Origin of the sequence: Rhodococcus sp. NPDC056743, assembly GCF_042790355.1 — a bacterium.
GTDB lineage: Bacteria > Actinomycetota > Actinomycetes > Mycobacteriales > Mycobacteriaceae > Rhodococcus_F.
Genome location: NZ_JBHTZI010000006.1, coordinates 228280 through 342613 on the forward strand (window position 1 = coordinate 228280; position 114334 = coordinate 342613).

Here is a 114334-nt window from a genome sequence, read left to right on the forward strand (position 1 = left end):
CTCTGCAAGCGCTTCGGCCGCGGCTTCCATCGTCGGCCAATCGGAATCGCTGCCCATGATCAGGCCGACCTGCGCGCTCATGCTCTCACTCACCGTGTACATCCCATCCGTCGGTCCATTCTGCATACGAAAGCCAGTGCGCTGCCCGCTCAGCGCGTTCCCGAACTGCGGCAACGTAATTCGGGTCGTCGATCGATCCTGCCCCACCCACGATGTTGACGTGGCCGATCTTGCGGTCCTTGCGCTCCCCCTTGCCGTACAGGTGAATCTTGGCGTCGGGCATCCGTGCGAAGAGGTGGTGGACGCGCTCGTCCATGCTCATCTCGGGAGCTTCCGGAGCACCCAGAACATTGGCCATCACCGTGACCGGAGCGATCGGTGACGTATCGCCGAGCGGGTAGTCGAGCACGGCGCGCAGGTGCTGCTCGAACTGCGACGTCCGGGCACCGTCCATCGTCCAGTGACCCGAGTTGTGCGGGCGCATCGCCAATTCGTTGACCACCAGGCGGCCGTCGGTCGTCTCGAACAGTTCCATTGCCATCGCTCCGACAACCCCGAGCTCCGACGCGATCCGCAGCGCAAGCTGTTCGGCTTCGGCGGCGACGGCGTCAGTCAGATCCGGAGCCGGCGCGATGACAACGGCGCACTGGCCGTTTCGCTGCACGGTCTCCACGACGGGCCATGACGCACCCTGACCGAACGGTGACCGCGCCACCATCGCCGACAGTTCGCGGCGCATCGAGACCATTTCCTCGACGATCAGCGGAACGCCCTTGTCCAACTGCTCGGTGACGATCGCCTCGGCTTCGTCGGAGTCGTCGGTGATCCACACACCACGGCCGTCGTATCCGCCGCGGGTTGCCTTGATGACAACCGGCCAGCCGTGCTCGGCGCCGAAACGCACGACGTCCTCGGCCCACGTCACCTCGGCGTACGCGGGCACCGGTGCGCCCATCTCGGCCAATTTACGACGCATCAGCAGTTTGTCCTGAGCGAAGATCAGTGCCTGCGGCGGCGGCTGCACGTTGACACCCTCGGCCACCAGCACCTCGAGATGCTCGGTCGGAACCTGCTCGTGATCGAACGTGAGCGCAGTCGATCCGACGGCGGCGCGGCGCAGTGCGTCCAAGTCGTCGTGGCTGCCGAGTACGACGTCGGGGCTGACCTGAGCGGCCGGCTCGCCGGCAGTCCCGGAGAGCACCCGGAGCGTCTGGCCGAGGGCAACAGCTGCCTGATGAGTCATGCGCGCGAGCTGTCCGCCACCGATCATGGTGACGACAGGCATGGCCTTGTTCGCCGGTCGCGCGGTGGTCGGGCGGGGGGAAGACTGAACTGCGTCGTTATTGCCGGTCACGGCTCTCTATGTTGTCATGCGCCGGATGTCGTCATGCGCCGGGGCGGCGCTGCCGCTGTCAGACACTGTCTGTGATTCTGCTGATGATTTCCGAACAAAACCATGACTCGGTGGTTTTCTTTCGTAAACTCATCTGTTGTGTCATTTGTCGACGGGGTAATCGCCCGCATACCCCAGCCGTTCCGAGACATTGCCCTGCGCCACAGCGAGCTGATCAAGTTCGCAATCGTCGGCGGCACAACCTTCCTGATCGACTCGGGCATCTTCTACACACTCAAACTCTCGATCCTCGAATCCAAGCCCGTCACGGCCAAGATCATCGCCGGCGTCGTCGCGGTGATCGCGTCGTACATCCTCAATCGTGAGTGGTCGTTCAAGAATCGTGGTGGGCGCGAACCTGCTCACGAAGCGGCGCTGTTCTTCATGATCAGCGCGATCGGCGTGGTGATCAGCTTCATACCGCTGTACATCTCGAGTTACGTCTTCAACCTGCGTGTTCCCGAAGTCAGCTTGACGACGGAGAACATCGCCGACTTCATCAGTGCCTACGTCATCGGCAATCTTCTGCAGATGGTGTTCCGCTTCTGGTCGTTCCGTAAGTTCGTGTTCCCGGAAGAGAACGCAGAAATCGTGAGCGATGACGCTGTCGTTGGTCAGGACACCGTCGTGGTCGACCCCAACCGCACCGAAGAGGAACTCGACCAAGCCTGACGCGTCGCGTCAGGCAAGATTCTCAGCGAGGTTCGCGCAGCCTGTCGACGTCCACCAGCTTTTCGGATGCCACCGGCAAGAACACCGCAAACAGGGCCGGCGTTCGACGTTGTAGCTCGAGCCGTCCGCCGTCCGCCTCGATCAGCGCCCGCGCGAGCGCCAATCCGACTCCCGTCGAACCGGCCCCGGAGAAGCCCCGATCGAATATGTGCGGAGCGAGGTTGTTGTCCACACCGCCGCCCTCGTCGGTCACTTCGATACAGACCATTGCTTCACGCTGGGGAACTCCGTCGATCAAGCGAACGGATACCGTGCAGGTTCCGTCGCCGTGGGCAAACGCGTTGTCGACCAGAACGGACACGGCTTCGCGCAGACGAGATCCTGTAGTCGACGCGCTCACGCCGCGGTCGCCGATCAACCGGAGGTGCCGTCCGGCACCTTCGAACTGCGGCCGCCAATCCCGACAGACGCCGTCGAGTTCGCTGACCACCGAGACTGTGGCGGCTGCTGAACCACTGCTGCGCGAGGACCGCACCAACTCGTCGATTGCGTCCGTCAACCGATCCACCTGGGCCATGGCTTCTTCTGCCTCGTGAACGACGTCGGGATCGCTGTGCACCGACAACTCGTCCAGACGCAGCCGCACCGCGGTGAGTCGGCTGCGCAGTTGGTGCGAGACGTCCGCGACCAGCGCACGCTCCCGCTGTAATCGGCCGGCAATTTCGACGGTCGCGGCATCGAGGACATCGGACACGCGGTCGAGTTCGGGAATGTCATGGCGTCGTGGGTCGGGTCGGAAATCCCCTTCGGCCAACCTCGCCGCCCGTTCGGCGACGTCCTGCAGGGGGCCGGCCAGTCGACGCGCCGTGACCACCGCGACGACGGCGCCGGTAGTGATCGCAAGGAGGACCAATACCCCCACCGCGCCAACGGCCTGCTTCTGCTGCGTCCGCAGTCTCTCCGACGGCACTTCGAGGCGCAGTGAGCCGGACGATCCCATCGCCAACGACTCGACCAGCGGGTTTTTCACCGCCGCTTCGCCGATGTCGACGCGAGCGGCCCCGTCCGACCGGGTGGGGTACACGACGACAAGTCGGGCATCGTTCGGAGTGAGCAAGCGGAGCGCGTCGGTGTCGAGGGCTCCGTCGACAACGCCGAGAGAACCTTCCTGGGCGATCACTTCGGTGGCCATCCGATCGAGCCGTACCCGCAAATCGTTGCGGCTCACGTCTTCGACCCACAACCAGGCCGTGTAGATGAGCGGAACACCCAGCAACAGCGCCGTGAGGATGACGACCCCGAGAATCGATTGGAGAATGCGCCGACGCATCGTGCGAACTAGTCCGTGTTGATGCGGAAGCCGACCCCACGCACGGTAGCTATCCGGCGTTCGACCGCAGGGCCCTCGTCGCCGATCTTCCGGCGCAGCCACGACATGTGCATGTCCAAGGTTTTCGATCCGCGTAGCTCGACGTCACCCCAGACCTCACGCAGGATCGTATCGCGCGAGACCACTTCACCGGCGTGCTCGAGGAGTACGCGCAGAAGCTCGTATTCCTTGTTCGCCAAGGCGATCTCGGATCCGTTGACCAGGACGCGCCGGGCGGCCGGTTCGAGGCGAATACCGCCGACCTCGACGATGCTGTCCTCGCGGCTGCCGTGTCGACGCAGGAGCGCGCGCACTCGGGCCATGAGTTCGGCCAACCGGAACGGCTTACCCACGTAGTCATCGGCGCCGGCGTCGAGACCGACGACAAAATCGACCTCGTCGGTTCGGGCGGTGAGCATCAGTACGGCCAGGGACGTCCGGTGAGCCCGAATCTGTCGGCACACCTCGAGACCGTCCATACCGGGCAGGCCCAGATCGAGGATCAACAGATCGAAGTCACCTTCGAGTGCCTGCTGCAGTGCGGCAGGGCCGGTCTGTTCCACCATGACGGTGTACCCCTCCCGCCCCAACGCTCGGGCAAGAGGTGCGGCAATGGCCTCGTCGTCTTCGGCTAGCAATACGGCAGTCACAGGGACAGCGTACGGACAGCGGGCCTTTGCGCGGTCATTACCAAGCGTTTTCGTCGTCCTCGCCGCGGTCCTCGGGACGGTTTCGCTCGTGCTGTTGCTGGGTGGAATCGAAAACCTGGTGATAGAGCAGGGAATGCACGTGCTCCACGTCCGGGATGTCGTCGAATTCGAGCGGATCGTCACTGGCCGAGGCGATCACGAGCGTGCCGGTCTTGAGAAGCCTGTCGACCGGGCCGTGCCGGAACTGGACGTTACTGATCCGACCCATCGGGATGTCGATTCCGGTGTGGGTCAACACACCTTGCCGGATCAGGACCCTTCGATCGGTGACGATGAAATGCGTGAACTTCCAGACGGTGAACGGCGCCACCGATCGCCACGCGATCACTCCCAGCCAGGCCACGCCGATCATGATCGACAGCACGGTGCGCGCCGTCCCGTCGACCTGCTTCTGAGTCACGCCGAGCAAAAACCCCGCCACCGCCGTTGCCAGGACAAACGTGAGCGCGGGAACCACCAGCATCTTCCAATGTGGATGCCGATGCAGGATCAGTTCCTCGTCCTGGGCGAGCGCATCTTCCGGATATCCCATGACGGGAAGTGTGCCATCTCTCCCCGACGGATTACGGCTGGGAGAGCTTGCGCAACACGAACGGCGTGACGACGATGACGATGCCGTAGAGCACCATCCAGACACCGACGACGATGCGGAAGACCTCGAGCGACAACTCGGGCTGCAGCAACACAACCGCGCCGGCCACGATGCTGATGACACCGAGCACTATCGCGAGTCCGCGATCTGCCGCGCCACCGGACGCCGCGTCGACGATGTCGAGCACGCCACGGAACACCCACCACGCGCCGATCACCAGCGCGATCAGTACGACGGTCTGCAGTGGGCTACGCAGGACGAGGAACCCGAGTAGCACCGCCAGCGCGCCCGAGATCGCGACGAGCGTCCGAGTACCACCGGTCGCGGTGACGTCTGCAAACGATCGGATGATCTGCACGATGCCGAAGGCGAACAGCTGAATGGCGATCACTACCGCGACGACGAACAGTGTGGCGTTCGGCCACACGAGCACCGCGATACCGAGGCCGAGCGTCAAGAGGCCGAGCAGGACCGTCATTCCGGTCAGAACGCGCCGTGCGCTTTCTGCCATTTCTGAGTCGGTCGGAAGCACGATCGGTGTGGTCATACCCGAAAAATATCACCCGAAGGCGCAAAAAAGGACAGGACGCGCGGTTCGGCTAGTCGGCGATCGGCGCCGCCCGCAGATGCGTGATGTCGCCTGCGGCAACGGCAAACGTCTCGCCACCACTTCCCTCGATCTCGATGACCACACGACCGGACGTGTCGATGTCCGTCGCCGTACCGAAAACTTCCTTGTCCCCCGGCAGGACAGCCCGCACCCGCTTGCCGAGAGTTCCGCACCGCTCGCGGTACTCGGCTGCCAGTACGCCGGTCTCCCACCCCGACTTCTCCCAGCCGCGGAACTGCGTCGCCAGTTCCCGTGCCAGAGCCCGCACCAACGTGTCCCGGTCAACGGTTTCCGCGTTTTCGAGAAGGAGCGACGTGGCCGTCGGCACCGGCAGTTCCTCGGCGCCGAGACTCACGTTCAATCCGATTCCCACGACCACCGCAGGTTCCGGGGTGGTCCGCGCGACCTCGGCGAGAATGCCGGCCACTTTCTTGTCACCGATCAGAACGTCGTTGGGCCACTTCAGTTCTGCTGGCACCCCGGCTACCGTGCGCAACGCGTCGACGACGGCGATTCCGGTGAGCAGTGGCAGCCAACCCATGTCAGCGAGGTTCAGTCCGGGCATCCCGAGCAGAACCGACATCGATATCTGTGCCTGCGCCGGGCTGACCCACGTGCGCGCATGTCGCCCGCGGGCGCTTTCCTGGTGTTCGGCGAGCAGCACCTGGCGATCGGCGCCGAGATCCGACGCGCGCGCCAGGAGGTCCGCATTGGTCGACCCGGTGCGCTCGACGACGTCGAGTCGATTCCAGAACGCACGTGCGTCGTGATTGTCGTCGCTCCGCACGAGAGCGCGTCGCAACGCCGCTTGATCGAGGGGGGGTCGGTTCAGATCGGTCCACATAGTCCCAGCCTAAAGCCGCGAGCAAAATGTACTGGTCAGTAGCTTAGGCGGGTGAAATCGCAACAATCGGACCTGCCTTCGAACCGGCCCGAGTCGGCTCGTTAAGCTCACGACTCATGACCACTGTCCAAGAGCCCAACGCGCCGGAGGCGGCGACCGCACCCGATATCCATACGACCGCGGGAAAGCTCGCGGATCTGCGGATCCGGCAAGCACAGGCGCAAGCACCGAGTGGCGAAGCCGCCATCGACAAGGTGCACGCCAAAGGCAAGCTGACCGCCCGTGAGCGCATCACCGCCCTCCTCGACGAGGGCTCGTTCGTCGAACTCGACGCCCTGGCCCGTCATCGCTCGGTGAACTTCGGCCTCGCCGAGAACCGTCCCGTCGGCGACGGCGTCGTCACCGGTTACGGCACCATCGACGGCCGCGACGTCTGCGTCTTCAGCCAGGACGCCACCGTCTTCGGTGGATCACTCGGCGAAATCTACGGTGAGAAGATCGTCAAGGTCATGGACCTCGCGATCCGCACCGGCCGGCCGCTGGTCGGCATCAACGAAGGCGCCGGAGCACGTATCCAGGAAGGCGTCGTCTCGCTCGGCCTGTACGGCGAGATCTTCCACCGCAACGTCCAGGCGTCCGGTGTCATCCCGCAGATCTCCCTGATCATGGGTCCCGCTGCCGGTGGCCACGTGTACTCCCCCGCACTGACCGACTTCGTCGTGATGGTCGACGAGACCTCGCAGATGTTCGTCACCGGCCCCGACGTCATCAAGACCGTCACCGGCGAAGACGTCACCATGGAAGACCTGGGCGGCGCACGCACGCACATGGTCAAGTCCGGTGTCGCGCACTACGTCGCATCCGGCGAGCAGGATGCCCTCGACTACGTCAAGGACCTGCTGAGCTACCTGCCGTCCAACAACCAGGCAGCAGCACCGCGCGGCGAGATCACCGATCCGATCGTCGGGTCCATCGAGGAGAGCCTCACCGCCGAGGACATCGAACTCGACACCCTCATCCCGGATTCGGCAAACCAGCCGTACGACATGCACGAGGTCATCCGTCGCATCCTCGACGACGACGAGTTCCTCGAGGTCCAGGCCGAGCGCGCGATGAACATCATCGTCGGCTTCGGTCGCGTCGACGGCCGCAGCGTCGGCATCGTCGCGAACCAGCCGATGCAGTTCGCCGGTTGCCTCGACATCGACGCGTCCGAGAAGGCTGCCCGCTTCGTCCGCACCTGCGACGCGTTCAACGTGCCGATCATCACCCTCGTCGACGTTCCGGGCTTCCTGCCTGGCACCGAGCAGGAGTACAACGGCATCATCCGCCGCGGCGCGAAGTTGCTGTACGCGTACGGCGAGGCCACTGTGGGCAAGATCACCGTCATCACCCGCAAGGCGTACGGCGGAGCGTACGACGTCATGGGCTCCAAGCACATGGGCGCCGACCTCAACCTGGCCTGGCCGACCGCACAGATCGCCGTCATGGGCGCATCGGGAGCCGTCGGATTCGTCTACCGCAAGCAGCTTCTCGAAGCCGCGAAGAACGGTGACGACGTCGACGCATTGCGTCTGAAGCTGCAGAACGAGTACGAGGACACCCTCGTCAACCCGTACGTCGCGGCCGAGCGTGGATACGTCGACGCAGTCATCCCGCCGTCGCACACCCGCGGTCAGATCGTCTCCGCTCTGCGCCTGCTCGAACGCAAGTCCGTTTCCCTTCCGCCCAAGAAGCATGGGAACATTCCCCTATGACCACAATTACCGAGGACATCACGACGGAAGAGGTCACGGTTGTGGCGACTTCGTCCGTCAACGGTGCCGATGTCGACGGCGCCGTCACTGACGCCGCGGTGACCGAAGAGGCCGAGACCCCGGTTTCGGATACAGCGCTCATCAAGATCGTCAAGGGCTCGCCCACCGACGTCGAGATTGCCGCGCTGGTCAGCGTTCTTGCCGCTGCATCGGGTGGTTCGGCTCCCGCCGAGTCGCTTCCGACGGAAACGTGGGGAGATCCGACGCAGTTCCACCGCACGCGTGCGCCGTTCTCGCCGTACTCGTACCTGAACCCGTTCGGACGGCGCACCTGAACCCCTTCGGGTAGCGCGCCTGATCTAGCCTGCTTGTGTGACTCAACTAGTTCTGGCTTCGGCATCCCCGGCACGCCTCGCAGTTTTGCGGGCGGCCGGGGTTTTGCCTGTTGTACGTGTTTCCGGTGTCGACGAGGACAAGATCGCGGGTGAACTCGGATCGGATGCGGCCCCCCAGAAGGTGGTCACGGTGCTGGCCGAGGCAAAGGCCGCGGAGATCGTTCCCGGCCTGCTGGGAGACGGTTTGACCGATGTTGTTGTCATCGGCTGTGATTCGATGCTTCTGATCGACGGGGAGCTCCAGGGAAAACCGGGCAGTGTCGATGTTGCGCGGCGTCGTTGGGCCGCGATGGCCGGCCGTAGTGCCACTCTGCTCACCGGTCATTGTGTGATGCGGGTGATCGAAGGGCAGATAGTGCACGTCGCGTCCGATCACAGTGCCACGGTGGTGCATTTCGCGAATCCGTCCACCGAGGATCTCGAGGCGTACCTCGCCACCGGCGAACCCCTGCAGGTTGCCGGCGCTTTCACGCTGGACAGCTTGGGTGGATGGTTCGTCGAGAAGATCGAAGGCGACCCGTCGAGCGTGATCGGCATCGGATTACCTTTGGTGCGAACCCTTTTGGAGCGCGTCGGTGTCTCGGTCTCCGACTTGTGGCGCACTCAGAGCGTCTTCTGATCTTCCGTCACCAGAGTATTGACCTTCGGCAGACCCAGCGACGCAAGAGCAATCGCCAGCGCTATGACGGAAATGATCGTCAGCACGCTGCGCTGGGCCTGCAGGAAGGCTTCACCCGCCGCTGATCTGGTGGACGCATATGCTGCCGTGACGGCCACCTGGGCTGGGCCACTCGCTGTGGCAGCGGAACCTTTCGAACTGCATTCCGGCGCCACCGTCATCGGTGAGCCGGATTCGAGTTGGCTTGTCGCACAGTCGACAAACGTCTTTTCGGCAATGTCGCGGATACCGTCGCTCATGCCTGCAGCCTCGAGAGTCGCTACGTAGTTTTCGCGCTCCCCCTGCACAGCGGCGGGTGCATTGCCGGCGACGAGTGAGAAGAACACAACTCCGATCAATGCCAGGCCGATCGAGCTGCCCACTTGCTGCACGGTGGGCAGCAAGCCCGACACCGAACCGGCGTGTTGTGGCCGTACCGAAGCGAGAATCGCCGTCTGCAACGGTGCGACGAACAGACCGAGTCCGGCGCCGCCGATCAGCAGAGGCCCCGCCAACGAAAGCCAGGACGGGTCTGTCCCCACTCGGCCGAGAATGGCCGAGAGTGTCAGCAGTGATCCGCCGAAAACCACCATTCCCACAATGAGCACGCGGTTGCCGAGCAACCGGTACACGGCCGACGAGAGCACCGCCGCCACCCCCATTCCCACCGCCCACGGCAATGTCATGACTCCGGCGCGAAGTGGGGAGAACCCGAACCCGAACTGCAGGGTCAGACTGATCGTGAAGATCAACGACGTCAACGTGCCGAAGAACACGAAGGCCAGGGCTGCGCCCACGGCAAAGGCTCGGTCACGAAAGAGTTCGAGGCGCAGAACAGGATCGCCGCCGCGTTTTCCCAATCTGTATTCATAGAGGACAAACGCCACCGCGATCGGCACCGACGCCGCGATCATCACCACGAGCGGGGTGGGCCACCCGCGGGCGCGACCCTCGGCCAGCGGGAAGATGAGCAGAAAGAGTGCCAGTGACGACAACAGAGCGCCCACCAGGTCAAGCGTGCGTACGGCATCCGCCTTGGCGTCGGCAAGGTGGAAGTAGCCCACGATCAAGGCGGCGATGCCGATCGGGATATTGACGAAGAAGATCAGCCGCCAACCCCAGTCGAAGAGATTCCACTCGATCAGCAGTCCGCCGATCAGCGGGCCACTGACCGTCGCCAGACCGATGGTTGCTCCGTAGATCCCGAACACACGTGGATGACGGGATTTGGGAAACAGCCCCGAGATGATCGCGAACGTCTGTGCGGACATCGACCCCGCCGCAAGACCCTGCAGGCCGCGACAGACGATGAGCATCGTGGCGCTCTGCGCCAGCCCACAGAGCAGCGACGCAGCCACGAACACCGACAAAGCGGTCAGGAAGACCGCACGGCGTCCCCACAGGTCGCCTAACCGAGCTGCGGTGATCAGGGAGCAGGCAAACGCCAGGACATACACGCTCACCATCAGCAACTGAGCTGAGACACCGGCGCCCAGGTCGACGGCAATGCTGGGCAGCGCTACGTTCACGATCGTTGCATCGAGTAACTGCATGAATGCCGCAGCGAGGCTGGTCGCAAGACCGAGCCACGGCGTCAGTGACGATCGGGTGGACGATCGGGTGGACGACCGGTCACGGGTAGTGGGAAGCACCCGGCCACAGTAGACGAGGTTGTTGCGACCCTGTCCGTCTGACGGCATCCTGGATACGTCACTATGGACATCACCCCAATGTCCGACCGATGTGGTTGTGATCATTATCGGTTTAGAAAAGGGAAGAACAGACAATCCGTTCTCCCAAATGGGATAGTTCATCGTCTGTCCAACTTCAGGACGGATCTTCTCTCACGACATACGCAGGAGCCCTACTCGATGGATCTGAACCTGATCACCCATTGGCGTCCACAACCCGGGAGGGTGGTCGAATGGGGGGTCACCGACACGTGCGCCGCGAGCGCTGCCGGAGCCCAGATCAATCGGGATCTACCTCCTACGACAATGCAGGATCGTCACTTCCGACGTGCGCGGATCACCGCTGAGAAGGGTGATCACCAGTCGCCGTGGATCGGCATCGCCTTCGATTTCGACGGCCCGCTCGATCGTGCGGCGATGACGCGCGCGCTGACGAAGTACGTCCGCCGGCACGACACCCTGCACAGTTGGTTCTCGTTCGACGCTGCCATGACAGATGCCGCAGACACCGACTTCCCGGTGCGACGCCATGTGGTGCCACCGGAGACCATCGATCTCACATACCGGGAAGGTCCGGAGCTGAGCGATCCGGAGGACGTCCGCGCACTGGTCGAGCAGAAGTTCGCCGCGGAAACCAGCGGATTGGGTTGGCCTGCGTTCGTCTTCGGTGCGATCGAACACATCTCACCTCAATCACCGGGTTTCACTCTCTTCCATGCGATCGATCACGCTCACACCGATATGTATTCGATGGTGCTGACGTACGCGGAGCTGCGCGCACGCTACGCCGCGGAAACGACCGGAACCGAGATCGAGCTTCCGGCGGCGGGTAGTTACGCTCAGCTGGGTCGAGCCGAGAAGGACCTAGCCGCGACCCTGACCATGGAATCTCCCGCGGTTCACGAGTGGCTCGGCTACCTCATGCGCAGCGGTGGGTCGTTCCCTGGCTTCCCCCTGCCGCTCGGCGCCGATGACGCCCCGAAACCCGCGATCGGATCGCGGTTCGATTTGGCCGACGACATCGAATGCGAGAAATTCGGTGCGGTCTGCAAGGAAAACGGATCGAATTTCATCGGTGGAATCTTTACGGCACTCGCCATTACCGAATTCGAATTGGCAGGCCGCGACAAGTACATCGCGCTCTCACCGGTCAGCACCCGATCCGAAGCCGACACATTCTCACAAGGTTGGTACGTCAATCTGATTCCGGTCGGAATCGACGTCGGGGAGCAACACACGTTCACGCAGTTGGCGGAGATCGGCCAGCAGGCGTATCACCGGGGCAAGGAACTTCTGGACGTGTCGGTGCAGCAAGTGATCGACGTCGTCCTCGCTGCCATGGGTGACGCGGGAGCGTCGACCGGAATTACGAAGACGTTGACGCCGCCCCCCATCGTCTCCTACATCGACGGCCGTCGCACACCGGGAGCAGAAACCTACGTCGAGACCAATGCCACCGGCATCGTCGGCGGTAAGGAAACGCAGATCGCCTCGATGTGGATCAATCGGGTGCAGACCGGTACCTGGATGGCGATTTCTCATCCCGATACACCGACAGCACACGAGTCGGTCACCCGGTTCGCGAAGCACTTGTCGAATGTCATCACAACCGTTGCCACACAGGGTGATTACTCGATCTCACGCGCGTCCGGCGTCGCCTGATGCATGTGACATCGATCGACCGATACGGCCTCGAACCTGGCGTAGTCACCGAATGGTCGCTGCAGCCGGCCGACGGCGCAGTCACGGAATCCGCGATTCCGCCGTCGTACAATCAGCACTTCCACCTCGAGACGGCGCGCACGCATGGCGTCGGCCGAAGTGTCTGGATGGCAGCAGCTTTCGACCTGCCCGGCCAATTGAACCGCCCGGCACTGGATCTGGCTCTTCGCCTGTTCATCAGTCGGCACGACACGTTGCACACCGGCTTCGAGGTCGGCGAGTTCGGTGCGGTTCGAATGGATCTGGACCATGCGAGCGCAACCATTGTCACGTCCGAGCCGCTGACGACCGCAACCACCGCTGAGTTGCGCAGCCATCTCAAGAAGCGATTCACCGAGGTCTGTGATCCTTTGACCTTCCCCGCGTACACCTTCGCGACCGTTGAGCGCGCCGAGCACTACACGGTTCTGAGCGCGTTCGACCACACCTTGGTGGACGGTTATTCACTGGTCATCGCCCTCGGCGAGCTTCGTCAGATCTACGAAGGCCTGAATGCGCTCCCCGCACTCGACGACGCGGCTGCTGTTGCCGACGTGATGAGCCACCTGGGTGATCCGGGCAGCTTCGTGCGCTACTGCGAACTGGAAGCGGACGGGTTGGTTCCCATCGAGAACGATCCACGACTTCGGGAGTGGGAGCGGTTCTACGAGATCTGCGGCGGCACGTCGCCGAGTTTCCCCCTCGATCTCGGGGTGGAGGGCGGACATCCGGCGCCGCAAGGCGCGGACGTGCGGGTTCTCCTCGATGCCGACCGCACTGCGGAATTCGACTCGATCTGCACCGCGGCAGGCGGCAGTGTCTTCACCGGAGTTCTCACGGCGATGGGGATGACGGTGGAATCGGCTACCGGGAAATCCGCACTGCCCCTGCAGTTTCCGTTGCACATCCGCAAGGATCCGCGCTGGGCTGACGCGATCGGGTGGCTCACCACGAGCGCGCCGATCACCGTACGGGTCACCCCGGATCGCGATTTCGGTGCGTCGCTGGCACATACCCACGCGTCGTTCCGGGTGGCACTGACACTCGAAGGTCTCACCATGGCGCAGGTTCGTGATGCGTTGGGCAACAAGATCCGTCGCACTCGCACCGATGTCTTCATGGTCTCGTACATCGACTATCGCCGGCTTCCCGGCACGGACGATCACGACGAACTCAACGCCCACCACATCAGCAACGTGACCGTGGCCGACGACGCGCAGTTCTGGATCTCACGGACGAACCGCGGCTTGTCCTTGCGGTCGCGGTTCCCGGACACCGACGTAGCGAACGTCACGATGGTGAAGTTCCTCACCGAACTCGACCGGGTTCTCCACGACATCTGCGATCGCGGCGTGACGCCGATCGGAAGTCTGACCGAACAATTGAGGGATTCGGCGATCGGAGCGGGAACACCGCGGATCTAGCTCGATCCGAGCGCGTGGGCAGCGCGAGCAGGTGCCCACGCGCTCGTTGAGCGACTCTCACACGGGGAGCGCCTAGAATCGTTGAAGTCCGTCTATCGACCCGATCGATTCGCCTTACAGGAGCCACCCGTGCCCGTTGCCCCCGATCCTTCACCCGCGTTTGCCGAGTTCAGTAATCCCGACCGGTTGGTCTCTACTGAATGGCTGTCGGCAAATATCGGTGCGCCGGGACTGAAGGTGGTCGAATCCGACGAGGACGTGCTGCTCTACGACATCGGGCACATCCCCGGCGCCGTCAAGATCGACTGGCACCTCGACCTCAATGATCGGGTCACGCGCGATTACATCGACGGCGAGGCCTTTGCCGAGCTGATGAATCGCAAGGGCATCAGCCGCGACGACACCGTGGTCATCTACGGCGACAAGAGCAACTGGTGGGCGGCATACGCACTGTGGGTGTTCACACTGTTCGGCCATGAGGACGTCCGTCTGCTCGACGGCGGTCGCGACGCGTGGATTGCGGAGAACCGCGACACGTCATTCGACGTCCCCTTTGCCACGTCCACCGGTTATCCGGTGATCGCGCGCAACGACGCCCCTATCCGCGCCTTCAAGGACGATGTCCTGGCGCATCTCGGTGACGGCCCGCTGATCGACGTGCGGTCACCGCAGGAGTACACCGGCGAGCGCACCCATATGCCCGATTACCCGGAAGAGGGTGCGCTGCGCGGTGGTCACATCCCCAGCGCCCGGAGCATTCCGTGGGCCAAGGCCGCAGCACCCGACAGCCGTTTCCGCACACGCACGGAACTCGACGAGATCTACGGCGATCTGTCACGCGAAGACAAGATCGTGGCGTACTGCCGTATCGGCGAGCGGTCGAGCCACACGTGGTTTGTCCTCACTCACCTCCTCGGGTACCCCGACGTCCGTAACTACGACGGTTCGTGGACCGAGTGGGGCAACGCCGTGCGTGTTCCGATCGCTGTCGGCGAAGAGCCCGGAGACGTTCCCGCCGGAGTATCGGCATGAGCGAATTGCCGGAGCCACTGGCGGAGATCGTCGACGACTTCGCAGCCGTCGGCACCTCGGACAAGCTCACTCTTCTTCTCGAGTTCAGTCGCGAGTTGCCACCGCTGCCGGCCGAGCTCGAACAAGACGCCATGGAGCCCGTTCCCGAATGTCAGTCGCCGCTGTTCCTTTCGGTGGACGATTCCGATCGCGACAAGGTCCGGCTGTATTTCAGCGCGCCTGCCGAAGCTCCCACCACTCGCGGTTTCGCCTCAATCCTGGCCCAGGGCCTCGACGGGCAGAGCGCTGACGCGATCCTTGCGGTTCCCGACGATTTCTACTCGGCGCTCGGCCTCGCGGAAGCCGTAAGTCCCCTTCGCCTGCGCGGTATGTCCGCGATGCTCGCGCGCATCAAGCGCCGCTTGCGGGGCTGAGTACGAGAACATGGAATTCACCGAACTTGCCGACTACGCGATTCCCAGTGGATCGCTTGTCGAATGGCTTCCGTGCGCAACCGGTCAATGGACTCCTGATCCGCGGCCGGCGTCGTACATCCACGAGGCACACCTGCAGCGCTCGTCCGCAGGCGCCGGCGAACAGTCCTGGCTGGGAACAGCTTTCGAGATCCCCGGACCGCTCGACCAAAGCGCCTTCCGAATTACTCTGCAGCAGTGGATCGATCGACACGAGGTTCTTCGCTCACACACGTCGCTCGATACCGAGTCGGGTGAGATCACCCGGCACACCGTTCCCGTGAACGGGATCGACATCGGCGTTGTCGACCACGGATACAACTCACCGAGCCAGGTCAACTTCGAGCACCTGCACCGATTGTTCGACGAGTTCGCGTCGCCGCACAGTTGGCCGTCGTATGTCTTCGCGACCCTCACTCCGCGAAGCGACGACGCTCCGTTCACGGTGTTCTTCGCAGCCGATCATTCGATCATCGACGGTTTTTCCATCGTCTTGATCGCTCACGAGATCGCGTCGCTGTACCGCGAGAATCTGACCGGTCAGCCGGCCAACTTGTTCCCGGTCGGGAGTTATGTCGATTTCGGGGCGCAGGAACGCGAGCAGATGGCCGATCGCGGCGCCGAAGACGCTGCTCTCGATGTCTGGCGTGAGGCCTTGGCAGGCAGCGGGCTCCCCCAGTTTCCGCTGCCTATCGGCGACCGGGGAACCGAGTCGCAGAACGGGCTGTCGACGTGGCTTCTCGACACCGATCAGTCGAAGGCGTTCAGTGCCAGGTGCGCCGCGAGCGGGGTGGGCTACTTCGCGGGTCTGCTCGGCCGTCTCGCAGCAGTCGGACACGACGTCGCGGGTGTTGATCGATTCCGGGTCGTGACGCCGATCCACACTCGCACCACTCAGGAATGGGCCGGCGCGCTGGGGTGGTTCGTCGGTTTGTGCCCACTCGACATCGCGGTTGACTCCGAGCTTTCGTTCGACACTCTCGCCGAGCGCGCGGCCGCCTCGATGTCCGCTCGCAAACCAGCCGCGGCGATACCGTTCGATCGCATCGGCGAGAAACTCGGAACTCCCATCCGGCCTCGATTTGTGGTGTCCTACATGGATGTTCGATTTGTCCCTGAAGCGGCGCAGTGGCCCGAATGGAATGCGCGAGCGCTGCGCAGCAAGGCATACACCCATGACGTCTACCTCTGGATCAATCGAACCCCACAAGGCCTCAATCTCGCCGTACGCTATCCCAACAACGACACCGCGAACTCGTCGGTGCACCGGTATGTGGCGGCGTTCCGTCGGGCGATCGAAGAATCGGTCGCAGGCAACGAGGAGAAGAACCCGACAATCGACGCTCCCGGCTACTCGTCGGTAGCTTTGCAAACCGTTTCATGAGCCAGATCCAGGTAGACCGATCCGGTTGCAACCTGCATCGAAGCAGTGAATACACTCCAAAACGATGCCAGTAAGACTCCGACGGTGACCCCTCGTAAGTACACCGAAGGAGACAGATAATGCGAACTACAGGAGGCTCAGTGCCCAGTCATGCCAGCGCGCACATTACGAAGGTGCTTGTCGCCAACCGCGGTGAGATCGCGGTGCGGGTCATTCGAGCAGCCAAGGACGCCGGCTACGGCAGCGTCGCTGTCTACGCCGAACCCGATGCCGACGCACAGTTCGTGAAGCTCGCAGACGAGGCGTTTGCCCTCGGTGGACAGACGTCCGCCGAGTCCTACCTCGTATTCGACAAGATCCTCGACGCTGCCCGTAAGTCCGGCGCAGACGCCATCCACCCGGGCTACGGTTTCCTCTCCGAGAACGCCGACTTCGCGCAGGCCGTCATCGACGCGAACCTGATCTGGATCGGTCCGTCACCGCAGTCCATCCGCGACCTCGGCGACAAGGTCACCGCTCGCCACATCGCAGAGCGCGCCAAGGCTCCCATGGCAGCCGGCACCAAGGACCCCGTCAAGGGCGCCGACGAGGTTGTCGCGTTCGCCAAGGAGTTCGGTGTCCCGGTCGCGATCAAGGCTGCCTTCGGCGGCGGTGGACGCGGCATGAAGGTCGCGCAGACCATCGAGGAAATCCCCGAGCTCTTCGAATCCGCTACCCGTGAGGCCATCGCCGCTTTCGGTCGCGGTGAGTGCTTCGTCGAGCAGTACCTCGACAAGGCCCGCCACGTCGAAGCTCAGGTCATCGCCGACCAGCACGGCAACGTCGTTGTCGCCGGTACCCGCGACTGCTCGCTGCAGCGTCGCTTCCAGAAGCTCGTCGAAGAGGCTCCGGCTCCCTTCCTGACGGACGACCAGCGCGCACGCATCCACGCGTCCGCGAAGGCCATCTGCAAGGAAGCCGGCTACTACGGCGCCGGAACGGTCGAGTACCTGGTTCAGGGCGACACCATCTCCTTCCTCGAGGTCAACACGCGCCTTCAGGTCGAGCACCCCGTCACGGAAGAAACCGCGGGCATCGACCTCGTGCGTCAGCAGTTCCTCATCGCCAACGGCGAAGAACTCTCCATCAAGGAAGATCCCACCCCGCGTGGACACTCCTTCGAGTTCCGCATCAACGGTGAAGACGCCGGCCGCGGCTTCATGCCTGCTCCCGGCCCGGTCTCCGTCTACCGTGAGCCCACGGGCCCCGGCGTTCGCGTCGACTCCGGCGTTGTCGCCGGCGACGTCATCGGCGGACAGTTCGACTCCATGCTCGCCAAGCTCATCGTCACCGGAGCCACCCGCGAAGAAGCCCTCCAGCGGGCATCGCGCGCTCTGGCCGAGTTCGAGATCGACGGCCTCGCGACCGTCCTCCCGTTCCACCGCCACATCGTCGAGAACCCGGCATTCGTCGGTGACGGCGAGAAGTTCGACATCTACACCAAGTGGATCGAAACCGACTGGGTCAACCCCATCGAGCCCTACGCGGGCGCCGGCGCTCCCGTAGACGACGAGGACGAGGCTCTGCCGCGTCAGAACGTTGTCGTCGAGGTCGGTGGACGTCGCGTCGAGGTTTCCCTCCCGGGTCAGTTCTCACTCGGCAACGGCGGCGGCGCAGCATCCGGTGCCATCCGCAAGAAGCCGAAGGCACGCAAGCGCGGCGGCGCGGGCGGCGGCGCAGCATCCGGTGACGCCGTCACCGCTCCGATGCAGGGCACCGTCGTCAAGGTTGCCGTCACCGAAGGCCAGGAAGTTGCCGAAGGCGACCTCATCGCTGTCCTCGAGGCCATGAAGATGGAAAACCCCGTCAACGCGCACAAGGCCGGTATCGTCACCGGACTGTCCGTCGAGGCCGGCGCAGCCATCACGCAGGGAACGGTTCTCGCAGAACTGAAGTAAGACTTCGCGAGTGCGCCTTCCCGGTAGTTTCCCACTACCGAGAAGGCGCACAGTCGTTTCCGGCCACTAGTGTTCCAGGACCTGCCAGGTACGGTGCCGACTCCAGCGGTAGACACCGCTCCCGCGGCCCGGAAATTCGACCCGACTGGTCCGGTCGCATCATGGCGGTCATCCCGATTCTTGCCCTCATACTCTTCTTCGTCACCGGCACGTGGCTGTGGTTTCTCGCTATCCCCCTGGCCGGTGCCCTGCTGTTCGGAACGGACTCCGAACGCAAAAAGGCACGCAAGAAGAAACGTCGCGACGACAGGAATTCCTGATTCATGGACCCGATAGAAATCAACGCGGGCGCGTGGTATCTGCGCGCGTTGCGCGCAGACGAGCGTGTCGACGACAGACCGGCGCTTGCCGACGGCGGTATCACCGACCCGGAGTACGTCGGTCAGCGGAGCGCTCAGTGGCGTGAAAACAGCGTCTACTCGTGGGCAGTGTGCCAACCCAACACCGGTGAACTTCTGGCGGAGGTAGTCCTGACGCCCCACGCTCCCACTGCCACGCTCGACGGTTGGGCGCGGACTGGTCACGACGACGCTCTCGCGACGGCGTGTGCTGCCGTCGCGAGGTTCGCCGAAGGTGCGCTGGATCTGAGCGTGACGCAGCAGTGAAGAACCACCGGTACTGGCCATTGGCGATAGCCGTGGTCATCGCGTTGATCATGCTGTTCTCCCCCGGTTCCACCGTTCCGTCCGGGCCGGAGAACAGCGACAAGGTCACCCATACGGTGATGTTCGTCGTGCTGGCGATGACATCGTTGTACGCCAGAATCCCCTGGTGGCTCACGGCGCTGTGGCTGATCGCCTTTGCCGCGATATCCGAGGTCCTGCAAGGTGTGCTGCCGATTTCCCGTTCGGGCTCGGTGTGGGACGCGGCCGCGGATCTGGCCGGTATCGCGATCGGCATCGGGATCGCCGCGGTGGCGGGGTACCGGCGACGGGCCCGCGCCGTCTAGTCGAGATCAGCCGATCAGGTTGCTGCGCAAGCGAGTTTGGGTGTCCTGGTCGATCTTCAATCCGTCCGTGAAATACGCCTCGATGGAACCGTGCACCGATTCCACTTCGGCCAGCGACGCCTCCAGGTACTCGGGGCGTACCCCCAGGACACCTTCGAGCAGCGTCGGGTCACCACCCGAGGCCGCAAATTTCTCGAAGAGCGGCGCGAACAGTGGAAGCAGGATCGTGTTGGTGCGCAGGTAGTCCTCGAACACCGCGTCCTTCGACGCGCCGAGGAAGAGCAGCAGTGCGGCCGCGGCCCATCCCGTCCGGTCCTTACCCGTCGTGCAGTGGATGAGCGCCGGCGCACTCGACGGCTCTGCCAGGTCGAGGAACAACTGGCGGTACGACGCCACCGCGCTGGGCAGGGTCACGAAATCGCGGTAGCTGCCCTCGAAGTACTCGAGTGCCTGACCGCTTCCCAGCAACTCGGACGCGGCCCGCGGATCTGCGATCATCTGCTGCATCTGGGCGGGGATGGCTCGATACTGCTTGTCCGCCAATACGTCCAGTCCGAGTTCCCGGATTCCGGCCGGCGTCCGGTCTGGTGCTGTTTCGCGCTCGGAGGCGGTTCGCAGGTCGTAGATCGTGGTGACTGCCAAGTCGGCCAGCGTTTTTTCCCCTTCTGCGTCGAGTGACGCCAGATCGGTGGAGCGGTACACCGCGCCGGTTCGCACCGAACCGCCGAATCGGGACTCCGGTCCCCCGATGTCGCGCAGGTTCGCCAGGGAAGGAACAACGGAGGACGGCCGAGGATTGTCAGTCATGTCTATGAAGATACTCACCATGGTGCACAGGACAATTGCGACTGAGTGATCTCCCGTAATTGCTGCGCTACATTTCCGAAACATGTTCGGATAATGCTGTGGACATGCCTACAACGAATTCCAGTGGTCTCGATGCGTTCAACGCACTCGCTGACCAGTCGGCTGTGTCGGCACTGCTCGAGTGCTGTCACTCGGACTCCTGGGCGGGCGCGCTCGCGGCGGCGCGGCCTTTCGAGAGCGTCGACGCTCTGCTGGAGCGCGCGGATTCCGTACTGCGCGACCTACCCGAATCCGAGATCGACAAGGCCCTCGCGGGGCACCCACGTATCGGTGAGCGCACCGAAAGCGCGTCGTCGAGCCGGGAACAGGCCGCGGTGTCCACCGCCGGCGGCGACGTCCTCGAGCGGTTGCGGATCAAGAATGCCGAGTACGAGGACAAGTTCTCGCACGTCTACCTCGTCTGTGCGAGCGGCCGTTCGGCCACCGAACTTCTCGACGTCCTCCACAAGCGCCTGGGAAACGACCCGGAGACCGAACGCCGCGTGCTACGAATCGAGTTGGCCGCTATCAATCGCATCAGGCTCACTCGTCTGATCGACTCGTTGTCCGGAGATGACGCATGAGCAAGGTACTGAGTACACACGTCCTCGATTCGACAACCGGCAACCCGGCGCAGGGTGTCCACGTCCAGCTCTGCGCGTCCGACGGTTCACCGATTTCACAGGCCACCACGGACTCCGACGGCCGGGTCGTCGAACTTGCCACAGCCGGCCTGACTCCCGGCATCTACCGCCTGATCTTCGACACCGGAACCTATTTCGAGTCCATCGGACAGGAAACCTTCTATCCGGAAGTGACAGTGACCTTCCGGATCGACAACACGAGCCGTGGGTATCACGTCCCGTTGTTGTTGTCCCCCTTTGCCTATTCCACCTATCGCGGGAGCTGAGAACCACTGTGAACACCATCAACACGACCACCGCACCGCTCTCCGGAACCATCGAACTCACGGGGCATCAGTACGGCAAAGCCGAGAATCGTGTCGTCCGGATCTACCGCGACACCCCTCGTCACGAGATTCACGACGTCAACGTCTCCACCTGTCTGCGAGGCGATTTCGCCGATGCGTATCTCACCGGCGATCAGTCGAAGGTGCTTCCCACCGACTCGCAGAAGCAGACCGCGTACGCGTACGCCAAGGAGAAGGGCCTGATCTCGATCGAGTCGTACGGCCTCGAACTCGCGTCGCATTTTGTCGACGACATCGAACCGGTGACGGGTGCGCGGATCGAGATCGAGGAGTATGCCTGGGAGCGCGCGGTGGTCGACGGTGCCGAGCACGATCACACGTGGATTCGTAAGGGTCAGGAAGTGCGCACCGCGTCGATCACGCACGACGACACCGGCACCTGGGTGATCGGCGGCTTGAAGGATCTGGTTCTGCTCAAGTCCACCGGCAGTGAGTTCTCCGGGTTCCTGCAGGATCCGTACACCGTCCTCGAACCCACGCAGGACCGCGTCATGGCCACGACGCTGGTGGCGCAGTGGCGATTTGTCACCACAGATGTCGATTGGGAAGCGGTGTATGTCGCCGTCAAGGCGCAGATCGTGAAGCAGTTCGCGACAGTACACTCACTTGCGTTGCAGCAGACTCTTTTTCAGATCGGCAAGGCAATCCTCGAAGAGTTCCCGATCATTGCCGAGGTACGGTTGTCCGCACCGAACAAGCATCACTTCGACTACGCGCTCGGCCGTTTCGGTATCGAGAACGACAACGAGGTGTTCCATGCCGCGGATCGTCCGTACGGTCTGATCCAGGCCGCCGTCAGCCGCTCGGACGCGCCGGACGCCGGCCCGTCCTGGACCACCTACGCCGGATGGCTTTCGTGACCGACTTCGTCATCAGGGGCGGGCACGTCGTCACCATGGACGGCGCTCGCACGGAATTCACCGACGGATACGTCGCCGTCACCGGGAACGAAATCAGCGCCATCGGGCGCGGGCCTGCTCCGGAGTTTCCCGGCGCACAGACCGTCTACGCCCGCGGTTGCCTCGTCACACCGGGTCTGGTGAACACGCACCATCATCTGTACCAGTGGATCACCCGCGGCCTGGCTGCCGATTCGACATTGTTCCAGTGGCTGACCACCCTGTACCCGATCTGGGCGGGTATCGACGCCGACGCCGTGCACACAGCCGCGACCGGTGGCCTCGCTGCGTTGGCGAAGACGGGATGCACCACCACCACCGATCATCACTACGTGGTCCCACGCGATGCCGGTGACGTGTTCGAAGCGGAGATCACGGCAGCAGCTCAGATCGGTCTGCGATTCCATCCGACGCGTGGTTCGATGGACCTCGGGCAGAGTTCTGGTGGACTACCACCTGATCACGTGGTGGAAAAACTGGACGACATCCTCGCCGGCACCGCGTCCGTCATCGACCGGTGGCACGACCCCAGCCCCGATTCGATGCTGCGAATCGCGGTGGCGCCGTGCTCCCCGTTCTCGGTCACCGAGGCGTTGCTCCGGGAGTCCGCGGTTCTGGCCCGCGAGGCCGGCGTCCGACTGCACACGCATTTGGCGGAGACTCTGGATGAGCAGGACTTCTGCGCAGAACTGTTCGGATGTACTCCGATGGAGTACATGGAGCGAGTCGGTTGGGTCGGCCCGGACGTGTGGTTCGCGCACGCCGTCCACCTCGACGATTCCGCGATCGATACGATGGCGCGCACGGGAACCGCTGCGGCACACTGCCCTACGTCCAATGCGCGACTCGGCGCCGGGATCGCCCGCACCCGCGAATTACTCGACGCCGGCGTCACGATCGGGCTCGGAGTCGACGGCGCGGCCAGCAACGAGGCGTGCAGTCTGGTCGAGGAATCACGTCACGCTCTGCTTTTCGCCCGCGCCCGCGGCGGCCCCCAGGCTCTGACGGTTCGCACCGCACTGGAACTCGGAACCATCGGGGGCGCGCGGGTTGTCGGCCGTGAGCATGAGATCGGCTCCCTCGAAGTGGGAAAACTGGCCGACCTCGCGGTGTGGGATCTGAACACACTCGCGCACACCGGAATCACCGACCCGGTCGCGGCATTGGTACTCGGCTCGACACCACCGCTGAAACTGCTGATGGTGAACGGAGCGGTTGTTGTCGCAGACGATCGGGTAACCACGATCGACGAGGACGTCGTCGCATCGGACGTCGCTCGCGCACATCTCGACCTGGTGCGAAAGGCCGGGTGAGCGACGCAATGGATCTGCACACCGTCGATCAGGTGCTGGTGCCGGTCACGCGGACCGATCTTCCCGGTCCGTCGACCGGTGTCGGATTCATCGGGGGCGGCACCTGGCTGTACTCGGAACCACAACCACATCTGAGCACTCTTGTCGATCTGGCCGGCTTCGGCTGGGAACCGCTCACCGTCAACGAACGTGGCCTCGAAATCGCCGCGACGTGCACGATCGAAGAGCTGTGCCGCTCGGAACTCTCGGGGCAGTTCCGGGCCGCACAGTTGTTTCGGGACTGCGCGGACGCGCTATTGGCATCGTGGAAAGTGTTGCGCCACGCCACCGTCGGCGGAAATATCGCACTGTCGTTTCCCGCCGGCGCCATGACAACGATGGCAGTCACTCTCGACGGCGAACTGACCGTCTGGAGTCCGTGCGGGCGTGAGTACCGAGTGGCTGTGAAGGATTTTGTGACCGGGAACGGCACGAACTCGCTGGCCGTCGGCGAGATCATTCGGAGCATCACCCTCCCGACTCGGGCACTGCTCGCGCGAACCGCTCTGCGCAAGCTGGCTCAGACCTCTCTCGGCCGGTCTGCGGTTGTCGTGGCGGGCCGAAAAGACGTCGCCGGCTTCACGCTCAGCGTCACAGCAGCGACGCAGCGACCCCACGTCTTGCGATTCGGCGCCCACCCGACCGCTGCGGAACTGGCCGAATCACTACGCCTGATTCCGAACGACGAATTTTTCACGGACGTCCACGGCAGTGCCCCCTGGCGCGAGTCGATGACAGCACTACTGGCCGAAGAGGTCAGGGAGGAACTCACATGAAGTACTCCGTCGACGGGGTTTCCCGCGACGACGAACCGCGTCCGGGACAGTGTCTGCGGACGTTCCTGCGCGAGCACGGCACGACGTCCGTCAAGAAAGGCTGCGACGCCGGAGATTGCGGCGCGTGCTCGGTGCTGCTGGACGGCACACCGACGCATTCGTGCATCTTCCCGGCGCACCGCGTGGGCGGACACGAGATCGTGACCGCAGCCGGCCTCGGCACTGAGGGCACTCTGCACCCGACACAGCAGGCGTTTGTCGACGCCGGCGGATTTCAATGCGGTTTCTGCACCGCGGGCATGGTCGTGACGGCGTCGGCGCTCACGTGTACCCAGAAGGCGAACCTGCCGCAGTCGATGAAGGGAAACCTGTGCCGCTGCACAGGATATCGCTCGATTCGCGATGCCTTGGCGGGAACGAAGAACATCGAGAACGTGGATCGCGACGCGGCTCGGGGACGTTCCGTTGCGGCCCCGGCGTCGAGTCGAATCGTCACCGGAACGGAACCCTTCACTCTGGATCTGGCCGAGGGCGACGTCCCGTCCGGCCTGACACACGCAGCGGTTCTCGGCAGCCCGCACCCCTACGCGTACATCAAGGACATCAACACTGCGGCAGCGCAGTCCGCGCCCGGCGTCGTCGCCGTCCTGACCTATCTCGACAGCCCGGACGTTCTCTTCTCCACGGCACGCCATCAGGACCGCAGCGACGACCCGGACGACACCCGCATCTTCGACCGCACCGTGCGTTTCATCGGTCAGCGAGTGGCCGCGGTCATCGCAGAAACACCACGGGACGCACAGCGTGCGCTGGCACTGATCGAGGTCGACTTCGAGGTTCGCGCCGCGGTGTTCGATCCCGAGCCGGCTCGCTCGCCCGGCGCACCGCTTCTGCACGCGGACAAGGATGTTGCTGCGCGTATCGCCGAGCCGGCGCGCAACGTCGTCGCAGCCCTGCACGACGGCGTGGGCGATGTCGAGAAAGCACTCCGTGCATCCGCTGCCGTCGTCGACGGCACGTGGCAGACTGCTCGCGTTCAGCATGTCGCCATGGAAACCCACGCAGCGGTGGGCTGGCTGGACTCCGGTGGCCGGCTTGTCATTCGCAGCAGCACGCAGGTGCCGTTCCTGGTTCGGGACGAGCTGGCGCACATCTTCGGTCTCGCCCGCGAGGAAGTCCGCGTGTTCACCGCGCGTGTGGGTGGCGGTTTCGGCGGCAAGCAGGAAATGCTGACCGAGGACCTGGTTGCCCTGGCCGTCCGGAAGACCCGTCGACCGGTCCAGTACGAGTTCAGCCGCAGCGATCAGTTCACGACGGCACCGTCACGGCATCCCATGCGGGTGTCGGTCCGGTTGGGCGCTGACGAGCACGGCCGTCTGAGCGCGCTGGCGATCGACGTCCTTTCCGACGCCGGGGCGTACGGCAACCATTCGGTCGGAGTGATGTTCCACGGGTGCGCGGAATCGATTGCCGTCTACCGTTGCCCGAACAAACGCGTCGACGCCGAGGCGGTGTACACGAACAACGTGCCGTCTGGAGCGTTCCGCGGCTACGGCCTGGGGCAGATCATCTTTGCCGTCGAATCCGCGATGGATCAGCTTGCCCGGAAACTCGGTATCGATCCCTTCGAGTTCCGTCGGCGAAACGTGGTGGTACCGGGAGACGACTTCGTGGACTGGCACGTCGAGGACGGCGACCTCGAGTTCGGAAGTTACGGCCTCGACCAGTGTCTGGACCTGGTCGAGCGCGCGCTGTCGAGTGGACGAGGACAGCTCTCGCCCGCCGGGCACCGATGGCGAACCGGGCAGGGCATGGCTGTCGCGATGATCGCCACGATCCCACCCCGCGGACATTTTGCCGACACCACGGTCACCCTCGAATCCGACGGGCGGTACGTGGTCCGGATCGGCACAGCCGAATTCGGTAACGGGACAACAACTGTGCATCACCAGATAGCCGCCACCGAGTTGCGCACCACGGTGGATCGCATTGTGATCGCCCAATCCGACACCGATATCGGCGGACACGACACGGGGGCCTTCGGCTCGGCCGGCACAGTTGTGGCGGGCAAAGCCCTCCAGATCGCGTGCGAACGCCTCCGCGATCGGATACTCGCACGAGCACAATCACTGTGCGTCGGTCCGGCCGAACTCACCGCGGACGGCGTCACCACTACAACCGATCTCATCCGCTTCCCGGCGCTCCTCGACAGCGGACCGCTCGCGGCGGACGGGCACCACGACGGCTCGCCGCGGTCGGTGGCGTTCAACGTCCACGGATTTCGGGTCGCGGTGGATACCTCAACGGGCCGCGTGATCATTCTGCAGTCGGTCCAGGCCGCTGACGCCGGTACGGTGCTGAACCCGGCGCAATTGCGCGGTCAGGTGGAAGGCGGTGTGGGACAAGCACTCGGCGCGGCATTGTTCGAGGAAATCGTCATCGAAGACGGGCGCGTGCTGAATCCACAACTGCGCAACTATCACGTTCCGCAGTTGGCTGATCTCCCGACGACGGAGGTACTTTTTGCCGACACGTACGACAAGTTGGGACCATTCGGCGCCAAGTCCATGAGCGAAGCGCCGTTCAATCCCGTTGCCCCGGCGCTGGCCAACGCCATCTTCGACGCGGTGGGCGTTCGGTGCCGCGCCACTCCCATGACACCGGATCGGATCTGGGCTCAGCTCACCCCGTGAGCCCGCAACACCCGCTCGATCGCGTCCACCGCTGCGTCCAACTCACCGGTCGTCACGGTCAGCGGCGGACGGAACCGGATTCCCCGCCGCCCGCTCGGCAGGATGAGAACGTGCTCGTTCTCGCGCAGTTCGGTCACCACTTGGTCGCGTAAGTCGCTGCTGCTCAGCGTGATCGCGCACAGGAGGCCGCGTCCGCGGGGCTCGGTGACGCCGTCGAACATCTCGCTCGTCGCGGTCAATCGCGCCAGGAGGTGCGCGCCGGTGAATCGAACCCGGTCGATCAATCGGTCACGCTCGACGACTTCGAGAATGCGCCGGGCGCGCACCATGTCGGTGAGATTGCCACCCCAGGTCGAGTTGATACGCGAGCTGACATGGAAGACGTTGTCCTGAACTTCGTCGACACGGCCGCCGGCCATGATGCCGCAGACTTGAGTCTTCTTCCCGAAGGCAACCACGTCCGGCGTCAACCCCAATTGCTGGTAAGCCCAGGCAGTTCCGGTTGTTCCGCACCCGGTCTGCACCTCGTCGAGGACAAACAGGGCGTCGTTCTCGTGGCACAGATCTTGCATTGCCTGAAGAAACTGCGGCCGGAAATGGTGGTCACCGCCCTCACCCTGGATAGGTTCGGCGATGAAACAGGAGATGTCGTGCGGATTCTCGTGAAATGCGCGGCGGGCCTGCGCCACGCTGCCTTGCTCGACTGCCTCGATGTCACGTCCGTCCGCGAGATACGGCGAGTCGATCCGCGGCCAGTCGAACTTGGGGAAGCGGGCAACCTTTCCCGGATCGGTGTTGGTAAGCGACATCGTATAACCACTGCGCCCGTGGAACGCCTCGGTCAAATGCAGGACTTTGGTCCCGAGATCCGGTGAGCGCCTAGCACTTTCGTTCAGCCTACTCTTCCAGTCGAACGCCACTTTGAGTGCGTTCTCCACAGCAAGAGCGCCGCCGTCGACAAAGAACAGGTGCGGCAATGCCGGGTCGCCAAGCACCCGGACGAAGGCCTCGACAAATCGCGCCATAGCCACGCTGTAGACGTCGGAATTACTCGGCTTGTTTGCTGCAACCATTGCCAATTCGCGCGCGAAGGCCTCGTCATCGGCGACGTCGGGATGGTTCATTCCGAGCGCAGACGACCCGAAGAACCCGAACATGTCCAGATAGTCGACACCGGTGCGGAGATCTCGTAGATACACACCGTGTGAGCGCTCGAGGTCGAGAACCAGATCGAATCCGTCCGTGAGAATACTGGCGGACAGAACCTCGAACACCGGGAAATCCGCACTGCCGCCGAAGCCTTGCGTCGCGGTACTCATACGCAAAGATTAAGTCAAAATTATTGCAATGTCGATGATTCGATGTAAAAATTACTGAAGAATGGTCATTCGTCGTAAAATGTTTGAAGAATGACCGTACTACGGGTACTCACATTGGCCGCCGTCCGGATCTCCTGCAGCAACGCCTCCAACGCCCGAGGCGAGGCGACCCGAACCAGGAGCACGTAGCTTTCGGCCCCGGCTACCGAATGGCAGGACACCACTTGGGGCAAGTGCCGGAGCCTGGCCGGCGCATCGTCGGGTTGAGAAGGGTCCAGAGGGGAGATCGCGACAAATGCCGACAGATTCTGACCCACGGCTTCCGGATCGATCTTGGCCGAGTATCCCCGGATCACGTTGCGCGATTCGAGCCGGCGCACCCGTGATTGCACAGCCGAGATCGACAGTCCCGCTTTGTCGGCAAGACTCGCCAAAGTGGCACGGCCGTCCACAACGAGCTCTCGAATCAGCAACTTGTCCGTGTCGTCGACCGGAGGACTACCGCCGTCATTCTGTTCGTCACCCACCCGCGAAGATTAACGTAACCGGACATACACATGCTTGAAAAGTGGCAGTTACGTTCTCGGTTTGCCGCCGAACTCTCGCGGATGTACGGCAACGAGGTTCCCGCATACAACACACTGGTCGACGTAACACGGCAGGTCAATCGGGATTACACCGCCGCTCACCCTGGTTCGGAGCGCTGGGGAACCCTGGGCCGGATCAGCGCGGAACGACACGGCGCGATCCGGCTGGGCACTCTCGGCGAACTGCGCGACGTCGCGATGATCTTCGACGCCCTCGGGATGTCGGCGGTTGGGTTCTACGATCTCAGGCTCACCGATCCTCCCGTTCCCGTCGTCTCGACCGCGTTCCGTCCCACCGATCCGGACGAACTCGCGTTGAACCCGTTCCGCGTCTTCACCTCGGTCCTCGCGACGGGAGACAAGCGCTTCTTCAGCGCCGATCTCCAGCGCCGTATCACCGCGTACCTCGACACGCGGTCGCTCTTCTCCCCCGAACTGCTTCGCCTGGCCGCTGCCGCCCAGCGCGACAACGGGTTGTCCGAGCCACAGTCCACACACTTCGTCGACGCCGCCACACGCGCCTTCCGCCTCGGAACCGAGCCGATCGACGCGTCCTGGTACCGAGAACTTGCGCTCATCTCCCCGGTTGCCGCGGATATCGCCGGCCAAAGGTCGACCCACCTCAACCATCTCACCCCGCGCGTCCTCGACATCGACGATCTGTACCGGCGCATGACCGAGCGCGGCATCACCATGATCGACCGCATTCAGGGACCACCGCGACGGGATGGACCACCACTCCTGCTGCGCCAGACTTCGTTTCGGGCATTGGCGGAGAACCGCCCGTTCCGTGAACCCGATGGTTCGGTGCATGATGTCCCTGTCCGGGTTCGCTTCGGCGAAGTCGAGGCTCGCGGCATAGCGTTGACCCGCACGGGCCGCGATATCTACGACGCTCTCGTCTCGTCCCCCGACACGGCGGTGTGGGAGGACGCTTTTCCCGCCACCGAGGACGGTCTGGCGGACGCCGGACTGGCTTATTTCACCTACCGGCGTGACGGCTCGACGATCATTCGCGAACCTGTCGTCTACGAGGACTTCCTGCCCGCGTCGGCCGCTGGGATCTTTGCGTCCAATCTCGATTCTCCCGGCGGATTCGTTTCCGATGCGGACGGCGCCGATTACGGGCAGGATCGACTGGAGGGAGCGATCGGACGCCGCATCCTCGACCCGTTCGAGTTGTACCGCACGCAGCAGGACGCCTCCCGTGAAAGGACTCACCCGTGAACCTTCCCGATCCCTCTGCTCTCGCCGAGCGTGCCCGCTGTGCGCTCGCTCGGTGCGGCGCCGAGTGGCCCACCGGCAACCTGACGGCTCGCACCCCGATTACCGGCACCGAACTTCGCACTCTGGAACAACATTCCGCTGACGATGTCCACAGCGCGGTTGCCGCGGCACACGATGCGTTCGCGAAATGGCGCACAGTTCCTGCCCCGATTCGCGGCGGCGTTGTACGGCAACTCGGCCGTCTGCTGAGCGAGCACAAAGCTGATCTCGCGGAACTCGTCACCCTCGAGGCCGGCAAGATCTCGTCGGAAGCACTGGGCGAGGTGCAGGAAATGATCGACGTCTGCGAGTTCGCAGTTGGCCTCTCGCGTCAACTCTACGGGCGGACAATGCCTTCGGAACGGCCAGGGCACAGACTGATGGAGACGTGGCATCCGATCGGCGTTGTCGGTGTCATCTCGGCCTTCAACTTTCCCGTCGCAGTCTGGTCGTGGAACACGGCAATTGCCCTGGTGTGCGGTGACACCGTGGTCTGGAAACCGTCCGAGACCACACCCCTGACGGCACTTGCGTGTCATTCCTTGATGAGACGAGCCCTCGCTGAGTGCGACGCCCCACACGACGTTCACCAACTGGTGATCGGCGGACGCGACGTCGGCGCATCCCTGGTGGACAATCCACAGGTCGCTCTGGTGAGTGCTACCGGGTCGGTTCGCATGGGACGCGAGGTGGCGCCGCGCGTGGCTGCGAGGTTCGGACGGAGCCTGCTCGAACTGGGCGGCAACAACGCGGCCGTTGTCACCCCGTCAGCCGATCTCGATCTCGCAGTCCGCGGAATTGTCTTCTCGGCGGCCGGAACTGCCGGACAGCGGTGTACGTCGCTGCGGCGGTTGATCGTTCACGAATCGATTGCCGACGAGCTGGTCGCAAGAATTTCTGCCGCGTACGCACAACTGCGGGTAGGCAATCCGTTCGACGACGGCGTCCTGGTCGGGCCACTGATCAACGACGCCGCCTTCGAGGCGATGCAGTCCGCGCTCACCGCCGCGCAGTCGAGCGGCGGTACCGTCGTCTGCGGCGGTGAGCGCGTGGGCGAAACCGGCTGCTACGTGCGCCCGGCTCTGGTTCGGATGCCGACACAGAGCGAGGTCATGTACACCGAAACCTTTGCACCGATCCTCTACGTCGTCACCTATCGCGAGTTCGACGACGCCATCGCACTACACAATGCCGTACCGCAGGGGCTTTCATCCTCGATCTTCACGCTCGACCAGCGGGAGGCCGAACGGTTCCTCGCTGCTGACGGTTCCGATTGCGGTATCGCCAACGTCAACATCGGCACGTCGGGCGCCGAGATCGGTGGCGCCTTCGGCGGCGAGAAGGACACCGGCGGCGGACGTGAATCGGGTTCCGACGCGTGGAAGGCGTACATGCGCCGCGCAACCAACACGATCAACTACTCGAACCAACTGCCGCTGGCTCAAGGCGTCGAGTTCGGCTGAGCGCGTCCCCGGCGAATTCGGTGATCGCGCGGACCAATTCGGCGCGCGCCGACAGTTGTGGCGCGTGATCGGTCTCGAGGCTCACCACTGCCGCGCCGGGCACTCGCTGCTGCATTTCCCGCTGCGTCTCGATCGGAACCGTACGGTCCAGCGTGCATTCGACGTACAGGCGAGCAATCGTTCCGAAGCGCTCGGGGGTGATCGTCGGCGCCATCAGCCGTGCGGTTTCCTGTTGGGGAACAAGGTGGCGGGCCGCAGTGATCGCGTCGGCTACCGGGGCCTCGTGGAAGAACACCGCAGCACCTGCTTCGGGCGGGACCACGGTGGAGAACCCGTCATCGGAACTGACCACCCATCGTGAGATGCCGACGGGCGCGGGCAGTTCAAGTTCGTTGCACAGCATGCCGAAGTCCATGCCGGACGGCAGCATCATCCCGGCGACGTACACGATTCCCGCGACTGCCGCGGGAGCACGCTCCGCAACCTGCGACACCACGATGCCGCCACCCGAGTGACCTACCAGCACTGCCGGTCCGTCCAGTGAATCGAGCGCCGCAACAACGTGATCGGTCACTGTGTCCAAGTCGACGACGACGCCGTTGTCGAGAACTCCGACCCCGGGCAGATCGACCACTACCGGGTTGAACCCCTGCTCCCGCAACGGTTCCAGCATCGATTCCCAGACCCAGCCTCCGGCCCACGCGCCATGGACCAGAACAAGATTGCGAGGATTCACGACGTCGCCTCCAGCTGCGCTGCGATGCGAACTCGCTCGGCTTCGCGCCCGGCGGCGGTGTTGGATTTACCCTGCCGCGATCCGGCCAATTTGGCCTTGATGTGATCACGAACGGAGACGGGTTCGTAGGCCAGCCCGGACTCGTCGAAGAAACTCGGCAGAGTTTCGATCACGGCATCGACGTTGCCGTCGTGGAAGAACGCGGCGGACCGACGACGCTTGATGGTGCCGTTCACGACGGGAGGCGCAACGCGGTGCAGCGTCGACATCCAGCGATCGTTCGTCAGCTGCGCTGTCAGATCGCCCAGATTGACCAGTAGCGCATCGTCTTCCGGCCACACGTCGTGCCACCTCTGGTCGCTCCCGAGCACCTGAAGTCCCTCGACCTGATCGGCCCACAGCACGGTGACAAGCCCGAAGTCGGTGTGCTCACCCATCCCCTTCAGCTCACCGTCCAACGTCACGGTCCCTGTGGGCAACGCGTAGTTGTTCATTCTCAGCACGTCGATCGAGTGGTCGGTAATCGAGTCGAAGAATCCGGGCGCCAGGCCGAGCGCGTCGTCGAAAATTGTGGTCAGCGTGCGGGCCACGCGAGCTGCGTGGGTGTAGTACGACTCGATTCGTTCCTGGAATTCGCCGACGTCGGGCCAGACGTTGACACCGTAATCCGCCTCGGAGAGATCAAGATCGGTGAACGACCGCGCCTCGATGCCGATGTTGAACGCCTCGAAAAAATCGTTCATTCGGGTCGCGGATTCCACTCCGAGACTCAAACTCAGCGATTCACTCTTGGGTGGGCTGTACCCGCGGTTCGCTCCGGCAACGCGATACTCGTTCTTGGCCTCCATCGGCAGTGCAAAGAAATCATCCATCGCTGCGGCGAGACCGGCCGCTGCTCCCACGGGAATTCCATGACCCCGAATCTGGATGAATCCCACTCTGCTGCATGCGTCGTCGATCTCTGCGGCTACGCGGGCCCGCTCCTGCGGTGAACCGCTCAGAACATAAGGTGAGATGTCGATGACGGGAACTTCGAAGGAGTCAGACGGTGACTGCGACATTGGTGTCTCCTGTATTGACCGGGGATTGTGCGACTGCAGGTGATTCGGGAAGACTCTCGCGTGAACTGCGGGCGAGTTCGCCCAGTCGTGTGTGATTGAAGAGCAAGTTGAGTGTGAAGGCGGACGCCGCCGCCAAAGTGATGCCGCTACCGAGCAGGATCTGCGCCGACGACGGGAACTTCTCGAACATTCCTTCCGCGAATTCGGGAAGGAGACCGATTCCGACGGAGACCGCGGCGATGGTCGTATTGATCGGATCGCTGAGATCAACCTTGCGGAGTGTGTTGATGCCGACAACGGCAACCGTGGAGAACAAGATGATGCCGACGCCACCCACCACCGGATCAGGCAGTGCTGCAACAACTTCACCCATTCGTGGGATCAGTCCGAGAACAATGAGAATGGCACCACTGGTTGCGGTGACGTATCGGCTGTACACCCGAGTGGTCGCAACCGCGCCGACGTTCTGCGAGAACACGGTGTCGACAAAGGCGTTGAAAATTCCGCCGAGCACTCCGGACATTCCGTCGGCCACCAGACCGCGCGCCAAATCCGCTTTCTTCAAGGGCTTTCCGGTGATCTCACTGACCGCCAACATGCTGGCTGTCGATTCTGCGAAAACCACTGCCATGACGATGCTCATGGCCACGACTGCGGTGACCGGGAACTCGGGCGCCCCGAAGTGGAAGGGCATGGGAATACCGACCCACGCGGAACCGGATACACCACCGAGGTCGATCAGGCCCATCGGAATGGCGATCACGGTGCCGATGACCAGCGCGATCAGCACTCCCAGCTGTGTCCACATACCGCGTCCGAGGCAGATGAAACCGACCGCGATCGCCACGACCGCCGCGGCCAGCGCGAGGTTCTTGGGATCTGCGAACGACGGTGCGGTGGGATCGTTTCCGACGATCAGACCACCGGCGACGCCGATCAGCGAGATACCGATCACGGTCAGGACCACTCCGGTGACGAGCGGCGGGAAGTAACGAACGATTTTGGCAAACGGTACTGCCAGCGCGATTCCGACCACACCACCGACCAGCATGGAGCCGTACACGGCCTGCAATCCGTATTCCTGGGCGATGAGAATCATCGGTGTCAGGCCCGCAAACGTGGCGCCGCAGACAATCGGAAGCCGTACTCCCGCAACCTTCCCCACGCCCAGGCTCTGGATGATGGTGATGATGCCGGCAACAAGCAGATCGGCGCTGATCAGCAGTGCAACGGTGCTACGGTCCAGGCCCACGGCCGCACCGAACACCAGCGGTACCGTGATGCAGCCTGTGTACATGATCAGGACGTGCTGAAGAGCAAAAGCTGACTGGCGGGCAAAGGGCAACCGCTCGTCGACTGGATGGATGGCCATGCGCCGATCTCCGTCCGTAGCTGGGAGTGTTTTGCGTACTGCCCTATTGAGCACGTCGATAATTTCTTGCTGTGGTCAATTTTGTTTCGCGCATGTAATGAAATTCTCCGCTCGAATGCGCCGCTGTGGCACTGCTATGTTCAGCACATGGACGACGACCAAGTGGCGATCGCAACGGCAATCGGTATCGCAGTGCGCCACGCACGCAGGGAAGCCGGATTGACCATGCGTGAGGTGGCGATGAAATCCGGTCTCTCACAGCCATTTCTGAGTCAGACCGAGAATGGGCGCGCCGTACCGAGCGTGATGAATCTGCACCGACTCGCACAATCGCTGGGCACTACCGCTCACGCGCTTCTCGCTCGAGGCGAGCGCACGCCGTCCAGCCTGGTGCGGGCGAATGAGGGGCGAAAGTTCGAACTGGCCCACGATTCTTCGATCCGATTCTGTTCCACCGGGTCGCACACCATGGAGCCGAACGAAATCACGGCCGGACCGCACTCCGAAGCTGGTGAGCACACCGAACATGCCGGCGAGGAGTTCATTCACGTACTCGAGGGAACTGTCGACGTCGAGGTCGGTCTGGACGAACGGCATCGTCTGAACGTCGGGGACACACTGCTGTACGCGGCGACCATTCCTCATCGGTGGTTCAACCGAACCGATCGAATTGCTCGGTTCCTGATCGTGAGTTCTCCCCCGTCCTTCTGACACACCGCATACCCTGAAGCAGTGACCATGTGGCCGGAGCTTGCGCGCGAGATCGCCGATACCGTTCTGTTCCCCGTCGCCGACAGCGTCGACGCGGACGGCGAAATTCCCAGCAGTCATTTCGACGCGCTCGCGGCCGACGGGTTCTACGGTCTGGCCGCGCTGGGCGAGGACGGACCGTCGGCGTCCGAACTTGTCGAGGTTGTCGAAACACTGTGCGGCGGTTGCCTCGCAACCGCATTCACCTGGATGCAGCATCACGGCGTCGTCGGCGCCCTGGCATCGACCACCAACACCGCATTGCACGAGCAGTACTGGGACGGACTCGTCAGCGGAGACCTGCAGGGCGGTGTGGCCTACGCCGGCGCCATCCCCCGACCTCCACTGTTGTGGGCGCGTCGCGTCGATCACGGATACGTCCTCGACGGAATAGCCCCCTTCGTCACGGGTTGGGGAATAGTCGATGTTCTTCTCGTGTCCGCCCGGGACGAATTCGACAATTCCATCGTCCACTCGGTTGTCCGGGCAACCGACGCCCCCGGTCTGTCGATCGAAGAACTCCCCCTGATTGCCGCTCGCGGAAGCAACACCGTCCGAATAGCTTTCGACGGTTTTGCCGTCCCCGACACCCTCGTCACCGCAGTTGTCGACGACGAGCAGTTCCAGAACAGCCAACTGCCCGGCCTGTGGTTCAACGGAGCCATGGCGATGGGGGTCGCGCGGCGCGCAATGGCAGAGTTGGCGGATCTCGGAGTCGACGCGGAACCGTTCCACAGCCAAGCCGGCCTGGCGCGTGAACACCTCGACAGTGCTCTGGCAGGCAACGCCGACATGTCTGCCGCTCGCGCCGCGGCCTCCGAGCTCGCAGTCCGGGTAGCCGCGGCTCTGGTCACGGCCACCGGTTCTCGCTCACTGGTGGGTAGCAACACAGCCGAGCGTTTGATGCGTGAAGCCACGTTCACACTGGTAGCCGCCACTCGCCCCGGCATCAAGACAGCACTGGTCGAGCGCCTGAGCGATTAGCCGAGTGCACCCCGCTGCCCTGGATTACGCTCGGTGTCATGAACAGTCTTGCGAACGACGGTGCACCTGTACTCATTCCGGCCGGAACCATATTCACTCCTGACGATCTGACGTTCTACTCCGATCGTGAATCACGCGCACTCGACGAGGCGATCGCGGGCGCCGATCTTCTTGTCAGCTGCCCGCATTCGGGTTCAGCCATCCCGGAAGAGCTCGCCGAGTTTCTGGCACCCGAGTTCACCAGACGCCTGCAGTTCGATTTCACCGACATGTCGACCAGCGCGATCGTGCGTCGGTGGGCCGAGATCGATCCGCGCATCGTGTACGTCGAGAATCCTCATCCGCGCATGATCCGCGACCCCAATCGCGCGAAACCGGAAAATCTGGAAGCCTCACTGCGCGAAGCATTTGCACGTGTTCATGAGGCTGGAGCGGGTAAGAAGGTCGACCTCACAGGTGTCGACGCCGTCCGCCCCGTCACGTTCTCCTTCTACCCGTTGCTGCTGGAACCGACCGACGACGCAGGATGGAAGCGTCTGGCCGACACGTTCACCGAGACAGCCGAACACGGTTTGGGAGTCTACGAGACAACTCGTGACGCTCTGATCGAATCCATGACGGAGAAGAGTTTCGAGCTGGGTCGATCCTTCGCAACATTGTCATTCCACGACACGATGAACCACACCACCCGGCGAGACGGTGCCGTCAATGTGCTTCGCCCCGAGGAGGATCGGCTCCCTGACGTTGTGGCACTGTCCAATCGCGGTGATCACGACGGCAATCGACGCGGCGACAATCCCGTGACAATGGACCCCGAACTCATTCGATCTCTCGCGGCCGCACATCGCAAGGGATTTCACGTCGACGATCCGGGCGCCGTCGCGCTCAATCAGCCGTATCTCGGCAGCTTCGAGATCATCGCAGCGGGTGCGCGATTCGCCGAGCAGTCAGCACGTGCGGATGCTGCCGGCATCACACTCAGCGCCGTGCAGGCAGAGTTCAAACGCGAGTTCCTGCTCGGCGATGCCCTCGCCGCACACATCATGGAACCGGGCGTCGACTGGCCGAGCTCCGATCCGGAGCGGGTGGACCAGCTCGCCCACGCGTGCAAGGCGAGCTGGGACCACTACCGCGACAGCTAGCCGAGCACCACTCCGAAGATCGCGCCGGCGATAATCGTGGTCACGGCCAGGATTATCGTCGGCAGGAAGAACGAATGGTCAACGAGCTTGGTACCGAGCTTCGTGCTGCCGGAGAGGTCGAAGTTCGCTGCCGCGATCTGCGAACCGTTTGTGGGCAGCAGATAGATACCGGCAAACGCTCCGGCCCACATACCGGTCAGCAGGCCAGGAGCAATACCGGCCGCGAGTCCGATCGGCACGATGGTCCTGGTAGCGGTCGACTGGCTGGTGGTGAGCACACACACCAGGAAGACACCGAGCGCGAAGATCCACGGTGCGGCGCTGACCAAGTCGCCAACGGTACTGGTGATCAGCTCCAAGTGAGCGCTGATGAATGTATCGGTGAGCCACGCGAGACCGAACAGTGCAATCGCCGAGACCATACCGGCGCGGAACACCGTCGATGTCGGAACGTCGGCAACATTGGGCCTGCACACGAGCAGGATGAGGGTTCCGACCAGGAACATCAGCATCTCGATGATCGGGGTCATTCCCAGCGGAGAGCCGTCGGCGGCCTCGGGTCGAATTTCCTTGAAGAGTCCGAAGATCACGATCGCCAGAACACCCGCGAGGAAGATCAGTGCGGCGTTGCGACCGGTCTTCGTCGAGACCAGTTCCGTGGTGGTCGCAGCGCCGGGGCCGGCCAGTTCGCCGGACTTCAGCTTTGCCTGCACCTCAGGATCGTCGGCCAATTCCTTACCGAGACGGTTCACCGCGAACGACGAGACGATGATGCCGATCACCGCTGCCGGAAAGGTGATCTTGATGATGTCGATGAGCTCGAAATCGTAGGGCGACACGTCCGTCAACGTCACCATCGCCGCCATAGCCGCTGATACCGGGCTACATGCCAGCGCAACACCGGTCGAGACCACGGACAGTGACAGTGGCCGCGAAGGACGCACCCCGTTCTTGTACGACACGTCGTAGATCACGGGCAGCAGCGGATACAGAATGTTGGACGTTCCGGCGCCGACCGAGAACAGAAACGACACCAATGGTGCGATCAAGGTGATCTGTTTGGGCCTGGATTCGATCAGTTTGGCCGCGATGGTGACCATCCAGTCGATACCGCCCGCTGCCTGCATCATCGACGACGCAAGAACGACGGACAGCACGATCAGAAGGGCGTCGACCGGCGGCGCACCCACGTCCTCTCCGAACACGAACACAAGGACGGCGACGCCCGCACCGCCCCACAGGCCGAGTGCAACACCACTCGATCGAGTGCCCATGACGATTGCACCGAGCACCACTATGAGCTCGAGAACAATAATTACAGCTTCCATCTGGCACTCGCCTTCTCGAAAAACAGCCACATCGTCCCGATTACAGAAAAAATATAGTCCCGCTGAGGTCTTCGGCAGGTTTGAACACGCTGTCGGTAGGCAGGTGCACTATGGATACGTGACCGACGTCCTCGAAAAGTTCTCGCCCGCGACACGAGAATGGTTCGACGGTGCCTTCAGCACCCCCACACCGGCTCAACTCGGCGCGTGGGAATCCATAGCAAGCGGCGCGCACACCCTTGTCGTGGCGCCTACCGGATCCGGTAAGACGCTGTCCGCTTTTCTGTGGGCACTCGACCAGTTGGCTGCGCAGGACGACAGTCACCGCACCACGAAGGTCCTGTACATCTCACCGCTCAAGGCACTCGGCGTGGATGTCGAACGCAATCTCCGTGCGCCGCTTGTCGGCATCACTCAAACCGCCAAACGCCTCGGTCTCACGCCGCCCGAGATCACCGTCGGCGTCCGTTCCGGTGACACCTCCCCCGCCGATCGACGCTCGTTGATCAAACGGCCGCCGGACATCCTCATCACTACGCCCGAATCGCTGTTCCTGATGCTCACCTCCGCGGCCCGCGAGACGCTGGCCGGCGTCGACACCGTCATCGTCGACGAGGTTCACGCCGTAGCCGGAACCAAACGCGGCTCGCATCTCGCCCTCTCGCTGGAGCGTCTCGACGCACTACTCGGGTCCCCTGCTCAGCGCATCGGTTTGTCCGCCACCGTCCGCCCCCACGAAGAAGTAGGACGATTCCTCTCCGGGTCCGCGCCCATCAGGATCGTCGCGCCGCCGGCGGCCAAGACCTTCGACCTCACCGTCCGCGTTCCCGTCGAGGACATGACGGAACTGGGCATCGCAACACCGGCCGACGGTTCCGAATCCCCGACGCCCCAAGCAGGTTCTATCTGGCCACACGTCGAGGAGCAGATAGTCGATCTTGTCCTCGAACACCGCTCGTCCATCGTATTTGCCAACTCCCGGCGGCTCGCCGAGCGGTTGACGGCTCGGCTCAACGAAATTCACGCCGAGCGAACCGGTGTTACGGTCGACAAAATGCCGAAGCCGCCGTCACAGATCGGCACTCCCACCGAAGTCAATTTCGGTGCCGAACCGCTGCTTGCACGCGCCCACCACGGCTCGGTCAGCAAAGACCAGCGCGCCATCATCGAAGACGACCTCAAGTCCGGGCGATTGCGGTGCGTCGTCGCGACCAGCAGCCTCGAACTCGGAATCGACATGGGCGCAGTCGATCTGGTTATCCAGGTCGAGGCGCCGCCGTCGGTTGCGAGCGGACTCCAGCGCGTCGGCCGGGCCGGGCATCAGGTCGGCGAAATATCCCGCGGTGTCGTGTTTCCGAAACATCGAACCGATCTCATTCACTGCGCCGTCACCGTCGAGCGCATGGTCGAAGGCAAGATCGAAGCCCTGGCTGTTCCGGCCAATCCGCTCGATATCCTGGCACAGCAGACAGTGGCGGCCACCGCACTCGAACCCATCGACGTCGACGACTGGTTCGACACCGTCCGCCGAAGTGGTTCGTTTGCAACACTTCCCCGCTCCGCATACGAATCCACCCTCGATCTGCTGGCCGGCCGGTACCCCTCGGACGAGTTCGCCGAACTGCGTCCACGCCTGGTCTGGGATCGCGAAGCCAACACACTCACCGGACGTCCCGGGGCTCAGCGTCTGGCCGTCACCTCCGGCGGCGCCATTCCCGACCGCGGCCTCTTCACCGTGTACATGGTGGGTGAGCGTGCTTCGAGAGTCGGCGAACTCGACGAGGAAATGGTCTACGAATCCCGCGTCGGCGACGTGTTCGCCCTGGGCGCGACCAGTTGGCGCATCGAGGAAATCACGTTCGATCGTGTTCTGGTCAGCCCCGCTTACGGACAGCCGGGGCGCCTCCCCTTCTGGCACGGCGACGGTCTCGGACGGCCGGCAGAACTCGGCCAGGCCCTCGGTCAGTTCGTCCGCGAGACCGCGCTCGGCAACGAGGCCGACGTGATCGAACGCTGCCGAATCGGCGGCCTTGATCACAACGCAACCACCAACCTCATCCAACTGGTGGGCGAGCAAAAGAACGCGACCGGGCAGGTACCGTCGGATCGCACATTGGTGGTCGAGCGGTTCCGCGACGAACTCGGTGATTGGCGCCTCGTCCTGCACTCCCCGTACGGCCAGCGGGTGCACGCTCCGTGGGCGCTTGCCATCGGTGCACGGCTGCAGGAACGATACGGCGTGGATTCCAGCCCCACCGCCTCCGACGACGGCATCATCATCCGTCTCCCGGACACCGAGAACGATCCACCCGGCGCCGAACTCTTTGCATTCGACGTCGAGGACATCGAAGACCTGGTCACCCAGGAAGTCGGCGGGTCCGCACTGTTTGCCTCACGGTTCCGTGAATGTGCCGCTCGCGCACTGCTTCTGCCCCGCCGAAATCCCGGCAAGCGCGCACCGCTGTGGCAGCAGCGTCAACGCAGCGCCCAACTCCTCGACGTGGCTCGCAAGTTTCCGACGTTTCCGATCCTGCTCGAGACTGTGCGCGAATGCCTCCAGGACGTCTACGACCTTCCGGCGCTCATGGAACTTCTCGGCAAGATCGCCAAACGTCAGATCCGCATCGTCGATGTCGAGACGGCGTCACCGTCACCGTTCGCCAGTGCGCTGCTGTTCAGCTACGTCGGCGCGTTCATGTACGAAGGCGACAGTCCGCTCGCCGAAAGACGCGCAGCGGCACTTTCTCTCGACTCCACACTGCTCGCCGAACTGTTGGGCCGCGTCGAATTGCGGGAGCTGCTCGACGGCAGTGTCATCGAGCAAGCCGAGCGTGAGCTGCAACGGCTGGTGCCGGAGCGCAAGGCAAAAGACCTCGAAGGTGTTGCTGATCTACTGCGCATGCTCGGCCCACTCACGACGGAGGAGGTAGCGGCGCGTTCCCTCGAAGACCCACACGCGTGGCTCGAAACGCTGGTGTCGGACAAACGCGCCCTTCATGTTTCGTTTGCCGGGCAACAGTGGTGGACGGCCATCGAAGACTCCGCCCGCTTGCGTGACGGCCTCGGAGTACCCCTACCCATCGGCGTGCCCGCCGCCTTCATCGAACCCGTCGATCAGCCGCTCGAGGACCTGTTGAGCCGCTACGCGCGCACGCACGGACCTTTCACGCTCGCCGACGCGGCCGCCAGATTCGGTATCGGCGTTTCGGTAGCGCGCGACGTTCTCGGCCGTCTGGCCTTGGAGAAGCGAGTACTCGAGGGTGAATTCCGGCCAGGATCAGCGGGGAGCGAATGGTGTGACGCCGAGGTTCTCCGGCGATTGCGTCGACGCTCACTCGCTGCTGCCCGCGCGGATGTGGAACCGGTCAGCACCGCCACGTTGGGCCGCTTCCTCCCCCGCTGGCAGCACGTCGGTGGCACTCTCCGCGGTATCGACGGTGTTGCGACTGTCGTGGATCAGCTTGCCGGAGTTCCCATTCCGGCGTCGGCGCTCGAATCGCTGATTCTGCCGAGTCGAATCCCCGACTACTCACCGGCCATGCTCGACGAACTGACTTCGACGGGCGAAGTCCTGTGGTCGGGGTCCGGAGCCATCTCGGCCAAGGATGGGTGGGTTGTCCTGCACCCGGCGGATCTTGCCCCGGCTACCCTCAATCCACCTGCCGACACCGATGTCTCGGACTTGCAGCGGCAAGTCCTCGACGTCCTGATCGCTGGTGGCGCCTATTTCTTCCGTCAATTGGCCGACGCGCTGGACAACCCGGAAGACGGTGCGCTCACGACCGCGCTGTGGGAATTGGTGTGGCTCGGACACATCGGCAACGACACTCTGGCTCCCCTTCGGGCCCTACTGTCCGACACCACTCGAACCACAACCAGCCACCGCGCGCCGAGGCGTGTTCCCCGGGCCCGTCCGTATCGAGGAATGATGCGTCCGGCAGTGCCTGCGCGCACCGGACCGGCCACCGCAGCCGGACGCTGGTTCCTGCTGCCGGCGGCCGAACCCGATCCGACGGTACGGGCACACGCGACTGCGGACCTCCTGCTCGAACGCTACGGAGTTGTCACGCGCGGCAGCGTGGTCAGCGAGAACGTCCCCGGCGGATTTGCGTTGATCTACAAGGTACTCAGCACTTTCGAGGACAACGGCCGGGCCAGGCGCGGCTACTTCGTCGACACTTTGGGGGGTGCGCAGTTCTCCACACCGGCCGTCGTGGATCGCCTGCGCACGTTCGGGGAATCGATCGAGGGTCGCCATACCTCTTCTGCCACACTCACTCTTGCTGCGTGCGACCCCGCCAATCCGTACGGCGCGGCTCTCCCCTGGCCGGCATCGAACGCCGAAGAATCACCTGGTCACAGACCAGGCCGCAAAGCTGGCGCGCTGGTCGTTCTTGTCGAAGGCGAGCTGGTGCTCTATGTCGAACGCGGCGGTCGAACCATCCTCACGTTCACCGACGACCCCGGTGTACTCCGCACGGCAGCAACGTCTCTGGCCCAGATCGTGAAGAACAGGTCCGTCGAGAAGATCGTCGTCGAGAAGGTGAACGGTGAAACCATCCACGGCAACAATTTTGCGCCGGTGTTGGTCGAAGCCGGGTTTGCCGCCACCCCACGCGGTTTCAGGCTGAGATCGTGAAGGATGCCTGCTGATGCCCGAAGGCGATACCGTCTGGCAGACGGCCAATGCGCTTCGCGCAGCCCTCGACGGAAAGGTGCTCACCACCTGCGACGTGCGTGTCCCGCGGTACGCCACCGTCGACCTGACCGGTGCACGTGTCGACTCCGTTGTCAGTCGCGGAAAGCACTTGTTGATCCGGATCGGCGACGCCTCCGTCCACACCCACCTGAAGATGGAAGGCTCCTGGCAGATCTACGCACCAGGTGAGCGGTGGCATCGCCCCGCCCATCAGGCGCGCATCATTCTGGCGACCGAAGATGCTGTTGCCGTGGGTTTTTCGCTCGGCATCACAGAAGTCCTCGAACGCGACCAGGAAGGATCCGTCGTCGGACATCTTGGTCCGGATCTCCTAGGGCCGGACTGGGACAGTGCTGTTGCCGAGGAAAATCTGCGCGCCGCGGGCTCCGAACCGATCGGAGTTGCGCTCCTCGACCAACGGGTCATTGCCGGCCTCGGCAACGTGTATCGCAATGAAATCTGTTTTCTCCGCGGGCTTCATCCCCGAACTCCGACGGACCTGGTCACAGATATCGGGGCGGTGGTCGACCTGTCGTACCGCATTATCGGTGCCAACAGGTCACGTCGCGTTCGGGTAACCACCGGCGATACCCGCCCGGGGCGACAAACGTGGGTGTACGGCCGCCGCGGGAAACCGTGTCGGCGTTGCGGAACCCGAATCCGCGAAGAACTGCTCGGACCCGACCAGCTCACCGAACGACAGATATTCTTCTGCCCCTCCTGCCAACCGATTACGCGCGATTAGCTTTTGTCAGCAGGCGGACGCAGTGCGCGACAAAACGATCACGACTCACGTCGATTGTGTCGTCGAGGTATCCGATGAACAGGGTGAACAGCGCACCCACCAACCCCACAGCAGTCAGCTGCTTCTCCACCGGATCACTGATTTCGGAGAGCTGTGCGTACACAAGGTCCACGAAGGCCGGCATCGATTCGATTCCGCGGCCGCCGAGAACCGGTTCGGAGAGCGGCGCGATCAACAGCACTCGCCCCATCGCGGGATCGTCGACCATCAACTTCACGAACGTATCAACCGCTGCGGTGGCAATCGCTTCGGAACCGGTTTCCGTGGCCACTGCTGCCGCCAGTGCAGTTTGGGCACGCTCCGCCACGAACGAGTGAACCGACACCACGTACTGGTCGCGGTCGGTGAAGCTCTCGTAGAAATACCGTTCCGTCAGTCCGGCGGCCTTGCAGACTGCTCGCACGTTGACAGCCGGACCGTCCACTGCCCCGAGTAGCGTCACGCCCACATCGAACAGCGATGCTCTTCGCGCTGCACGCCGTTCCTCGATACCCACTACCCAGCTCCGATTCCTTGACTACTGATGTTGTCGATCCTAATCTGACAACATGCGTAGTCAAAGTGGTGACGTGCCGAGACCGACACCGCTCGGGCCCGATTCTTTGACCTGGAAGTATTTCGGCGATTGGCGCGGCATGCTGCAGGGCGTGTGGGCGGGTTCGATGCAGAACATGCATCCAGGACTCGGGGCCGGCGTCGAGGAGCATTCGCAGTTCTTCGACGAGCGCTGGGAACGCCTGTACCGATCGCTCTACCCCATCGCCGGAGTTGTCTTCGACGGCGACAGAGCCCAGGAAACCGCAGAACAGGTACGCGGCTACCACACCACGATCAAGGGCGTCGACAAGCTGGGGCGCCGCTACCACGCCCTTGACCCGGATACCTTCTACTGGGCACACGCAACCTTCTTCATGGGCACAATCGTGACGGCGGAGAACTTCTCCGGCGGCCTCACCGAAGCACAGAAACAGCAACTGTTCACCGAACACATCCAGTGGTACCGCCTCTACGGCATGAGCATGCGCCCCGTTCCCGAAACCTGGGAGGCGTTCCAAGAGTACTGGGATCACATGTGCCGCAACGTTCTCGAAGACAACAAGGCCACGCGTGACGTGCTCGACCTCTCCGGCCTGGGTAAGCCGCCCTTCATGACGTGGCTACCCGAGCCGATCTGGCGTCTCGCACGCATCCCCGTCGCGCGAGGCTTTGTGTGGTTGACCGTCGGCATGTACGACCAAGCAATTCGCGATCTTCTCGGATACTCGTGGAACGAGCGCGACGCGCGGATTCACACGGTCGTTGGCAAGGCCGTCAACGTGGTCTTCCACCTTGTCCCGTGGCGCTACCGCTATCAACCACGCGCTCGCGCGGGCTGGGACCGAGCCACGGGCCGGACTGCTCCCGATGCCCCACTCGTTCACACACCGGCCCGAAATCTGCCTCCCACAACGCGCCGAGACAGTCCGACGCACTACAGTCCAAATGCCTGATCTGCCATAATCAAGCGATGCCGCGGAGCCTACGTACCCTGCTCAATCGTCCGATTACCACCCGCGGTCGCCACCTCGGGCAAGAACGCATCGCTGCCCGGACCACGGCCTACGTGTACGGCAATATCCTGGCTCTGGCCGCTCTGATTCCGGTCACCCAATCACAGGAATCGCTCGGCGTTGCCATCGTCATCGGAACGGCCCTGTCGACATATATCGCGCATACCTTCGCCGAGGGGGTGGGTGAAAGCATTCGCAACGATCGAGAACTCACTACCACGGAAAGAATCGAAGCTCTCCGTGATTCTGTTCCCATCCTGACGTCGGCAGTGGTTCCCATCGTCATTCTGGCAACCGCCTGGTTCGATTTTCTCGAGCCTCGGACCGCGCAATTGATTGCGGAATTCCTGTTGGTTTTGCGCATCGGATCGACCAGCTACATCATCAGCCACCTTCGCGGCGAAAAAGTAAGCACAACAACCCATGTCACAGCATTCGCTCTCGCCGCAGTTGCGACGGTGATCGTGGCCCTCAAGATCGTGCTGACTCACTAACTGTGGGTTCTGTTCTCACCCACTGCAGCGCCGCGACAAAGCAGGCCGCCAGCGCGATCGGAATGAAAAAGCCATAGGCAACCAAGTGCGGTCGGGATGCAAAGAAAGCACCGAAAGCTCCGAACACCAGAAGTACGGCGACGGTAACCGCAACCCAGCGACGAGGTACGACGGCCGGGATTATGCACACCAGAGCCGGCACTGCCAACCACACAAGAATCGACCAGCCCAGATAGCCGACGATCGATTCGCTGCACTGCGCCCAATTCGTAACGCCGCCGCTGGGGAAGATCCCAATTTCGCAAGACGTGATCTGGTACATCGGATTCGAGGCGGCAAAGTACCCGACCGCGGCAGCCGCTAGCGCAATCACACCCCATGCCGATCGGAAGAATTTCGTTGCGCTCATCCGGCAAAAGTTACCGTGTCCCCTGATCCGATATACATAACGCAGACAATTCACCCCTCATGACTGATCCGGAGAACCTGCCGATATGAACGCCCCACAACCGCCATATCCGTGGGATTCCCAACCACAGCGAAATTCTCAGCCAGAGCCACCCCAAACACCGGCGTGGGTGTGGGTGCTTCTCGGTGCCGGGATAGCTGCGATCGTTGTGGTTGTGGGGCTTGTCTGGGTGCGGCCGATGCTGTTCGACACAGACACGAATCAATCCGCGCGATCCTCGACTCAGCTCAGCACAACACCGTCCACCACAACATCTTCACCTGCCGCAACGTCGGCAGCTCCTCGAACCACCACTTCCGCGCCAACGTCCGGTACAGCCGTCCCGGCAAACGCAACTCGCTGCGGACCCGTGTTCTCGAACAACGAATTGCCGAACTCCGCGACCGGGAGCAACGCCACATCATGCGAGTTCGCCGAAGAAGTGCGGTATCAGTACGTCAGTCAGGGCAAACGAAATACAACAGTGTCGATCAGCGCTGTCAGCCCGGTCACCAATACCCGCTATTCGATGAGTTGCACCGGAAAGAAGGTTGTCACCTGCACTGGCGGTAACAACGCAATTGTTTATCTGTATTGATATTCGTCGAACTCGGCTTCAAAATGGCGGAGGGTCGTCGCCGTAGTCGACGGGTTTGTCGGGCGCGCGCTTTACCGGTGTCGAGATCGGAAAAGTCTGCCGGCGTTTCCGATCCGACCGTTTCGCTGTGCGGCGTCGGATCTTTTCCTGCTGATGTTTGCGTTCGGCGCGGATGCGGGCAGCTTTGTTCTCCAGTCGAGTTCGCCGCCGGGTGCCGCCGTCCGGTGGCGGCGGTTCCTGTTGTCCGGCGAGCAGCCCGGCAGTTCGGGTTCGGTAGCGATGCCCGGTCTGTGAGGTCAGGGTGATGCTGCGGTCCGAATTCGGGTCGAGCTGCCAGGATCCGGAATGCTTGAGGCGGTGATGGTTCCGGCAGAACGCACTCAGATTCGACGCCACCGTCAGCCCACCGTTCGCGGGATCGGTGTGGTTGAACGGGTTGTTGTGGTCGAGGTCGCAGTTCCAGGCCGGGACATCGCAGTGCGGCCACTGGCAACTGCCCGCGAGGACGCGTAACCAGGTGTCGAGTGCGGCGCCGGGACGGTAGACCAGCGCCGACGCCGACGCCGACGCCGGCACAGGCTCTGGGGGTACGGGGTCTGTCGGTACCCACACTTCCCGCACGGTGGCGTCTTTCGCGATGTCACGGGCATGGTCGGCGCTGATCACGCCGTAGCCGTCGAGGTGGGCGGGCTCGTTCGCGTCCGGGGTTTCGCCGCCGGTGAAGGTGGTTTCGTACATCACCACATGCACCAACGGCCGGCGCACAACGATCAGACCGGTACGGTCCTGCGGACAATCATCCCGGCCACAATCACACACCAACACCGTCGACCCACCCACCAGCACGCCCAACGCGTCAGCCCGGCGCTGCTCGTAGGTGCGGGAATCATGTCGGCAGACCGACATCGCCAATTCCCGCAACCGTCCGTCGAACGCCCGAGCCTGCTCGGCCGGAATACTGCCCAGGATGCGGGCCATCCCGTCCTCGGCGGCACTGACGCCGACAAACCTGTCGGCGAGGGCTCGGCGTCGGCGTTCCCGCAGTCCTTCCGGATCGACGCGGGCGACGATCCGGTCGATCGCCGCCGTCAACCGCCGCCCAGTCAACCCGGTCCCGCCGTCCACGGCAGGTGCCAACGCTTGCTCGAGGAGTAACCGTTCAACCTCGTCGATCAACTCGTCGGAGACATTCGCGGTCGCTGATTCGATCAACGACACCCGGTAGAAGTCGAGTTCCCCGCGCGCCATCGCCGCCCTTGTCCGATGCAACCGCGTCTTGAGTGCAAAACCCAACCCGATGAGCTTCCCCGCCGCGGCGCGCCCCATCGTGAGCACCGCGCCGACCTCGGATTCGGCGAGCTCGTGCGCCGACGACGACCAGGCTCCGCCCTCGACATGCTCGGCGCTACGACGGGTGAAGAACTCCGCCACCACCGCCAGCTTCCGCTCGACCAGCATCGCCTCACACGCATGCAGTTCGGCCATCAAATCGATTAGGGCACAATCGGTTTCGGTACCACTCAGCTGCGCCGAGCGACCGAAAATCCCCACCCCCGGATCGAACATTCCCCAACTCTATTCGAAACTATGTTCGGAGACAACAGTCACAATCAAACCAGTCGGATATGTCGGGATATTCGCATGGTCGCGGCCAGATAGTTATTCGTATGCTGATAGCCGTGAGCGATATTACGGTTTTTCTTGCAGCTGCCGAGCGGGGGCTCCCGCTCGATGTAGACGATATGCCGGCCACCTTGGTGCAGGTAGGAATTCTCTTGCCGATCGATTGGTCAGGTGAGGGTTCGGCGGGGCACATTTCACAGTTCGTGGTGCGCCGAGTAGGAGCCTTCGGAAAGGGCCACGCCGTTGTCGCCGCCGTTGAGTCGGCAGCGAGAGATGCGGCCAGTTCCGACTTCGCGCGGGGTGAACACGTGCCGGGGATTCTGCGCGCTGTGGATGATGCCCTGGCCGCTGCAGGGTTGGCGCTCGGCGAACTACGATCCGGGGACGATACGTACCGCATCGGGGTCATGCGCCGCACAAAGGCGTCGAGCCGGGCATGGGGACTGGATCGCCCTTCGCCCGAGTTGCTCTACACCATCGACTGTCCGTGCGGCGGAATGAACGTGTGGCAGCTACCGAAAACGGAATCGAAGCCCGACGAAGGCGATTGCGACTCGTGCGGGCGCACCCTGTTCGACTCAGCCGGTACCCCGATCGCGCCGATGACTGTCGAGCCCGCCTGACTACACCCGGTCTTGTACCTCCACGACCGGCTCGAGGATTTCCACGCGCGATTCCGGTGCCGCTGCCCGCAGTGCATCCGCTGCTTCATCGTCGGGCTGAGCCTGTGATTCCACTTCGGCCTTGACCCGGGCGCGGTAGGTGTCAACCTCACGATCGACAGCTTCAGCGTCCCAACCCAATACCGGGGCAACAAGTTCCGCCACTTGCTGGGCACAGTTGACGCCGCGGTGCGGGTATTCGATCGCAATGCGCGTGCGGCGCGCCAAGATGTCGTCGAGGTGGAGGGCCCCTTCCGCCGCCGCGGCATACACTGCCTCGACCTGAAGGTAATCGGGCGCATCAGTGATGGGCTGCAACAACTCCGGCGTAGTACGACCCAAATCCAACACTTCGGTGATCAACGAACCATACCGGTCGAGGAGATGCTTGACGCGATACGGATGCAGGCCATACGTCTCCCCCAACTGCATTGTCTGGTTGACCAACGCAAAGTATCCGTCGGCACCCACGAGCGGCACCTTCTCGGTGATCGACGACGCGACTCGCGCCGGAATGTCTTCGGATGCAACGTCAACCGCATCCTCGGCCATGACGCGGTACGTCGTGTACTTTCCGCCCGCGATGGCAACAAGGCCGGGAGCAACCCGCGCAACGGCATGCTCACGGGACAGCTTCGACGTCTCGTCACTCTCGCCGGCAAGCAGCGGACGAAGGCCGGCATACACTCCGTCGATGTCGGCATGAGTCAATGGCGTCACGAGCACCGAATTGACATGCCCGAGAATGTAATCGATATCGGCTTTGGTCGCAGCGGGGTGCGCGAGGTCGAGATTCCAATCGGTATCCGTCGTTCCGATGATCCAGTGGTTGCCCCACGGAATCACGAACAGCACCGATTTTTCGGTGCGCAGGATGATCGCCGCTTCACTGACGATGCGGTCACGCGGAACAACGATGTGGACGCCCTTCGACGCCCGAACCCGGAACCGACCACGCTGACGCGACAGCGCCTGGATCTCATCGGTCCACACGCCCGTCGCATTGATGACGACGTGCCCCTTGACCTCAGCGGTCCGTCCGTCTTCGCAGTCACGAACACGCACACCCGACACCCGATCTGCTTCGCGTAGGAAGCCGACAACCTGCGTCGACGTCCGCACGACAGCGCCGTAATGCGCCGCCGTCCGCGCAACGGTCATGGTGTGACGGGCGTCGTCGACCACGGTGTCGTAATACTGGATTCCGCCGGTCAGCGAGCTGCGCTTGAGACTCGGCGACATGCGCAACGCCCCGGCCCGCGTGAGGTGCTTCTGCGAGGGCACTGATTTGGCCCCACCCATCCGGTCGTACAGGAAGATTCCGGCGGCCATGTACGGGCGTTCCCAGACGCGGTGAGCCAGCGGGAACAAGAATTTGAGGGGTTTGACCAGGTGCGGTGCCAGCGTCGTCAGCGAGAGCTCACGTTCGCGCAATGCCTCACGGACCAGCCCGAATTCGAGTTGCTCGAGATAGCGCAAACCGCCGTGGAACATCTTCGACGATCGAGAAGACGTACCCGACGCGTAGTCACGAGCCTCGACCAGCGCGACTTTGAGTCCACGCGTCGCCGCGTCGAGCGCTGTGCCGACACCGACAACACCGCCGCCGACGACGATAACGTCGAACTGCTCGCTCTGAAGCTGCTCCCAGGCAGCTTCTCGCTGCTGTGGGCCGAGAAACTGCACACCCTGCTGCTTACTCAACCCGTATCTCCTGTAAGTCGACGCCGAATTCGCATCCAGGCTAGTAGCTTCATGCTCAGACTGCGACAGCGCACGAACCAAGGAGACATGTGAACCAGTACATCGCCGCCATCGACCAAGGCACTACGTCGAGCCGATGCATGATCTTCGATCACGACGGCGCTGTTGTCAGCGTTGCCCAGAAGGAACACGAACAGATCTTTCCGCAAGCCGGTTGGGTCGAACACGACCCGGTGGCGCTGTGGATCAACACTCGTGAAGTAGTGGCGGGCGCACTCGCCAAAGCCGACATCACCCGCGCCGACATCGCGGCCGTCGGAATCACGAATCAACGTGAGACGACGGTGGTCTGGGAGCGAAAGACCGGAAAACCCGTCTACAACGCCATCGTCTGGCAGGACACGCGCACCGATCAGCTGTGCCAGGAACTCGGCGGAGATACCGGGCCGGAGAAGTACCGCACCCAGACCGGACTGCCGCTGTCGACGTATTTCTCGGGCCCGAAAATCCGATGGATTCTCGACAACGTCGACGGGGCGCGCGCCAAGGCCGAAGCCGGCGAATTGTGCTTCGGCACCATCGACACATGGATTCTGTGGCACCTCACCGAGGGGCAACACGTGACAGATGTCACCAATGCGTCACGCACCATGCTGATGAATTTGGAGACTTTGCAGTGGGACGAGTCCATCTGCGCGGACTTCGGGATCCCGATGTCGATGCTGCCCGAAATCCGCAGTTCTTCCGAGATCTACGGCAAAGGTCGTCCGCGGGGCAACCTGGCCGGCGTTCCTGTCGCAGGCATTCTCGGAGACCAGCAGGCAGCCACCTTCGGTCAGGCCTGCCTGTCGGTGGGTGAAGCAAAAAACACCTACGGCACCGGCAACTTCCTTCTCCTCAACACCGGTACCACTCCGGTCCACAGCAAGCACGGCCTCCTGACCACGCTCTGCTACAAACTGGGCGACGCCCCGGCCGTCTATGCACTGGAAGGTTCTGTCGCCGTATCCGGCTCCCTGGTCCAGTGGCTCCGCGACAACCTCGGGATCATTCAGAAAGCCAAGGACGTCGAAGCACTCGCCGCCACCGTCGACGACAACGGCGGCGCCTACATCGTCCCCGCCTTCTCCGGTCTCTTCGCCCCGCGCTGGCGTCCCGACGCCCGGGGAGTCATCGTCGGCCTCACCCGCTTCGTGAACAAAGGCCACTTGGCCCGGGCAGCACTCGAAGCCACCGCGTATCAAACCCGCGAGGTCATCGACGCCATGCGCGCCGATTCCGGCGTCGAACTCTCCGCCCTGAAGGTGGACGGAGGCATGGTTGTCAACGAGACCCTGATGCAATTCCAGTCCGACATCCTCGGAGTGCCGGTCATCCGTCCCGTTGTCAACGAGACGACAGCCCTGGGCGCTGCCTACGCTGCCGGTTTGGCCGTCGGCTACTGGTCGGATACCGACGACATCCGCCGCAACTGGGCGGTTGGCAAGACGTGGGAGCCCGACATGGAGGAGTCTGAGCGCGCCCGCCTGTACGCAGAATGGAACAAGGCCGTCGAGCGGACGTACAACTGGTCCGATTAGTCAGTTTCAACGTTCATCCACACGCAATGACAAGTGCTGTGGTGCGGAGTTCAGCCCCGAGACTGAGCGGAAGCATCACGGAAGGCGTCGCCCAATTTCTGTGCGGCGTCTTCCAGCACGGTTTCCGGATACGTCGCAAAGCACAGGCGAGCCGATCGGCTCAGGTCCGCGTCTACGCCGAATGCCGCTCCGGGTACAAAAGCAACACCGTGCTTGACTGCGACGTCGAGAACCGCGGCAGTGTCAACCGGATCAATGCTCTCCATCCAACAGAACATGCCGCCCCGCACGGGCGAGAATCGCGCACTGTCGCCGAAGCCGGCCTCCAACGCACTGACAAGCGTCTTCGCACGGCCACCGTAGGATGTCCGCAACATGTCCAGATGACCGTCGAACCACGCAGTGTCCGAGAACAAGTCGGCCGCGATCTGCTGAGTGAGTGACGACCCGCACAGATCCGCACCCTGTTTGATCAATTCGACGGCCTCGCAGACGCGCCCGTCACCGTGCAGCCACCCGACACGCAGAGCGGGCGCCAGCACCTTCGACGCGCTGGACAGCCGAATCACCCTGTCCGACAACGCTGCAACCGGGATCGGCGGCGGCCCGTCGAAGTACAGTTCCCCGTACGGGTCGTCCTCGAGAATCCAGAAGCCGTACGTATCTGCCAGTTTCGCCAGATGCGTGCGGCGTTCGAGCGAGAGAACAGAACCGCGCGGGTTGTGAAAGTTGCTCACGGTATGAACAACTTTCGGACGCAGCCCGCCCGCAAGCTTCTCTTCGAGCGCCCCGGTATCCAGGCCGTCCGCGTCGACCGGGACGGGAACCAGGCTGGCCTGCGCAGTCCGAAAGACCTGCAGGGCGCCGGTATACGCCGGATCCTCCACGACAACGGTGTCACCGGCGTCGAGCAACACCTGAGCCAGCAAACTCAGACCCTGCTGGGAGCCGTGCGTGACAACCACGTCGGACGATTCGAGTGTGCGACCGATCTTGACGGATTCGCGAGCCGCAATCACCTCACGAAGATGCCGCAATCCCGAGGTCTCACCGTATTGAACGGACGACGCATCACCGAGAGCGACAGTCGCCGCCTGTGAAATACGCTCTCGCGGAATGAAATTCGGATCCGGCAAGCCGCCGGCCAAGCTGATCACATCAGGGCGAGCAGTCAGGGTGAGCAAGTCACGGATTGCAGAACTACGGAGTCCGCCCATTCGAGCAGACAGCGCGGCGTGTTTCATAGAAACTCCCAGGCACGCAAAAAGAAACATCAGAGGAAAAACACCCTGAGCCGCCGAGGGGTCTACGGGGCGGGGAGAGCGCCGTGGTACCGGTCCATGATTCGACCGGTAACACGACTATCTCACCATCACGCCAATATGTGAAATCGAGTTCTCAGATTTCGGGAAACCAAACCGGCGAAAATCAGTCGAGATCGTCGTGACGCATGAGCTGACGCGCCGCCTCGGTGATCGAACCGGTCAGCGACGGGTAGACGGAGAACGTCTGGGCCAAGTCGTTGACACTGAGGTTGTTCTGCACGGCCATCGCGAGCGGCAGGATCAACTCGGATCCGTTGGGCGCGACCACAACTCCGCCGATCACCACACCCGTTGCCGGACGGCAGAAGATCTTCACGAAGCCACGACGCAGTCCGGACATCTTGGCGCGCGGGTTGGTGTTGAGCGGCAACATGACGGTACGGGCGGGAACCTCACCGTTGTCGATCGCAGCCTGCGTCACGCCCACCGTCGCAATCTCGGGACGCGTGAACACAGCTGACGCCACGGTCTTCAACTTGATGGGGCTCACGCCTTCACCGAGTGCGTGGTACATCGCGATGCGGCCCTGCATGGCGGCCACGGATGCGAGCGGCAGTAGTCCCGTGCAGTCACCGGCTGCGTAAATACCCGAGACCGCAGTGCGGGAGACGCGGTCGACACGCAGGTAGCCGCCCTTGTCGAGCTCGATGCCGACCTTGTCGAGACCGAGTCCGTCGGTGTTGGGAACCGAGCCGACTGTCATGAGCGCATGGCTTCCCTCGACCGTACGACCGTCGGAGAGTTTGACGATGATTCCGTCCTCGGTGCGCTCGACAGCATCGGCGCGCGCGTGCTTGACCAGAATCACACCGCGCTCGGCCAGCGCGTCTTCGAGTACGAGTGCCGCGTCGGCGTCCTCGCCCGGGAGCACCCGGTCACGGCTGGACACCAGCGTCACCTTGACGCCCATCTCGGTGTACGCGGACACGAACTCGGCACCGGTCACACCGGAACCGACAACAACGAGGTGCGAGGGCAGCTCTTCCAAGTCGTAGAGCTGACGCCACGTCATGATGCGCTCACCGTCCGGCTCGGCACCCGGGATGATGCGGGGGCTTGCGCCAGTCGCGATGAGAACGACGTCGGCTGCGATGGTGCGCTGTTCACCATCGGCGAGGGTCGCTCGCACCTGGTGCGTTGCCAATCCGAGTTCCTGGTCGGTCAGCTCTGCAGTACCGGAGAGAACCTCGACGCCCACCGTCTGCAGTCGAGCGCGAATGTCCGAGGACTGGGACAACGCGAGCGCTTTCACGCGGGAGTGAATCTTGGGGAGCGATACCGACGCCTGCTCGGGATCGAGCGTGATTCCCAGATCGGACGCGCGACGCATGTCGGTGCGGATGCCGGTCGAGGCGATGAACGTCTTCGACGGCACACAGTCGAAGAGGACACACGCGCCGCCGACGCCGTCCGAATCGACCAGGGTGACGGTTGCGCCGTGCTGGGCAGCAACCAGCGCTGCCTCGTATCCGGCAGGTCCGCCGCCGATGATCACGATCCGGGTCATGTGTCCTCCATGTCGTCAGGCGACCGGCAGGGGTCTCCCGCCAGTCCATACAGCTCAGGTACAGCACGCGTTGGTCACGCTATTGCAGCGATCGAGGTCGCGCAGTGCTTGTACCAGATTACTAGCGTCCGGTGGTCCGCTTCGCGTCACCCTCACACCACCGTTTAGGCTTGCGCCCGTGTCGATTTATGCTGCGTACGGTTCCAACATGCACCCAGAGCAGATGCTGTTGCGCTGCCCACACTCCCCCATGTCGGGAACTGGATGGTTGCGTGGCTGGCGCCTGACCTTCAGTGGCGAAGACCTCGGCTGGGAAGGTGCCCTCGCCACTGTGGTGGAGGACCCGGATTCCAGCGTTTTTGTCGTCCTCTACGACGTTCCGGAAGAGGACGAGGTGAGTCTCGACCGCTGGGAAGGGGCCGAACTCGGTCTGCACCGCAAGATCCGCGTACGTGTCGACACGTCTGACGGCGCGGTTCTGGCCTGGCTGTATGTCATGGACGCCTACGAGGGTGGCCTTCCGTCCGCTCGCTACATCGGTGTGATGGCCGACGCAGCCGAGATCGCGGGCGCTCCGGCCGACTACGTCCGGGAACTACGGACGCGGAACAGCCGGAACGTGGGCCCCGGAAACGGATTGACCGACTGACGCAGTTCGACCGACTACAGCAGTAAGAAGTAGGCCAGCACCGCGAGCGCGATGATCGCCACCACGGCGGCTACCGCGATCACGATGCGCGTGGAACCGGGCTTGCCGGTCTCGGCCTCCGCTACCGACGTACTTTCTGCCTCAGCAGTGGCCACCTGTGCCGCTTCGGCCGACACGGCAACCCGCGGGACATTCTCGAATACTTCGGTGACGTCGTGTGACGGCGGCAGCCCGATCGGCACGATCTTGTGCGACGTCGACGTGAAACCGGCAGCAAGAATCGCCGCACCGAGTGCTGCCGACTGTTCCGGCCCAGGACCGAGTTCGCAACGGACATTGAGCTTTTCGGCGACTCCTACGGCAATGGCCGTCATCGCCGCTTTGTCGCCCGCCATGTCGCCGTCGCCGGTCACGACAACGGCGTCGAGGTTTTCCGGCATCCATCCGAAGGCGCCGAGCGCCGTCGCGATTCGTGAACTCGGCGAGCTGCCGTCGCCGGCAAACCCGAATGCACGACCGGCAGCAACACCCGAACGCACCAGGGTGACAGCGGCTCCGGTGTCGTCGACGTGATAGATCCCGATAAGCGTTCCGGCCAGGGCCGCGATTTCCGATTCGAACCACGCCGACACCGCTTCGGCGTCGGACACCAGGGTGACACGTTCGAGGCCCGCGTAGACCAACGAATCACGCAGGATAGCCGCGGTCGAAGAATCCCAGCGTGACGGGTACGTCGCCACGATGTCAGGTGCACCGCCGTCCTTGCCCCCACGATCGGGCAGCGGCTCGCATTCCTGCAACAGACAGCGCAGAGACGTTGCCACCAAATCTTCAGCGCGATAACGGGTATCAGCTGTTCCGGCGACACCGCTCGGATCGCCGACGCGGGCGACAAAACCCGTCCAGCTTTCCGTGAATTCACGGCCGCCGCCCAACTCCGACTCGCCGCCGAGCACGGTGGTGCCGTCCTTGCGTTGATTGAGAACCGTATCCCGAACGATCACCACCGGATCAGCCGAACCTGGATCGTTCGACGCCACCACAGCCGTCGACACCACTGTGCCGATCCGCACTCCCACACCTATGGACATGCCCGTACCTTCACTCGAACCTTACGAAAAACGGTGCCCCCGACGGGAACCGGAACTAACCGAGAACGAGGCTTGTGAGAACCTTCACACCCACACCGAGCGCGCGCTCGTCGAGATCGAATGTGGGTTGATGGATATCGAGTTGTTCACCTTCGCCGGACCACACGCCCAACCTGGCCATTGCGCCAGGTACGGTCTCGAGGTACCACGAAAAGTCTTCTCCACCACCGGATTGTGGCGTGTCAGCTAAAGCGTCCTGCCCGACGCCGGCGATGGCGTCCTCGAACATGCGCGTCGAGACCTCGTCATTGACGACGGGTGGGACACCGCGGCGATAGTTCAGTTGATAGCGAACACCTGTTGGCGCAAGCAGTCCGTGCACGATCTCCTCGACGAGAGGTTCGAGCAGTTCCCAAGTTTCGTGATCGCCGGTTCGGACGGTGCCCGTCATCATGCCGGTCTGCGGGATGGCATTAGGCGCCTGACCGGCGCTGACCGCACCCCAGACCATGACGGTTCCGGTGCGCGGATCGATACGACGGCTGAGCATTCCCGGCAAACCCGTGACAACAGTTCCGAGCGCGTAAATGAGATCGGTGGTCAGGTGGGGCCGCGACGTATGGCCACCGGGCGAATCCAGAACCACTTCGACGGTATCGGCTGCGGAGGTGATCGCACCGAGTCGCATACCGACCTGGCCTGCTTCCAGGCGCGGATCACAATGCAGAGCAAAGATTCTCGATACACCGTCGAGCGCACCGGCCGCGATGACGTCGAGCGCACCGCCCGGCATCACCTCTTCAGCCGGCTGGAAGATCAACCGAACTCCGACGGGAAGTTCCGACAACGACGCCAAGGCCAGACCTGCTCCCAACAGGATCGTGGTGTGCGCGTCGTGCCCACAAGCATGGGAAACACCGGGGACCGTGGACGAGTATGTGGCGCCCGTCGCCTCCTGCATCGGCAGTGCATCCATGTCGGCGCGCAGGGCGATACGGGGTCCGTCCGGACCGATGTCGCACGTCAAACCCGTGCCGCCGGGAAGCACCTTCGGTGAGAGTCCCGCCGCGGTGAGCCGCGTCGCGACAAATTCCGTTGTCGCGTACTCGTGGCGAGCCAGTTCGGGGTTGGCGTGAATGTGCCGTCGCCACGCGACCAGATCGTCGGTATGCGCGTGAATCCAAGTATCGATTGCCGCGTTCACCGGCGATCTACTCCTTCCAACAGACGGGCGCGTTCCGAAGGATCGGACGCTACCCGGACAGCAGTGCGAGCCAAGGCTATTGCGCCGTCGACAACAGCGCGATCAGCGGATTCCGTGACACATGCCGCCGCGAACTCCGGCTGATGTGTCACTGCCCCAGCTGAATCCAAACCGATAACGGGATGAATTCCAGGAATCACGTTGGTGACATTACCCATGTCGGTACTCCCGAGCGGACGGGAACGCTCCCATTCCGGTGCCAACGGCACCCGGCCAAGATCCAGGATCTGTTCGCGGTACACGTCAGCCAGCCACGGATCCGGCGTCAGTTCGGTGTAGGTCGGCGACACGGTGCGGATCTCGTGGGTGCAGCCGGTGCCCAGCGCGCCGGCGGCAAAACAGGCATCCGCCCGCTCGGACAGATTGGCCAACGACGCGGCGGTCTCGGCGCGCAGGTAGTACAACAGTTCCGAACGCGCCGGCACGATGTTCGGGGCGGTGCCACCGTCACTGACGATGCCGTGAATCTGCTGACCGGGGAGCAGGTGCTGACGCAACAACCCCACTGCCACCTGAGCCAGGGTTGCCGCATCGGCGGCATTGAGTCCGAATTCCGGCGCAGCGGACGCGTGGGCCTCTCGGCCGTGGTAACTGACGGCGATATCCGCCAAGGCCAACGACGTCGCACCGATGATGTCGATCGGGCCGGGGTGAACCATCAGCGCAGCGCCGACGCCGTCGAACGCGCCGCGTTCGAGCATCAGCACTTTGCCGCCACCGGTTTCCTCGGCGGGCGTTCCGATCACCCGAACCGTGATGCCGAGTTGATCCGCCACCGACGCCAAGGCGATGCCGGCGCCTACCGCCGCCGAAGCAATGATGTTGTGTCCGCACGCGTGACCGATGTCGGGAAGGGCGTCGTACTCGGCGCAGATCGCGATGACCAGTTCACCGCTGCCGTATGTCGCGTCGAACGCCGTGGGCAGATCGACCAGATCGCGGGTGATCGCGAAGTCGTGCTGCTCCAACAGTTCAGCGACCTTGGCGCTGCTGCGGTATTCCTCGAAGGCGAGCTCCGGATCACCGTGAATCGAATGCGACAGAGCAATCAGATCGGTCTCCACAGACCTGACTACGCCGTCGACTTCATGATTCACCGCATCATTGTCTCACCCGAACGAGAAGTTGCTCTTGTCAGTCACCCGTCCAAGATCAACCAACAGGTCGCGATGAATCCCGGCCTTGATTCCGGCCAGGTTCGGTCCGTGCGTCGGCGTGAGCGCAGCGGCCTTGGCCACGGCGGTCGCGAGCACCGAATCGCCCTCGACGGTTTCCTGGACAATTCCGGCAGCTAGTGCGTCGGCGCCACCGAACCGGCGGCCGGTGGTCATGGCCTCCAGCGCCGACTGCTTGGGAAGTCTGCTGTTCAGCAGGGCCGACATGCCAACGGTGAACGGCATGTTCAGGCTCACCTCGGGCAAGCAGTAGAAGCCGCGGTCGGCGCGCATGATCTGGAAATCGTGCGCCGTCGCGAGCATCGCTCCCGCACCGAAGGCATGGCCACCGATCGCCGCAACCGTCGCCATCGGGAAGGTCAGCAAGCGGGTGTACAGCGTGTGCACTTTGTCGAGGTACCCCGGAAGGCCGTCGAGATTGGCGAAGATCCAGGTCGTGTCGAGGCCGTTCGTGTAGAACTTGCCCGTCGCCGTGGTGACCAGGGCAGCCGGCCCCTCGTGTGCTTCGACCTCGTCCAGTGCGCTGTGCACACTCTGGATCCAGTCAGGAGTAAAACGGTTCTCGTTGTCCGTTTCGCCCTCGTTGCCGAGGTACAGGATGAATACGTCGCCGTCGCGTTCGAGATAAGGCATGAAAGGCAGCGTAATGCCCGGTAGGTCATCCGACGAACCGACCCGACTCGTCAGTAAGGTTGCGCACATGGGAACGATCGCCGAAGCCGCCGCAGCTGCTCTGTCCGCCATGACCGGAAGCGCGCCGCCGTCCGTCGCCGTTGTCCTCGGCTCGGGATGGACCGACGCTGCCGACCAGTTCGGCGAGCCCACTGCCGAGGTCTCGATGGCCGATCTACCCGGCTTTGCTCCGCCGTCGGCGCTCGGCCATGCCGGAACCATCCGAACCGTCACGGTCGGCGATACCCAGGTGCTGCTGCTCCTCGGGCGCACCCACGCCTACGAGGGCCATGAACTCAGCTCCGTGGTCCATCCCGTTCGCACCGCAATCGCAGCGGGTGCGGACACCGTCATTCTCACCAATGCCGCCGGCGGTATCCGCGAGGACTACACCGTCGGCCAACCGGTCCTGATCAGTGACCACCTGAACCTGACGGCCCGCTCACCGTTGGTCGGCGCGGAATTTGTCGACCTTGTCGACGCGTACTCCCCCGAACTCCGAGCGCTCGCCCGCTCCATCGACCCCGAGTTGGCCGAAGGCGTGTACGCCGGACTTCCCGGGCCCCATTACGAAACGCCGGCGGAAATCCGGATGCTGCGTACCCTCGGCGCCGACCTCGTAGGCATGTCGACCGTCCACGAGACCATCGCGGCGCGTGCGCTGGGGGCTCGCGTGTTGGGCATCTCGATGGTCACCAATCTTGCGGCGGGCATCACCGGCGCACCACTCGATCACCAGGAAGTACTCGCGGCAGGCAAGGCTTCCGCCACCCGAGTGGGAACGCTGCTGCGCCAACTGGTCCGCGAACTGTGAACCGAGCCGCACAGGAGTGGATCAACTCCGATCCCGACCCGGCGACCCGGCGCGAACTCGAATCGCTCTCCGAACATGAACTGGCCGAACGTTTTTCCGCTCCACTGACCTTTGGCACAGCGGGGTTGCGCGGTCCGGTGCGAGGTGGCCCGCACGGTATGAACGTGGCCGTCGTCATCCGCACCACCGCCGGACTCGGAGCGTGGCTGAAAGCGCACGGTCACAGCGGCTCTCACGTTGTTGTCGGCCGCGATGCTCGCCGCGGTTCCGAAGCATTTGCCACTGCCACCGCCGAGGTCCTGGCCGCCGCCGGTTTCGACGTGACCCTTCTCCCCCGCCCGCTTCCGACTCCGGTGCTCGCATTTGCCGTTCGATCACTCGGTGCCAGTGCCGGAATCCAGATCACCGCGTCGCACAACCCCGCCGCGGACAACGGCTACAAGGTGTACTTGGACGGCGGATCGCAACTGGTCTCACCGGCCGATCGTGAGATCGAAAGCGCGATCGCGAAGGTCGGTGGTGCGTCGAGCATCGCCAGAACACCGGTACCAGCAGTGGACAACTCCGTGATCGACAACTACATACGACGCGTCGCGACCCTTCCGCACGGCCAATCCCGCAACATTCGCATCGCACTGACACCACTACACGGCGTCGGTGGCGACACCGCACTGGCCGCGTTGCATGCCGCCGGTTTCACCGACGTCCACGTAGTTGCCGAGCAGTTCGATCCCGATGCCGATTTCCCGACCGTCGCCTTTCCCAATCCGGAAGAACCGGGCGCCGCCGATGCACTTCTCGCACTGGCCGACATCGTAAACGCTGATCTCGCGATAGCTCTCGATCCGGATGCCGACCGCTGCGCCGTCGGGGTACGCGACGGCGACGGGTGGCGGATGCTCCGCGGAGACGAGACCGGTGTGCTGCTTGCCGACCACGTACTTTCGACCACTCCGCCGAATTCCCTGGTAGCGACCACCATCGTGTCGTCCACTCTGCTCTCGAAACTGGCACCCACTCGCGGCGCCCGATTCGCCCGCACCCTCACCGGATTCAAGTGGCTGACCCGAGCGGGCGACGGCCTTGTCTACGCCTACGAAGAAGCGATCGGCCACTGCGTCGACCCCGACGCGGTCCGGGACAAGGACGGAATCTCCGCCGCCGTTCTGGTCGCAGATCTGGTTTCAACCCTCGCGGAAAACAACCGAACCTTGCGGGACGTGCTCGACGACTACGCCCTCGAATTCGGCTACCACCACGGGGACCAGGTTTCCCGCAGAGTCGACGACCTCGCCGAGATCACCACGATCATGGACCGCGTGCGGCGCAATCCACCGCACGAAATCTGTGGCGAATCAGTCATGTTCGTAGATCTGGCCATAGCCGACTCTCCACTGCGCACCGACGCTGTGGTGTTCACCGGCGCGACGACGCGCATCGTCATCCGCCCGTCCGGCACCGAGCCCAAACTCAAGTGCTACCTCGAAGTCGTGATTCCGGTAGCGAACCGCAGCGAACTCGTCGACGCCCGGGCAGCAGCGAAGGCCCGGACAACACAACTCCGGGCCTTCGCGGAAAATTTGTAGGCTAGCGCGGTCCGAATTGCCGATCGCCCGCGTCGCCGAGTCCGGGCAGGATGAAAGCGTTCTCGTCCAAGCCGTCGTCGATGCTCGCCAGAACCAGGCGCACCGGGTGACCGGACTCCGCTAGCGCTTCGACGCCACGCGGTGCCGCAACAACACACACGGCCGTCACGTCGGTAGCGCCGCGCGCAACGAGCAGGTCGATCGTGTGAACCATCGATCCGCCGGTTGCCAGCATCGGATCGAGCACGAAGACCGGGATTCCGGAGAGATCAGCAGGCAACGATTCGAGATACGGAACGGGTGCGTGAGTCTCCTCGTCGCGCGCCATTCCCACAAAGCCGACACCGGCCGACGGGATCAGCGCACTGGCCTGCTCGACCATGCCCAGACCGGCGCGCAGCACCGGGACCAGCAACGGAGGCTTGGCAAGACGAATACCCGTTGTTGCCGCCACCGGTGTGTCGACAGGGAACTCTTCGATCTCCGCATCGCGCATTGCCTCGTACACGAGCATGTGCGTGAGTCGACGCAGAGCTGACCGGAATGTCGAATTGTCGCTGCGTGCATCACGCATTGTCGTCAGGAGTGCCGCTGCCAGCGGATGGTCGACTACGTGCGTTTGCATGACCATGAGGATAGTTCCTCGGGAACCGAGCGGCCCCGGGCGGCGTCCAAGAAAGGAGTAAGCGCAACGGGGGGAAGAGAAGTTGGACAATTTTCTAGCTCACACAGAAGACATCACGGACTTCGGTTCGCGTCTGGCCGCCATCGCCGACACCGTCGCCCGCGCCCAGGCCGACGCGGCCCGTCACGATCACACTCCGCTCAGCGCAGTCCTGGGATTGATCGCCGAGGACTTCGTCCGCGTCACCGGAGAAGCACAACAAACCCAGATCGACGATCTCGGGCGTCTCGCCACCGTTGTGTCCAGCGCCGCAGCCGCCACACACAGCGCCCGCGACCTGTACGTCGCCGCCGACGAGTCAGTTCGCGCCGCCATCGTCGAAGCGGCCCGAACATGATCCCCGTCGAGGCCCTTGCCCGGCCGATCATCGACCTGGTGGCAACCCTGGGGTCTGGCGTCACCGACTCGAATGGGCCCGAGGTCGGACTCCGCATCGCGTCGGACGTTCTGGAGATCGCCTACCAACTCGGTACCGCCGCACTGGGGGAACTGTCCGGAGGCGGAACCTCGACCGCAGGTATGAGCGCCGCGACAGCGATGACCGAGCAGACCCAAGCGGCAACTCGAACACTCACCGATCGAGGCGCCGACATCGCCGGGATCGTCGACGAGGCAACCATGACGGTGTCCACCGGGATCAACGAATTGAACGGCATCCTGCAGTCGTTTCTCGGTATCGCCGCCAAGGCCGGTCCGGCTCTCCTGACGCCACCAGGCCAATTGATGCTCGTTGCAGCGGCATTCGACCATCTGGGGCGTGCAATATCCGTCGTGGAGCGAATGCGCGGCGATCTCACCGGGTCCACCGACAAAATGTCAGTCCTGGTGCCGCCGGTAGCGCTGCCGGATCCAGCGCCCGGGCCCCCGAATCCGGAATCGCCAACCGGTTCCGTTGCGAGTACCGGCGGTGCGGCAGCGGGATTGCAGATCGATTTGCCCGACGGTTCTGTTGCGACTGCGCCCAACGCCGAAGCCGCCGCTGCGGTGCGCAACGCGCTCACCCAGCAAGGAGTGCCGTACGAGTGGGGCGGTACCTCACCCGGAGTAGGCCTCGACTGCAGTGGTTTGACGCAATGGGCCTACGGACAAGCGGGCGTCGACCTTCCGCGACTCGCCCAGGAACAAGGCATCGGCAGCCCCGTCGATCAGGCCGATCTCCTGCCGGGTGACCTCGCAGTCTGGGACGGCCACGTCGCCATGGTGATCGGCAACGGCCAGATGGTCGAAGCCGGCGACCCCGTCAGCGTCAGCCCCGTCCGAACATCCAACATCGGCATGGGGTTTCACGGCTTCTACCGACCCACAGAGTGAAACGAGCACGATATGCACGACACACCGCGCCCACCGAGCGTCATCACCGCAGTGGCGGCAAATCGCCGCGGAACCATCGCCTTACGGGCCACCGAACAGGGCATTCCCATCGACATCCGAATCCACCACAGCGAATTACGCTACGGCGGTGCCCGGCTGGCAACCGAGATCATGGCCCTCGCCGCCCGGGCCGCCATGGAGGCCGGGGTCCGCCACCGCCTCGAACTGGAAGCGGATGGCGTTCCGGCAGACATCGTGAACGCCTTGGGACTCGCGACACGCGAGCAATTGGCCGACGCCCAAGAAGCCGACGAGCACACCGACACAGCCCCCGCTACCTGGATGCGATCGATATGAACGAGATGGACCGAATCATGGAGCGCGCCAAGAGTCAGTGCGGTTTCATGCAGGATGCCGTCGGAGGCGTCGACGCTATCCGTGCCACCGCAGCGAGCCCTGACGGCACGGTTGTCGCGTGTGTCAACGGGCTGGGCGCGTTGGTCGAACTGACCATCACAGACGCCGTGACCACCATGGAACCGAAGGCCGTCACCGCACTGACCATCGCCACCATCCACCAGGCAGTTCACCGCAGCAACGTCGAACGCGAACGTCTGATGAATGAACTCGGGCGCTCACTCGGCGAGGTGTGAGTAACCCGCGCTATGCGCAGGGCGATCGGGTCGATAGGCTTCCGCCCATGGCTGGAGATATCGTCCCGATCGAAATCGGTCTCACAAGTGGAGACCTCGTCACGTTGTGGGCGCCTCGGTGGCGTGAGGGCGACGACGAATGGGAGGCCTTCCTCGGTCACGAGGAAGATCTGTACGGGTTTGCCTCGGTCGCGGAACTCGCTGCCTTCATCCGCACCGATACCGACAACGATTTGGTCGACCACCCCGCCTGGAGTGTTGTGGCCGGACTTTCCGCCGCGGAACTCGAGCCGGAGGAGAACTTCACGTTCGACTTCGTCGGAGTGCCGGAACTTGCTGCCGGGGATCCGGAACCGCTGGTTGTCTCGGAACTCGAAGACACCTTGAACATGGCCCGCAATATCGGCGAGGTCTGCGAACTGGATTCCGTGATCCGGTTCTTCAGCGGTCACCCGATTCTGGGTGCACTCGCCACGGGTGCGAGCACGTTCGACGGTCGTGAAGGACTCGAGATCTGGGATCAGGTCGGCGCAGCCATCGCCAAGGACTGGGACAAGGTTCTCGACGCGATCGACAACGTGGTGACGTCGCCCAAGGTTGATGCCGCTGCGGTGGCCGTCGCCGAAGCCGAACTCCTCGCTGCCGCCGAGAACACCGTCGATGCGGACGATGTTGCCGAAGAGGGTGAGGACGAGGAATTCGACGAAGACGACCTCGACGAGGAAGACGAGATCGAGACGTTTTGGGGCGAGGTCGGCGTCGACCCGGTCCGCATCATCACCTCGGCCGACACTTTCTACACTTTGCGCTGCTACATGGGTGATCAGGCAATCTTCCTCGGTAAGGACGGGTTGATCACGGTCTTCCGGTCCGAGCGCGCTCTCGCACGGTATCTCGCCGACAATCACGAGCACGATCTGTCACAGGTGAGCACGTACGGCCTGATCCAGAATGCAGCCGTCGACGGTTCACTCGACATCGAGGTCACCGACGAGAATGTCTACGTTCTCCCCGGCATCGCCGACGACCTTGCCCAGGGCCCGGACGCCGTCGACGTCGAACAGCTCGAACTTGCTGTCGAATTGTTCACCGATGCAGCCGATTTCGCCGACGACGAGTCCACCGAGGAAACACTGTCCGCATCGAACGAGCTCGGGTGGTACGTCTCGTACCTCCTCAACCCCGATCCGTCCCGGATGGCTCCCAGTGCGCCGTTCACCAAGGAATCCGAAGGATGGCGCGAACTCGAGCGTGAGTTCGAGACACGTCTGCGTCCTGAGTAAACGGCGCTAGCCGATCAGTACGGCTATCCGATCAGTACGGCGTACCCGGGCTTGATGACGTCGTCGATGTACGCGAGACGCTGGTCGAACGGGATGAACGCAGATTTCATGGCGTTGATCGTGAATCGTTCGAGGTCGGTCCAGCCGTAGCCGAACGTGTCGACCAGCGCCGCCATCTCGCGGCTCATGCTGGTATCACCCATGAGCCGATTGTCGGTGTTGACGGTGACCCGGAACCGCAGGTCTGCCAACAGTCCGAACGGGTGATCGGCCAATGCGGCTACGGCGCCGGTCTGGACGTTCGAGCTCGGGCACAGCTCCAACGGGATGCGCATGTCTCGAACGAAGTTCGCGAGCCTGCCCAACTCGTGACGACCGTCGACGGCGGTGACGTCGTCCACGATGCGCACACCATGGCCCAACCTGTCGGCTCCACAAAATGCGATGGCTTCGTGAATCGACGGCAACCCGAACGCTTCACCGGCATGGATGGTGAAGTGCGCGTTGGCATCCCGCATGTACTCGAAGGCGTCCAGATGACGACTCGGCGGATTCCCGGCCTCGGCACCGGCAATGTCGAATCCGACTACACCACGGTCACGAAATCGCACAGCCAGTTCGGCGATTTCACGGGATCTCGCGGCATGACGCATGGCAGTCAGCAAGCAGCCGATCTGGATGTTGCGCCCTTGCGCTTGGGCCGCTGACTCCCCTGCCCGGAATCCTTCGAGCACGTGCTCAACCACTTCGTCGAGCGTCAACCCCTGTTCGAGATGCTGTTCGGGCGCAAACCGCACCTCCGCGTACACCACGTTGTCATCGGCTAGATCCTCGGCGCATTCCTGCGCCACGCGTGAGAGTCCTTCGGCGGTCTGCATGACGGCCACGGTGTGCGCGAAGGTCTCGAGGTACAACTCGAGCGAACCGCTGTCTGCTGCGGTTCGAAACCACTGCGCGAGTTCGGCAGACGTGTGCGCCGGCAGATCCGTGTATCCGGATTGCTGCGCCAGTTCCAGGATTGTCTGTGGACGCAGACCACCGTCGAGGTGGTCGTGCAGTAGAACTTTGGGCGCGCTACGAATCGAGTTCAACACCGGTGCGTTCATGCAACATAAGCTAACGCGAGTCACCCCCGATCCGCTCGATGAGCAGCGGCCGCGGCACTGTGTCGGATTCGGGTCCGATTGCCCAACTGCCGTCGAGACTTCGCCGGGCGGCGTCAAATCGTTCGGGTGTGTCGGTGTGCAATGTCAGTAACTTCTGTCCCGCACGGACCACGTCACCAGGCTTTGCATGCATCTGCACGCCGGCACCAGCCTGCACCGCGTCGCCTTGGCGCTCGCGTCCCGCTCCCAGTTTCCACGCTGCGATACCGACGCCCATGGCGTCCAATCGGGTGAGGACACCATCGCGGTCGGCAGTTACGACCTCGGTGTGCCGCGCCACCGGCAAGTCCGCGTCCGGATCGCCGCCCTGCGCGTCGATCATGGCCCGCCACCGATCCATCGCACTACCGTCGGCCAGCTTCTGCGCGGGATCCACATCGTCGATTCCGGCCGCCGACAACATTTCCCGAGCCAGGAGGAGGGTGAGTTCGACGACGTCAGCAGGTCCGCCGCCCGCCAGCACCTCGACCGATTCGCGCACTTCGAGGGCATTACCGGCAGTCAAGCCGAGTGGCGTCCCCATCTCGGTGATGAATGCCGTCGTGCGCATACCGGCGTCGTTGCCCAGTTCGACCATGGTGCGCGCCAACTCCCGCGCATCGCCGAGTTCCTTCATATATGCACCCGAACCGACCTTCACGTCGAGTACGAGGGCACCGGTTCCTTCGGCGATCTTCTTGCTCATGATCGAACTCGCGATCAGCGGAATGGATTCCACCGTCCCGGTGACGTCCCGCAGGGCGTAGAGCTTCTTGTCTGCCGGCGCGAGATTCGCACCGGCAGCACAGATGACCGCACCGATCTTCGGGTTCGCGAGGATCTCCACCATCTCGGCTGCGGTGAGGTCGGCACGCCAACCCGGGATCGCCTCGAGCTTGTCGAGAGTTCCTCCGGCATGGCCGAGTCCGCGCCCCGACAGTTGCGGAACGGCAAGACCACACGCCGCAACCAGGGGTGCCAGCGGAAGTGTGATCTTGTCTCCCACGCCACCGGTCGAATGCTTGTCCACCGTCGCTACCGGTAAATCCGAAAAGTCCATGGTGCCGCCGGATTCGATCATCGCCCGCGTCCAGCGGCCGGTCTCCGAGCGCGTCATCCCGCGGAAGTAGATCGCCATGGCGAGGGCCGCCATCTGCTCATCCGGCACAACACCCGCAGTGAACGCCTGCACGATCCAATCGATCTCGGTGCCCGAGAGCTCCCGACCGTCACGTTTTGCTCTGATGATCGACACGGCGTCAAACATGGCGAAGTCCTTCCGTTTGATCCGGTCCGAAAGCGTCCGGGAGTAACTCCGCGAGGGGTCGCGGTCCGCGAGGGGTGTCGATCAGAAGTTCTGCGCCACCGTGTTCGAGCAGGAGCTGTCGGCACCGGCCACACGGCATCAGTATCGCGCCGTCGGCGTCGGCGCACGAGAAGGCAATCAAGCGCCCGCCGCCGGTGGCCGCTAAGTTACTCACCAGTCCACATTCGGCGCACAAGCTCAAACCGTATGAGACATTTTCCACATTGCATCCTGAGACGATTCGACCATCGTCCACTAGTGCCGCGGCACCTACCGCATATCCGGAGTACGGGGCATAGGCCCGACGCATGACTTGTTGCGCGTTGTGGCGCAACAACTTCCAGTCGATTTCACCCATAGTTTGCAATCCAATCACGCCGACTGAATGCATGCAGAAACGACACGATACGACCGAAATTAAGATTGGAAAGGCAAACCTTACAAAGACATTGGTCGGTGTACGAATCCCACGGCTGATTAGTTCCCCGTTTCACATAGGTTTAGAGTTTGGGTCAAGTCGGTTCAGGACCACGTCGAGCCCGGGCTGAGTACCTCGAAGCTCTCTGCAAGCTCGGCGCGTCCACCAATGACGTTGGAGGCACAGCACTCGATGAGTACTACGACTGAAGCCGCTCCTCAGAAGGAGCGCACGAGGTCGCTTTACCGGGGCGACCCCGGAATGTGGTCCTGGGTTCTACACCGGATCACAGGCGTCGCAACTTTCTTCTTCCTATTCGTACACGTTCTCGATACAGCCCTCGTGCGGGTCAACCCCGACACGTATGACGCTGTCATCGACACGTACAAGAACCCCGTCGTCGGTCTCATGGAGATCGGCCTCGTCGGTGTGGTCCTCTACCACGCCCTCAACGGCGTGCGCGTGATGCTCGTGGACTTCTGGTCGAAGGGCCCGAAGTACCAGCGCGTCATGCTCTGGACCATTCTGGCGATCTGGTTCCTGGTGATGATCCCGGGCGCCGGACGCATCCTCATCAACATGTTTGCGGAGCACTGACATGGCGACTACTCACGGACCCGAAGCCAAGAGCCTCGGCACCTCATACGACCGTCCGGCCAGCCTGGACAACCCGCGTTCCCCGCGGGCAAAGGCCAAGAACAACTTCGAGCTGTACGCGTGGCTGTTCATGCGTTTCTCCGGCGTCGCCCTGATCGTCCTGGTCCTGGGCCACATGTTCATCATGCTGATGCTCGACGGTGGCGTTCACCGACTGAACTTCGCATTCGTCGCAGGCCGCTGGTCCAGTCCGTTCTGGCAGATCTGGGATCTGACGATGCTCTGGCTGGCGCAGCTGCACGGCGGTAACGGCCTGCGCACGGTCATCGCGGACTACTCCCGCAAGGACTCCACGCGTTTCTGGCTGACCACGATCCTCGTCATCTCGATGATTCTGATCATGGCACTGGGCACGTACGTCATCTTCACCTTCGACCCCAATATCTCGGCGAGCTAGGGGAGCACAGACTTCATGCAGGAACATCGTTATGACGTGGTCATCGTCGGTGCCGGCGGCGCCGGCATGCGTGCGGCAATCGAGGCTGGCCCCCGCGCCCGCACGGCCGTACTGACCAAGCTCTACCCCACCCGCAGCCACACCGGCGCGGCCCAGGGCGGCATGTGTGCCGCACTGGCGAACGTGGAGGAAGACAACTGGGAGTGGCACACCTTCGACACCGTCAAGGGCGGCGACTACCTCGCCGACCAGGACGCCGTCGAGATCATGGCCAAAGAGGCCATCGACGCGGTGCTCGACCTCGAGAAGATGGGCCTGCCGTTCAACCGCACGCCCGAAGGCAAGATCGACCAGCGTCGCTTCGGTGGCCACACCCGCGATCACGGCAAGGCCCCGGTTCGCCGCGCGTGCTACGCCGCCGACCGCACCGGTCACATGATCCTGCAGACGCTTTACCAGAACTGCGTCAAGCACGACGTCGAGTTCTTCAACGAGTTCTACGCACTCGACATCGCCATCACCGAGACCGAAGACGGCCCCGTTGCCACCGGCGTCATCTGCTACGAGCTTTCGACCGGCGAGCTCCACATCTTCCACGCCAAGTCGATCGTCTTCGCGACCGGCGGCTCGGGACGCATGTACAAGACGACGTCCAACGCACACACCCTCACCGGTGACGGCATGGGCATCATCTTCCGCAAGGGCCTCCCCCTCGAGGACATGGAGTTCCACCAATTCCACCCGACAGGACTCGCCGGCCTCGGCATCCTGATCTCCGAAGCAGTTCGTGGTGAAGGCGGCATTCTCCGTAATGCCGACGGTGAGCGCTTCATGGAGCGCTACGCCCCCACCATCAAGGACCTCGCTCCCCGAGACATCGTCGCTCGCTCGATGGTTCTCGAAGTTCTCGAAGGCCGCGGCGCCGGCCCGAACAAGGACTACGTCTACATCGACGTGACGCACATCCCCGAGGAAGTTCTCGACGAGAAGCTCCCGGACATCATGGAGTTCTCGCGCACCTACCTCGGCGTGGACCCCGTCAAGGAGCCCGTGCCCGTCTACCCGACGTGCCACTACGTCATGGGCGGTATCCCCACCAAGATCAACGGTGAGGTTCTGCGCAACAACGACGAGGTCGTCAAGGGCCTGTACGCCGCCGGCGAATGTGCCTGCGTCTCCGTGCACGGTGCCAACCGCCTCGGCACCAACTCGCTCCTCGACATCAACGTCTTCGGCCGCCGCGCCGGCATCGCCGCCGCCGCGTACGCGAACTCCACCGAGTTCGTCGACCTGCCCGAGACCCCGGCCGCCATGGTCGAGGACTGGGTCGGCGTCATCCTGTCCGATCACGGCCACGAGCGCGTTGCGGACATCCGCACCGAACTCCAGCAGTCGATGGACAACAACGCATCCGTGTTCCGTACCGAAGAGCGCCTCACCCAGGCACTCAAGGACGTGCGTGCTCTCAAGGAGCGCTACAACCACATCACGGTTCAGGACAAGGGCAAGCGCTACAACAGCGACCTGCTCGAGGCCATCGAACTGGGCTTCCTGCTCGAAATGGCAGAGGTCACCGTCGTCGGTGCGCTCAACCGCAAGGAATCACGTGGCGGCCATGCTCGTGAGGACTTCCCGGATCGCAATGACGCCGAGTACATGAAGCACACGATGGCATACAAGGAGGGCGACGGCCTGCTCTCCGACATCCGTCTGGACTACAAGCCGGTGGTACAGACCCGCTACGAGCCGATGGAGCGTAAGTACTGATGTCTGCGCCTGCTGTAGAAGCACCAGCCCTCCCCCCGGTCCCCGAAGGCGCCGTCATGGTGACCCTCAAGATCGCGCGGATGAACCCGGAATCGGGCGACGGTCAGCACTGGGACAGCTTCCAGGTCCCGGCTCTGCCCACCGACCGCATGCTCAACCTGCTGCTGTACGTGAAGGGCTACCTCGACGGCACCCTCACGTTCCGTCGTAGCTGCGCACACGGTGTCTGTGGCTCCGACGCCATGCGCATCAACGGCGTCAACCGCCTGGCGTGCAAGATCCTCATGAAGGACATGCTCCCCAAGGACGGCAAGCCGGTCACCATCACCATCGAGCCCATCCGCGGCTTGCCGGTGGAGAAGGACCTCGTTGTCGACATGGAACCCTTCTTCGACGCGTTCCGCGCCGTGAAGCCGTTCCTCATCACCAGTGGCAACGAGCCCACTCGTGAGCGCATCCAGAGCCAGCACGACCGTGCTCGTTTCGACGACACCACCAAGTGCATCCTCTGCGCATGCTGCACCACGTCGTGCCCCGTGTACTGGAGCGACGGCAGCTACTTCGGTCCCGCTGCCATCGTGAACGCACACCGGTTCATCTTCGACAGCCGTGACGAGGCCGCTTCCGAGCGTCTCGACATCCTGAACGACAAGGACGGTGTGTGGCGCTGCCGCACCACGTTCAACTGCACCGACGCCTGCCCCCGCGGCATCCAGGTGACAAAGGCTATTCAGGAAGTCAAGCGCGCACTTCTGTTCGCACGCTAGTACTCTCCACTCGAATGCCCCTTCCGCTGTGCGGGAGGGGCATTCGTCATTTTGCGTGTCGCTACCTGACGGCTGGGTGATAGGTCAGAACCTGAACCCCGGAGTTGTATCGACGATCTTCGACCAACTCCAGGACGATCTTGTCCGCCGATTCCGGGAACACTCTTCCACCGGAGCCCAGGATCACTGGAAAAACCATCAAGCGCAGCTCGTCGACCAGACCGGCCAACAGCAATGCGTGAACGAGCGTCCGACTTCCCGCCACCAGGATTTCGCCGTCAATCTGTTCCTTGAGCTTAGGGACGGATTCCTCGATGGGGACGGTGAGAGCCGTCGAGTTATTCCATTCGAGTGGCTCCGTACTGCTTGTGACAACGTACTTCGGCATCTCGTTCATCTTGTCTGCAAAGCCCTGGTCGTCTTCACGCTCAGGCCACGCACCGGCAAAACTCTCGTACGTCCGTCGACCGAGCAGGAGCACATCCGCGGCGAGGGTTTCGTCGAGTTTGAACTTCATCTGGTCGCCCTCCTGATACGGAAAGACCCAGCCGGTGTGCGCGTAGCCAGGTTCACCGCCTGGCGCCTCCATGACCATGTCCAGGGACACGAACTCCGTCACCACAATCTTGCCCATACCGATCCCCTGCCGTTGACGTCATGCACCGATCGAAAACTGACCCTTCCACTGTGGCAGACGGCACGGCGATTCGGCGGTTACGCGCAATGCGCCTACCCTCGGATAACGATGATGTGGCGTCGAGCGTGTGCAGTTGTTGTTGCCGGAACAGTGATCTCCGGAATCGGAGGAGTGTCTGGAATTGCCGGCACGGTGATCGCGCAACCCGTCCCACCGCCGACTACGTCGGCACCATTCACGACGCCCAATACCGACAGTTGCCCGTTCACGAGCCTGCCGGCTCCCGCAGTGGACCTCTCCGAGGTTCCCGCGCCCGGAGCAACTGTGCCCGCCCCCGTGCCGGTACCGGACGAACCGGTCGGAGGTGACCGACTCGGTGGGTGCGGAGTTGTTCTGCCGGCCGGCGCGCCGCCGCTTCCCGCCGACATCGCCGCCTCCGGTTGGGTGGTCGCCGACGCGGAAACCGGTGACGTGCTCGCCGCCAAAGACCCGCACGGCCGGTACCGCCCCGCCAGCACCATCAAGATGCTCTTGGCGCTTGTCGCGCTCGACACGTTGAATCTCGACACCGTCGTCACCGCTACCGCAGAGGATGCAAATGCCGAAGGCAGCGCTGTCGGACTCGGCAAAGGCGGCACGTACACCAATCGGCAGCTGATGCAGGGACTGGTCATGGCGTCGGGGAACGACGCCGCCCACGCGCTGGCCAGTCAACTCGGGGGTGACGACGCCGCCGTGAAGAAGATGAACGCGCTGGCCGTGGAACTGGGCGCACTCGACACCCGCACCGCCACACCCTCCGGTCTGGACGGCCCGGGAATGAGCAGTTCACCTTACGACCTTGCGGTGATATTCCATGCGGCACTGCAGAATCCGACGTTCGCCGAGCTGATCCACACCGAGACGGTTCAATTTCCGGGATTCCCCAAAGACCCCACGATCCCCGAAGATCAGGACCGCCCCGGGTTCACCCTCGCAAACGACAACCAACTGCTCTACAACTACGACGGAGCGTTGGGCGGCAAGACCGGCTTCACCGACGACGCCCGTCATACCTATGTCGGTGCGGCTCAGCGGAACGGCCGAACCCTCCTGGTCACGTTGATGGGCGGCGAAGCACAGCCGATCCGTCCGTGGGAGCAAGCCGCCCGCCTCCTCGACTACGGATTCGGGCTCTCCCCCACGATGACCGTCGGAACATTGACCGACACCTCGACCGACAGCAGCCGACCGGAGACCACCGTCACCACCGCACCGGGGGCACCTGCCGCGGTATCCGCGGCCGGCACCTCCCCGGACGCCGGATTCAGCTCCACAGCGCGCACAGCCGTCGCCGTCGGCGGCAGCGTCGTCGTCCTCGGCCTGATCCTCGGGGCGATCGTGGTAGGCCGTCGCCGCTAGCTCTGCCCGGGTACGCCGTCGTAAAATTCGATCATGATCAGCGCATGGCCGCTGACAGGTCGAGACGAAGAACTTCGCAGCGCAGCAGCGGCAATCCGAGGAGTCGATACCGAACCAGTGAACGCCGGAGCGGCGGGCCTGGTGATTACCGGAGCGGCAGGCGTAGGTAAAACCCGATTGGCACGCGATGCCCTCGCCGTCGCGTGTCCGGCGGGCGCTCGCGTGACATGGACGGTCGCCACGGCGTCCGCGCAGGCGTTGCCGTTGGGTGTATTCGCGGATATTGCCCGCAACCCGGCGCCGGATCCGATGCAACGCGTGCATGACATCGTCGATGCGCTGACCGTGCCGGCCGACTCGGGGCCCGTCATTGTTGCGATCGACGATGCGCACCTACTCGACGATCTGTCCGCGTTTCTCGTACATCATCTTGTGATCCGCAGACTCGCCACCGTCGTCTTGACCGTCCGTTCCGGAGTGGATGTTCCCGACGCGATTACGGCCCTGTGGAAAGACCGCATCCTGCCACGAGTGGAACTACGTCCACTCTCACCCGACGAGCTACATGTTCTGCTCGAGAGGGTTCTCACCGGTCCGGTCGATTCCGACAGCGCCCGAAACTTCTGGTCGTGGACGCGCGGAAATGCCTTGTACGCAAGACAACTCGTTGAAAGCGAGCTGACAGCGCAGCGGCTGCACACCACTGCCGGAATCTGGATGTGGGACGGTCCAGGTGCACTCTCACACAGCTTGCGGGAGTTGATCGCCGCACGAGTCGGCACGTTGTCGGCAGATATCGGCGACGTGCTCGATCTGGTCACCCTCGGCGAACCTCTCGCAGTGGCGACGTTGGCCGGATTGACCGGTACAGCGGCAATCGAAGCTGCGGAAACTCAGGGCCTGATCACCGTCGAGACCGGTGGTTCGCGCCGGATCGGAATCAGATTGGCACACCCGCTCTTCGGCGAGGTACGCCGAGCCGAGAGCCACACACTTCGACTGCGCAGACTACGCGGACTACTCGCCGACGCACTACGCCCATCCGACGACCGATCCGATCCCCATGGGCTCGTGGTACGAGCGAATCTCACTCTCGAATCCGATTTACCTCCGGATCCGGAATTGTTCGCAGCTGCCGCCCGCGCCGCGCTCGAACTGCTCGACCCAGCCCTCGCCGATCGGTTCGCCCAAGCAGCCTGGCAGGCGAGCGGACGCGTCCGATACCAGATCCTGCACGCCAAAATGCTGATGATTCTCGCCCAAGGACGCTCTGCGGAAACAACATTCACAGAACTGGCGGAAACTACCCTCCCAGACGACGTGCGCATCGAGGTAGCGACCCTGCGCGCGGCTAACCTCGTCTGGATGCTCGGCAAACCTTGTGACGCGCGCACCGTACTCGACGATGCCGCTGCGCGGGCCTCTTCCACCTCACATGCCCGATCCGACACCGTATCCGCAATTCGAGCGTCGGTGGAGTCCGTCACGGGCCGGCCATATGACGCCGTCGAGGCAGCGCGCGCAGCACTGTCGTCTGCGCAGCTACCCGACTTTCACGCCATGATGGCCATCGGCGCGCAGGTCATGTCGTACGGTGCCCTCGGGAACATCACCGAGGCCGACGACGCCGCACTCCGCGGATACGACCTGGCGGCGCACTCGGTCGAGACCGCACATTTCAAGTTCTGGATCGGCGCCCTGCACGCCCGGGCGCTGCGCCTTGCCGGGCAGCTCACCGAGTGCGAGGCCATCGCCGAAAAGCTGCGATCCGAGACCCTCAACGCGCCAGGCCTGGCCCGATTGCAGACCGGTTTCCTGATCGGGCACGCTCACCTGGGACTTGGCCGACTCGACAGCGCAATCACGTTTCTCCGCGAATCTCTTGCCGGTGCCACGGCACAGGACACCACCGACGGACTGCACACGGCTTGCCTGATGTGGCTGGCCGAAGCTCTTGCCATGACCGGCGACAGTACAGCCGCGGCGGAGGCGATGACCGAATTCGACTCGATTCATTACCCGGACTTCACCTTCATGGACACCGCGACATCGATCGCGCGGGCGTGGACCGCTGCGACCGAAGGAACCGTCAGCCAAGCAGTTTCACTCGTCCGCGACGCTGCCTGCGCGGCCCACGAGCACGGACAACCGGCAAATGAAGTGATGTGTCTTCAAGCGGCAGTGCAATTCGGGGACCACTCGGGCGCTCGCAGACTGGCCGACCTCGCAAATTTCGTGGAAGGTCCTCGCGTGTGTGCCGCGGCCACACATGCCACCGCCCTGGCCGCAGACGACGGAGAGGGACTACTGGAAGCGTCACGGTCGTACGAATCGATGGGCGACGCCATTGCCGCGGCGGACGCCGCCGCCCAGGCTGCAATGGCATACACACACGCGCAGCGACGCGGCGCGGCTCTGACTGCGTCCGCCACCGCCACACGGCTCGCCGCGCGGTGTCGGCACGCCACTACCCCCGCCTTGCGCGCAGCCTCCGCGCCCGAACCCCTGACCGGTCGACAACGCGAAATCGTGGCTCTCGCCGCGAGCGGACTGTCGAATCGACAGATCGCCCAACGCCTCGTGGTATCCGTGCGCACCGTCGAAGGCCATCTTTACCGGGCGTCGCAGCGGACCGGTGCCGCCGGGCGGGCAGAACTACGGGATATCTTGCGGGGACGATGAACCGAGGAAGCCCGCTGCGCCCGCAACACTCTCGCCAGAGTCGGCGGACTCGCGAGCGATGTCGGATGCGCAAGGAGATTGATGACGCGCAAGAACGCGGCGCCCACCCGGGGGTCTGTAGCCGCCGCTCGATGTACACGGGCAACGTAGGCATTGATCATCCGAATTCTTGCCGTGCGCTTGCCCTCGACGAACGGCATGCGTAAATCGGTGGCGCAGGACATGTCCCAGGCCTCGTCGAGGATCCGCCTGGTCCTCCGTAAGAACGTTTTCGTGACGAGGCTGTGGTCTCCGTGGTCTCCGCGAAGGCACTGCCGCAAGGTAAGTGCCTCGAGGGCAGCGACGGTCATCCCCTGTCCGTAGATGGGGTTGAAGCAGCACACCGTATCTCCGAACGGGATGTACCCGTCCGGCAATTGGCTGCTGTCGAAGTGCCGGCGGACAGTAGCGGGAACGCGGTAGCGGACCCCGTCGTCGAGTGACTGCGCCCCGGCAATCAACGCACCCACCTCGGGCACTGGCAGTGACGCTGCAAATCGAGCAAATCCCTCGGCGTCCAAGGGAGGTTCGTCCTTGCCGTACCCGGCGAGCGTAACTACCCAACGGTCACCTTCCTGCGCCATCATCAATCCGCCGCGGGGACGCTCCGGACTGGCACCTACCCCGACCCCCAGATCTCCGGCCAGATGGGATGGTTCACGCCGGTAGTGGCGAGTGGCGTAGGCAAGATGAATGGGAAGCTTCTCCTCGCGCGCCCGCGGGAACCCGAGCGATTCGAGCCAACCTTGGCTCATGGAACTGCGCCCCGAGGAGTCGATGATCAGGTCGGCCGCGATCACGCCATCCGCAACTTCTTCCTGCTCCACGCTCACGGCGAGTCCCGTGACTGCACGGTGTTGTGGATCAGTGGTGATGCCTGACGCAGTACACCTGTCGATGAGCTCCACATTGGGGAGCGCGCTTACCAGATTTCGCAGATGCCACTCGATGACCGGTCTGCTCACTACGAGCATCGGGACTCCGGAAACGCCCTTGGCCCACCGATGACCGTCGATGAACCAGCGGAAATCAGCCTGCATGTCTCCGTTCGGGGCACCGAATCCGAGAAGATCCTCGGTGAATCCGGGGAACAGCTCCTCCATTGCAGCTCTACCCCGCGTGGTCAAGGCGTGCGCGTGACGGGCCTGCGGTACGCATCGCCGCGGCCCGGGTGTGTCCGGTAGTGCATCTCGTTCCACGACGGTCACGTCGTCGACGAATTCGCTGAGCGCCCGGGCGGCCAAGAGTCCGCCTATTCCAGCGCCGATCACTACTGCGTACGAGGTTGTTGTCATGTCGACCACTGCCCTTGATCCGGCACTGCCCTTGATCCGGCACTGCCTTTGATCTGCCTTGTTCGTTCAGATCTCATCGTTCAACGACAGCATTGCGTTGGCGCGAGTAGTCGACTACCTCACTTACTCCGCCGACGTGCAATGCCCGACAGTCCGAGACCGGCTAATGCACCCGTCCCGATCAGTGCGGCCACGCGTGACGGCGACATACCTTCGCTGACGACCACCCGCGGCGCGATGATCGCCGGATCGGGCGGCGGGATGTAGGCCAGTGCCATGCTTTCCTGTGTCGTCGCCGCCCAGGCAGTGCAGAACAGCAGCATGCGCGACGCGGTGAACACGAAGACGAGCAAACCGATGATCGGTCCGAATGCGACGCCGGCAGGGCCGCTGCTGACCGCCGAAAGATAGATCGCACCAACCTGTTTGAATACTTCGAATACCAGAGCTGCCATCAGTGCTGCACCAGCGGCACTGCGTAAGCTCACCGGTTCACGCGGCAATCGTGCGATCACCCACAGGAACACAGCCCAGGTGGCCAGGATCGACAGCACTGTCGACAAGATTCGAAGTCCGACGCCGACCCCGGTGATGTTCTCGAGATTGAGCCACACCAGTACCTGACGCGCTACCGGCCCACTGCTGAGCGCCGACATGCCGAGCGAAACGACCAAAGCTGCGCCTAGACCGAGCAGTGCCCCGATGTCACCGATTTTGGTTCTGACGAACCCTTTGGAATCACGCTTGCTCTCCCACATCGCGGTGAGCGCATCGCGGACGTTGGCCATCCAGCCGAGGCCTGCGTACGACGCAACAACAAGGCCGATAACACCAACACTGGCGCGGGAATCGATCGCCGATTGAATCAGGCTGTTGATGGTGTCGCCAAGACTGCCAGGGATGGATTTGGTGATCTCTTCCTGAATGGTAGTCAGGTATTCGGGGTGGCCGGCCAGCACGAAACCGGCCACCGCGAACGCAACCATCAGGATCGGAATCAACGCGAGGACGCTGAAGTACGTGATTCCGGCGGCGTAGTAGTCGCCCTTCTGGTTCTGAAATCTCATACCCGCACGAACAAGGTGATCGAGCCACGGCCGTGCTGCGCGCTGTTTGTCGAGAAAGCTCGGCTCTTCGACGGCAACTGATTCAGCCACAGATATTCCCCCTGTATTCGTGTCGACCTGTTTCGTTCCAACCGGTTCACGATCCCCGAGATCAACCCTTGGGCGGCAGGAACCCGACCTTCTCGTACACGGTGGCAAGCGTGCGCGACGAGACCTCACGGGCCCGGTGCGCGCCGGCGGCAATGATGCGGTCCAACTCCGCCTCATCGGCAAGATAGCCGTCGACCTTGGCCTTGAGCGGAGTCACGAACTGCGCCAAGACGTCCGCGGTATCGGACTTGAGATCGCCGTAACCCTTGCCCTCGTAGCCCGCGACCAGAGTCTCGATCGGAACACCGGACAGAGCCGACTGAATGGTGAGCAGGTTGCTGACGCCAGGCTTGGCCTGCGGGTCGTAGCGGATCTCACGCTCGTTGTCGGTGACTGCCGACTTGATCTTCTTGGCCGACACCTTGGGATCGTCGAGCAGATTGATCAGACCAGCATCGCTCGCTGCCGACTTGCTCATCTTCGACGTCGGGTCCTGCAGGTCGTAGATCTTGGCAGTGCCCTTGATGATCTGCGGCTCCGGGACGACAAAGGCCTTGCCGTAGCGGCTGTTGAACCGTCCGGCCAGATCTCGTGCCAGTTCGAGGTGCTGACGCTGATCCTCACCTACCGGGACGCGCTGCGGGCGGTACAGCAAGATATCGGCAGCCATCAGAACCGGATACGTGAACAGTCCGACACTGGCGTTGTCACTGCCCTGTTTGGACGACTTGTCCTTGAATTGCGTCATCCGGCTGGCCTCACCGAAACCGGTGATGCAATTCAAGACCCAGGCAAGCTGAGCGTGCTCGGGAACCTGACTCTGGACGAAGATCGTTGCACGGTCTGGGTCGATCCCGATGGCAAGTAGCTGCGCCACGGCAACCTTGGTGCGCCGACGCAGTTCCTTGGGATCCTGGGTCACGGTGATGGCATGCAAGTCCGGGATGAAGTAGAAGGCATCGAAGTCGTCCTGCAACGGCACCCACTGCTGCAGTGCGCCCAGGTAGTTACCGAGGTGGAAGGAATCCGACGTCGGTTGGATACCGGACAGCACGCGAGGTTTTGCCGTGGGCTTCTGTTCTGCAGGGGTCGACATGCTTCCGATCTTTCCACGAGGGTGATTCAGTGGGTGTGTGTGGTGTCCGGGTAGCGGAGCACCGCAAGTTCCGCGGCAAAGGTTTCTTCGGAGTCCGAGTCGAATTGATACGCGGTGCCGAACACGGTGGGCGCCCATTCCTCGGCGTAGAAATCCATCGATTCCCGGAACCACGGCAACTGATCGGGTTCGCCGCGTAGCAAAAACTCAGCGTCTCGGACGAGAACGACGAACCCGGCGCCGAGGCCGAGTACATCGTCGAGATCACGCATGACGTCATCGAACGCGTCCTTGTTGCGGCCGAAGTGTGACGGAAACTGAAATGCTGCCGCAAATTCGTCGAAGACCTGCGCGACGGTCTGCAGGTGCGATCCGCGAACGACGCGAACAACAAGATCGCGCATCCGGAGATCCCTCGCCAACTCGTCCAGAAGCGCCGGCTCGCCGGACACAGCCACCGACGCGACGCCGGATTCCGGATCGAGCCACCGGTCGACACTGACAGCTCCGAGATCAGACATCAGCGGATCCTCGTAAAGGTCTCGTAGTGATCGAGGGTGTACCACGCGGAACCGTCGTTGCCGGTGACGATCCGCTCGGCATCACGGCCCTGACCGCTCTTCTTCGGATTGACATCCCACTCCTGGTAGACAACCCGGCCACCACCTGCCCCGACGGCCGGCAACCTGCCCTCGCTGTTGCGGAAGGTGACGCCGCCTTTGGTTCCCACCGCATTCGCGGAATCCGGCCACCGTCCGGCGTCGATTTCCACCAACGTCGCGAGTACCCGCGCCGGCGCATCGCTGCTCACTTGCTGGGCCGACGACTTCTGTGCCGACGAGGTCGGTTGGGCCGCCTTGGTGGTAGCGCCGGGCTTGACCTGGGTTGACGTCGCCGCCGAAGTCGACGTGCTCGAATTGGCCGAGCCCGCCGTCGCCGAACTGTCGGAGTCCTGAGAGGACAGCACCATCGCGAGCACGACCGCGAGCACGGCGACGACGACGGTGCCTAAGGCCTTGAGTGTCTTGGCACTGGGCATATCCGATGCCTACCGGTAGGAGACGGTGACGGGGGCGTGATCGGACCAACGCAAATCGTAGGATTCCGCGCGTTCGACGACGCCTACCTTGGCGCGCTCGGCAAATGCTCGGGTTGCCACCTGGTAATCGATGCGCCAGCCGGAATCGTTGTCGAATGCCTTACCCCGGTACGACCACCACGAGTACGGTCCCTCGACGCCCGGATGCAGCGTCCGGAACACGTCGACCCACGCGGACTCGTCTCCGAACAGAACGTCCATCCACTCCCGCTCGCTCGGCAGGAAGCCGGAAGACTTCTTGTTGCCCTTCCAGTTCTTCAAGTCTGCTTCGTTGTGGGCGATGTTCCAGTCACCACTGACCACCACGTGGCGCCCGGCCGACTCGGCAGCAGCGGCGGTGACCGCGAGATGAGCTGCGAATGAACTCATGAACCGTTCTTTCGCTTCTTGCTTCGGGGTCAGTGCCTCCCCCGTCGGCAGGTAGAGACTTGCCACCGTGAGGTCGGCAAAATCCGCTTCGATGTAGCGTCCCGCGTCCTGAAATTCTTCGTCACCGAAACCGATGCGAACGGCGTCGGCTTCGACGCGGGACAGGACGGCGACGCCGTTGCGTCCCTTGGCCGACGGCTCAGCCGAAACGAGGAACCAACCGTTCGACAGCGCAGGTTCGAGAGTCTCGTGCAACTGCTTGTCGGATGCTCGGGTTTCCTGCAGACAGATGAAATCCGCGTCGGTCTTCTCGAGCCATTCGGTCATGCCCTTGCGGGCTGCGGCTCGAATGCCGTTGACGTTCACCGACGTGATCGTGTGAGGCGCGAGAATATGAGAGTCAGCTGTTTGTGGCACGGCAAGCACCGTAGCCGATGGTGCCGACGTGTTCTCAGTTCGCGGCTCTACGCTGCAGGATCACTGCAACCACCAGGACGCCGAGGCCGGCGACGGCAAGGAGTGAGCCGACCGCAGCGGGCGCGGTGTAACCGAAGCCTGCGGCGATCACCACTCCACCGATCCAGGCTCCGAACGCATTCGCGATGTTGAGGGCGGCGTGATTGAGCGACGCGGCGAGGGTCTGGGCGTCCTCGGCCACGTCCATCAACCGGGTCTGAAGCCCCGGAACCATGGACGCGCCGGCCAAACCGATGAGGAAGACGAAGAGCAACGCCGTGTACGGGTTACGAACGGCGAGCACAAAGACCGCAAGGATGATCGCAAGCGACGCCATCGACGCGAACAGGCCCTTCATGAGCGCCCGATCCGCGAGAAAGCCACCGACGAAGTTGCCGGCCACCATGCCGAGGCCGTAGAGCATGAGCGCCAACGGAACAAACGACGCACCCAAGCCGGACACGTCCGTGAGCGTCGTGCTGATGTAGGTGTAAACGGCAAACATGCCACCGAATCCGACCATGCCCACTATCAGGGTCATCCACACCTGGATGCGGCCCAATGCCTTGAGTTCGGTGATCGGGTTGGTGATCGGCATAGCGTCGAGGCGCGGGATCCAGACAAGCAGCGACACCACAGTTGCGACACCGATCACCGCGACCAGCGCGAAGGCACTGCGCCAGCCCACGGTTTGCCCGAGCCACGCGGCCGCCGGCACACCGACGACATTGGCGACGGAGAGACCCATCATCACCATGGCAACAGCTTTGGCACGCTTACCCGGTTCGGCCAGGTGCGCCGCAACCAGGGCGGCAACACCGAAGTACGCACCGTGCGGCAACCCCGCGACGAATCGGGCGAGCATCAGCGTCGTGTACGACGGCGCGAACACCGACGCGGCATTGCCCACGGTGAACGCAATCATGAGAGCGATCAAGAGTGTGCGGCGCGGGATCCGAGCAGTCAGGGCCGCGATGAGCGGCGCACCCACGACAACGCCGAGCGCATACGCGGAGATGACGTGACCGGCGGTGGGCTCGGACACACCCAACCCGGTTGCCATCTCCGGTAGGAGACCCATCGCCACGAACTCGGTGGTGCCGATACCGAACCCGCCGAGCGCCAACGCGAGCATCGCCGGACCCCTGGTAGAACGGGCCCTGGATGTCGGGGCATCGAGGTGGGAAAGGGTTGACGACGTCACTGGTCAATTGTTGTCGCAGACTTGGTTGAACTTCCAAGTGAGAGCCGGTGAGTTCGCTCACGTGAGACCACGGACACACATGGGACGCCCGGAGTGCCCGGGCGTCCCATGTGAAAAGTGAAGCTGTGAAACTACTTCGCGGCCATGGCCTTCTGCAGGTTCACATCGAGCGCACCGAGGAATTCTTCGGTGGTCAGGTAACCCTGGTCGCCGCCGACCAGCATCGAGAGGTCCTTGGTCATCTGGCCGCTTTCGACGGTCTTGATGACAACGTCTTCGAGCTGCTGCGCGAAGCCGATGACCTCAGGGGTGCCGTCGAGCTTGCCACGGTGCTCGAGCCCACGGGTCCACGCGAAGATGGACGCGATCGGGTTGGTCGAGGTGGGCTTGCCCTGCTGGTGCTGACGGTAGTGACGCGTGACGGTGCCGTGAGCAGCCTCTGCCTCACAGGTCTTTCCGTCCGGTGTCAGCAGAACCGACGTCATGAGGCCGAGCGAGCCGAAGCCCTGAGCCACGGTGTCGGACTGGACGTCGCCGTCGTAGTTCTTGCATGCCCAGACGTAGCCGCCCTCCCACTTGAGTGCGGAAGCGACCATGTCGTCGATGAGGCGGTGCTCGTAGGTCAGACCTGCGGCATCGAACTCAGCCTTGAACTCGGTCTCGTAGACGTGCTGGAAGATGTCCTTGAAGGCACCGTCGTACGCCTTGAGAATGGTGTTCTTGGTGGACAGGTACACCGGGTAGTTCTGCTGCAGACCATAGGTGAGCGACGCGCGAGCGAAGTCACGAATGGAATCGTTGAAGTTGTACTGCCCCTGGACGATGCCGCCGTTCTCGGGGAAGTTGACCAGTTCGTGCTCGATCGGTGCGCTTCCGTCCTCAGGCGTGTAGGTGATCATCACCTTGCCGGGGCCGGGGACCTTGAAGTCTGTGGCGCGGTACTGGTCACCGAATGCGTGACGGCCGATGATGATCGGCTTGGTCCAGCCCGGGACGAGTCGCGGAACGTTCGAGATGATGATCGGTGCACGGAAGATCGTGCCGCCGAGAATGTTGCGGATCGTTCCGTTGGGGGAACGCCACATCTTCTTGAGACCGAATTCCTCGACACGAGCCTCATCCGGCGTGATGGTGGCGCACTTGACGCCCACGCCGTGCTTCTGGATCGCGTGTGCGGCGTCGATGGTGACCTGGTCATCCGTCTCGTCGCGGTACTCGATACCGAGGTCGTAGTACTCGAGGTTCACATCGAGGTACGGGTGGATCAACTTGTCTTTGATGAACTGCCAGATAATGCGTGTCATCTCGTCGCCGTCGAGTTCGACGACGGTGCCCTCAACCTTTATTTTGGACATGGGTGCTTCGCGTCCTCCTAGGAAGTTTCCCCTGGTTACACGGTTGCGGTCACACTTTGTGAGTGGGTCCGCGAACGGTTCGATTATCAAACCTAGACTGTGTGGACTGATCCCGGGAGATGAGTCCCAAACAAGACAAGCGTACTGCTAACCCTCGGGACCGCAACCGGCAGCCCCTCCTCCAAGTCACTACCGGCCGGTAACTTTTGCCTGCTAGTGGGCGCGCTCGCGTCGAATGGCGACTGGTGACACCGCACACTTCGACCCGCGTCATGCGTCGGCTTCACTCCCGGTAGAATTCAGCTCGGTCATGAGTACCAGCGTCAAGCCCCGGCTCGCTGGACGGCAACCCTCCAACCGCGGTGGGGTGCCCCGGGTGATGACCAGGTCGCCTCGAGGTGAAACTGCGCAGTTGCAGCTTCACCGGATTTCCAGGCGACAAGCGCGGGTCCGACAGGGACGGACCCCAGACCGGGCCGAGCCCCACGGAGGTTTTTCAGTATGTGTCGCACTTGTAGATAGACCCCAGCACGGGGCGGCGATCATTCGCCCCCGTCCGACAGCTATCCGTCAGACCACTGGAGTACACAAATCATGACCGACATCTCAGCTAACTGGTCCTTCGAGACCAAGCAGGTCCACGCCGGACAAACCGCAGACACCGCGACCAACGCACGCGCTCTGCCGATCTACCAGACAACCAGCTACGTCTTCGACAACACCGATCACGCTGCCGCGCTGTTCGGCCTGGCCGAGCCGGGCAACATCTACACGCGCATCATGAATCCGACGCAGGATGCCGTCGAGCAGCGCATCGCTGCACTCGAAGGTGGAGTCGCTGCACTCCTGCTGTCGTCGGGTCAGGCCGCCGAGACCCTCGCGATCCTGAACCTCGCCGAAGCCGGAGACCACATCGTCGCCTCGCCCTACCTCTACGGCGGCACCTACAACCTCCTGCATTACACGCTTCGCAAGCTCGGCATCGAAACCACCTTCGTCGAGGATCCGGACAACCTCGACCAGTGGGCAGCTGCCGTCCGCCCCAACACCAAAGCCTTCTTCGGCGAGACCATCGCCAACCCCAAGAACCACATCCTCGACATCCCCGGCATCAGCGCCCTCGCCCACGAGAACGGAATACCGCTGATCGTCGACAACACCGTCGCCACCCCCTACCTGCTCCGCCCTCTCGAACACGGCGCAGATATCGTCCTGCACTCCGCCACCAAATACCTCGGCGGGCACGGCACCGCTATCGCCGGCGTCATCGTCGACGGCGGAAGCTTCGACTGGACCCAGGGACGCCACACCAACTTCACCACCCCCGACCCGAGCTACAACGGCGTCACCTTCGCCGACCTCGGCGCGCCCGCCTACGCACTCAAAGCCCGCGTACAGCTCCTGCGCGACCTCGGCTCCGCCGTCGCGCCGTTCAACGCGTTCCTCATCGCCCAAGGCATCGAAACCTTGAGCCTGCGCATCGAACGCCACGTCGCCAACGCCAAGCAGGTGGCCGAATTCCTCGAAGGCCATCCCGCCGTGGCCTCCGTCTCCTACGCGGGACTCCCCTCCTCACCGTGGTACGAACGCGGAAAGCAACTGACCCCCAAGGGAACCGGCGCCATCGTCACCTTCGAGCTGCCCGGCGGTGTCGACGCAGGCAAGAAGTTCGTCAACGCCCTTACCCTGCACAGCCACGTCGCCAACATCGGTGACGTCCGCTCCCTCGTCATCCACCCCGCCTCCACCACCCACGCCCAACTCACTCCCGCGGAACAGCTCGCGGCCGGAGTCACGCCCGGACTCGTCCGCCTCGCCGTCGGAATCGAAGGCATCACCGATATCCTCGCCGACCTCGAAACCGGCCTCACCGCGGCGGCGGCATCTTGACCGTCAACGAAGCCCAGACAAAGGTCGCCGATATCCTGCCGCCGCCGGACGGCCGGGTCGGAACCGTCGACATCGGCTCACTCCAGCTCGAGAACGGCGCAGTGCTGCCGTCGGTATCGCTTGCGGTTCAACGGTGGGGCGAGCTGTCTCCGAACCGCGACAACGTCGTTCTGGTGGAGCATGCACTGACCGGAGACTCACACGTCACCGGCCCGGCATCAGACACCCAGCCCTCCCCCGGTTGGTGGAACGGGATGGTGGGCCCCGGCGAACCTGTCGACACCGGCGAATGGTGCGTCATTGCAACCAATGTTCTGGGCGGTTGTCGTGGTACCACCGGTCCGAGTTCGCTTGCCGAGGACGGCAAGCCGTGGGGTAGCCGGTTTCCGGGCATCTCCATTCGCGATCAGGTCGCAGCCGAAAAGAAGCTGATCGACCTGCTTGGTATCGATCGGCTTGCTTCAGTGGTCGGCGGCTCCATGGGCGGCATGCGGACCCTCGAATGGGCTGTGTCGTATCCGGAGAATCTGAACTCCGCACTGGTCTTGGCCACAGGTTCACGCGCCACCGCCGATCAAATCGGTACACAGACAACACAAATCGCCGCCATCATGTCCGACCCCGATTGGCAGGGCGGCAATTATCACGGGACCGGACGCACTCCCCGCGCCGGACTCGGGATCGCCAGGCGCATCGCGCACCTCACCTACCGCGCCGAAACGGAACTCGACACCCGTTTCGAGAACACCGCCCAGGGGCATGAAAACCCCTGGAACGGTGGACGATACGCGGTTCAGAGCTACCTCGAACATCAGGCCGACAAACTCGTGTCGCGTTTCGATCCCAGCACCTACGTGTTGTTGACCGAGGCCATGAACCGTCATGACATCGGCCGCGGACGCGGTGGAGTCGCAGCGGCATTGGCGTCGATCACGGTCCCGGTAGTCGTCGGCGGAGTCGATTCCGATCGTCTTTACCCGCTACGTCTGCAGGAAGAGATCGCGGCCGGAATCCCGACGTGCGCCGGCCTCGAAATCCTGAATTCCAAGGACGGGCACGACGGTTTCCTCACCGAAGCCGACGCCGTGGCAAAATTGCTGCGCCGGACAATGGAGTTGGCCCGCACGGCTCGTTGAGCACTCAGCTACCGGTCACGCTTCCCAGTGATCCGGTCGACGGTCGGGACACCGCCTAGTTGCCCGTTCTCGTTGTTGCCCCACGCAGTGATCGTTCCGTCGGCAGACAACGCCACCGAATGATGATCACCGGCAGCAAGTGCGGAGTAGATCCCCCGAACCGGGACGCCGTCGCGCTGATTGTCGTCGGCCCCGCCCCACATGGTGACGGCACCAGCATGTGCAACGGGAACACCGACCGGCGCGGTGACTATCACGGCCGATGTATGAAATGTTCGGTTCTCCGACAGAGCGTGGCCCTCAGTCACCGATCACGGCTACCATCGACGCTCGTGACTCAACCGTGCCCGGATCGACTGCAGGCGACCTACCTTCCCGAAAATATGGCGTTCGGGTTCTGGGGTGTGCCGGATACGGCCGGGCATCTCGCGGAGTTGGGGCTCCCGATCGGCAGTGCCGCCGTCGCCCGAATGGCAGTACCGGTCGACGGCGTCATCACGCCCGTAGACATCGACATTCAAATCGTCGAATTCACCGAAGCGGTAACGGCATTGCAGGCTGTGAACGCAGATCAACCCGGCATCGGAGAATCGGTGCGCGCCTGGAAGCGAGTGATCGAGAACAGCGAACCCGGCGCCATGCCACCTGCCGGACACGCCGCTCTCTACCGCGACGACACGGTCATCCGAAGTGCCGCCGCGTCGGTACAGCGCTTCACCCACGCGCAGACTTTGGTGGACACACTCGATCGTGCGCAGGTTCAGGCGACTTTGCGCCCGTACCAGATTCAAGGCGTGGAATGGTTGACGTCGCTGGCCGATACCGGTGGCGGCATCCTTGCCGACGAGATGGGTCTGGGTAAGACACTGCAAGCCATTTCGATGATCGCAATCAGAGCCGACGACGGTCCTCATCTTGTCGTGTGCCCGACGTCCGTTATCGGAAACTGGCGGCGCGAAATCTGCCGGTTCGCGCCACACCTGAACCTGCACGTGCACCATGGGTCCGGCCGCGCTCTTCTTGCCGAACCGGCGGCAGGCACCGTGGTGCTCACCAGCTACAGCGTCTTACGCTCGGATACAGACGAATTGGAGAGCGTGCCGTGGGCGTCGGCTGTCTTCGACGAGGCGCAGCAGATCAAGAATCCGTCTTCGCTGGCTGCCAAGGCAGCCATGCGGCTCAATGCCACCGTCAAGGTTGCGATGACCGGCACACCGGTCGAGAACCGCCTCGAAGAGTTGTGGAGTTTGTTTCACGTCGCCAATCCCGCGGTATTGGGAACGCGGGCACGCTTCCGGCAGCGTTTTGCCGTCCCGATCGAATCCGGCCGCTCGGCGTCCGCGGCAACGAGGTTGGCAACGATCATCGACCCCTACGTCCTGCGCCGCACCAAAGATACTGTTGCCAAGGATCTTCCGCCGAAACAGTTCTCCACCGTCGAGTGCACACTCACGTCGGAGCAGGCGCGTATCTACCGGGCAGCGGTCTCCGACGCGTTCGATACCGGATTGGGCACCGGCATTGCCCGACGCGGCAACGTCCTTGCACTCCTCACCACTCTCAAACAGGTATGCAATCATCCCGCTCAAGTCACCGGCGACAGCGAGGATCTGCGTGGCCGTTCCGGAAAGTTCGATCGCGCAACCGAAATGCTCGCCGAGATAGTCGACGACGGTGATCGGGCCCTGGTGTTCACGCAGTACCGAACGATGGGCGAACTGCTGTCGAAGCACCTCACGGCCGAGCTGGGCATCGCAGACGTTCCGTTCCTCCACGGCGGTCTGAATGTTGCCAGTCGCGACGCCATGGTCGACGCCTTCCAAACCGACGGCGCATCATCGCCCGTTCTCATTCTGAGCCTGCGCGCGGCCGGGTTCGGGCTCAATCTCACCCGCGCCAGTCACGTCGTTCACTACGACAGGTGGTGGAACCCTGCCGTCGAAGACCAAGCCACCGATCGGGCCCATCGAATCGGTCAGCAGCGCACAGTCAACGTCCACACCCTGGTCACCGGAGGAACCGTCGAAGATCACATCGCCGCCATGCACGAATCCAAAAGAGCTGTAGCCGAATCCATTTCCGGAAACTCCGAAGGAGCGCTCGCAGATCTTCCCGACAGCGAACTGCGTGAATTGCTCGAACTCGACGGTGCGGTGATCATCTGATGGCTGCAGAATTCGGAGTGACCGCATGGGGTCGCGTGTGGTTGCGGACGATCGAGCAAACATCGACGTCCGGACGCAACCCCTCCCTGCCCACCGCACGCACATTGGCCCGAGGCGGCGGTGTGACCTTCACGGATATTTCTGCGGGCACGCTTGCCGCGCAGGTCACCGCGAAGGGAAAGACGTCGACTGTTGTTGTCAGCGTGCCACTCTGGGACAAAAAACAATCCGATATCGTTGCTCGGCTGATTCGAGCGAGTGGCACCACGAACCGATCCGTATCGACCGGAGAACTACCGGACAGTGTCGTCGCGGATCTACGGGCACGCGATATCACTGTGGCCGTGGATCTTTCCGAATGCAGCGCCACGTGTGACTGTTCGAGTCGGCGCACCCCGTGCGTCCATCATCTTGCTGCGATCTACGCACTGTCCGGCCGGATCGACGAAGAACCTGCACTTGCCGTCACGCTGCGAACAAAGCAGGGACGAAAGCGGAACTCGACCACAAAGAAGGAACGCGGAGAGTGGATTCCGTTGCGCGAGATAGACGTCGCGACGTTCTACAGCTGACTCTCAGTCGGTGCCGAGTGGATCGATGGTGAGGGCAAGAGTCACGATCAACGCACCCATGACGCCCATCGCCGCGGTATCGAACTTCTTACCTCGCACCGCGAGCAGTCCCACTCGATTCTCCGGGAAACACCAACGGGCAGCCGCGCCGATAATGACCGCCACCCCCAAGACCAGCGAACCGCGACGCCACCGGTCGGCCAGGACAAGAACAACCGCGGCCGCAATCACGGCAAGAACCGTGATCATCGGCAGATTCTTCTTCACGAGGCCAACCGGTGAGGTCATCGGCGTCAGACTCCGGCCAGAACTCGCTCGGCCCGCTCCACCACGTTGGTGATCAGGAACGCACGGGTCAGCGGACCCACTCCACCGGGGTTGGGCGAGACGAACCCCGCAACGTCGTTGACGTCGGCAGCTACATCGCCGCGCAAACCGTCGTCGGTGCGGCTGACTCCCACGTCGAGCACAGCCGCGCCCGGCTTGACCATGTCGGCGGTGATGAGACCGGGAACGCCCGCGGCTGCAACGATGATGTCTGCGCGACGAACTTCGGCAGCCAGGTCGCGGGTACCGGTGTGGCACAGCGTGACGGTGGCGTTCTCGCTACGACGCGTCAGCAGCAGTCCGATGGGGCGACCGACGGTGACGCCGCGGCCGACAACAACGACGTGAGCGCCGGCGATCGGCACCTCGTAGCGGCGGAGCAGGTGCAGGATTCCGCGCGGCGTGCACGGCAGCGGGGCTTCCTTGCCGAGTACCAGACGGCCGAGGTTCACCGGATGCAGGCCGTCGGCGTCCTTGTCGGGATCGATGCGCTCGAGCGCTGCGTTCTCGTCGAGGTGCTTGGGCAGCGGCAACTGCACGATGTATCCGGTGCACTCGGGGTTGGCGTTGAGTTCGTCGATGGTGGCGTTGAGCTGCTCTTGCGTGATGTCGGCCGGCAGGTCGCGGCGCAGGGAGTTGATGCCGACCTTGGCGCAGTCGTTGTGCTTGCCCCGCACGTAAGCCGCGGATCCCGGGTCGTCACCGACGAGAATGGTGCCAAGTCCGGGCGTGATACCCGCTGCCTTCAGCGCGTTCACCCGCACCTTCAGGTCTTCGAAGATTTCGTCGCGGGTAGCTTTGCCGTCCAGGATCGTTGCAGTCACGGCGACCATTGTTCCAGGTTAGGGTCGATGCGTGACAACGGCTCCGGAACTACGCGGCCCGAGGGTGGTTCTCACGCCCGTCGCCGCCGATGATCACGCCCGTTTGCGGGCCATCCATCTGCATCCCGACGTGCGTGAGTGGTGGCAGAATCCGGCCGACGACTGGCCTGCCGCTCCGGAATCCGGCACCACTCGCTACAGCATTTTCCACGACGGCACCCTGATCGGATTCATCCAGTGGTATGCCGACGAGGACAACCCCGACTTCCGCCATGCCGGGCTCGATCTTTTTCTCGATCCGGCTGCCCACGGACGCGGATTCGGCCGCGAGTCGATACGCGTTCTGTGTGTGCACCTGATCGACGATCTGAAGTTTCACCGATTGATCATCGATCCGGAAGTGGAGAACACCGTGGCAATCGCCTGCTATCGATCGGTCGGGTTCAAGGACGTCGGGGTGATGCGCGAATACTCACGCGATCGCCACGGCGTGTGGAAGGACGGACTACTCATGGATCTGCTCGCCCGAGAATTCATCCGCTGACCACCGGAACGGCAACTCCTGTTCCTTACAGGTCGACGACCAAACCGTGCGCCGACGCGTACGCCACCGCCTGCATCAGTTCGATCTTCGCGTTTGCCACGACTGCAGACGTCCACAGACCCGGATCGACACGCGCGCCGCGCAGGTCCGCGCCGTCGAGTTTGAGCCCACCGGTACGGGCACCGGACAGATCCGCCGACACCAGAATCGCATCACGCATATCCGTACGCACGAGATTAGCTTCGCGGAAGCGGCACGACGTGAAGTCGATCTTCCGCAGATCCGCACCGCCCAACGAGGTGAGTGAGAAGTCCACCTCGTCGAGCGTCAACGGCCGGATGCGACATCCGTCGAATGTAGAGCCCATCAAACTGCAATTGCGGAAAGTGCTGTGCCACAGGCTGGTCCGAGCGAAATTGCAGGAACGGAACGCGCTACCGATGTGTTCCGACTCCCCCAGATCCGCACCGGTGAAATCACAATTGTCGAAGACAACCGATTCCGTCGTCATGCCCGTGAGGTCTGCGTCACGGAACATGCAATTCGTGAACGTGCGCTGGCGCCACACCTTGCCGGACAATCGCGCGTCGGAATAGTCTTCGCCGACAACGTCGCCGGTTTCTTCGAGAGCCATGGCCTACATACTGCCCCGCACTACCGACAGCATCTCACTCGGCTATTTGTCGCAGGCGATACCGTCCTTGTCACGGTCGAGCTTCGTCGAATAGCCAGGCTCGCCCTTGAGTATCGGCGCGGCGCCCGCTGCCCTTGCCTCGGCACAGTTGGCGTAGGACACCCCTGCGTCAGGGACCTTGACCGGCGGCGGAATGTAGGCAGGCTCGGTGGTCACAGGAGGAACGTACGGCGCCTCCGTCGTGGCCTGAACCTGCGGCACCAACGGGACCACGGCGAGTGTTGTCGTCGTGGTTGGAACCACCACCGTGGTCGTGGTGACCGGCGCGAGAGTCGTTGTCGTGACTTTTGTTGTCACCGTTGTGGTTTTTGTGGTGGTTGCTGCCGCAGTGGTCGAGGAAGCGGTGGCGGAGGACGTCACCGCAGGGGTTGTGGATTCTTCGGACGCACCCGTTCCGACAGCAATTCCGATTACGGCAACCGCGGCAACAGCGGCGCCGGCGAACCAGGGCCACTTGCGGCGTTTCCCGTCGTCAGGGGCTGTGGGATCCGGCTGCGGTGAGCCGGGTGCTCCGAATACCTGTGTCGGTTCGGCCGAGCCCCCGGGCCGGGTTTGAGCTGTCCACTGCTGGCCATCCCAGTAGCGGTCGATGGTGGGGTCGATGGGGTCGGGATTCCAACCGGCTGGAGTGTTCATTTTGTCCGTTCTATGAAGATTGCGACCCATAGAATTGCACAAACTGCCCGGTTTGTTAAGCGAATCGGCAAACCTGCCCTCGCAGCTGACACAGCTGCACCCGGTAGGGTTTTGGTGGTGTTCCGAGTGATGTTCCACGAGCCCCGCATTCCACCCAATACCGGTAACGCGATCCGCATAGTCGCAGGCACCGGATGTGAATTACACCTGGTGAGCCCGCTCGGGTTCGACCTGTCCGAACCCAAGCTCAAGCGGGCAGGGCTGGACTACCACGACTTGGCGACCGTGACTGTTCACGAGAACCTGGCCGCAGCGTGGGAGGCCGTCACTCCGGCACGGGTGTTTGCTTTTACCGCGCATGCAACGGTGCCGTATACCGACATCGCGTACGAGCCTGGCGATGTTCTGCTGTTCGGCCCCGAACCCACGGGGCTGTCCGAGGAAGTTCTGGCCGACGAGCACATCACGGAGCGTCTGCGGATTCCGATGCTCCCCGGCCGACGCTCACTCAATCTCTCCAACGCGGCAGCCTTGGTCACCTACGAAGCGTGGCGCCAGCACGGCTTCCAAGGTGCGGTCTGAGCTGTCAGCGCGAGTGAACGGCAGCGTTGGAGCCGAGTGCGATGTCGAGGAAATCTCGGGCCGCGCCGCGCAATCCGCGTACCGGATCCCAGACTGCCTGCAATCTGCGGGGCATCCGTAGGCCCTCGACAGTCACAGCCACCAATCTGCCGTCGGTGAGATCAGCGGCAACGGCCAAGGACGACAGCACCGCCGGTGCGTTGCCCGCCACTACTGCGGCCTTGACGGCGGTGCACGACGTCAATTCGAGAAGTGGTGGCGCACAATTAGGTACCGCATTCTCGAGGGTCAGTCGAGTGCCAGATCCCGATTCTCGTTGAATGAGCGGCGTGCGGGCCAACTCCTCAACCGGGACGGGAGCACCGAGCGCCCATTCGTGGTTTGGCGGCACAACTACAACCAGATGGTCACGCGCCACTTCACACGACGCGAGTGAGGTCGGTACGTCCGGGCCTTCGACAAAACCGATGTCGGCGCGGCCGGCCTGAACCTGCGCGGAGACGTCAGAAGAATTGTGGAGACTGACCGAAGCTACGACGCTGGGGAACTTGTGGCGCATAGCCACCGTCCACCCCGGCACGAGGTACTCGGCGATGGTCATACTTGCTGCAACCGTCACTGCCGCATCACGTTCTCCGCGCAGCGCCGCAACTCCGGACGCCATCTCTTCCGCTGTGACGAGTATGTGACTGGCCCATTCGAGAATCAGCCCGCCTTCCGCCGTCGGGCGGACACCGGTTGCGGCGCGATCGAAGACTTTGATCCCGAGTTGACGTTCGACCGATCGGACTCGGGCGCTGACAGCCTGTTGGCTCAGTCCGTGCTCCCGGCCGGCAGCGCCCATGCTTCCGAGGCGGCCCACGGACAGCAGGACGTCGAGGGCACCGAGTTCCGGCACTCGAGGGGACAGCGACATGAGTTCAGATTAGACCCACAAGCGCCATTTGTGGGCATTCAACAACAGGCCCTCTACCGTCGGTAAACCCAACACCGACACACTGGATTACATGAGCACCGCTACGCCGTCCGCATTCGCCCACATCACGCCGAACTGGTTCGCGGCCGCGATGGGAACGGGAATCGTGTCGGTGGCAGCGGCGTCCCTCCAGCATGAGGTTGCGGCGCTGCAGGTCGTGGCAGAACTCTTCTGGTTCCTGGCCGCGATCATTCTGATCACGTTGATCGGCGCCTTTGCCGCGCATTGGATCACCCACCGTGATCTGGCTCTTGCCTACCTCCGTAGCCCCGCGATGTTCCCGTTCTACGGCGCGGTGGCAATGGCCTTGCTGACCGTCGGATCCGCGACCGGTGTCACCGGCGCTACCTACCTGGGGCACAGCGCGGCGACGGCGATCTCGATAGCGCTCTGGGTGCTGGGCACAACCCTGGGGCTGTGCACGTACGTCGTCATGATGGTGCGTCTGGTCCGCGACGCCGGGATGGCGACGGCCATGCCGTTCTGGCTCATGCCCGTCGTACCGCCGATGGTTTCCGCCACAACCGGAGCTGCGGTGACGTCGCACCTGACCGAAGGTGCACTCCGCACGTCGGTTCTCGTGTTCTGTTACGTGATGTTCACGCTGGCACTCTCGGCGGCACTGGTCGTCGTTGTTGCCGTCGCTCGGCAGTTCGCCGCCAACCGTGCTCGCGGCGTCGACGCGATCCCCTTCAATGCCATTCCGTCACTGTGGATTCCGCTGGGGGTGATCGGGCAGTCGATCGGCGCCGCCAACCTCTTGGCCGACGCAGCGCGCCACGCCGTAGGCGCAGGCACTGCCGACGCCCTGCACACCTTCGGGCTTGTCTACGGCACTGTGGTCGGCGCACTCGGCGTGGTTGCATTCCTCGCCGTCACGACGGTCACGGTCCGGGCACTGCGACGCGGGCTGTCGTTCTCCCTCGGCTGGTGGAGCTTCACCTTCCCGATCGGGGCCTGCGCCGTCGGCGCCAACGCTTTCGGTATCGCGACGGGTTCACAACTGATCCTCGCCATGGCCGCTGCGCTGCTGTTTGCACTCATCCCCATCTGGGCCACAGTGGCAGCGCGCACCGTGAACTCCCTTCGTAGCGGAGCGTTGCCCGCGCCCGCCTAGAGGCCGCCGGTTTCGACCTGACGCCCGGACTGGTGCCACTCCATCGTTCCGCCTCGTACCGAAACTGCGTTGATCCCGCGGCCCTGGAGGTACTCGGCAACCTGCAGACTGCGGCCACCGACTGCGCAGATCACGTACACCGTCTCGGCATCGGGGATCTCCCCCATGCGCGATACGAACTCGCTCATCGGGATCAGCACGGCACCGGGGACGCGCACCTGAGCGAACTCGTCTGCCTCCCGCACGTCGATCAACGGCTCACCTGCCGCCAGCGCCGCTTCCAGTGCAGTGATATCGACTTCCAACATTGTGCGCAGTCCTACTCTCGTATCGGCGGTTGCCGGTGTCCTCGGTAACCAAGCTTCGTCGTAACGGTACGCGGGTGGTACCGGCACCGGACGCGACGACCTGATCGAATCGCGAGTTCGATAAGGTAAACCCGTGAATCGCCGCACCTTCCTCGTCGCGGCCGGCGCGCTGGTCGCCATCGGCGGAACTGTTGTCGCGTCAGCCGATTCCACCCGAAGTAGTCCCCGTCGTGCGTTGGTCTACCGAGGCCCGGCATCCTCACCCGGTTGCCCGGAGGCGGTAGCTCGGTTACTCGAATCCTCATCCGATCCGTACGACGTCACATTTTGCGGTCCGGACGAAGATGTTCCGTTGACGGCGGCGACGTTGGCGGGCGCATCACTCTACGCACAACCTGGCGGCGGGGAACTCTCGTCGGCGTGGATCCACATGGAACAACACGCGGAGTCGATCCGCGAGTGGGTCCGAGCGGGCGGACACTACCTCGGTTTCTGCCTCGGCGGTTACTTGGCCGGAGCCACACCAGGTTTCGGACTCATCCCCGGCGACACGGCTCGATATATCTCGTCCCGGAAATCCGAGATCGACACAACGGACAACACAATCGTCAGGGTCTCGTGGCGTGAGGAGGAGCGCACGATGTTCTTCCAGGACGGCCCGATCTTCGTGTTGCGCGACGATGCCCCGGTGGAAGTCTTGGCCCGCTACCGCAACGGAAAGGTCGCAGCGGTAGTTGCCGACTTCGGCCTCGGCCGCGTCGGCGTTGTCGGGCCACACCCGGAAGCCGAGCGATCCTGGTACACACACGGTCTCACCAATCCGGACGGAATCCGGTTCGACCTGGGCCACGATCTGATCGATACGGTCACGCTTGGTGCGCAGGAGCAGTTACAGACGCCCTCTCCGTAACTGCCCGCTTGCTTCGATTTGCCACCATCGTCACGAAGGCTTCCAATGGGCCACGCCCGGTAGTCAGCTTCACGAAGATCCCGATCGCCAGGGCGGCCAGTACCTGCAAGAAGTACCCCGTCCACGCGCCGTACGTATCGTAGTTCGAATTGATGAACCAGATGTGAAGCACGTACAGCGTCAAGGTCATCGAACCGGCCGCAGCCAACGGCACCATCACAACCTTGACCAACCTGTCGAGCCGTGTCCCCGCCAGATGTCCGAGAAACAGCATCGCCCCGATCACGGCCATCGACGACCCGATGGTTCCCAATATGTCCAGCGGTGTACTGCTGTGCGGGCCGTCGACGGCAAGCCACCACCACGTCGAACCGAACACCGAACCGTCTGCGCCGTAGTCGATGATGTCGAGAATCTCCTCACGCGGCATGGCGCTGCCTGCAATGAGATGTTCCAGTCCACCGAGATGAAAAATCAAGACCTCGGACAGAATTCGTGCACCGACCGCGAGCGCGGACCCGAGCACCAACAGGGAGCCTGCCACGTTCGCAGATGTCAGCCTCAACCGGCCGATGACAATGCCGGCGCAGATGTACGCAGCCCACGGAAGCGCCGGAAACTCCCCGTTCAAGAGCAGCTCGACGGTCCACCCGAGTGGATTCTCCATGATGCCGACCAATGTCACATTGTCCAAGCTCGGCGCAGGCAACGACGACCCGAGAAATTCGATGGCGGCCGGAACAGCGACCGCGATGAACAATCCGAGCGCAGCGACCACGCGAGTGGGCAAGAAGACGATCGGAATCGCGATGACGAAAAGTATCGCGTAGTACGGCAGGATCACCACCGCAAGTTCAGGTTCGGCGTATCCCATGATCAATCCGATGGCACCGACCGCCACGGCTCGAGCTGCCAGTGACGCTGCGGCGGCGCCTCGATCACCGCGCCCGACACGCGCCCGCCCGGTCGTGAAGGCAATTCCGACTCCAGCCAGAACTGCGAACAACGCCGACGATCGCCCCGCCGCAATACCGTACGAGAGCGTCGGCGATCCGTCGTCGCTCACTGCGACCAGCGAGTGGACGGCCATCATTCCCAGCAGCGCGATACCGCGGGCAGCGTCGATCCCGAAAAGTCGCTGTTTTGCCACTACCGGGATCTGTTCCGTCGGCGCGAGTGGACTGACTGTCATCGGGTCATCACCGCGTTGATCAAGCGGTAACCCAGGTCGGTCGCGAGGTGCTCTGGTTCGCGCAAACCGTCTCCCCGATACCAGGATTCGTCCGCTTCGGGATGTGGCCCGACGACCCCGACCCGGCCTTTGCCGTAATCGATCTTGAGCGCCGCGATACTTCCGTTCTGATATCGCGCGAGAATCGCTGCCTCGGAATCGTAGTAATCCCGGTAGTGCCGGTCGAGCGAGAAGTACGGTCCGTCCTGAAAGTACATTTCCTCGATCTGACCGCTCCACTCCACTTCGAGCACAGCACCTTTTGTGTCATGCACTTCGGCGTTCTGCAACGCGACATACTGGTCCGCGTCGCCGGGAAACAGTTCGAAACCCGGGCTACGGCCCGCGAGGTAACCACCGAGGCAGAATCCCAGGTACCGTCCACCGGATCGTACGAATTGCTGGATCGCAGGAACGTGGCGGCGCAGGTGCGTGAAGGCTCCGTCCAGGTCACCGCCGCCGGGTTGTGCATACAGCGCAGCCGAATGGAGTGTGGACGCGTCGATCTGCAACTCCTCGTCGGGGCCGACGAAGCGCACGTCGAAGTTCCAGGCACTCGACGACAACAGATCTGCAACGGCTTCCGGACATCCCGGCAACGAAGCCGGGCCGCGGTACACGAGTGCCCGCGGGTGCGGCCGCGTGCTGTACGTAGCACTTCGACGGGTTTTGTTGCGAGACAACGATACCCATTTCATGCGGAAACTCCTTCATCGACGATGATATCGGTGGCAGCCTTGTCGAGGAGAACGGTCGAGCCGAGGAGAACGGGCGAGCTGTTCACAACAGTGGAGCTGTCGTCGGCGCGAATCCCCTCGGCGGGAATTCCGCGCCAACTCGTGTGCGCCGGAAGCTCTTCGCCCTTCATGAGCAACGACAGTGGACTGAGTGAGGCTTCCTCGCCGACAATCGTGTCGTAGAGGATGATCGAACGCGTGCCGATGCTGGCCCCGTCGGCGATGGTGATCGTGGACATCTTCATGACACGGTCCTCGAACAGGTGTGTCTGCAGCGACGCCTCGGTTCCGATTGTGGCGTCATCGCCGACATGAACGAGATCGAATTCGGTGAGATACGTAGTTCCGAACCACACTCGCTTGCCGATTGTCGCACCGAACCACCGCAACACCATCGGCAGGAACGGGGTCCCCACCAACATTCCGACGCCGATCGGGACAGCTGCGCTTTCGTAGAGCCCGGTCGCGAACTCGGATCGACGGACGAACTTACTCCACAGTGGTTCCACCCGAGGCTTGTATCGTCCCACGGTGTTTCGCTTGACGGCCGCACAGAATCCGATCACCGCAAGGCTCGACGCCATTGCGACCAGGGGCGCAACCAGCGCCGGAACGGGAAGTGCGCGCCCGAATGCCAAAGAGGACAAGACCAACAGATAGAGATAGAAGCTCACACCGAGAACAGTGGGCGGCAAGGTCGCCCGGAAGAACTCGATGACGTAGCGGTCACGCACGACATCCTGAGGCGGTGTGTAGATAAGCGCGTCGTCGTAATCTCCGCTGTCCTGGCGATTCGGCAGGAAGATGGCCGGTGAACCGAGCCAGGACGTACCTTCCGGAACACCGTTCACCGGCGGCACCGTCGCGACACCGATCAGCGCATTGTCACCGATCTCCATACCGGACGGAATCACCGCGGCATTGCCGATGAAGGTACGATCACCGATGCGGGTGGGCTGGAACATGATCCGGCCGTTTGCGAAGCTCGCACTTCCCACGCTGGCCATGTCGGCGATGAAGCTGTCCTTGCCGACGGTGAGCATGTCCGGGTCGATATGCGAGACGGTGGATACCTCGGCGCCGCGGCCGATGTCCGCCCCGAGCAACCGCAACCACGGCGCGGTGTAGAGCGTTGCGTACAGCGAGTTCGTGAACAACAAACTGAACTCGAGCAACTTGTCGACCATCCACTTGCGGATACCAAGACCCGACCGGACAGGATGCATTCCAGCAGGTGCGTTGCGAAGAACGAGGCGTTTGTTCACCGCCACAAAGACGCACACCGTGATCACGAAAATCGGTCCGGTGAGCAACGTCGCCACCAGTCCCGCCAACACGCCCCACGCCAGGAGGGCGCCCCAGACCAGAGCGATACCGGGAACCATCAGCGCGATGGCGCCCACTTCGAGCGCCGTCAGACCGGCGAGTGCTGCCAGGATGTGACGCACTTTCCAACGCGTACGGACACTTTCGGCCCGCATCATGGTTTCGACCGCCGGGTCCAGGAACTCGGCAGGCACTGCCGGCGATCCCGCCCACCGCGCCTCCTGCGGCACGATGTGCCCGGTCGGAAGCAGCGACTGATCGCCGAGCGCAGCTCGCGCCCCGACGGTCGATCCAGGTTCGAGCACCACGTTTGCACCGACAAAAGCGCCTGGCTCGATGACGATCTTTCCGACCGTCACCGAACCGGATTCGACGCGCCACGGCCTGATGGTCGCGCCGTAACCGATCGATGCACCGTCACCGATCTCGACGAGTGTCGGCAACGATATCGAGGACGTCGCGATGGTAGTGCGATGCCCGACGCTCGCACCGAGAATGCGGAGGTAGATCGACATCAACGGCGATCCACTGACCACTGGCAAAGCACCGACCGCGAGGAGCAGGTCGAGTGTCCACAGTCGCAGATACGTCGGGCCCCAAAGTTTGTATCGCCCAGGCTTGATACCGGCGGCAAGTGGACGCGCACTGATCACCGGCAGGAACCAGCGCACGCAGAGATACGTGAGCATGATCGCGGCCAACATTTCGAACAGGACCGGCACCGACACAAAACCGTCGTTCTTCGTGTAGACGTACGAGACGGGAAGCGTCGTGATCAGCAGGAACAGGTAGATCACTGCCAGCTGAATGCCCCCGGCGCGGGCCACGTCCGTATCCGCATGCTTGACAGCAACATTCGGGGCAATCGGATGCTGGGCTCCCACCGCTCCCAGCGCGTGCGTGATCGAGCGAACAGTGGGATGGCTGTACAGATCGCGGATCGACGGAGTTGCACCGATACCGCTTTCACGCAGAGCGGAGATAACCGTTGCCGCCAGCAACGAATGGCCACCGAGATCCTCGAAGAAGTTCGCTTCGACCGACATCTCTTCTGGCGGTACGCCGAACGCCCGCGCCCAGATATCGCGAACTGCCGCTTCCTGCTCGTTTCGCGGTTCGATGACCGGGCCTGTCGGAGCCGAAAATCGTCGCCGGGTCGGATCGGGGAGCTTCGATCGATCCACTTTGCCACTGGGCATCACGGGCAATGCGGGGATGAAGTCGACAAATGCCGGTGCCATGTACGCCGGAAGACGTTGCGACACTGCCTTCGCGAGTTCCCCGACGAGGTACTCGTCTTCCAGCGGGTCGACGAGGACCATGTACGCACACAGTTCCGATGGTGTCTCGCCCTCCGACGCGGCGACCAGCGCCACGACGGCCTCCGACACCGACGGATGTTCCAGGAGAACACTTTCGATCTCACCGAGATCAACGCGGTGACCACGAATCTTGACCTCGGCGTCGGCACGGCCCAGGTACTCGATCTCACCGTCGGGCGTCCAGCGTCCGAGATCGCCGGTCCGGTAGAGCTTCTGACCGGCCGGCACGGAAAAGTGATCGATGAATTTGTCTGCCGTCAGGTCGGGGCGTCCGACATAGCCACGGGCAACACCGCGCCCGCCGATGCAGATTTCGCCAACCTCACCGTGGGGAACCAGCCCGCGGGCCTCGTCGAGAATAACGACGGAATACGTCGGCAACGGGCGACCGATCGTCACCGTCCGACCTGGCAGGAGTTCGCCCCACGTCGCGGTGACCGTCGCTTCGGTCGGACCGTACGTGTTGAGGATCTTGCGCCCCGGACGCGCCCACCGTTCCACCAGCTCACGTGGGCATGCTTCACCACCGACCAGGAGGTTACGAATCTCGGGCAGGTCGCGTGGGATCGTGGCAAGCAGCGTCGGTACGCAGTAGAGCGTCGTAATGGCACGCTCTTCGAGGAAATCCGCCAACTCGCCGCCCAACCGTCGACTGTCGGTCGGTCCGGCGACGATTGTCGCTCCGCGCGCCCAGGTAGGCCAGATCTCCTCGATCGAGAAGTCGAAGGAAATCGTCATACCCTGGTAGACACGATCATTCGGCTGAACATCGTAGACGTCGGGAACCACGTCGAGGAAGTTGCAGATACTCGACTGAGCAACCTCGACACCTTTGGGTCGACCACTCGAACCCGATGTGTACAGGATGTAGCAGGCCGGATCAGGGTCCGATTGGTCCAGGATCGGCCGATAGTGTGGCTGGAAGTTCAACACCGCCACCTGCGTGTCGAGGGTGAGCCGCGCTACGTTGCACTCCTCGGTGTTCGGCGCCAACTCTGTCGAGGTCAGTACGAGCTGAACTCCCGCGTCCTCGACAACGTACGCGACACGATCGGACGGCGCTCCCGGGTCGATCGGCACGAAGGTACCGCCGGCCTTGAGCACACCCAACAGGCTCACATAGGTATCCACCGAACGGTTCAGGAAGATCGCAACACGTGAGCCGGCCCCGACACCCTCACCGATCAACAAGTGAGCCAGCTGATTCGATCGATCTTCGAGCTGACGGTAGGTGATCGCAAACCCATCGCACTCGAGCGCAATTGCCTCCGGAACCGAGTCTGCACTTGCTTCGAAGACATGATTCAAGCGGCGAGGTGTTGTCGGCCGAGCGCCGTGCGTAGTCCCCAACCCGGACCAGGCCTCAGCCCACAGGCCCTTGTGTTCCGACATGATTTCCCTCCGCGGGATCTATCCCGCCCTCAGCACTGCGTTCCGGCTTCCCCAGCCCGGAACCCCGCCCCGTACTTCACTACCTGTACTTCACTACTCAACTAGCTGATTGATTGCACCGATGGACGCTACGTCGTTCCAATTGAAAAAACCAGCGCGAAAATTGCTCGGTTTTAGAGGTTTAAAATCCGAAAGTGCAGTATTTCTTTACCCCGCAAACCGTCGCACTATCAAGAAATACCCACTGCCAGCAGATTCACGGGTAACTCGCAGACAACTGTCAGTGGAAGCGCCTCGTCCCGTGCCCGGTTTTGGACGGAATGTCGTCAATGTGACTTTCGTCCCATTTTCCCGAAGGGGCTCCCTCCTGCGCCCACTCAGGCATCGCCTACTGGCAACTTTTCACCGCCAAGGCAACCTGCATATTGGTCAATAAATCCAGTTCAGGACTATTTAGCACTTGGATTCCTCACCGCGCTACCGCCCTGCTACGCCTACCCGGTTAGTCCTCAACCATCGCCGAAGGTCCCTCACCGTGGTCCCGAAACCTCACCACAACCGCGTCAGATCGAACATTGCCTCCCACAGACGCTCAGGGTTGCCCCGAGGGGTCCGCAAACACGGAGAAGATACTCGAACAATGCGACAAACAATGAGAAAGAAAGGATGAAACCAGGGGTGAATGGCACTACTGAGGCGCCATTCACCAAAAGGGTGATATCGGGGGTGAATCTTCTCAACCGAATTGCCAAACATGCGCTGGATACGCTAATCGTGCGGCCGTCAGCGGAAGTCCCGAGACTTCGCAGTGACCCGGAGGTCCATCCGCTGCATGCGGTCTGCCACGACGGTCACAGCTCCCTCCGCGTTTTGCACCCTTCCCCGGACGAGGAGAGCCGGCGCCGTGTTGGCCAGCTTTCGATACTTGGCCCACAACCCCACCGAACACACCACATTGACCATCCCGGTTTCGTCCTCGAGGTTGATGAACGTGACACCACCTGCGGTTGCCGGTCGTTGACGGTGAGTGACCGCTCCCCCGACCAACACTCGATCACCGTCCGCAATGTCGAGCAGCCCGGACGCCGGGACCACACCCAGTGCGTCGAGTTGTGGGCGAAGGAACTGCGTCGGATAGGTGTCGGGAGATACTCCGGTAGCCCACACGTCGGCAGCCGCCAGTTCGACGTCGCTCATACCGGGCAAGGTGGGGGCCGTGACCGATGCCCCTATCCCCGGCAACCGACCGGGACGCTCCCCTGCTGCAGCGCCGGCAGCCCAGAGCGCTTCTCGTCGAGAAATCCCGAAACTACCGAGCGCACCGGCCGTCGCCAGCGATTCCGCTTGGGCCGTCGTAAGTTCCACTCTTCCGGTCAGATCGAGAAACGACGTGAACCGGCCTCCGAGAGCACGTTGTTCGACGATCTTCTCGGCCAGGGCGTCGCCGATACTGCGCACGTCGCCCAGCCCCAACCGCACTTCGAGCCCCGCCGCTTCGACTGTGGCATGAGCCAGACTGACGTTGACGTCGGCTCCATGCACTCGCACCCCGTGCCTGCGGGCGTCGGCGACCAGCGACTGCGGTGAATAGAACCCCATCGGTTGTGCCCGGAGCAGTCCGGCGCAGAACGCAGCCGGATGATGCAGTTTGAACCACGACGAGTAGAAGACGAGCGCGGCAAAACTCTGCGAATGGCTCTCCGGGAAACCGAAATTGGCAAAAGCGTACAACTTCTCGTAGATGCGGTCGGCAACTGCGTCACCGATTCCGTGAAGGTCGCGCATTCCCTGATACAGCCGCGCTCGCAGTTGCTCCATCCTCTCCGTTGACCGTTTCGACCCCATGGCCCGACGCAGTTGGTCAGCCTCGGACGGCGTGAATCCCGCGACGTCGACGGCCATCTGCATCAACTGTTCCTGAAACAACGGAACCCCGAGTGTGCGCTTCAAAGAATTTTCCAGTGACGGGTGATCGTAGGTGACCGGTTCGAGTTCGTTGCGCCGACGAATGTAGGGGTGCACCGACCCACCTTGGATCGGGCCGGGCCGGATGAGGGCAACCTCGACGACCAGATCGTAGAAGGTCCGAGGCTTCAGACGCGGCAGCGTCGCCATCTGCGCACGTGATTCCACCTGGAACACCCCCACGGAATCTGCCCGCTGAAGCATCTCGTACACCGCGGTTTCCTTCAGATCCAACTGCGCGAGATCAACGGTGATGCCTTTGTGCTCAGCCACCAGATCCATCATGTAGTGCAGAGCCGACAGCATTCCCAGGCCCAGGAGGTCGAATTTGACCAGCCCCGCGGCAGCGCAATCGTCTTTGTCCCACTGCAGGACACTACGATTGGCCATGCGCGCCCACTCCACCGGGCAGACGTCGGCAATAGGACGGTCGCAGATGACCATGCCGCCCGAGTGGATACCGAGATGCCGGGGAAACCCTTCGATCTGTGCGGCCAGTTCCAGCACCGGGCGCGGTATATCCGTCTCGGCATTCTTGTCGATGCCGCCCCACCGTCCGACCTGCTTGCTCCACGCGTCTTGCTGCCCCTGCGAAAAGCCCAGTGCCCGAGCCATATCCCGCACGGACGATTTTCCTCGATAGGTGATGACATTGGCTACCTGCGCGGCATACTCACGGCCGTACTTGGTGTACACGTGCTGGATAGCCTCTTCGCGGCGGTCCGATTCGATGTCCACGTCGATATCCGGCGGACCGTCGCGCTCAGGTGCGAGGAATCTCTCGAACAAGAGCTCGTTACGAATCGGATCGACATTGGTGATGCCGATGGCGTAACACACCGCCGAGTTTGCCGCGGAACCTCTTCCCTGGCACAGGATGTCGTTATTCTTACAAAAAGAGACAATGTCGTGGACTACGAGGAAATACCCGGGAAAGTCCAAGGACGTGATGACGTCCAGCTCATGTTCCAGCTGTCGATACGCCTTCTCCGCCCCCTCAGGCGGGCCGTAACGATCCAACGCCCCCGCCATCGTGAGCTCACGCAACCACGACGCCTCGGTGTGCCCCGGCGGTACGTCGAACGGTGGCAGTTGGGGAGCGATGAGCCTCAGATCGAAAGCGCACTCGCGGGCCAGTTCGGCAGCTCCGCTGACTGCCTCCGGGTAGAGCGAGAACAGCGACGCCATTTCCTCACCCGAACGCAAGTGCGCTCCACCCGTCGGCGCCAACCATCCGGCGGCGTCGTCCAGACTTTGCCGGGAGCGGACCGCGGCCATCGCCATGGCCAACCGCCGCCGCGGGGGCGCCGCGAAGTGCGCCGCCGTTGTCGCGACTGTTCGCAATCCCTGTTCGGCGGCAAGCTGAGCCAGAACAGCATTGCGCTTGTCGTCCTCCGGCAACCCGTGATGGGTGAGCTCCACCGCCACCCGATCGGCACCGAAACGCTCGACCAGATCCCGCAAGGCCGCTGCGGCGCCGCTTCTCCCACTGGAAGTGAGGGCTTGCCGCACATGGCCTTTCCGGCATCCGGTCAGTATCTGCCAGTGCCCACCCGCAGCTTCGGTCAAGGTGTCGAAGTTGTACTGCAACTTCCCTTTCTCACCACCGGCCAGGTGGGCCGCAGCGATCTCACGGGAGAGCCGACGGTAGCCTTCCTGCCCCCGCGCGAGGACCAACAGGTGCGTCCCACCAGGATCTGCCGCTCCCACTCGCGGCGTGGAGTCCAAGGACAATTCCGCCCCGAACACCGTCCGCATTCCCCATTCACGAGCAGCCTCGGCAAACCGCACCACTCCGTAGAAACCGTCGTGATCGGTGACAGCAATAGCCTCGAGGCCCAATCGAACGGCTTCTTCCACCAACTCTTCCGGCGGTGAAGCGCCGTCGAGAAAACTGAACGCAGAATGGGCATGGAGTTCGGCGTACGGCACGGTGCTGTTCCCGCGAGCGAGTTCACCGGCAGAGTACTCCCCGCGCTTGCGTGACCAGGCCGGACTGTCGTTTCCGTCGCCGGGAAACAAATCTTCGTGCTCGACGCGGCCGGCGCGCCCCGACAGAACTCGTTCCATCTCGGACCACGTCGGCGGTCCGTTACCCCAACCCATACTTGCCTCACTTGTCGAACAGTGGCGATGCCGGGAGGGAAGGCGCATCGTGTATCGAACTCATGTTCGATACCTTCGAAGTCTGGCAGCTCACCCGCCATCCGTCAAACAACCCGTCCGTCAAACAAGAGCAGCAAGCAACCCCACACGATCCTCGGGTGCACGCTTGGGACAACTGGTGCACTTGGCTTCGCCAGGCACCTCGTAGATCAGGCAACACGACGCCCGCTGGGTGAACCGTCGACGATCCGCCGACACCGGCGTCAACGGATTCTCGACTCGCGCGGCGCTCTCCCCCGCGCTCACGTCCACGAAACGAGGCCGCGGAATGGGCGCGCCCGCACTCCGAAGGGCATCGATCAATCCAGCGGCACAGGCACTTCCGCGCTCACGCCGCAGACCGGCCGCGTCGAGCGCGCGGTTGGCAATGGAATCGGTGGTGATCGCCCACAATGCCTTCTCACGCACTCCGGACACCTCGGCGAGCACCTCGATGACAGGCGTCAAAGCCTGGCACATCGCCCGTGCCAACTCGGCAACACCGGTCGTGATCGGGATGAGAGAAGCGGCAGCAAAACCACCGAGATAACCGTCGCCGCGCAAGAAGATCCGAGCTCGAGAGAGCGACGGGTCAGCGGCAAAACCGGTGACCAACCCAGTTCCGAGCGGAATGCCGGTCAACGTCGAACTGGCCGAATACCACCACAAGGTGCCGTTGACCCGACTCTCGTCGCTCCCCCACCGCCTCGCTGTATCCGCGACGCGCGCGGCCATCCAGTCCGGGTCCGTCATCACCTCGGCCGGGATGGTAGCCGGATAGGCGTCGAGGCTTTCGAAAAACGGAACCGCGGCCGCCATCCGCGCGTAGATCGCGCGTATCTCGTCATTCACGCCAGCCCCACAATCTCCATCCTTGGACGCAGTCCCTGCTCCACGCGAGCTTTGATCCCGAAAACCTCGGCCAGCAACGATTCTTCCAGCACCTCGGCAGTGGGCCCACAGGCCCGCAGGTTTCCCTCGTGAAGCACCGCCAGTCGATCGCAGTATTCGACGGCCAATCGAAGATCGTGCATCGTGACCACCACGGCCAATCCCTGTGATGCCAACTCCGTGAGCAGTTCCATCACGATCAACTGGTGGCGCAGGTCGAGATGATTGGTCGGCTCGTCCAACAACAGGATCTTCGGTTGCTGCGCCAGCGCCCGGGCAATGGACACTCGCTGACGCTCACCGCCGGACAACGTCGCGACATCCCGGCCGGACAGCACCGCGAGACCGACCTGTTCCAGGCACCGATCCACGATAGTGCCATCTCGCTCCGTTGTGCGATCCAGCCAATTTCGGTGCGGGGTACGTCCGAGAGCAACGGATTCACGCACTGAAAGCCCACCGGACACTGCCGGTTCCTGAACACTCGCCGAAACGGTTCGCGCAATCTCCCGGCGCGACAAGGACGTCGCGTCCATGCCATCGATCAGTACCGCACCACCGCTGGGGGCCAGCGCGTTGTAACAGCAACGCAGCGCAGTGGTCTTGCCACTGCCGTTCGGGCCGACCAAGCCGAGAATCTCACCTGCGGAAGCCTGGAAACCTATGCCGTGCAGCACCTCACGATTTCCCAGGCGGGCCCGCGTGTCGACGAGTTCCAGAATCACTGCTCCAGCCTCCTGTACTGCCGGTAGAGCATCCAGACGAATATCGGCGCTCCCACCAAGGCAGTGATCACACCCACCGGTAGCTCGGTCGATTCCGACACCGAACGCGCCACCGTGTCAGCGGCTACCATCGCCACTGCGCCCAGCAACCCGGCGGCAGGAAGAAGGCGAATTGCTCTGGTACCCACCACAAATCCGGCAAGATGCGGAATCAGCAATCCGATGAAACCGATGCCACCGGCGACGCTCACCGCCGCGCCGGCCAGTACCGACACCGCGAGAAGCGACAGCACCCGGAAGCGTCGCACGTTCATACCCAAGGCTGCTGCGCCGTCGTCACCGGTCTGCAGGACGTCCATCCACCGCGCGCTGAGCATCAACGCAGCTCCGACGACGAGAAGCGCCACGGTCGGGAAGATCAGTGTCGACCATCTCGAGTCGCCGAATCCGCCTGCTATCCAGTGCATCACCGACGTCACGTGCCGATCGTCGGCCAAAACCAGAATGCAGAAGGTGATGAGCGCCGAGAATATCTGGGCCAGAGCAACTCCCACCAGGATGATCGCCGTAGGCTGGGGGTATCTGCCACCGATCACCAGGGCGAGGAACAGCGGGATCATCGCGCCGACAAAGGCCGCGACGGGAATCGTGAAAACTCCCAGGACACCGACACCAATGCCCAGCACGGACACCAGCACCACCATGAAGCCCGCACCGGACGACACCCCGAGAAGATAGGGATCAGCCAACGGATTGCGTGTGACCGCCTGCGCCACCGCGCCTGAGATCGCCAACGACGCACCCACCACAGCGGCAGTGAGGGCGCGTGGCAGGCGAGAGTCGATCACTATCGACTCCCGCGCCGCCGACCACCAGGTCTCGAAAGTCCCTGGCGCCAAGCGTGCTCCGACTATCGCCCACACGTCACCGACCGGAATGCGCACCGACCCGAAGGACACCGCCAACCCCAGCATCGCTGCCAGGGCTACCAGCAGTCCGGCCAGCAGGGCGCCGTAACCGGAACGTGAAAGTGTCACTTCGACGCGTCGGTGCCTGTTGCGACAGCGCTCGGATGGAAAGCGCTTGCGATGGTGTGCGCCGAGCGCACCAGACGAGAACTCTCGAAGAGATCCGCGAGAGGCACCACAACAAATCGGTTCTGCGCCACAGCCGGAGTGGTTGCCATCAACGGCTGAGACCGCAGGAAGTCGATCTTCTGATCCGCTGTCTTGTCGCCGTAGTCGATGACAACGATCGCCTGGGGCGCACGCTCGGCAACAGCCTCCCAGCTTGCATCGATGTAGGGCTTGGCACCTTCGGAGAAGATGTTCGTCACGCCGGAGTACTCGGCAACCAGTTGCCCGACGCCGACGCCGCCGATCGTGGTCGGAACATCCTCACCGCTGTCGTAGAAGAAGGTGGAGACCGGTGCGGCATCACCGACCGAAGCGCGGACTGAGTCAAGGCCAGAGCTGATCTGTTCGGCTACCGCGCGAGCGGAATCCTCGACGCCCAAGACGCGGCCGAGTTGCGTGTAATCGTTTTCGAGCAGTCCGATGTCAGGGAAACCGGTGCCGCAGTATTCCGAGAAGAGGAAGGTATTGATCCCTTTCTCGGCAAACGCGTCGCGTGATCTTCCTTGCTTCTCGTTGAATGCGCTGGTCATGCCGCCGACAACGAAGTCCGGATCCACGTCCAGAATTTGCTCGGCACTCGGAAACGTATCGGACAGACTGGGAATCGTGTCGAACTGTTCAGCCGTCTCCGCGGTAGGCGGATTGTCGCTGTATGCCCGTCCGACAATGCGGTCACCCGCGCCGATCTCGATAAGCGCCTCGGTGACATGGCCGTTCAAGGACACGATTCTCTGCGGCGGTGAATCGAAGGTCATTTCACGCTCGCAATTGGTGATGCTGACCGGCTGAGCGAACGATTCGGTCGACACAGAGTTTTCGGTTGCCTCGCCTTTCGAACAACCGGCGGCCACCAACGCGACCCCGATCAACGCGGCAACGGCGCGGGTGGTGGAAATCTTGAGTGACACGGGACCTCGCAAAAGGGCTCAGAGCCACGAATGAGAATCCTGGGAGAACACTTACCGCGCAGACGGAATCCGCGGGCAGGGCTCTCGCTGGACTTCCGTTTCGTAGACCACGACGAATGGATGTCGCACACCACGCGGCGGGCATTCGGGCTCATTCGTTCTCGATGATTCGACAACGAACCTACCGTTGCGGGTCAGCGCCGGATTTCGACCGGCTTCCCCCACACGCATGGCTTGCAAGTGCTTCCAGCAGTATGCATGACACACCCGAACCGAGTCGCAACGGCCTCGTCACGCACATTCCGGCCCCGCGCCTGAGCACGGTATTCCGCCATGCACCTCGAAAAAGGATTAGCATGCGGTACCACCGAAATTCGGAAACTCTGGACAGATCGGAATAGACGTGAAAAAGATTCTGAATTCCCTTTCCGAGGACGAATACGTGTTGATCCTCGAGACCAAAAAGGATCAGATTGCCGAACTCGACGAAGACGAACTGATCGCCCTGCACACGCGCATTCGTCGGGCCCGCAACAAGTACACGAAGTTGTACCGACGTGCGGGTTCGGCAAAGGTTGCCGAGAAGAAGGGACGCGGTTCCGGTAAGTCGGCAAATGCTCGCAACGCCGGTAAAGCAGAAGTTTTCGAAGACGCGCTCAGCCGGGTGAGCCGCCGTTTGGCTGCGGTCTCCCGCCAAAGCGCCCGCGAACTCAAGGACGAGCGACTGGGCCGGGCTCGCAAGGACGCTCCGTCGTTCAGCGATATCGACACCGGTAGCGGAAAGGTCGCGTCCGCGGGAAAGGCTCGCGTCGACGAAACACGTAGTTCTCCGGGCAAGAAGAAGTTCGAAGCGTCCAGTATTGCCGCTGGTGCACGGCGCCAGGCCAAGAAGGACAATCGCTGATTCTGCACACCCGTCGTCGCCCCTGAACGTGATTCGTTCGGGGGCGAGCGCCTGTCACGTCGCTCGCTCTTCCTCCCAGACATCGCCAGTCCAGCAGATATCGATGGGATACTCGCTGTTGACACCGACGGCCCAGTAATCGACGACTCCGTGGTCCGGTGAATCGAGTTCGATCCAGCCGATGACAAACTCGTCGCGCAGAGTCTTTTGTGCACGCCGGTCGATATCTCCCAGCGAGGCGCACAGCCCGCGAATCCTCGACTCGATCCAGTCTGCGGACGAATTCGGAATCGTGATCTCCAAGTCGCTCTTGTCACTGAGCGGGATCACGATCAGAAGTTCGGAGTTCGG

Annotated in this window: 108 protein-coding genes and 2 riboswitches (1 of these 110 cut by a window edge); of the genes, 53 read left to right on the forward strand and 55 right to left on the reverse strand. The window is 63.0% G+C overall.

Translation table 11 applies throughout. The annotated features are described in order from the left end of the window. Nucleotides 1-102, reverse strand: partial view of a 5-(carboxyamino)imidazole ribonucleotide mutase gene (gene purE, locus ACFRFQ_RS15525; RefSeq protein ID WP_378659101.1) — the 5' portion only. 417 nt of this gene lie to the left of the window's left edge; 102 of the gene's 519 nt are visible here — the first part of the coding sequence; its start codon is at nucleotides 100-102; the stop codon falls past the left edge of the window. After that, nucleotides 86-1354, reverse strand: coding sequence for a 5-(carboxyamino)imidazole ribonucleotide synthase (locus tag ACFRFQ_RS15530; RefSeq protein ID WP_378659104.1), 1269 nt, complete (start codon nucleotides 1352-1354; stop codon nucleotides 86-88). Before ACFRFQ_RS15530 ends, purE begins: the two co-directional genes overlap by 17 nt. Before the next feature lie 138 nt (nucleotides 1355-1492). On the opposite strand from ACFRFQ_RS15530, the gene ACFRFQ_RS15535 reads away from it, so the two are divergent. Further along, nucleotides 1493-2065: a GtrA family protein gene (locus tag ACFRFQ_RS15535; protein WP_378659107.1), complete on the forward strand. Its 573-nt coding sequence runs from the start codon at nucleotides 1493-1495 to the stop codon at nucleotides 2063-2065. A 22-nt stretch (nucleotides 2066-2087) separates the two neighbouring features. On the opposite strand, the gene ACFRFQ_RS15540 is transcribed toward ACFRFQ_RS15535, so the two are convergent. Genes ACFRFQ_RS15540 through ACFRFQ_RS15560 form a run of 5 tightly spaced genes read right to left on the reverse strand, consistent with a single transcriptional unit; the run spans nucleotide 2088 to nucleotide 6190 of the window. Continuing rightward, nucleotides 2088-3395 carry a sensor histidine kinase gene (locus ACFRFQ_RS15540; protein ID WP_378659110.1) on the reverse strand — a complete coding sequence of 436 codons (1308 nt, stop codon included), beginning with the start codon at nucleotides 3393-3395 and terminating at the stop codon, nucleotides 2088-2090. 8 nt (nucleotides 3396-3403) lie between these two features. Beyond that, complete coding sequence (locus ACFRFQ_RS15545; protein WP_378659114.1) at nucleotides 3404-4084, reverse strand: response regulator transcription factor; 681 nt, start codon at nucleotides 4082-4084, stop codon at nucleotides 3404-3406. A gap of 37 nt (nucleotides 4085-4121) precedes the next feature. Next, a complete protein-coding gene (locus tag ACFRFQ_RS15550; RefSeq protein ID WP_378659117.1) occupies nucleotides 4122-4676 on the reverse strand; it encodes a PH domain-containing protein in 555 nt (184 codons plus the stop codon). 31 nt (nucleotides 4677-4707) lie between these two features. Then, nucleotides 4708-5283, reverse strand: coding sequence for an HdeD family acid-resistance protein (locus ACFRFQ_RS15555; protein WP_378659120.1), 576 nt, complete (start codon nucleotides 5281-5283; stop codon nucleotides 4708-4710). 52 nt (nucleotides 5284-5335) lie between these two features. After that, entirely contained in the window at nucleotides 5336-6190 is an 855-nt protein-coding gene (locus ACFRFQ_RS15560; RefSeq protein ID WP_378659123.1) for a biotin--[acetyl-CoA-carboxylase] ligase, read from the reverse strand. Nucleotides 6191-6306: 116 nt separating this feature from the next. Between ACFRFQ_RS15560 and ACFRFQ_RS15565 the strand changes: the two genes are divergently transcribed. Genes ACFRFQ_RS15565 through ACFRFQ_RS15575 form a run of 3 tightly spaced genes read left to right on the forward strand, consistent with a single transcriptional unit; the run spans nucleotide 6307 to nucleotide 8961 of the window. Further along, entirely contained in the window at nucleotides 6307-7947 is a 1641-nt protein-coding gene (locus ACFRFQ_RS15565; protein ID WP_378659127.1) for an acyl-CoA carboxylase subunit beta, read from the forward strand. Next, nucleotides 7944-8282, forward strand: a complete 339-nt coding sequence (locus tag ACFRFQ_RS15570; protein WP_378659130.1) for an acyl-CoA carboxylase epsilon subunit — start codon at nucleotides 7944-7946, stop codon at nucleotides 8280-8282. The genes ACFRFQ_RS15565 and ACFRFQ_RS15570 overlap by 4 nt, the downstream gene beginning before the upstream one ends. 37 nt (nucleotides 8283-8319) lie before the next feature. Further along, nucleotides 8320-8961 (forward strand): Maf family protein, encoded by a 642-nt coding sequence (locus tag ACFRFQ_RS15575; RefSeq protein ID WP_378659133.1) that lies wholly within the window; start codon nucleotides 8320-8322, stop codon nucleotides 8959-8961. Here ACFRFQ_RS15575 and ACFRFQ_RS15580 read toward each other — a convergent pair. Next, nucleotides 8946-10553 carry an MFS transporter gene (locus ACFRFQ_RS15580; RefSeq protein WP_378659654.1) on the reverse strand — a complete coding sequence of 536 codons (1608 nt, stop codon included), beginning with the start codon at nucleotides 10551-10553 and terminating at the stop codon, nucleotides 8946-8948. The genes ACFRFQ_RS15575 and ACFRFQ_RS15580 overlap by 16 nt on opposite strands. A 318-nt stretch (nucleotides 10554-10871) precedes the next feature. Here ACFRFQ_RS15580 and ACFRFQ_RS15585 point away from each other — a divergent pair, with 318 nt between their 5' ends. The 9 genes from ACFRFQ_RS15585 (at nucleotide 10872) to ACFRFQ_RS15625 (ending at nucleotide 19630) form a co-directional block, all read left to right on the forward strand. Next, entirely contained in the window at nucleotides 10872-12353 is a 1482-nt protein-coding gene (locus tag ACFRFQ_RS15585; protein WP_378659136.1) for a condensation domain-containing protein, read from the forward strand. After that, nucleotides 12353-13816 (forward strand): condensation domain-containing protein, encoded by a 1464-nt coding sequence (locus tag ACFRFQ_RS15590; protein WP_378659139.1) that lies wholly within the window; start codon nucleotides 12353-12355, stop codon nucleotides 13814-13816. Before ACFRFQ_RS15585 ends, ACFRFQ_RS15590 begins: the two co-directional genes overlap by 1 nt. Before the next feature lie 129 nt (nucleotides 13817-13945). Beyond that, nucleotides 13946-14848: a sulfurtransferase gene (locus ACFRFQ_RS15595; RefSeq protein WP_378659144.1), complete on the forward strand. Its 903-nt coding sequence runs from the start codon at nucleotides 13946-13948 to the stop codon at nucleotides 14846-14848. Further along, nucleotides 14845-15261: a SufE family protein gene (locus ACFRFQ_RS15600; protein ID WP_378659146.1), complete on the forward strand. Its 417-nt coding sequence runs from the start codon at nucleotides 14845-14847 to the stop codon at nucleotides 15259-15261. The genes ACFRFQ_RS15595 and ACFRFQ_RS15600 overlap by 4 nt, the downstream gene beginning before the upstream one ends. A 10-nt stretch (nucleotides 15262-15271) precedes the next feature. Next, nucleotides 15272-16684: a condensation domain-containing protein gene (locus ACFRFQ_RS15605; RefSeq protein ID WP_378659149.1), complete on the forward strand. Its 1413-nt coding sequence runs from the start codon at nucleotides 15272-15274 to the stop codon at nucleotides 16682-16684. A 140-nt stretch (nucleotides 16685-16824) separates the two neighbouring features. Beyond that, complete coding sequence (locus ACFRFQ_RS15610; RefSeq protein WP_378659657.1) at nucleotides 16825-18621, forward strand: acetyl/propionyl/methylcrotonyl-CoA carboxylase subunit alpha; 1797 nt, start codon at nucleotides 16825-16827, stop codon at nucleotides 18619-18621. A gap of 161 nt (nucleotides 18622-18782) precedes the next feature. Then, nucleotides 18783-18941, forward strand: coding sequence for a hypothetical protein (locus ACFRFQ_RS15615; RefSeq protein ID WP_378659152.1), 159 nt, complete (start codon nucleotides 18783-18785; stop codon nucleotides 18939-18941). A gap of 3 nt (nucleotides 18942-18944) precedes the next feature. Next, nucleotides 18945-19286 carry a hypothetical protein gene (locus ACFRFQ_RS15620; RefSeq protein ID WP_378659154.1) on the forward strand — a complete coding sequence of 114 codons (342 nt, stop codon included), beginning with the start codon at nucleotides 18945-18947 and terminating at the stop codon, nucleotides 19284-19286. Further along, on the forward strand, nucleotides 19283-19630 hold the full coding sequence (locus tag ACFRFQ_RS15625; protein ID WP_378659157.1) for a VanZ family protein: 348 nt from the start codon (nucleotides 19283-19285) through the stop codon (nucleotides 19628-19630). The genes ACFRFQ_RS15620 and ACFRFQ_RS15625 overlap by 4 nt, the downstream gene beginning before the upstream one ends. Nucleotides 19631-19636: 6 nt before the next feature. Here ACFRFQ_RS15625 and ACFRFQ_RS15630 read toward each other — a convergent pair whose 3' ends face one another. After that, nucleotides 19637-20437, reverse strand: a complete 801-nt coding sequence (locus ACFRFQ_RS15630; RefSeq protein WP_378659160.1) for a tyrosine-protein phosphatase — start codon at nucleotides 20435-20437, stop codon at nucleotides 19637-19639. A gap of 104 nt (nucleotides 20438-20541) precedes the next feature. Here ACFRFQ_RS15630 and uraD point away from each other — a divergent pair, with 104 nt between their 5' ends. The 6 genes from uraD to ACFRFQ_RS15660 are packed head-to-tail and all read left to right on the forward strand — an operon-like array spanning nucleotide 20542 to nucleotide 27187. Beyond that, on the forward strand, nucleotides 20542-21060 hold the full coding sequence (gene uraD, locus ACFRFQ_RS15635; protein WP_378659162.1) for a 2-oxo-4-hydroxy-4-carboxy-5-ureidoimidazoline decarboxylase: 519 nt from the start codon (nucleotides 20542-20544) through the stop codon (nucleotides 21058-21060). Continuing rightward, nucleotides 21057-21386 (forward strand): hydroxyisourate hydrolase, encoded by a 330-nt coding sequence (gene uraH, locus ACFRFQ_RS15640; RefSeq protein WP_378659165.1) that lies wholly within the window; start codon nucleotides 21057-21059, stop codon nucleotides 21384-21386. The genes uraD and uraH overlap by 4 nt, the downstream gene beginning before the upstream one ends. 17 nt (nucleotides 21387-21403) lie before the next feature. Beyond that, nucleotides 21404-22327 (forward strand): factor-independent urate hydroxylase, encoded by a 924-nt coding sequence (gene pucL, locus ACFRFQ_RS15645; RefSeq protein ID WP_378659660.1) that lies wholly within the window; start codon nucleotides 21404-21406, stop codon nucleotides 22325-22327. Beyond that, nucleotides 22315-23679 carry an 8-oxoguanine deaminase gene (locus tag ACFRFQ_RS15650; RefSeq protein ID WP_378659168.1) on the forward strand — a complete coding sequence of 455 codons (1365 nt, stop codon included), beginning with the start codon at nucleotides 22315-22317 and terminating at the stop codon, nucleotides 23677-23679. Before pucL ends, ACFRFQ_RS15650 begins: the two co-directional genes overlap by 13 nt. A gap of 8 nt (nucleotides 23680-23687) precedes the next feature. Further along, nucleotides 23688-24494: an FAD binding domain-containing protein gene (locus ACFRFQ_RS15655; protein WP_378659663.1), complete on the forward strand. Its 807-nt coding sequence runs from the start codon at nucleotides 23688-23690 to the stop codon at nucleotides 24492-24494. After that, nucleotides 24491-27187 carry a molybdopterin-dependent oxidoreductase gene (locus ACFRFQ_RS15660; RefSeq protein WP_378659170.1) on the forward strand — a complete coding sequence of 899 codons (2697 nt, stop codon included), beginning with the start codon at nucleotides 24491-24493 and terminating at the stop codon, nucleotides 27185-27187. Before ACFRFQ_RS15655 ends, ACFRFQ_RS15660 begins: the two co-directional genes overlap by 4 nt. Here ACFRFQ_RS15660 and lat read toward each other — a convergent pair. Beyond that, on the reverse strand, nucleotides 27172-28506 hold the full coding sequence (gene lat / locus ACFRFQ_RS15665; protein WP_378659172.1) for an L-lysine 6-transaminase: 1335 nt from the start codon (nucleotides 28504-28506) through the stop codon (nucleotides 27172-27174). The genes ACFRFQ_RS15660 and lat overlap by 16 nt on opposite strands. Nucleotides 28507-28571: 65 nt before the next feature. Further along, entirely contained in the window at nucleotides 28572-29033 is a 462-nt protein-coding gene (locus ACFRFQ_RS15670) for an Lrp/AsnC family transcriptional regulator (protein ID WP_378659175.1), read from the reverse strand. Nucleotides 29034-29063: 30 nt separating this feature from the next. Here ACFRFQ_RS15670 and ACFRFQ_RS15675 point away from each other — a divergent pair, with 30 nt between their 5' ends. Then, nucleotides 29064-30320 (forward strand): 2-oxoadipate dioxygenase/decarboxylase family protein, encoded by a 1257-nt coding sequence (locus tag ACFRFQ_RS15675; protein ID WP_378659178.1) that lies wholly within the window; start codon nucleotides 29064-29066, stop codon nucleotides 30318-30320. Continuing rightward, on the forward strand, nucleotides 30317-31822 hold the full coding sequence (locus tag ACFRFQ_RS15680; RefSeq protein ID WP_378659181.1) for an aldehyde dehydrogenase family protein: 1506 nt from the start codon (nucleotides 30317-30319) through the stop codon (nucleotides 31820-31822). Before ACFRFQ_RS15675 ends, ACFRFQ_RS15680 begins: the two co-directional genes overlap by 4 nt. On the opposite strand, the gene ACFRFQ_RS15685 is transcribed toward ACFRFQ_RS15680, so the two are convergent. From ACFRFQ_RS15685 to ACFRFQ_RS15695, 3 genes are read right to left on the reverse strand one after another with little or no spacing between them, the layout of a single operon-like run. Beyond that, nucleotides 31773-32558 carry an alpha/beta fold hydrolase gene (locus ACFRFQ_RS15685; protein WP_378659184.1) on the reverse strand — a complete coding sequence of 262 codons (786 nt, stop codon included), beginning with the start codon at nucleotides 32556-32558 and terminating at the stop codon, nucleotides 31773-31775. The genes ACFRFQ_RS15680 and ACFRFQ_RS15685 overlap by 50 nt on opposite strands. Further along, the gene (locus ACFRFQ_RS15690) at nucleotides 32555-33619 is read right to left on the reverse strand and encodes an isopenicillin N synthase family dioxygenase (protein ID WP_378659186.1); all 1065 of its coding nucleotides are present in this window, start codon (nucleotides 33617-33619) and stop codon (nucleotides 32555-32557) included. Before ACFRFQ_RS15690 ends, ACFRFQ_RS15685 begins: the two co-directional genes overlap by 4 nt. Beyond that, the gene (locus tag ACFRFQ_RS15695; RefSeq protein WP_378659187.1) at nucleotides 33600-34991 is read right to left on the reverse strand and encodes a uracil-xanthine permease family protein; all 1392 of its coding nucleotides are present in this window, start codon (nucleotides 34989-34991) and stop codon (nucleotides 33600-33602) included. Before ACFRFQ_RS15695 ends, ACFRFQ_RS15690 begins: the two co-directional genes overlap by 20 nt. Nucleotides 34992-35138: 147 nt before the next feature. Here ACFRFQ_RS15695 and ACFRFQ_RS15700 point away from each other — a divergent pair, with 147 nt between their 5' ends. The 3 genes from ACFRFQ_RS15700 to ACFRFQ_RS15710 are packed head-to-tail and all read left to right on the forward strand — an operon-like array spanning nucleotide 35139 to nucleotide 37867. Continuing rightward, nucleotides 35139-35702: a helix-turn-helix domain-containing protein gene (locus tag ACFRFQ_RS15700; protein WP_378659190.1), complete on the forward strand. Its 564-nt coding sequence runs from the start codon at nucleotides 35139-35141 to the stop codon at nucleotides 35700-35702. A gap of 27 nt (nucleotides 35703-35729) precedes the next feature. After that, on the forward strand, nucleotides 35730-36725 hold the full coding sequence (locus ACFRFQ_RS15705) for an acyl-CoA dehydrogenase family protein (RefSeq protein WP_378659666.1): 996 nt from the start codon (nucleotides 35730-35732) through the stop codon (nucleotides 36723-36725). A gap of 38 nt (nucleotides 36726-36763) precedes the next feature. Next, a complete protein-coding gene (locus ACFRFQ_RS15710) occupies nucleotides 36764-37867 on the forward strand; it encodes an N-formylglutamate amidohydrolase (protein ID WP_378659193.1) in 1104 nt (367 codons plus the stop codon). Here the strand turns inward: ACFRFQ_RS15710 and ACFRFQ_RS15715 are convergent. Next, nucleotides 37864-39195, reverse strand: coding sequence for an anaerobic C4-dicarboxylate transporter (locus tag ACFRFQ_RS15715; protein WP_378659196.1), 1332 nt, complete (start codon nucleotides 39193-39195; stop codon nucleotides 37864-37866). The two genes, ACFRFQ_RS15710 and ACFRFQ_RS15715, sit on opposite strands and share 4 nt — an antisense overlap. A 118-nt stretch (nucleotides 39196-39313) precedes the next feature. Between ACFRFQ_RS15715 and ACFRFQ_RS15720 the strand changes: the two genes are divergently transcribed. Both ACFRFQ_RS15720 and ACFRFQ_RS15725 read left to right on the forward strand, forming a co-directional pair. Next, complete coding sequence (locus ACFRFQ_RS15720) at nucleotides 39314-43834, forward strand: ATP-dependent helicase (protein WP_378659199.1); 4521 nt, start codon at nucleotides 39314-39316, stop codon at nucleotides 43832-43834. A 13-nt stretch (nucleotides 43835-43847) separates the two neighbouring features. Continuing rightward, nucleotides 43848-44639, forward strand: a complete 792-nt coding sequence (locus ACFRFQ_RS15725) for a DNA-formamidopyrimidine glycosylase family protein (protein WP_378659202.1) — start codon at nucleotides 43848-43850, stop codon at nucleotides 44637-44639. Here ACFRFQ_RS15725 and ACFRFQ_RS15730 read toward each other — a convergent pair. Further along, nucleotides 44626-45195 carry a TetR/AcrR family transcriptional regulator gene (locus ACFRFQ_RS15730; protein WP_378659204.1) on the reverse strand — a complete coding sequence of 190 codons (570 nt, stop codon included), beginning with the start codon at nucleotides 45193-45195 and terminating at the stop codon, nucleotides 44626-44628. The genes ACFRFQ_RS15725 and ACFRFQ_RS15730 overlap by 14 nt on opposite strands. A gap of 52 nt (nucleotides 45196-45247) precedes the next feature. Between ACFRFQ_RS15730 and ACFRFQ_RS15735 the strand changes: the two genes are divergently transcribed. Further along, nucleotides 45248-46189, forward strand: a complete 942-nt coding sequence (locus ACFRFQ_RS15735) for an oxygenase MpaB family protein (RefSeq protein WP_378659206.1) — start codon at nucleotides 45248-45250, stop codon at nucleotides 46187-46189. A 17-nt stretch (nucleotides 46190-46206) separates the two neighbouring features. Next, a complete protein-coding gene (locus ACFRFQ_RS15740; RefSeq protein WP_378659208.1) occupies nucleotides 46207-46743 on the forward strand; it encodes a hypothetical protein in 537 nt (178 codons plus the stop codon). Here ACFRFQ_RS15740 and ACFRFQ_RS15745 read toward each other — a convergent pair. From ACFRFQ_RS15745 to ACFRFQ_RS15755, 3 genes are all read right to left on the reverse strand, one after another. Further along, nucleotides 46721-47152 carry a hypothetical protein gene (locus tag ACFRFQ_RS15745; protein WP_378659211.1) on the reverse strand — a complete coding sequence of 144 codons (432 nt, stop codon included), beginning with the start codon at nucleotides 47150-47152 and terminating at the stop codon, nucleotides 46721-46723. The genes ACFRFQ_RS15740 and ACFRFQ_RS15745 overlap by 23 nt on opposite strands. A gap of 282 nt (nucleotides 47153-47434) precedes the next feature. Continuing rightward, entirely contained in the window at nucleotides 47435-47611 is a 177-nt protein-coding gene (locus ACFRFQ_RS15750; protein ID WP_378659214.1) for a hypothetical protein, read from the reverse strand. Between the two features lie 196 nt (nucleotides 47612-47807). Next, entirely contained in the window at nucleotides 47808-49355 is a 1548-nt protein-coding gene (locus ACFRFQ_RS15755) for a DUF222 domain-containing protein (protein WP_378659217.1), read from the reverse strand. A gap of 113 nt (nucleotides 49356-49468) precedes the next feature. Between ACFRFQ_RS15755 and ACFRFQ_RS15760 the strand changes: the two genes are divergently transcribed. Then, a complete protein-coding gene (locus tag ACFRFQ_RS15760; RefSeq protein WP_378659220.1) occupies nucleotides 49469-50035 on the forward strand; it encodes a hypothetical protein in 567 nt (188 codons plus the stop codon). Here the strand turns inward: ACFRFQ_RS15760 and ACFRFQ_RS15765 are convergent, their stop codons facing one another. Next, a complete protein-coding gene (locus ACFRFQ_RS15765) occupies nucleotides 50036-51778 on the reverse strand; it encodes a glycerol-3-phosphate dehydrogenase/oxidase (protein WP_378659223.1) in 1743 nt (580 codons plus the stop codon). It abuts the gene before it with no gap. An 89-nt stretch (nucleotides 51779-51867) separates the two neighbouring features. Here ACFRFQ_RS15765 and glpK point away from each other — a divergent pair, with 89 nt between their 5' ends. Continuing rightward, on the forward strand, nucleotides 51868-53358 hold the full coding sequence (glpK, locus tag ACFRFQ_RS15770; protein WP_378659226.1) for a glycerol kinase GlpK: 1491 nt from the start codon (nucleotides 51868-51870) through the stop codon (nucleotides 53356-53358). Between the two features lie 50 nt (nucleotides 53359-53408). Here glpK and ACFRFQ_RS15775 read toward each other — a convergent pair whose 3' ends face one another. Then, entirely contained in the window at nucleotides 53409-54602 is a 1194-nt protein-coding gene (locus ACFRFQ_RS15775) for a PLP-dependent aminotransferase family protein (RefSeq protein WP_378659229.1), read from the reverse strand. Between the two features lie 184 nt (nucleotides 54603-54786). Next, nucleotides 54787-56190, reverse strand: coding sequence for an NAD(P)H-quinone dehydrogenase (locus ACFRFQ_RS15780; protein WP_378659231.1), 1404 nt, complete (start codon nucleotides 56188-56190; stop codon nucleotides 54787-54789). A gap of 178 nt (nucleotides 56191-56368) precedes the next feature. On the opposite strand from ACFRFQ_RS15780, the gene ACFRFQ_RS15785 reads away from it, so the two are divergent. After that, nucleotides 56369-56839 (forward strand): gamma-glutamylcyclotransferase, encoded by a 471-nt coding sequence (locus ACFRFQ_RS15785; protein WP_138869422.1) that lies wholly within the window; start codon nucleotides 56369-56371, stop codon nucleotides 56837-56839. 14 nt (nucleotides 56840-56853) lie between these two features. Here the strand turns inward: ACFRFQ_RS15785 and ACFRFQ_RS15790 are convergent, their stop codons facing one another. From ACFRFQ_RS15790 to ACFRFQ_RS15805, 4 genes are read right to left on the reverse strand one after another with little or no spacing between them, the layout of a single operon-like run. Next, complete coding sequence (locus ACFRFQ_RS15790; RefSeq protein ID WP_378659235.1) at nucleotides 56854-57930, reverse strand: hypothetical protein; 1077 nt, start codon at nucleotides 57928-57930, stop codon at nucleotides 56854-56856. Between the two features lie 55 nt (nucleotides 57931-57985). After that, nucleotides 57986-59134 carry a M20 family metallopeptidase gene (locus tag ACFRFQ_RS15795; protein ID WP_378659238.1) on the reverse strand — a complete coding sequence of 383 codons (1149 nt, stop codon included), beginning with the start codon at nucleotides 59132-59134 and terminating at the stop codon, nucleotides 57986-57988. Next, nucleotides 59131-60291 carry a M20 family metallopeptidase gene (locus ACFRFQ_RS15800; protein ID WP_378659241.1) on the reverse strand — a complete coding sequence of 387 codons (1161 nt, stop codon included), beginning with the start codon at nucleotides 60289-60291 and terminating at the stop codon, nucleotides 59131-59133. Before ACFRFQ_RS15800 ends, ACFRFQ_RS15795 begins: the two co-directional genes overlap by 4 nt. A gap of 12 nt (nucleotides 60292-60303) precedes the next feature. Continuing rightward, nucleotides 60304-61002 (reverse strand): enoyl-CoA hydratase/isomerase family protein, encoded by a 699-nt coding sequence (locus ACFRFQ_RS15805; RefSeq protein ID WP_378659244.1) that lies wholly within the window; start codon nucleotides 61000-61002, stop codon nucleotides 60304-60306. A gap of 67 nt (nucleotides 61003-61069) precedes the next feature. On the opposite strand from ACFRFQ_RS15805, the gene ACFRFQ_RS15810 reads away from it, so the two are divergent. Next, a complete protein-coding gene (locus ACFRFQ_RS15810) occupies nucleotides 61070-61855 on the forward strand; it encodes a purine-nucleoside phosphorylase (RefSeq protein ID WP_378659247.1) in 786 nt (261 codons plus the stop codon). After that, nucleotides 61852-63441: a phospho-sugar mutase gene (locus ACFRFQ_RS15815; protein WP_378659250.1), complete on the forward strand. Its 1590-nt coding sequence runs from the start codon at nucleotides 61852-61854 to the stop codon at nucleotides 63439-63441. The genes ACFRFQ_RS15810 and ACFRFQ_RS15815 overlap by 4 nt, the downstream gene beginning before the upstream one ends. A 1-nt stretch (nucleotide 63442) precedes the next feature. On the opposite strand, the gene upp is transcribed toward ACFRFQ_RS15815, so the two are convergent. Then, on the reverse strand, nucleotides 63443-64066 hold the full coding sequence (gene upp, locus ACFRFQ_RS15820) for a uracil phosphoribosyltransferase (RefSeq protein WP_378659253.1): 624 nt from the start codon (nucleotides 64064-64066) through the stop codon (nucleotides 63443-63445). An 82-nt stretch (nucleotides 64067-64148) separates the two neighbouring features. Between upp and ACFRFQ_RS15825 the strand changes: the two genes are divergently transcribed. Genes ACFRFQ_RS15825 through ACFRFQ_RS15845 form a run of 5 tightly spaced genes read left to right on the forward strand, consistent with a single transcriptional unit; the run spans nucleotide 64149 to nucleotide 67373 of the window. Next, nucleotides 64149-64463, forward strand: a complete 315-nt coding sequence (locus tag ACFRFQ_RS15825) for a hypothetical protein (RefSeq protein ID WP_378659256.1) — start codon at nucleotides 64149-64151, stop codon at nucleotides 64461-64463. Continuing rightward, on the forward strand, nucleotides 64460-65437 hold the full coding sequence (locus ACFRFQ_RS15830; RefSeq protein WP_378659258.1) for a C40 family peptidase: 978 nt from the start codon (nucleotides 64460-64462) through the stop codon (nucleotides 65435-65437). Before ACFRFQ_RS15825 ends, ACFRFQ_RS15830 begins: the two co-directional genes overlap by 4 nt. A gap of 12 nt (nucleotides 65438-65449) precedes the next feature. Continuing rightward, nucleotides 65450-65794, forward strand: a complete 345-nt coding sequence (locus ACFRFQ_RS15835; protein WP_378659261.1) for a hypothetical protein — start codon at nucleotides 65450-65452, stop codon at nucleotides 65792-65794. Continuing rightward, nucleotides 65791-66090 (forward strand): YbaB/EbfC family nucleoid-associated protein, encoded by a 300-nt coding sequence (locus ACFRFQ_RS15840; RefSeq protein ID WP_378659264.1) that lies wholly within the window; start codon nucleotides 65791-65793, stop codon nucleotides 66088-66090. The genes ACFRFQ_RS15835 and ACFRFQ_RS15840 overlap by 4 nt, the downstream gene beginning before the upstream one ends. A 47-nt stretch (nucleotides 66091-66137) precedes the next feature. Further along, the gene (locus ACFRFQ_RS15845) at nucleotides 66138-67373 is read left to right on the forward strand and encodes a primosomal protein (RefSeq protein ID WP_378659266.1); all 1236 of its coding nucleotides are present in this window, start codon (nucleotides 66138-66140) and stop codon (nucleotides 67371-67373) included. Nucleotides 67374-67396: 23 nt separating this feature from the next. On the opposite strand, the gene ACFRFQ_RS15850 is transcribed toward ACFRFQ_RS15845, so the two are convergent. Genes ACFRFQ_RS15850 through ACFRFQ_RS15860 form a run of 3 tightly spaced genes read right to left on the reverse strand, consistent with a single transcriptional unit; the run spans nucleotide 67397 to nucleotide 70182 of the window. Beyond that, nucleotides 67397-68479 carry an adenosine deaminase gene (locus tag ACFRFQ_RS15850; RefSeq protein WP_378659272.1) on the reverse strand — a complete coding sequence of 361 codons (1083 nt, stop codon included), beginning with the start codon at nucleotides 68477-68479 and terminating at the stop codon, nucleotides 67397-67399. 10 nt (nucleotides 68480-68489) lie between these two features. Continuing rightward, complete coding sequence (locus ACFRFQ_RS15855) at nucleotides 68490-69785, reverse strand: thymidine phosphorylase (protein ID WP_378659274.1); 1296 nt, start codon at nucleotides 69783-69785, stop codon at nucleotides 68490-68492. After that, nucleotides 69778-70182, reverse strand: coding sequence for a cytidine deaminase (locus tag ACFRFQ_RS15860; RefSeq protein ID WP_378659276.1), 405 nt, complete (start codon nucleotides 70180-70182; stop codon nucleotides 69778-69780). The genes ACFRFQ_RS15855 and ACFRFQ_RS15860 overlap by 8 nt, the downstream gene beginning before the upstream one ends. A 252-nt stretch (nucleotides 70183-70434) precedes the next feature. On the opposite strand from ACFRFQ_RS15860, the gene sdhC reads away from it, so the two are divergent. The 4 genes from sdhC to ACFRFQ_RS15880 are packed head-to-tail and all read left to right on the forward strand — an operon-like array spanning nucleotide 70435 to nucleotide 73830. After that, nucleotides 70435-70839 (forward strand): succinate dehydrogenase, cytochrome b556 subunit, encoded by a 405-nt coding sequence (gene sdhC / locus ACFRFQ_RS15865; RefSeq protein ID WP_072782401.1) that lies wholly within the window; start codon nucleotides 70435-70437, stop codon nucleotides 70837-70839. A gap of 1 nt (nucleotide 70840) precedes the next feature. After that, entirely contained in the window at nucleotides 70841-71296 is a 456-nt protein-coding gene (locus tag ACFRFQ_RS15870) for a succinate dehydrogenase hydrophobic membrane anchor subunit (protein WP_138869436.1), read from the forward strand. A 15-nt stretch (nucleotides 71297-71311) separates the two neighbouring features. Then, nucleotides 71312-73063, forward strand: coding sequence for a succinate dehydrogenase flavoprotein subunit (gene sdhA, locus ACFRFQ_RS15875; protein WP_138869437.1), 1752 nt, complete (start codon nucleotides 71312-71314; stop codon nucleotides 73061-73063). After that, complete coding sequence (locus ACFRFQ_RS15880) at nucleotides 73063-73830, forward strand: succinate dehydrogenase iron-sulfur subunit (RefSeq protein ID WP_033231276.1); 768 nt, start codon at nucleotides 73063-73065, stop codon at nucleotides 73828-73830. The genes sdhA and ACFRFQ_RS15880 overlap by 1 nt, the downstream gene beginning before the upstream one ends. Before the next feature lie 61 nt (nucleotides 73831-73891). Here ACFRFQ_RS15880 and ACFRFQ_RS15885 read toward each other — a convergent pair whose 3' ends face one another. Continuing rightward, a complete protein-coding gene (locus ACFRFQ_RS15885) occupies nucleotides 73892-74464 on the reverse strand; it encodes a dihydrofolate reductase family protein (RefSeq protein WP_378659282.1) in 573 nt (190 codons plus the stop codon). A 111-nt stretch (nucleotides 74465-74575) separates the two neighbouring features. On the opposite strand from ACFRFQ_RS15885, the gene ACFRFQ_RS15890 reads away from it, so the two are divergent. Further along, on the forward strand, nucleotides 74576-75868 hold the full coding sequence (locus ACFRFQ_RS15890) for a D-alanyl-D-alanine carboxypeptidase family protein (protein WP_378659285.1): 1293 nt from the start codon (nucleotides 74576-74578) through the stop codon (nucleotides 75866-75868). 33 nt (nucleotides 75869-75901) lie between these two features. After that, nucleotides 75902-78550: a LuxR C-terminal-related transcriptional regulator gene (locus ACFRFQ_RS15895; protein ID WP_378659288.1), complete on the forward strand. Its 2649-nt coding sequence runs from the start codon at nucleotides 75902-75904 to the stop codon at nucleotides 78548-78550. On the opposite strand, the gene ACFRFQ_RS15900 is transcribed toward ACFRFQ_RS15895, so the two are convergent. The 8 genes from ACFRFQ_RS15900 to ACFRFQ_RS15935 all read right to left on the reverse strand — a co-directional run bounded on the left by ACFRFQ_RS15900 (nucleotide 78481) and on the right by ACFRFQ_RS15935 (nucleotide 86620). Beyond that, on the reverse strand, nucleotides 78481-79884 hold the full coding sequence (locus tag ACFRFQ_RS15900) for an FAD-dependent oxidoreductase (protein WP_378659291.1): 1404 nt from the start codon (nucleotides 79882-79884) through the stop codon (nucleotides 78481-78483). The two genes, ACFRFQ_RS15895 and ACFRFQ_RS15900, sit on opposite strands and share 70 nt — an antisense overlap. A 119-nt stretch (nucleotides 79885-80003) precedes the next feature. Beyond that, a complete protein-coding gene (gene yhjD, locus ACFRFQ_RS15905; RefSeq protein ID WP_378659294.1) occupies nucleotides 80004-81041 on the reverse strand; it encodes an inner membrane protein YhjD in 1038 nt (345 codons plus the stop codon). Between the two features lie 61 nt (nucleotides 81042-81102). Beyond that, nucleotides 81103-82137, reverse strand: a complete 1035-nt coding sequence (gene trpS / locus ACFRFQ_RS15910; RefSeq protein WP_378659297.1) for a tryptophan--tRNA ligase — start codon at nucleotides 82135-82137, stop codon at nucleotides 81103-81105. A gap of 26 nt (nucleotides 82138-82163) precedes the next feature. Beyond that, on the reverse strand, nucleotides 82164-82658 hold the full coding sequence (locus ACFRFQ_RS15915) for a barstar family protein (protein ID WP_378659300.1): 495 nt from the start codon (nucleotides 82656-82658) through the stop codon (nucleotides 82164-82166). Next, complete coding sequence (locus ACFRFQ_RS15920; protein ID WP_378659303.1) at nucleotides 82658-83176, reverse strand: ribonuclease domain-containing protein; 519 nt, start codon at nucleotides 83174-83176, stop codon at nucleotides 82658-82660. The genes ACFRFQ_RS15915 and ACFRFQ_RS15920 overlap by 1 nt, the downstream gene beginning before the upstream one ends. Before the next feature lie 9 nt (nucleotides 83177-83185). Beyond that, a complete protein-coding gene (locus ACFRFQ_RS15925; RefSeq protein WP_378659306.1) occupies nucleotides 83186-84031 on the reverse strand; it encodes an exodeoxyribonuclease III in 846 nt (281 codons plus the stop codon). 25 nt (nucleotides 84032-84056) lie between these two features. Then, on the reverse strand, nucleotides 84057-85196 hold the full coding sequence (locus tag ACFRFQ_RS15930) for an MFS transporter (RefSeq protein ID WP_378659669.1): 1140 nt from the start codon (nucleotides 85194-85196) through the stop codon (nucleotides 84057-84059). A gap of 200 nt (nucleotides 85197-85396) precedes the next feature. Further along, nucleotides 85397-86620, reverse strand: coding sequence for an NADP-dependent isocitrate dehydrogenase (locus tag ACFRFQ_RS15935; protein WP_378659309.1), 1224 nt, complete (start codon nucleotides 86618-86620; stop codon nucleotides 85397-85399). A gap of 306 nt (nucleotides 86621-86926) precedes the next feature. Further along, nucleotides 86927-87071, forward strand: a riboswitch (SAM riboswitch). 143 nt (nucleotides 87072-87214) lie between these two features. Here ACFRFQ_RS15935 and ACFRFQ_RS15940 point away from each other — a divergent pair. Beyond that, the gene (locus ACFRFQ_RS15940; protein ID WP_378659312.1) at nucleotides 87215-88510 is read left to right on the forward strand and encodes a bifunctional o-acetylhomoserine/o-acetylserine sulfhydrylase; all 1296 of its coding nucleotides are present in this window, start codon (nucleotides 87215-87217) and stop codon (nucleotides 88508-88510) included. A gap of 32 nt (nucleotides 88511-88542) precedes the next feature. Then, nucleotides 88543-89646: a homoserine O-acetyltransferase gene (locus ACFRFQ_RS15945; RefSeq protein WP_378659672.1), complete on the forward strand. Its 1104-nt coding sequence runs from the start codon at nucleotides 88543-88545 to the stop codon at nucleotides 89644-89646. An 8-nt stretch (nucleotides 89647-89654) separates the two neighbouring features. Here the strand turns inward: ACFRFQ_RS15945 and ACFRFQ_RS15950 are convergent, their stop codons facing one another. Further along, entirely contained in the window at nucleotides 89655-89954 is a 300-nt protein-coding gene (locus tag ACFRFQ_RS15950) for a hypothetical protein (RefSeq protein ID WP_378659315.1), read from the reverse strand. 24 nt (nucleotides 89955-89978) lie between these two features. Here ACFRFQ_RS15950 and ACFRFQ_RS15955 point away from each other — a divergent pair, with 24 nt between their 5' ends. Continuing rightward, a complete protein-coding gene (locus ACFRFQ_RS15955; RefSeq protein WP_378659317.1) occupies nucleotides 89979-91811 on the forward strand; it encodes a DEAD/DEAH box helicase in 1833 nt (610 codons plus the stop codon). Beyond that, entirely contained in the window at nucleotides 91811-92383 is a 573-nt protein-coding gene (locus tag ACFRFQ_RS15960; RefSeq protein WP_378659320.1) for a hypothetical protein, read from the forward strand. Before ACFRFQ_RS15955 ends, ACFRFQ_RS15960 begins: the two co-directional genes overlap by 1 nt. A 3-nt stretch (nucleotides 92384-92386) precedes the next feature. Here ACFRFQ_RS15960 and ACFRFQ_RS15965 read toward each other — a convergent pair whose 3' ends face one another. Together ACFRFQ_RS15965 and ACFRFQ_RS15970 are read right to left on the reverse strand one after the other, a co-directional pair. Then, on the reverse strand, nucleotides 92387-92671 hold the full coding sequence (locus ACFRFQ_RS15965) for a DUF3017 domain-containing protein (protein WP_138869451.1): 285 nt from the start codon (nucleotides 92669-92671) through the stop codon (nucleotides 92387-92389). Between the two features lie 5 nt (nucleotides 92672-92676). Beyond that, nucleotides 92677-93534: a bifunctional methylenetetrahydrofolate dehydrogenase/methenyltetrahydrofolate cyclohydrolase gene (locus ACFRFQ_RS15970; RefSeq protein WP_185993267.1), complete on the reverse strand. Its 858-nt coding sequence runs from the start codon at nucleotides 93532-93534 to the stop codon at nucleotides 92677-92679. A gap of 64 nt (nucleotides 93535-93598) precedes the next feature. Between ACFRFQ_RS15970 and ACFRFQ_RS15975 the strand changes: the two genes are divergently transcribed. Next, complete coding sequence (locus ACFRFQ_RS15975; RefSeq protein ID WP_378659677.1) at nucleotides 93599-94078, forward strand: GNAT family N-acetyltransferase; 480 nt, start codon at nucleotides 93599-93601, stop codon at nucleotides 94076-94078. 25 nt (nucleotides 94079-94103) lie between these two features. Here the strand turns inward: ACFRFQ_RS15975 and ACFRFQ_RS15980 are convergent, their stop codons facing one another. Both ACFRFQ_RS15980 and ACFRFQ_RS15985 read right to left on the reverse strand, forming a co-directional pair. Further along, nucleotides 94104-94712 (reverse strand): pentapeptide repeat-containing protein, encoded by a 609-nt coding sequence (locus ACFRFQ_RS15980; RefSeq protein WP_138869453.1) that lies wholly within the window; start codon nucleotides 94710-94712, stop codon nucleotides 94104-94106. 42 nt (nucleotides 94713-94754) lie between these two features. Continuing rightward, on the reverse strand, nucleotides 94755-95408 hold the full coding sequence (locus tag ACFRFQ_RS15985) for an excalibur calcium-binding domain-containing protein (RefSeq protein WP_378659324.1): 654 nt from the start codon (nucleotides 95406-95408) through the stop codon (nucleotides 94755-94757). A gap of 117 nt (nucleotides 95409-95525) precedes the next feature. Between ACFRFQ_RS15985 and ACFRFQ_RS15990 the strand changes: the two genes are divergently transcribed. Beyond that, entirely contained in the window at nucleotides 95526-95990 is a 465-nt protein-coding gene (locus tag ACFRFQ_RS15990) for a tRNA (cytidine(34)-2'-O)-methyltransferase (protein WP_378659327.1), read from the forward strand. A gap of 4 nt (nucleotides 95991-95994) precedes the next feature. Here the strand turns inward: ACFRFQ_RS15990 and ACFRFQ_RS15995 are convergent, their stop codons facing one another. Next, complete coding sequence (locus ACFRFQ_RS15995) at nucleotides 95995-96906, reverse strand: LysR family transcriptional regulator (protein ID WP_378659330.1); 912 nt, start codon at nucleotides 96904-96906, stop codon at nucleotides 95995-95997. Nucleotides 96907-96997: 91 nt separating this feature from the next. On the opposite strand from ACFRFQ_RS15995, the gene ACFRFQ_RS16000 reads away from it, so the two are divergent. Further along, nucleotides 96998-98083, forward strand: coding sequence for a TDT family transporter (locus tag ACFRFQ_RS16000; RefSeq protein ID WP_378659333.1), 1086 nt, complete (start codon nucleotides 96998-97000; stop codon nucleotides 98081-98083). Here ACFRFQ_RS16000 and ACFRFQ_RS16005 read toward each other — a convergent pair. Continuing rightward, on the reverse strand, nucleotides 98080-98391 hold the full coding sequence (locus ACFRFQ_RS16005) for a rhodanese-like domain-containing protein (RefSeq protein ID WP_138869458.1): 312 nt from the start codon (nucleotides 98389-98391) through the stop codon (nucleotides 98080-98082). The two genes, ACFRFQ_RS16000 and ACFRFQ_RS16005, sit on opposite strands and share 4 nt — an antisense overlap. Nucleotides 98392-98524: 133 nt before the next feature. On the opposite strand from ACFRFQ_RS16005, the gene ACFRFQ_RS16010 reads away from it, so the two are divergent. Further along, nucleotides 98525-99301 (forward strand): BPL-N domain-containing protein, encoded by a 777-nt coding sequence (locus tag ACFRFQ_RS16010; RefSeq protein ID WP_378659336.1) that lies wholly within the window; start codon nucleotides 98525-98527, stop codon nucleotides 99299-99301. On the opposite strand, the gene ACFRFQ_RS16015 is transcribed toward ACFRFQ_RS16010, so the two are convergent. The 8 genes from ACFRFQ_RS16015 to ACFRFQ_RS16050 all read right to left on the reverse strand — a co-directional run bounded on the left by ACFRFQ_RS16015 (nucleotide 99258) and on the right by ACFRFQ_RS16050 (nucleotide 113079). Beyond that, nucleotides 99258-100493, reverse strand: a complete 1236-nt coding sequence (locus tag ACFRFQ_RS16015; protein WP_378659339.1) for a heparan-alpha-glucosaminide N-acetyltransferase domain-containing protein — start codon at nucleotides 100491-100493, stop codon at nucleotides 99258-99260. The genes ACFRFQ_RS16010 and ACFRFQ_RS16015 overlap by 44 nt on opposite strands. Then, entirely contained in the window at nucleotides 100490-101230 is a 741-nt protein-coding gene (locus ACFRFQ_RS16020) for a BPL-N domain-containing protein (protein WP_378659342.1), read from the reverse strand. The genes ACFRFQ_RS16015 and ACFRFQ_RS16020 overlap by 4 nt, the downstream gene beginning before the upstream one ends. Further along, nucleotides 101227-105309 carry a Pls/PosA family non-ribosomal peptide synthetase gene (locus ACFRFQ_RS16025; RefSeq protein ID WP_378659345.1) on the reverse strand — a complete coding sequence of 1361 codons (4083 nt, stop codon included), beginning with the start codon at nucleotides 105307-105309 and terminating at the stop codon, nucleotides 101227-101229. Before ACFRFQ_RS16025 ends, ACFRFQ_RS16020 begins: the two co-directional genes overlap by 4 nt. 783 nt (nucleotides 105310-106092) lie before the next feature. Further along, nucleotides 106093-109380: an error-prone DNA polymerase gene (locus ACFRFQ_RS16030; RefSeq protein ID WP_378659348.1), complete on the reverse strand. Its 3288-nt coding sequence runs from the start codon at nucleotides 109378-109380 to the stop codon at nucleotides 106093-106095. Between the two features lie 120 nt (nucleotides 109381-109500). Beyond that, nucleotides 109501-110271, reverse strand: coding sequence for a (2Fe-2S)-binding protein (locus ACFRFQ_RS16035; protein ID WP_378659350.1), 771 nt, complete (start codon nucleotides 110269-110271; stop codon nucleotides 109501-109503). Further along, nucleotides 110268-111035 carry an ABC transporter ATP-binding protein gene (locus tag ACFRFQ_RS16040; protein ID WP_378659353.1) on the reverse strand — a complete coding sequence of 256 codons (768 nt, stop codon included), beginning with the start codon at nucleotides 111033-111035 and terminating at the stop codon, nucleotides 110268-110270. The genes ACFRFQ_RS16035 and ACFRFQ_RS16040 overlap by 4 nt, the downstream gene beginning before the upstream one ends. Then, complete coding sequence (locus ACFRFQ_RS16045; RefSeq protein WP_378659356.1) at nucleotides 111032-112072, reverse strand: FecCD family ABC transporter permease; 1041 nt, start codon at nucleotides 112070-112072, stop codon at nucleotides 111032-111034. The genes ACFRFQ_RS16040 and ACFRFQ_RS16045 overlap by 4 nt, the downstream gene beginning before the upstream one ends. Next, entirely contained in the window at nucleotides 112069-113079 is a 1011-nt protein-coding gene (locus ACFRFQ_RS16050) for an ABC transporter substrate-binding protein (protein ID WP_378659359.1), read from the reverse strand. Before ACFRFQ_RS16050 ends, ACFRFQ_RS16045 begins: the two co-directional genes overlap by 4 nt. A 118-nt stretch (nucleotides 113080-113197) precedes the next feature. Continuing rightward, nucleotides 113198-113345, reverse strand: a riboswitch (cobalamin riboswitch). A 137-nt stretch (nucleotides 113346-113482) separates the two neighbouring features. Here ACFRFQ_RS16050 and ACFRFQ_RS16055 point away from each other — a divergent pair. Then, a complete protein-coding gene (locus tag ACFRFQ_RS16055; RefSeq protein ID WP_378659362.1) occupies nucleotides 113483-113983 on the forward strand; it encodes a hypothetical protein in 501 nt (166 codons plus the stop codon). A gap of 54 nt (nucleotides 113984-114037) precedes the next feature. Here the strand turns inward: ACFRFQ_RS16055 and ACFRFQ_RS16060 are convergent, their stop codons facing one another. Then, the gene (locus ACFRFQ_RS16060; RefSeq protein ID WP_378659365.1) at nucleotides 114038-114313 is read right to left on the reverse strand and encodes a hypothetical protein; all 276 of its coding nucleotides are present in this window, start codon (nucleotides 114311-114313) and stop codon (nucleotides 114038-114040) included. Nucleotides 114314-114334 lie beyond the last annotated feature (21 nt).

Coding starts and splice junctions, on each gene's coding strand:
- ACFRFQ_RS15560 (WP_378659123.1), bottom strand. CDS start 6,190: ATGTGGACCGATCTGAACCGACCCCCCCTCGATCAAGCGGCGTTGCGA.
- ACFRFQ_RS15630 (WP_378659160.1), bottom strand. CDS start 20,437: ATGACTGACAATCCTCGGCCGTCCTCCGTTGTTCCTTCCCTGGCGAAC.
- ACFRFQ_RS15710 (WP_378659193.1), top strand. CDS start 36,764: ATGAACAGTCTTGCGAACGACGGTGCACCTGTACTCATTCCGGCCGGA.
- ACFRFQ_RS15985 (WP_378659324.1), bottom strand. CDS start 95,408: ATGAACACTCCAGCCGGTTGGAATCCCGACCCCATCGACCCCACCATC.
- ACFRFQ_RS15660 (WP_378659170.1), top strand. CDS start 24,491: ATGAAGTACTCCGTCGACGGGGTTTCCCGCGACGACGAACCGCGTCCG.
- ACFRFQ_RS15890 (WP_378659285.1), top strand. CDS start 74,576: ATGATGTGGCGTCGAGCGTGTGCAGTTGTTGTTGCCGGAACAGTGATC.
- ACFRFQ_RS15805 (WP_378659244.1), bottom strand. CDS start 61,002: ATGCCTTATCTCGAACGCGACGGCGACGTATTCATCCTGTACCTCGGC.
- ACFRFQ_RS15700 (WP_378659190.1), top strand. CDS start 35,139: ATGGACGACGACCAAGTGGCGATCGCAACGGCAATCGGTATCGCAGTG.
- ACFRFQ_RS15690 (WP_378659186.1), bottom strand. CDS start 33,619: ATGTCGCAGTCACCGTCTGACTCCTTCGAAGTTCCCGTCATCGACATC.
- ACFRFQ_RS15550 (WP_378659117.1), bottom strand. CDS start 4,676: ATGGGATATCCGGAAGATGCGCTCGCCCAGGACGAGGAACTGATCCTG.
- ACFRFQ_RS15735 (WP_378659206.1), top strand. CDS start 45,248: ATGCGTAGTCAAAGTGGTGACGTGCCGAGACCGACACCGCTCGGGCCC.
- ACFRFQ_RS15615 (WP_378659152.1), top strand. CDS start 18,783: ATGGCGGTCATCCCGATTCTTGCCCTCATACTCTTCTTCGTCACCGGC.
- uraH (WP_378659165.1), top strand. CDS start 21,057: ATGAGCAAGGTACTGAGTACACACGTCCTCGATTCGACAACCGGCAAC.
- ACFRFQ_RS15965 (WP_138869451.1), bottom strand. CDS start 92,671: ATGACCTCACCGGTTGGCCTCGTGAAGAAGAATCTGCCGATGATCACG.
- ACFRFQ_RS15600 (WP_378659146.1), top strand. CDS start 14,845: ATGAGCGAATTGCCGGAGCCACTGGCGGAGATCGTCGACGACTTCGCA.
- ACFRFQ_RS15725 (WP_378659202.1), top strand. CDS start 43,848: ATGCCCGAAGGCGATACCGTCTGGCAGACGGCCAATGCGCTTCGCGCA.
- ACFRFQ_RS15830 (WP_378659258.1), top strand. CDS start 64,460: ATGATCCCCGTCGAGGCCCTTGCCCGGCCGATCATCGACCTGGTGGCA.
- ACFRFQ_RS15740 (WP_378659208.1), top strand. CDS start 46,207: ATGCCGCGGAGCCTACGTACCCTGCTCAATCGTCCGATTACCACCCGC.
- ACFRFQ_RS15565 (WP_378659127.1), top strand. CDS start 6,307: ATGACCACTGTCCAAGAGCCCAACGCGCCGGAGGCGGCGACCGCACCC.
- ACFRFQ_RS15840 (WP_378659264.1), top strand. CDS start 65,791: ATGAACGAGATGGACCGAATCATGGAGCGCGCCAAGAGTCAGTGCGGT.
- ACFRFQ_RS16020 (WP_378659342.1), bottom strand. CDS start 101,230: ATGAAATGGGTATCGTTGTCTCGCAACAAAACCCGTCGAAGTGCTACG.
- ACFRFQ_RS15810 (WP_378659247.1), top strand. CDS start 61,070: ATGGGAACGATCGCCGAAGCCGCCGCAGCTGCTCTGTCCGCCATGACC.
- trpS (WP_378659297.1), bottom strand. CDS start 82,137: ATGTCGACCCCTGCAGAACAGAAGCCCACGGCAAAACCTCGCGTGCTG.
- sdhC (WP_072782401.1), top strand. CDS start 70,435: ATGAGTACTACGACTGAAGCCGCTCCTCAGAAGGAGCGCACGAGGTCG.
- ACFRFQ_RS15850 (WP_378659272.1), bottom strand. CDS start 68,479: ATGAACGCACCGGTGTTGAACTCGATTCGTAGCGCGCCCAAAGTTCTA.
- ACFRFQ_RS15930 (WP_378659669.1), bottom strand. CDS start 85,196: ATGCTCGCGTTGGCGCTCGGCGGGTTCGGTATCGGCACCACCGAGTTC.
- ACFRFQ_RS15620 (WP_378659154.1), top strand. CDS start 18,945: ATGGACCCGATAGAAATCAACGCGGGCGCGTGGTATCTGCGCGCGTTG.
- ACFRFQ_RS16030 (WP_378659348.1), bottom strand. CDS start 109,380: ATGGGTTGGGGTAACGGACCGCCGACGTGGTCCGAGATGGAACGAGTT.
- ACFRFQ_RS15980 (WP_138869453.1), bottom strand. CDS start 94,712: ATGGCTCTCGAAGAAACCGGCGACGTTGTCGGCGAAGACTATTCCGAC.
- ACFRFQ_RS15590 (WP_378659139.1), top strand. CDS start 12,353: ATGCATGTGACATCGATCGACCGATACGGCCTCGAACCTGGCGTAGTC.
- ACFRFQ_RS15790 (WP_378659235.1), bottom strand. CDS start 57,930: ATGTCCATAGGTGTGGGAGTGCGGATCGGCACAGTGGTGTCGACGGCT.
- ACFRFQ_RS15860 (WP_378659276.1), bottom strand. CDS start 70,182: ATGGGTGAAATCGACTGGAAGTTGTTGCGCCACAACGCGCAACAAGTC.
- ACFRFQ_RS15900 (WP_378659291.1), bottom strand. CDS start 79,884: ATGACAACAACCTCGTACGCAGTAGTGATCGGCGCTGGAATAGGCGGA.
- ACFRFQ_RS15885 (WP_378659282.1), bottom strand. CDS start 74,464: ATGGGCAAGATTGTGGTGACGGAGTTCGTGTCCCTGGACATGGTCATG.
- ACFRFQ_RS16000 (WP_378659333.1), top strand. CDS start 96,998: ATGAGCACCGCTACGCCGTCCGCATTCGCCCACATCACGCCGAACTGG.
- ACFRFQ_RS15835 (WP_378659261.1), top strand. CDS start 65,450: ATGCACGACACACCGCGCCCACCGAGCGTCATCACCGCAGTGGCGGCA.
- ACFRFQ_RS15755 (WP_378659217.1), bottom strand. CDS start 49,355: ATGTTCGATCCGGGGGTGGGGATTTTCGGTCGCTCGGCGCAGCTGAGT.
- ACFRFQ_RS15555 (WP_378659120.1), bottom strand. CDS start 5,283: ATGACCACACCGATCGTGCTTCCGACCGACTCAGAAATGGCAGAAAGC.
- ACFRFQ_RS15655 (WP_378659663.1), top strand. CDS start 23,688: ATGGATCTGCACACCGTCGATCAGGTGCTGGTGCCGGTCACGCGGACC.
- ACFRFQ_RS15895 (WP_378659288.1), top strand. CDS start 75,902: ATGATCAGCGCATGGCCGCTGACAGGTCGAGACGAAGAACTTCGCAGC.
- ACFRFQ_RS15745 (WP_378659211.1), bottom strand. CDS start 47,152: ATGAGCGCAACGAAATTCTTCCGATCGGCATGGGGTGTGATTGCGCTA.
- ACFRFQ_RS15715 (WP_378659196.1), bottom strand. CDS start 39,195: ATGGAAGCTGTAATTATTGTTCTCGAGCTCATAGTGGTGCTCGGTGCA.
- ACFRFQ_RS15845 (WP_378659266.1), top strand. CDS start 66,138: ATGGCTGGAGATATCGTCCCGATCGAAATCGGTCTCACAAGTGGAGAC.
- ACFRFQ_RS15775 (WP_378659229.1), bottom strand. CDS start 54,602: ATGAAACACGCCGCGCTGTCTGCTCGAATGGGCGGACTCCGTAGTTCT.
- ACFRFQ_RS15580 (WP_378659654.1), bottom strand. CDS start 10,553: ATGCAGTTACTCGATGCAACGATCGTGAACGTAGCGCTGCCCAGCATT.
- ACFRFQ_RS15675 (WP_378659178.1), top strand. CDS start 29,064: ATGCTTGAAAAGTGGCAGTTACGTTCTCGGTTTGCCGCCGAACTCTCG.
- ACFRFQ_RS15605 (WP_378659149.1), top strand. CDS start 15,272: ATGGAATTCACCGAACTTGCCGACTACGCGATTCCCAGTGGATCGCTT.
- ACFRFQ_RS15920 (WP_378659303.1), bottom strand. CDS start 83,176: ATGCCCAGTGCCAAGACACTCAAGGCCTTAGGCACCGTCGTCGTCGCC.
- ACFRFQ_RS15585 (WP_378659136.1), top strand. CDS start 10,872: ATGGATCTGAACCTGATCACCCATTGGCGTCCACAACCCGGGAGGGTG.
- ACFRFQ_RS15995 (WP_378659330.1), bottom strand. CDS start 96,906: ATGTCGCTGTCCCCTCGAGTGCCGGAACTCGGTGCCCTCGACGTCCTG.
- ACFRFQ_RS15695 (WP_378659187.1), bottom strand. CDS start 34,991: ATGGCCATCCATCCAGTCGACGAGCGGTTGCCCTTTGCCCGCCAGTCA.
- ACFRFQ_RS15915 (WP_378659300.1), bottom strand. CDS start 82,658: ATGTCTGATCTCGGAGCTGTCAGTGTCGACCGGTGGCTCGATCCGGAA.
- ACFRFQ_RS15570 (WP_378659130.1), top strand. CDS start 7,944: ATGACCACAATTACCGAGGACATCACGACGGAAGAGGTCACGGTTGTG.
- ACFRFQ_RS15650 (WP_378659168.1), top strand. CDS start 22,315: ATGGCTTTCGTGACCGACTTCGTCATCAGGGGCGGGCACGTCGTCACC.
- ACFRFQ_RS16025 (WP_378659345.1), bottom strand. CDS start 105,309: ATGTCGGAACACAAGGGCCTGTGGGCTGAGGCCTGGTCCGGGTTGGGG.
- ACFRFQ_RS15705 (WP_378659666.1), top strand. CDS start 35,730: ATGTGGCCGGAGCTTGCGCGCGAGATCGCCGATACCGTTCTGTTCCCC.
- ACFRFQ_RS15780 (WP_378659231.1), bottom strand. CDS start 56,190: ATGACCCGGATCGTGATCATCGGCGGCGGACCTGCCGGATACGAGGCA.
- ACFRFQ_RS15540 (WP_378659110.1), bottom strand. CDS start 3,395: ATGCGTCGGCGCATTCTCCAATCGATTCTCGGGGTCGTCATCCTCACG.
- ACFRFQ_RS16015 (WP_378659339.1), bottom strand. CDS start 100,493: ATGACAGTCAGTCCACTCGCGCCGACGGAACAGATCCCGGTAGTGGCA.
- lat (WP_378659172.1), bottom strand. CDS start 28,506: ATGAGTACCGCGACGCAAGGCTTCGGCGGCAGTGCGGATTTCCCGGTG.
- upp (WP_378659253.1), bottom strand. CDS start 64,066: ATGCAAACGCACGTAGTCGACCATCCGCTGGCAGCGGCACTCCTGACG.
- ACFRFQ_RS15960 (WP_378659320.1), top strand. CDS start 91,811: ATGGCTGCAGAATTCGGAGTGACCGCATGGGGTCGCGTGTGGTTGCGG.
- uraD (WP_378659162.1), top strand. CDS start 20,542: ATGCCTACAACGAATTCCAGTGGTCTCGATGCGTTCAACGCACTCGCT.
- sdhA (WP_138869437.1), top strand. CDS start 71,312: ATGCAGGAACATCGTTATGACGTGGTCATCGTCGGTGCCGGCGGCGCC.
- ACFRFQ_RS15935 (WP_378659309.1), bottom strand. CDS start 86,620: ATGTCCAAAATAAAGGTTGAGGGCACCGTCGTCGAACTCGACGGCGAC.
- ACFRFQ_RS16005 (WP_138869458.1), bottom strand. CDS start 98,391: ATGTTGGAAGTCGATATCACTGCACTGGAAGCGGCGCTGGCGGCAGGT.
- ACFRFQ_RS15940 (WP_378659312.1), top strand. CDS start 87,215: ATGACCGACATCTCAGCTAACTGGTCCTTCGAGACCAAGCAGGTCCAC.
- ACFRFQ_RS15870 (WP_138869436.1), top strand. CDS start 70,841: ATGGCGACTACTCACGGACCCGAAGCCAAGAGCCTCGGCACCTCATAC.
- ACFRFQ_RS15855 (WP_378659274.1), bottom strand. CDS start 69,785: ATGTTTGACGCCGTGTCGATCATCAGAGCAAAACGTGACGGTCGGGAG.
- ACFRFQ_RS15880 (WP_033231276.1), top strand. CDS start 73,063: ATGTCTGCGCCTGCTGTAGAAGCACCAGCCCTCCCCCCGGTCCCCGAA.